This is a genomic window from Microbulbifer regidiadema (SeqCode), assembly GCF_052466995.1.
In genome coordinates this window covers 980,413-1,095,755 of record NZ_CP174297.1, presented here as the reverse complement: position 1 = coordinate 1,095,755, position 115,343 = coordinate 980,413, and the positions used below count along the sequence as shown (strand labels likewise).

Genomic DNA, 115,343 nt, shown 5'->3' with positions numbered 1-115,343 from the left:
TTCGTGGTAACTGAAGGTTTAGTGCCACTAAATAGCATCCGGTGTTGAGCAATTTTAATGATTGCTATTCAAGCAGTTTCGCTCCTAGAGTGTTCGCTCGGGTGTTGTAAAAAGAGGTAGTTCGGTGCAATTTCGTGGAGTGCCAGTAAGATAGGAATTGGTTGGGGAAAGTGCGGTATTCTTTCCTCGTAAATGTTGGGCAGCGGCCAGCCAAACTATGGCTGGCAAAGTGCTAGTAGTCGGTCCCGAGCGCGCCAACCATAACCAGGCTAGGCAAGCTCGCCCAACCCCTACGGGGCTGGGCTGGACAGCCTACGCGTTGCTTCGGCTGCCCTTGCTAGCGGCGTTATGTGCAAGGATGGTCTTGAGTATTGAAAAATTTCGAAGTAACAATTATTACAATAGTTCTTATAGTCACTTGCCATTTTGGTGGAGTGTTTGGTGTTGTCTTTTGGTTCGGAGGACTATTCATTATTCCTGCGCTAGCAATGTTATTCCAATACCGCTATTTGTCAGGTAGTACTGTTGAAAAAATAGCATTAGCAGCAATGCCTTAGTTACTTTATGCAGTAAGCACATAACAAGGCGGTCAATGAACGCCTTCGGCTGGACCGCTAAAAGTGTGGCTTCGCCACAACGCGGCCCATTACCTTAGCGCTAAGTTTTATACACAAGTGAACCAGTGAAAATTACTACTCTGATAAGCTCTACAAGAGTATTGAGAGCTTCAACTCTATCTACTACAGGCAAGATCAGATACCTAAGTAGAGAGGGATACTGGTGATTGTTTAATCAATATGCGCTCTACTCCAGGGAAAGCGCTAGATTTAGCGTAAAACTCAAGCGCTTTTGGTCTTATAGACGGTTAAATTTCATTCATTCCAGTCGGGAAATTAGGCTATTTCTCTGTATGAGACTTTGAATAGGATTCAAATATGTGTATAAAACACAGCCTTAGCGTTAGGCATCATATGGAAATAATCACTGAGCAAGATGCTTTCTTCCTTGTCGCTCTAAGCGCATCCGAAGAGTCGTCCCTGATCGAGCTTAGATGGGAGTTCGAGAAGTGGGATCATAGCTCTATTGAAGTAACCACCATCATAGAAAGCCTCATTAAGGACGGTACCATTTTACTAAGTGAGCGCGAAGGTGAGAGCTTTAGTGACTACTCCGTAAACGACTCCCTTGCTATAGCAGTGACTTGGAGTAAATCTGAGTCTTGGAATACCATCCTATTTCTAACCGAGGCTGGTGATCAGCGGTGGAAAACCGACGATTGGGGCATTACCACTAAGCGAGCAAAACATTTAATGTTTTCAAACAAAGGGAGCGTTACCCGTGTTCAGTAGCTGCGTAGAGAGCATGCCTAACAAAACGCTCAACTACACTCCGGCCGCAAGCGGCCTCCGTCGGACAGGCAAAAGCGTGCTTCGCACTGGCTGCCGGTTTTATTGATTTTTCGTGGTAACTGAAGGTTTCGTGCCACTAAATAGCATCTGGTATTGAGCAATTTTACTGATTACTATTCAGGCAGTTTCGCTCCAAGAGTGTTCGCTCGGGTGTTGTAAAAAGAGGCAGTCCGCTGCAATTTCGCGGATTGCCAGTAAGATAGGAATTGGTTAGGGAAAGTGCGGTATTCTTCCCTCGTAAATATTGGGCAGCGGCCAGCCAAACTATGGCTGGCAAAGTGCTAGTAGTCGGTCCCGAGCGCGCCAGCCATAACCAGGCTAGGCAAGCTCGCCCAACCCCTTCGGGGCTGGGCTGGACAGCCTACGCGTTGCTTCGGCTGCCCTTGCTAGCGGCGTTAGGCGCCATTAAGTCATGGAACGTATCGAGATAGTCAAAGACAAGTCAGAGCTCGAAGGCACTTGCTATATCGAACTTAGCTTAGGTAAGTACCAAGGAAAGCATTGGGAAGAGACCAGTCTATTCTTTGATGAAGAGATTTTTGGTCTTATTGAAGCAATATTTGAGAGAAATATTCCTGGCTATGATCACTACAGTATGAATGATGCTGACTCAAAATCATGGAATAAGATCATAGCTGAGCTAAATGAACTTAATGAATTACTGAGATCAGCAAGAAATTTTAATGAAATTATCGGAAACGTAAGCTTTGTATTTGGTGGCACTAGGGATTATTTCCAAAATAATTTCCAGCCTTGCAAAGACCAGCTTCAGGAAATGATTTCAGAATTAGTTGCTTGGGCAGAAACACACATTAAAGAATATGGGCACATTGCAGTATTGGGTATCTAGGCGAAGTCCAGTGCCTAAATCGGGTAGCCGGTAGTTTCTAGCTACCGGCCCCCACACCACCCATCGTGCGGGTCCGCAATGGGCGGTTCCCTATCCGTAATGAATCTCTACCCAGCGGTCACGTAAAGAAATCAAACCCATCTTTTGGAAAAGCTCATTGTTGAGTGCAATATGAATACCTTCGGTCTTTGCATTTCGCCAGTAACTCTTACCGGACGATCCACAAGTGACAGCCAGTGATTCACTCACACCCATGCGTAGTAAGTTTCGGACTTTCGTTCTCACTTTACGCCAGTTTTTCCAGTAGCTCATTCTCAATCTTCGCCGTATCCAGCAGTCAAGATCGATACATTTTTGATAGCCTTGCGCTATACCAAAATAATTGATCCAACCACGGAGGAACACGGTAAGTTCTTTCAGTTTCTTTTCCATAGAAATACCACGGGATCGCCCTGTAATCTGGCGGATGCGGTATTTAAATTGGAGCAGGGACTTATCATGCCAGACGAGCCTTGCACCGCGAAAAGAGAATCCCAAAAACTTACAGCGGCTGACAGGAACTACTTGGCTTTTAGTATCGTTAACTTTGAGCTTAAGCTTGCGCTCAACAAAGCGTTTAATACTTGCCGTAACCCGTTCACCCGCGCGCTTAGAAGCAACAACAATCACAAAATCATCCGCATAGCGAACAAAATCATGTCGGCGTTTTTCCAGCTCTTTATCGAGCAGGTCGAGTACAATGTTGGAGAGCAGCGGCGATAAAGGGCCCCCTTGTGGCACCCCCTCATGACAGGCTTTCCAGCATCCATCTTCTACACTTCCTGCACGCAAGTAACTTGCGATCAACTTGAGTAAACGCTTATCGCTGATTCTTTGGCCAAGTAAACTCATGAGGAAGTCATGGTTGACCCGGTCGAAGAACTTAGATAAATCGACATCTACGGCTATTCGCTTCCCGCCTTCGATATACTTCTGTAGCTTTTTCACCGCATGATGCTGTGATCGCTTTGGGCGGAATCCATAGCTGAACTCCGAAAAGGTTTTATCGAAACTGGGGCCGATGATTTGGGCTATAGCCTGCTGAATAACACGATCAAAGATCGTAGGTATCCCGAGACCACGCTGGCCACCATCTGGCTTGCGAATGTAGACGCGCCTAACGGGAAGCGGCTGGTAATGACCCTGTCGAATAGTCTCGATGAGGTCGTCGCCAACTGCCTTGAAGTGCTGCACAAAATTATCGACAGTAATCCCGTCAATGCCTGCGGCACCTTTGTTGCTTCGCACGTGTTTCCATGCAGCATTAAGATTTTCTTTGCTGAGGATGATTTCAAGCAGATTTTCATTTGAGTTGAGTGTCATGGCAGTGCGCTACGTCAATTTTATATCCGGCTGGCAACACATCGGTAGGCTAGCCCTGTCTTTTAACTCGTGGATTTTGGGTTCAGGCCTTCACCGTATCCAAGGTATTAATCTTGGCATTAGGCTACTATGCCGTCGGCTGACTTCTGTTCAATCACCTTGGCCATTACTGGCCGAGGCGCCGCTGTGTTCCACCAATTTTGTTTACCCCCGCGATGGTGGCTAGCGGGCTGGGCCTACTTATGAGTCAGCGGCCACGCTGACAGCTTTACAGCAGCCGGTTGAACAGATCTCCCCAGATAAGAGCGTGAACTTTCACTACACAACTGCATCATTTACTCTACCCGTTAGACCACATGGCTTCGGTATCCTTGGCTACCTCGCCTCCAGGCTAAGCCTTATATGATGTTTCTGTTCGTCAGCTCGTAGCTTTGCTAGCGGCTTCCTCCCCACAAGACCTCACGGTCTTGCAGTTGCCATTTGCTAGTAGTTAGCATTTAATGGAGACCATTAAACGGTGATCCTCCTACAGGGGACTTTCACCCCATTAGTTCACGCCCATGCTGGGCGTACCAAGCGGCAGCAATCGGACAGTTTTTCCGCTCCTTCGTCGCTCCAAAACTGCCGCTGTGCCGGGCGTTATAAATCTTGGAGAGTTTTGTGCTCGGAAAGCTGAATGCAATAGCCACATATATTGCTTGGTTGTTTCTTGGGGGTATGATTGCATCCTTTGTTCTTGGTTACTTCGATGTTACTTATGAGATGCCCATCTACTATTTGATCTTTGGCGGTTTTTTCTTGTTTGCAATTATTCATTTTGTATTGGCGTTTTGGGTGCGTTGCCCGAATTGCAACAAGTGTTTAACCATTCAGGGTATGCATGGGGTTCATCCTGCCTCTATACACAAAAGCTGGTCGTCCGTTGTGTTTCACTGGTTTACAGGTAGGGTAGGTTGCATACATTGTGGTGCTACAGTTTCTACAAATGATTTATAACAAACCGCAGCAATCGCTCCCTTCGGTCGCTGGGACAGCCAAAACGCTGCGCTTATTTGTCTGCCCTTGTGCGGGGCGTTATGTGAGCAAAAAGGAATGAGTCATGAGCCTAAATCTAAAAGAGGTTGATGGGGTAAAAATTCAGCCAAAGCATTTAGCCTCATGTCATTGCGGCTCTGTAAAAATTGAGCTGGATCTACTTGATGGCCTTATAGATCTTCGGCGTTGTGATTGTTCTTTATGCCGTAGGAGAGGCGCAATTGCTGCGTCAGTTTCGCTAGATGGTATTACTGTCTTAGAAGGACAGGAGCATTTGAAACTCTATCAATTCAATACCAACACAGCGAAACACTATTTCTGCGGTAAGTGCGGAGTTTACACACATCATCAGAGACGCTCCAATCCAACTCAATACGGGTTCAATGTTGCGTGTCTAGAGGGTATAAACCCGCTAAAGGTAGAAGGTATTCCAACCTACGATGGTGTAAACCACCCGGCGGACCGAGGGTAACCCACATAACAATCACGGGCAATGAAGCTCCGGCCCTTCGGGCCTCTGCGGGACGGGTTACCTTATGTGCGTTTTGCGCGGTCGCTTCGCTCCCATTTTCGCGCAAAACGCACATAAGGTAACCCGCCCCTGCCATGGGCGTTATTGTGGCGGTCGGTTTTATTGATTTTTCGTGGTAACTGAAGGTTTCGTGCCACTAAATAGCATCTGGTATTGAGCAATTTTACTGATTACTATTCAGGCAGTTTCGCTCCAAGAGTGTTCGCTCGGGTGTTGTAAAAAGAGGCAGTCCGCTGCAATTTCGCGGATTGCCAGTAAGATAGGAATTGGTTAGGGAAAGTGCGGTATTCTTCCCTCGTAAATATTGGGCAGCGGCCAGCCAAACTATGGCTGGCAAAGTGCTAGTAGTCGGTCCCGAGCGCGCCAGCCATAACCAGGCTAGGCAAGCTCGCCCAACCCCTTCGGGGCTGGGCTGGACAGCCTACGCGTTGCTTCGGCTGCCCTTGCTAGCGGCGTTATGTGTCTATAGGAAATTAGAATTGTACGAACGTCTACCAGACAAGGAGCCAACATCATTCGAGTTAAAGATCTTCAAGTGGGTATTTCTTCCTGTAATTGCCATTGGTTTATTTCTTATATTCTCTGACGTAAGCAAAGGTCGGAATAAGTGTGAGAATATCTGCCTCGAAAAAGAGTTCCCTGATTTTCGTTATACCCCAAGCGGGCGTTATGGCATTGGTGGCAATACGTGCCACTGCTTAACAGAAGAGGAAAGTAACATTAAAAATCGCATACCCGAGGGTGCTCGTGTATTTTGAGCATCAACACATAACCAGGCTAGTCAAGCTCGCCCAACCCCTTCGGGGTCGGGCTGGACAGCCTACGCTTCGCTTCGGCTGCCCTTGCTAGCAACGTTATGTGCAAACCATGATTGACCGAGAATCTAGAAATAAACTTGCTGAGCTTATTCGTAGCTTGGTTGCTGGCATAATTACAAATGATGAGTTTGAAGATGCTTTACCTCAGTCAAAAGATGATGCTGTATGGGAGGTTTTTCATCACGGGGTTTGGTGTCTGTACAGCGATATGAAAGAGTACAAACTTAGAGGCAAAGAGGCACTTTCCAATGAAGAGCGGTCTGTTGTAGCGCGTTGGATTCTTTTCCTAAAGTCAGACATTGAGTATAAGTGGCCCTCTGCTAGTTTCAGAGACAGATTTCTTAACTCAATCAGTTTCGGGGCTTTCGGGCAAAGCACTCTCGAAAAGTGGCAAGAACATGGTGAGTTGGCATATTGGCCTTTCACTGATATCGCTCAGTACAACAAGACAAAACTGAGTAAAGGGTATCTCGGTGCCAAAAACACATAACGAATCAATCAACTTCGCGCCTACGGCGCCGGACAGCTTGCTCTACGCTTCGCTTCGTTCCAGCTGCCGGTTATTGAGGCGTTAGCTTATAAACAATGGATATCGACACAATGAACAAGATTAATGTACTAGAAAAATTCTCAAGATTTTCTGAGTGTTGGTCACCGAAAGTGATAGCGGAAATGAATGATTACCAATTCAAACTAGCAAGGTTCAAAGGTGAGTTCACATGGCATGATCATAAAGACACCGATGAAGTATTTTTTGTGATCGAAGGTGAAATGGGTATCGAATTTAGAGATAAAACTATTCACTTATCCGAAGGTGAAATGATGGTTGTGCCTAAGGGGGTTGAGCACAAGCCCTTTGCCGAGAATGAATGCAAAGTTATGTTGGTTGAACCAAAAGGTGTTGTAAATACGGGTGAGTCAGGCGGTAATTTAACTGCAAAAAATGATGTGTGGGTATAAAGCTAACAAGGCGCTCAAGCAAGGACGCCGTAAACGGCGCCGCTTAGCTTGGCGCTAAGTTTTATACACAAGTTTTTCCAGTTTTATTATGTAAATCAATAAGTTACAGTTTGTCCTGGTAAGAATTACAGATTTGATTGGATTATTATGCAGGACTGGGTCATGGACGAAGTAAAAAATCAGGTTATGGGTGATACACGCTTGAATAAGCGCTTGTCCAATATTCTTAGTAGTTTAAGTTCAGATCCAAAGAGTAGCATTCCCTGTGCAAACAAAACTTGGGCAGAAACGTTTGCGGCTTATCGTTTTATCGAAAATGATAAAGTCAACTTTGACTCTATTATGAGCGGCCATAAATCAGCAACTCTTGAGAGAATCAAGGCGCAGCCCGTTGTTCTTATCCCTCAAGATACCACCTTTCTAAATTTTGCCACTGACTTAGAAAGTAAAGAGATGGGAACACTTAGGCGGAAAGAGACCAATCAGCAACTGTTGCACACCTCCATCGCTATAACGCCATCAAGAGTTAACTTGGGTGTCGTTGAGGGCAGTATGTGGCAGAGAGATAAGGAGTCAAGCGCCAATTCCCGCTATACCAAGTCGATAAAGGATAAGGAGAGTCGACGCTGGCTAGACCATTACGAATCTGCTTGTCAGATACAGGAGCGCTGTCCTGAAAGCACAATTGTGAGTATTGCTGATAGAGAGGGTGATATTCATGAGTGGTTTCAACTGGCTGAAGATCAAAGCGAACAGAGGCGGGCGAGCTATATCGTTCGAGCTAAGGCCAATCGCACTTTAGAGATCGATGGAGAAGAAACGGTTTTGCTTTGGGATCATATGAATGAGCAGAAATCTATTGGTCAATACACGGTAGATATTCCCAAGCGGAATGGAGAACCTGGAAGAAAAGCCAAAGTTAGCGTATCCACTACTGAAATACGATTACTAGGAAAAGGAAAATCTAAAAGACCACTTTCTCTCTATGCTGTACTGGCTAAAGAATTAACCCCACCAGAGGGTGAGAAAGGGATTGAGTGGATGCTGTTGACGGATCTTTCAGTTGAAGACTTTAAGCAGGCGAGGGTTATCATTGAGTGGTATCGAAGCCGGTGGGAAATTGAAACCTATTTTCGAGTGTTAAAAGGTGGATGTCAGATAGAAAGTAATCGTTTTAGAACAGAGCAGCGAATGCTGAACTGCATTGCGATCTATATGATTATTGGATGGCGACTACATTCGATAACTACACGAGCACGAAGACTTCCTGAAGCACCGTGTACGAGTGCCTACTCTGAAAAAGAATGGCGTATGATATGGATGATGCGAGATAAAACTACTCCACCAAATGAACCCCCAAGCATGAGGGATATAACCCGCATGCTGGCAGGTTTAGGAGGTTTTTTGGGGCGTAAAGGGGATGGTGAGCCAGGGGTGAAAACCGTTTGGCAGGGATACACCAAGCTACTTCATTATATTGAGGCAGCAGAAGCTCTAAATGGACTTAAATAATGTGTATAAAACACAGTGCAGGCGTTATGTGTCAGGAGAGATAGATTGATAAATATTGGAGATACGAAAATATCGTTTAGCGATATCGTTAAAGGATCAATCGATTGCTCGGGTACGATAAGAATCGAAAGGGAGAATTGTTCAGTCTCTGGAAGTTTTATTTATTCCAAAAATAATAGTCCTCTAGATTCACTTCTTAGCTTATCTTCTGTAGATGAGGTTTCTTGGAAATCAGATTGTGAGAACTTGATAGTTACAAAATGTCGCGAAAACGAAGAGTATGTTTTCAATGTCAATTTATGCATTGATTCAATTGATAAAGATGAATATTGGGAAGTTAAAGTTGTAACAGCTCCTGTTCAAAAAATTAGTGTAAACAATGACGCTATCAAACTTACGTTCAAGTAAAACACATAACCAGTGCAGGCAAAATCGCCCGCAAGCGGGCTGGACCTCCCTGACGGTCGGCCTTTGCTGCAGGCGTTAAGTGCAAGTCAGGGCCATGAGTAATTGCTTCCTTTTTGACAACGACGGAACATTGGTTGATAGCGAGTATCTTTGTAACGTCGGACTTGTGTTGATGTTTAGGCGTCATGGTATAGAGCTTGATGCAGATGAACTCGTTATAAGATTTCGGGGCTGGAAGCTGGCAAGTTTGCTTTCAATCTTAGAGAAAGAACACGAGATAAAGCTTCCAGAAAATTTCGTCACAGATTATAGAAAAATAGTATCGGAGCTATTTGATAATGAACTGAAGCCCGTCGAGGGTGTAATTGATGCGTTGGAGTCTTTGAATGGCCCTAAAGCCGTAGTATCGAGTGGGCCAATGCATAAAATTAGGCAGGCACTTGATTTATGTGGCCTATCTAAATACTTTGGCGATAATTTGTTCAGTTCGTATGAGGTAGGAATTTGGAAGCCTGATCCTGGCATATATCTGCATGCGGCAAGGGAAATGGGCCACTCACCAGAGCGCTGTATCGTCGTAGATGATGGGCCTGTCGGTGTAAAAGCAGGTTACGAAGCGGGCATGAAAACATATTTTTTCAATCGCTTTGATGAAGAGTGCGATTCTGCAGGTGTTGTGAGTTTCCAAAGAATGGCGGAACTTCCGGGGTTGGTTGGCACTTAACAATCAGCGGCAGAGCGACAGCCAACGCTATGCACATTTTGTGTTACTCGCTGGCGCTCAAACATTAACACAAAATGAGCTCCGCGCTGGCTACGCCTGCGCTGGGCGTTATTGTGGCGGTCAATTTTTAGATGGTTTGTTGTTGCTGCAAGTAACAATCTCTACCTGAACACGTTTCGCCAGAGAGTTTTCCTGCAAGTTGGCACCGCAGTTTCGTTCAAGTGCCTTCGTTTTAAGTCAACAAGCCCTGCAAGTCAGTTGCACCATTGTGGAGTGCCAATCAGCTAGTTAATTGGTGGGGAAAGTATGGTATTTTCCCTTGTAAATTTATCGGGCAGTGGCCAGCCAAAGTCGGCTGGCAGAGAGCAAGTATGTCGTTCAGAGCGCGCCAGCTATAACCAGGCCAGGCAAGATCGCCCAGCCGGAGGCTAGGCTGGACAGCCTACGCTCCGCTTCGGCTGCCCTTGCTGGCAACGTTATAAGTAAGAGTATGGGCAAGAAATTACCTCCAGAAGAACTAGAACTCTACAAAGTCATAGATGAAATTTTATGGTGTGACTGGGACCCTATTGGTGTAAATGACATGCCAGAAGCTCGCGACGAGTATCAGAGTTATCTGCCACATATTTTTCGTCTTGCGGTCGAGGGTAAAGATGCCGAGCATATACCCTCGTCACTGGTAGCAACAATAGAGGGCAATATTGGTTTGGGTGCTAGCAAAGAGCATTGTCTTAGGGTTGCACGCAAAATTGTCGGTGCTAAAAATGAAATTATTGGGTGGCGTCACTTATAACAAGGCCAAGCAGCAACGCGCACTGCGTGCGCTGGACAGCTTTTCCGCGGCTTCGCCGCTGCAAAGCTTCCGCTGTTGGCAACGTTAGGGCTCAGGAGAGAGCGTGAAGAAATTAGTAATTTTATGCCTTACTTTCTTCCTTCAAGGGTGTGTAGGCTTGGCAGTAGGTACTTACGGAACATTCGAAGACGAGAAAACATCCGTAAATATCTCCAATAAACGAAACAAGTTTAACTATGGTTCGAGCACCACGACTTTAACCAAAGAAGTCCTAGTTTCATCCTGGGGTGAGCCAGACTCTATAGCTCAAGTAGGTAACTGCGAGGTTGTCACCTACCATGATGGCTACAACTGGTCAGGTGTTGGGGCATTTATTGTTTTCTTCCCCATCCCCTTAATAGTGCCTACCGGACACGATGAAAACCGCTTCTACTTTATCAACGGTGAGTCTGTTGGTTTGGTCACAGAATATGGTGACGTAACCGGTGCGTTGGGCTATATGTGTGGTAGCAACGAGTGCAAAGGTTTAGCTGGCCCAGTTAATACCGAGAAACCGCGTCAGGTTGAGGTCAAGTGGTGTGGCTAAAGCCCTAACAAATTTAGGCAGGCGGACAAATTACTATGCCTTCGGCTCCGCAATTTGCCGTTGCTAAAGGCGTTATGATTTTTTATGCTTAGAAAGATACAAAGAATAGGATTAAGGCACTACGGAGCTAAGACGGTTGAGTTAAATGATTCCGTAGATTGGAAGTCAGTGGTAACCGAAATTTTCATCGGTTTTCTGCTTGGAGTCTTCGCTTATATGGGGTATATAGGTGGAATTCTATTGCTCTTTGTCCCGTGCTTTATCGGATCAGTTATATGCTTCTACGCAGTGCTAAGAAGTGCGGTGTTGTATTTCTGTAAAAAATCGAAAAAGAAGCGTGTTGATGCCCCAAAATCATAACAAGCGGCTCAAGTACGCAGGCTGCGCCTGCCGGACTCGCTGCTGCGCAGCTCGCCGCTTAGCCGGGCGCTAAGTTTTATACACAAGTGAACCAGTGAAAATTACTACTCTGATAAGCTCTACAAGAGTATTGAGAGCTTCAACTCTATCTACTACAGGCAAGATCAGATACCTAAGTAGAGAGGGATACTGGTGATTGTTTAATCAATATGCGCTCTACTCCAGGGAAAGCGCTAGATTTAGCGTAAAACTCAAGCGCTTTTGGTCTTATAGACGGTTAAATTTCATTCATTCCAGTCGGGAAATTAGGCTATTTCTCTGTATGAGACTTTGAATAGGATTCAAATATGTGTATAAAACACAGGCCGGGCGTTATGCATCTATACCGATGAGTGAGTAATCTCAAAAATGTCGATGGAATTATTTATCTTTCTTGCTTTGGATGTTCCGTTGGGAACAAACAATCTAAATGAAGTGGCGAAGAATCTAGAGCCACGAGTCGTCTATGAAGAAAACGTTAATCTCTCGAAGCATAGCGGATTCTTGCCAGTAACCTTGAGAGGAAGTAAATCTGGTGTAGAAACGTACAGTATCGACTATTCAAGCCTAGAAAATTATCTACCAAAAAATGAGAATTTAAGCTCCTCAAACACAAAGGTTTTGCAGCTGCGCTGGGGTAGTAGTCCAGAGGAGAGCGTCGTTGCATTCTATACTGCTTCATTGTTCTCAACTCACTTCAATGGTGTGGTTTTTGATCCTATGAGTGGTGTGTATCTAAATGAAAACCAGGTGGGCCAGGCGCTATCGACCTTCAGCGAAGGCCCGGAGTAACGCCATGCATAACAAGCAGCGGCAGAGCGACAGCCAACGCTACGCACCTTTTGTGTTACTCGCTGGCGCTCAAACATTAACACAAAAAGCGCTCCGTGCTGCCTGCGCTGGGCGTTATACGGCACCACTATGAAACAATGGGGTGAAATCAAGTCGGAATTTGAAGTAGATGGGTCTCTACGTGATATTTGTGTGGAAAATGTAGATTCAGCCGTATGGAATATATTTATTAGCGCCGTAAAACAGTCAAACTACAAATTTGATTTTGTTCATGGAGATCTGGTGAGAGATCTTCCTGCTAGCCTTGCTGAAATTAAGGCTTTGCAAGAAACCAACCCCACAACTTTGCGTATCTGGATTTCTGGTAGCATCCAGATTAATTGCCATTTTTTTGTGGAGTCGGAGATTGAGCTTGACGTGTCACCGTCTGAAATACAGAGCGCGGGTTCTTACTTCAAGTTAACAAGTTTTTTAGAATGGCTAGCCTGGGCTACAGGTGGCGTCGCAAAATTAACGCATGAAAATTCGCAGGAGCAGGTGATTCTCAGTGTCTGCAAGTAAGCCGTATAACAAGGCGAGGCATTTCGTTCCGGCCCTGCGGGCCTCCACCGGACAGCTCACTTTGAGTACTTTATGCGCAGGTCGCTTCGCTCCCGTTTTCGCGCATAAAGCGCCCAAAGCAAGCTGCCGCTGCTCGCGGCGTTAGGTTTACACAATGAACATTGTGATTGTCGTCGTATCTGGAATTTTGTACTTGATATTCGGTGTGGTAGTTGGCTTCGCGTTAAGCTCACATAAAGATGTATTATTAGGTCGTAGGCCAAACACACAAAATAAATTCATACTATTTTTAGCTAGGCCAACTCAGAGTATGCAAGGTATTGATAAGGTTGTATTCGTAATTGCTATGCTCTTATGGTTTCCAGTGTTTATATGCTTGGTTGCAGCGCCTATTGTGTTGGCATCTAAATATGCTCCTGAATTAGAGCAATTAATCTTTATTATGCTAATACCGTGTGTGCTTGCTGGTAAGTTTTATGGTTCTTATAAGTGGCGTACTTTGCTATAAACCTAACGAGGCAATGCAGCACAGCCACTTTGTGGCTTGGACAGCCTAGCCGTCGCTCGTTTTGTGCATGGCTACGCCATTGTTGCACAAAACAATCAACAACTAGTCTGCCGCTGATTGCGGCGTTAGGTACACAAGCATGTCAGTAATATCAAAACTAATAGAAGCTACGGAAGCTGATACAGATGTGCTTCGGAGCTTGGATAGTAATGGAGATGACTTCACCAAATTTAGAGAAGTTGATTTCACATTCAAGTGCCCTAGTAAGGAAAAAGCCGATACGGTCGCTGGCTTTCTGCAAGATTTCCAGTATGGAAGAGCGAGCGTCATCCTTGAAGAGGATCAGTACATGGTGCAAGTTCTGATCGACATGCCGGTAACACAGAATATTCTGCTTTGTGTTTCCGGTTTTATGACCTGTATCGCAGAGCTCTACGGTATTGAAATTGATGGCTGGGGCTGCATCGCACAAAATGGTACCTAACAAAGCCGGGCAATTTGCTCCGGGCCTGCGTCCCTCCACGGGACAGCTTACCTTGTGCACGTTTTGCGCGGGTCGCTACGCTCCCATTTTCGCGCAAAAAGCGCACAAGGTAAGCTGCCCCTGCCGGCGGCGTTAAAACTATGAGTAAGTCTTACCTCAATATATCTATCCTAGGTGTGGCGTTGCTTTTTATGGTAATTTTCTTGGCATACTCTGAGCTTGAAAAAAGTCACGAAATTGTCAGCTACGTGAGCCGCCCGGATATTGCGCAAAGATATGCGCTGAAATCGGCGAGGGATGACTTTCAGAAAAATAGAGTTGGCTTTATCTGGGTCTTTGAAATTGACGGTGTGTTAACTGTCTATGGTTTAGATGAAAAACAAGTTTCAAAGATTGCCAAAGTATTCGTTCAAGATAGATACTGGAGTTTACGGTGCTGTAGTGTTTTAGGAGAATACAAGTATCCGGATGATATCATTACTGGCGACGAACCATCTGAATTTGGTTTGATAGTCGGGGCGTATATCAGAAACCCCTATTTTGTAACTCTATACAACCGGGAAATGGCAAGGCTCCTGGGCGTAGAGTTTTAAATCGGGTAGCCGGTAGTTTCTAGCTACCGGCCCCCACACCACCCATCGTGCGGGTCCGCAATGGGCGGTTCCCTATCCGTAATGAATCTCTACCCAACGGTCACGTAACGAAATCAAGCCCATCTTTTGGAAAAACTCATTGTTGAGTGCAATATGAATACCTTCGGTCTTTGCATTTCGCCAGTAACTCTTACCGGACGATCCACAAGTGATAGCCAGTGATTCACTCACACCCATGCGTAGTAAGTTTCGGACTTTCGTTCTCACTTTACGCCAGTTTTTCCAGTAGCTCATTCTCAATCTTCGTCGTATCCAGCAGTCAAGATCGATACATTTTTGATAGCCTTGCGCTATACCAAAGTAATTGATCCAACCACGGAGGAATACGGTAAGTTCTTTCAGTTTCTTTTCCATAGAAATACCACGGGATCGCCCTGTAATCTGGCGGATGCGGTATTTAAATTGGAGCAGGGACTTATCATGCCAGACGAGCCTTGCACCGCGAAAAGAGAACCCCAAAAACTTACAGCGGCTGACAGGAACTACTTGGCTTTTAGTATCGTTAACTTTGAGCTTAAGCTTGCGCTCAACAAAGCGTTTAATACTCGCCATAACCCGTTCACCCGCGCGCTTAGAAGCAACAACAATCACAAAATCATCCGCATAGCGAACAAAATCATGTCGGCGTTTTTCCAGCTCTTTATCGAGCAGGTCGAGTACAATGTTGGAGAGCAGCGGCGATAAAGGGCCCCCTTGTGGCACCCCCTCATGACAGGCTTTCCAGCATCCATCTTCTACACTTCCTGCACGCAAGTAACTTGCGATCAACTTGAGTAAACGCTTATCGCTGATTCTTTGGCCAAGTAAACTCATGAGGAAGTCATGGTTGACCCGGTCGAAGAACTTAGATAAATCGACATCTACGGCTATTCGCTTCCCGCCTTCGATATACTTCTGTAGCTTTTTCACCGCATGATGCTGTGATCGCTTTGGGCGGAATCCATAGCTGAACTCCGAAAAGGTTTTATCGAAACTGGGACCGATGATTTGGGCGATAGCCTGCTGAATAACACGATCAAAGATCGTAGGTATCCCGAGACCACGCTGGCCACCATCTGGCTTGCGAATGTAGGCGCGCCTGACGGGAAGCGGCTGGTAATGACCCTGTCGAATAGTCTCGATGAGGTCGTCGCCAACTGCCTTGAAGTGCTACACAAAATTATCGATAGTAATCCCGTCAATGCCTGCGGTACCTTTGTTGCTTCGCACGTGTTTCCATGCAGCATTAAGATTTTCTTTGCTGAGGATGGTTTCAAGCAGATTTTCATTTGAGTTGAGTGTCATGGCAGTGCGCTACGTCAATTTTATATCCGGCTGGCAACACATCGGTAGGCTAGCCCTGTCTTTTAACTCGTGGATTTTGGGTTCAGGCCTTCACCGTATCCAAGGTATTAATCTTGGCATTAGGCTACTATGCCGTCGGCTGACTTCTGTTCAATCACCTTGGCCATTACTGGCCGAGACGCTGCTGTGTTCCACCAATTTTGTTTACCCCCGCGATGGTGGCTAGCGGGCTGGGCCTACTTATGAGTCAGCGGCCACGCTGACAGCTTTACAGCAGCAGGTTGAACAGATCTCCCCAGATAAGAACGTGAACTTTCACTACACAACTGCATCATTTACTCTACCCGTTAGACCACATGGCTTCGGTATCCTTGGCTACCTCGCCTCCAGGCTAAGCCTTATATGATGTTTCTGTTCGTCAGCTCGTAGCTTTGCTAGCGGCTTCCTCCCCACAAGACCTCACGGTCTTGCAGTTGCCATTTGCTAGTAGTTAGCATTTAATGGAGACCATTAAACGGTGATCCTCCTACAGGGGACTTTCACCCCATTAGTTCACGCCCATGCTGGGCGTACCAAGTTTAGGCACCCGACGCCTGCGGCGCAGGTGCTAAAAGCGTTATGTGAACAAGCGATGAACCTAGAATCAACATTTAAAGAGTTTTTAGTAAAACACAACGGCGCTGTTGATATTGATTCACTTCCCGAGGCTCAATTTCCCAAGGGAAAAGGTGATTTCTTTCTCGAAGAAAAGCGATCAATCATAGAAGTAAAAACTATATCTAGTGATCGCGCTGATGCACTAGAGCCTTGGCTTCAAAGGAGAGTAGAGAACTCCTCCGAAGTTAAAAATGGTATGCCTGTTGTTTTCGGAACTGTGTCTTTCGAGCAAATCTATGAGGGCCATTCAAATAGAGCTCTTTTCAACAAGCAGTTAGATTCTTTGGCCGCCCGAACACTTGAAGACTATATCCGAAGTTCAAAAAAACAGATTCATGCAACAAAGAAAGCGCTCGATTGTAAAGATGCCTATGGATTTTTGGTAATTTTGAATGAAGGTTTCGAATTCTACGAAACGTGGTTTGTATATCGAGTTATACAGGTGATGCTGCAACGAATTGCAACTGAAACACCGCATCTAAAAATTGATGGTGTTTGGTATATCAACGAGTCAACTAAAAACATTAAAGAAATTGACGTGGTTTTTATACACGAATCGGAAGAGTTAGATGATATATCACCAAATGAAATACTTGATCAGCTTGCTCGCAATTGGGCCAGCTATCGTGGATATATATCCACATAACAATCAGCGCAAGCGGGACAAATTTTCCGCTGCGCTACAACTTTGCCCCTTCGCTGGGCGTTAAACTATTCAAGGGAGTCACATGGAATCACACATACTTGCGTCCCAGTTGCGCTGTCCCAATGGTGCGGAAGCGTCTGAAATTGCACAGGGAATGAATGAGGCAAACAGTGTTCTCAACCGTAAATGCATTGATCTTCTGCAGCTAAGAGCATCCGATTCAGTGTTGGAGGTTGGTCCAGGCAATGGAGCATTTGTTGCCGATATGATTAATGTGGCGGACAACATCTCGTATATGGGGCTCGATTGGTCTTCTGAAATGGTAGCCGAGGCTGAACGTCTTAATGAGCATTTGGTGGGACTGGGGCGCGCGCAGTTTCAGCAGGGTAACTCTGAGCAGCTTCCATTTGAGCCACAATTATTCGATAAAGTGCTGGCAGTTCATACACTGTACTTCTGGGAAAATCCCGGCGACCATCTCGCCGAGATTCGGCGAGTAATGAAGCCGGATGGTCTTTTTTGTATTGCCTTCGGAGATCGGTCTTTTATGAAGGATCTTCCGTTCGTGCCTTTTGGTTTTGCTCTCTATGATCAGGCGGACGCGTGTGAGCTACTGCGTTCATCAGGCTTTCAAATAAAAAATGCTTATCAATACAAAGAAAGTGGGTTGAGTAATACCGGTGACCGTGTGAACAAGACCATTAATATTATTATAAGCGAGGCCTAACAATGCCATGCACGCGACAAACGCGTGATGGTGACGTTATTATAATTTTTTGGTCATCAAAGAGTGATAAGACAAAAAAGGGAAGTTTAAAAATGGAATGTAGTCATTGTTCTCATGAATTTAAGTTTTCACTAGTACCATTGATTGATAGGAGTTATCGGGCTTGGTCCTGCGACTTTAGGTGTTCCGAGTGCAGGGCCTGGTTAAAAGTGTCATCAAGAAAAATATGGCTAATAAACCTATCAATTTTTTCTGCTGTTTCTGCTTTATTCTGCTTGTTTTTTCTAAATCCTATTAACGTTGTTCCTGTCTCCACTCTAGGGTTATTTTCAATAGGGTTTTACCTTTCTTCTCTAAAAATCAAAAAAACTTACCCAATTTATGAGCATGGCTAATTAGAGTAAGTCGCATCACGAAACTGCTTCTCGGCGGACCTTCGTTTCGGCGCTTTGCGCCTACACTGCGACCCGTGTGTGAAGCGTTATTAGTCTCTATTGAAAATTAGGAAGAGATGTAAATGTACGAACCAATGTATGTGTTTCATTTGCAAAAAATGGATCTGCCGGAACTTGAGAAGTACCTTTTCTGGAGTAGAGAGTGGAAGTTAGAGGAAGAACTCGAGCTATTCATTAATCCAGATTTTGTGGAGCCCGCGAAAGATATTGATTACATAATCGGATATATCGAAACCGAAGAAGAGAAAGAGCTATTTCAATCTCGCTGTCCCGAGAAACCTTTTCAGTTTATCTTAATCACAAAAGGGAATGGAATTTGGGGGGATGTGCGCAATGAAGATGATGAGTCAGGGGTCTATTGTGATCCAGAGTCTACAGAAAAAATAGAATACTTAGGCCTATATAATGGATAAGCCTAAATCGGGTAGCCGGTAGTTTCTAGCTACCGGCCCCCACACCACCCATCGTGCGGGTCCGCAATGGGCGGTTCCCTATCCGTAATGAATCTCTATCCAGCGGTCACGTAAAGAAATCGTAACTATTCAGCACTAAAATACACAATTCCCAACAAAATATATTTATGAGATAATAGAGTAATCCTTAAGCCTCTTGTCTAGTAGTCAATGACATTGGAAAAAGTTGATATCAACATAGCTATTACTGATGCAGAAAATCTGTTGAAAGAAGATCAACAGGTTACGCCATCAATACGTGCAGTGATATCCATTTTGTTGGTCGTCATCAGGCTGCTGATGGCTAAAAATGGTATGAATAGTAAAAATAGCAGCATACCGCCATCACAAGATCAAAACCGCAAAAGAGAGAAAAAAACTGCAGGCAAGCGCAAAGCTGGCGGCCAATCTGGGCGTAAAGGCATCACCCTAATGCCGATCGATAACCCGGACGATATTGAGACTCTTAAACTAAATCGCCGCACTTTACCACGCGGCAATTGGAAGGATGTAGGGTGCGAGCGTCGCCAAGTTATTAACCTCCAAATCCAACGCCATGTCACCGAGTATCGTGCTCAAATTCTGGAGAATGAACATGGTCAACGCTATGTAGCTGAGTTCCCTGCGGGCGTAACTCGACCAGCGCAATATGGCAGCTCGGTTAAGGCACATGCCGTTTACCTTTCAATGTTCCAGTTGCTGCCTTATGAGCGAATACAATCGATGTTTTCCGAGCAATATGGTATTCCGCTCAGTGCCGGAAGCTTGGTCAATTTCAATCGAGCTACCTGTGAACACCTAGCTCCCTTTGAAAATCTTGCTAGAAAATGGCTCAAAACCGAATCTGTAGTACATGCTGACGAAACCAGCCTCAACATGGATGGAAAGCGCCACTGGTTACATGTCCTTTCGGCTCAGAAGTGTACTTTATTTGGTTTATCGCCGAAGCGCGGGACTGAAGCTATGAATGCGATAGGTGTGCTGCCCGAGTTTAATGGCACACTGGTGCATGGCCATTGGAAGCCTTATTACACTTTTGCTTGCACTCATGCGTTGTGCAACGCCCACCACTTGCGTGAACTAACCTATGCGCATGAGGAAGATGGGCAACGTTGGGCTGGCAATATGCGCAATCTACTGCTGGAGCTACGCGATGCTGTTGAGCTTGCTGGTGATTTCCTACCGGAAGAGCAAGCCAAGCGCTGGAGAACCCGTTATCGCAAAATCCTCGGCCGTGGAAGCACCGAATGCCCGGCGCCAGTGCCGGATACAACGTCACCTCGCCGAGGGCGACTTAAGCGCAGCAAATCTCGTAATCTACTGGAACGGCTTCGTGACTATGAGGAAGATGTACTCCGTTTTATGGAGCGTGCTGAAGTACCGTTCACTAATGATCAGGGGGAGCGAGATCTTCGAATGACTAAGGTACAGCAAAAGATTTCGGGTTGCTTTCGCTCTGAAGAAGGCGCAAGAGCCTTCTGTCTTATCCGCTCTTACCTTTTGACCTGCCAGAAAAATGACATTGCCCCTGGAGAAGCATTAACACAACTATTTAATGAAGGGTGGCCTGGATTTTTACTGGAAAAATTCAAAGCTTTTGAAATTAGTGCTGAATAGTTACTTTTGGGCTAAAGCCACCGCGAGTATACAAACGCAGTATACTTGTGGACTGGTATTAGGGTTCGTGCTTTACACGAGCGAATATATTATTGAAGAGCCGGATGCGGTAGTTCCGAACGTCCGGATCTGCGTGGGGGCAGTTAGGGTAACCGGCTGTCCTACCAACATCAAATAGATAGGATATCAATGAGCGAAGTAATAATAAGAAGTGAGCTTAAGCCTGGTGATATTGGTTATATTACCTATCTTCATGGAAAGCTCTATTCAGAAGAGTTTGGTTATAATTTCACATTTGAAGCATATGTGGGAGAGCCGCTTTCACAATTTGCAAAGAGGGAAAACTCTCGTGAACGTCTTTGGGTTGTCGAATACAAAGGCCAAATCACAGGATGTATAGCCATTTGTGAGGTGTCTGAATCAGTAGCACAGTTAAGATGGTTCCTCATTGAGCCTAAACTCAGGGGAATGGGTGTTGGTAAAAGGCTTATTGATGATGCTTTATCCTTCGTCAAAGAAAAGTCCTACTCAAAAGTTGATCTATGGACTGTAAAAGGTCTGGAAGCAGCAAGGAAAATATATCTCAATAATGGCTTTAGTCTTGCAGAAGAAGTTATACATAATACTTGGGGTTCAGAAAGAACAGAGCAAAAATATTCTTTAACAATCTAAAACACGCACATAAAAAGTGATTCAGGTGACCGTACCTGCGGCGCGTCACCTGAACCGATCGTTATAACTTAATGAGGAAATAATGGTCACCCCAATAATAATACTGGTACTACTGGTTAGCCCTTTGACTATCGCATTTCTTCGCTCCAAATTCAGTGGTCAAACATTGGATATCGCTAAATATTCCTTCTGGGGGTTGGGAGCTGCATTCATGTTTTTTTCCATCGGCCATATTGTAAAAACGCAGGGAATGGTTGAAATGTTACCCTCTTGGGTCCCATTTCGCTTAGCTTTGGTCTATCTCACAGGCTTATTAGAGGTAGTAATTGGCGTTGCACTTTTTGTGCCGAAGTATCAATCGCCCGCTGCAAAGATTGCCATAATCATATTTGTTGTATTTTTTCCAGCTAATATTTATGCAGCATTAAATAGCATAGGCCTTGGTGGCCACCAGTGGGGGCCTGTGTACTTGTTAATTCGTGGGCCACTTCAATTAATATTAATAGCATGGGCTTATTTCCTTTGCGTACAGGGTTATAACAAGCGCAGTCTGTCGGATTCGTACTAATGCCGCGATTTTTGCTGTGCAAAAATGTGCGCCCTCAGCACTCGCCGCAGCTGCAAGCGTTAGTGCGTCAAGCTAAGCTTGATGCTTCTTGCAGGGTGGAAGTCCCTGTCGGGTAAGGCCTAACCAGCCACCCGTATCGAGTGTTGCGCGTAGGGCGGAGCAGAAGGAAAAAAATATACTCATTTTTTTCTCACTGTGAACAAACTATGTGAAGCGTACACAGAGAATTCTATTGGCCATAGGGGTTGTCGTGATCCTGAAGTGCTGGTATCGCTCCGATAATAAAGTGTAGTGGCATAGTAAATTTGGCCACCTGAGTTTGAGTGATATTATTACTTTCAATGAAGATCAGGTGGGTAGATGACTAGCTCAAAAAGAAAATTCAACCCAGAGTTCAAGCTGGAAGCAGCGCAACTCGTTGTTGATCAAGGATACACACTGAAGGCTGCATGTGAGGCCATGGGGGTCAGCAAGTCGACTATGGAATCTTGGGTGCGGAAGCTTCGCGCGGAGAGGGGAGGCAAGACGCCAACTGGTAACGCCTTAACGCCGGAGCAGCGGCGCATACAGGAGCTGGAGCGGAAACTGCGGTTAGTTGAGGAGGAGAAGGAAATCCTAAAAAAGGCTACAGCTATCTTGATGTCGGACTCGCTGAAAAATTCTCGATAGTCCAGCGGTTGCAGGAGAGCCACCCTGTTCAACGCCTTTGCCTGGTATTTGATATTCATCGCAGTAGCTATCGGGCTTGGCGTAACAGGCCTACAGAGCCGGCCCCAGAGGAACTGAAGCTCCAGGCACTGGTTAAGGCTGCACATAAGGCTAGTAACGGCTCTTAGGTACAGGAAGGCGGAACAAGCGCATCTTGATATCCCAAATCGGCTGAATCGGAAGTTTGACGTCGAGAAGCCAGATGCAGCTTGGGCTGGTGATATCACATATATTTGGATGGGGGCTTGCTGGACCTACCTAGCGGTAGTGCTGGATTTGTTTGCACGAAAACCCGTAGGCTGGGCATTATCGCTATCTCCAGATACGAGCTTGGTAAAGAAGGCGTTAACAATGGCCTATGAGTCTCGAGGTGCGCCGGAAGTAGGCTATTCAAGTTTGCCTGCGGCAAAACAGTCAATCAACGATTACATTATTGGCTACTACAGCCAAGTGCGGCCACATCAACACAACGACGGCTTGCCGCCAAATGTGGCAGAAGAAAAATTTCGAGATGCTCAAAAGAGGGTGGCCAAAAATATTTGACCATTACACTCCAGTCTAAGCCTTATATAGTGTTTCTGTTCGTCAGCTCGTAGCTTTGCTAGCGGCTTCCTCCCCATAAGATCTTGCATTCTTGCAGTTGCCATTTACTAGTAGTTAGCATTTAATGGAGATCATTAATCGGTGGTCTTCCTGCAGGGGACTTTCACCCATTAGTCCATACCTATACAGGGCATACCAAGGGCTGCCTCTGATCCTGGTACTATCGCGCCGCTACGGGTGAGCTTGGCGTTAAATGTCTATGGTTACGGAGAGCTTATGTCAAACTGGTCAAACGAATTCTTGTATATTGTGGCTTTATCCAAGAAAGCTCACTAGGCAATAATTCTTGGCTTTGTCTTTTTTATTAGCCTGCATTCAACTCTGAAGTGCATCAGGTATTATTTCTATAGAGTGTTGGGAGGTTGGTGGGTGTTTATGCTTGGTCTCAGGGGGTTAGGAATAGCAGGGGGATGAAAAGCAAGAATTTTTGTTGGCGCCCATAATCGGTAGTGTGAGCTAATTTTTTTGCCTAGGGTAGGTGCCCCTTTGTCCTCACCTGATGGCAAGGCGATGTATTTTGGGAGGCGGTTGCTGGCGTGATAATTTATGAAAAGTATTTATTTTTAATGGAAGTTTGACTCCGGGAAATTACAAAAACGTTGGTGTTTTCTGGGTGGGTATGCATTTTATAGAAGTATTGAAGTTTAAATAGTAGATAATATAGCAATCTCAGTAAGAGCGATGTCAAAAGATGGTGCGTCCTCTGTGGGCGTTGGGAGTCAGAAATATACATGTCACATTTAGAACTTGCTAAACAGTCAATGCAAGATTTTTCAAGTGATGAGGGTGGCTACTCTGGTCATTTGGAACTTGCTAAAAAATCAATACAAGACTTTTCAATTGATGAGAGTGATTACTCTGGTCATCCTGACAATTTGAATGTTCATGGGAATGGTCAAGTATTTGTCAGGGAGGGAGGTGTCTCTGCAAAAGTCAATATTAATTTTGGGGATACTAATGGGTGCAGGGTATTTATTGGAAGAAATGTAAAGGGTATTTTTAGTGTATTCTTTAAGGGTGATAATTCTTTTCTATATATTGGTAATGGGTGTGATTTAAGGAATGTTCAGATTCGATCATTTCAAGATAATGATTTTATTGCTGTTGGAAATCGGGTGTCCACAACTTCAACTAATACTTGGATTTCAGGCAATGGCGCTGGGAATGCAAATCCTGCAATAATTATTGGCGATGATTGTATGTTTTCCTATGATATAGTTATTAGAAGCTCGGACGCACATCCAATATTTGATATATCTAGTGATCAGCAAGTTAATGAGCCTAAAAGTATAGTCCATATTGAGCCTCATGTTTGGATTGGTGAGCAAGTTAGTATTCTCAAGTCAGTCAATATAGGGGCGTGTTCAATCATATCTTTAGGTGCCATAGTTACAAAAGATGTCCCCCGCTTTTCTATCGCTTCAGGTGTGCCTGCTGTTTCAAAGGTCAAGCCGAATATCTACTGGGCAAGAAATCAAACTGAGCAGGCTAAAAACCGAGCAAAGTACTTTTTTAATAAATACAAAAAAACCTAAATTGGATAGCTGGTAGCGTCTAACTACCGGCCACAGCACCCATTGTGCAGGTCCGCAATGGGCGCTTACCTATCCGTAATGAATGACTATCCAGCGATTACGCAACAAAACCAAGCTCATCTTCTTGAAGAAATTGCAGAGGAACCCAGGTCAAGATTAAGTGGTGGTAAAAAAGACAGGGTGGAGAAGAGGGTTGTTCTAGGAGTTGGCCAGTATGAAATACCGGAGCCACTTGGGCTCCGGTTTGCCCCCTAGCTTAAAGGCTAAAGGTGCGGGCAACAGAAAAGACGATACGTTCGTCAGCATTCTCTGAATCAAGCGTTGTGTTCTCGGCGGCGACATTGAAATCGAAGCCGTCCAAAGAGGTCATATATTCCACGCGGAAGTGGTTGTATGAGCTTTTGCCTTCCCAGGTCCAGTTGTCTTTGTTAACACTGGTAGAGCGGTCAGCGCTGAAGCGGATATTATGCCCCTCGGCAAACTCAAAGGTGTGGGCCAGCATCATAATATAGTGACCGCCGCCCATGCCAAAGTAGTCCCAGCTGTACCAGCCATTGACTTCTGACTCACCAAGGGGAGAGCTATAGCCCAGCTTGGCGTAAGCTTCCGGGTAAGCATATTCTTTTGACCAGTCGCTATCGCCGTGGTAGGTGTAATAAGCAATACCGGTGTCCAGGCTCACTTTGTCGGTGAGCTGCATAAATTTACCGGCGTAGAAGTCCCACTCCAGGTTCGTATCGTCATCGCCACCGAAGTCCACGTTGGAGGCCCAGGTGCCGATATACCATCCGCTATCGAAGCCGTAATCCAGGCTGGCCTGTAGTGCGGGGTCGTTTTGGGTTTGGCTGACACCGTTAAAGGTGTAGTCAGTAGTCAGGTTAACCGTGGAAGACAGCTCCGCTTGGGATTGCTGGGCAAGTACCAGCAGGGAAGCGCAGGCCAGTGCAGAAACTTTTAAAGTCGATTTCATTGTTTAATTACCGCGTATTTATATTTTTTTGTGGCCCCCGCCTGAGCGGGCGGGGGCATCTCAATGGTTAGCTCGCCAGTTCGATCTTGGTAAAGTCGATTTTGTTTTCTTTAGGCGAGGAGTCGATAGCTGCTACCGCTCTGAAGCGTTTCACCAGGATGTAACCCAGGCAGCAGAAGAAAATGCCAATCACCAGGGCGCCTATCCACTGGATTTGCAGGAAGTCCAGCTTGAACAGCAGGGTGAGCAGGCTCATTGCGGCCAGGTTAAGTACGAAGTACTTCCACTTGCCCAGGCGCGCAACGGTCATACTCAGGTTGTCGGTGTACAGGCGAATCAGGGAGTCCAGCGAGTTGATCACGAAGGTAATACCCACAATGATCATGGCCCAGTTATAGAAGCCACTGGTATCCAGCCCCTGGCTGGAGTAGTAGTAGAGTACGCTGAACCAGAGCGCGATGGGGATGGATGGGAAAATCAGCATCGCCGCCAGCACTTGGTAGGTGCGCAGGCCACCCACAAAGCGGGAGGTAAACTGGCCAATCATAATGCTCCAAGCAAACCACCAGAACAGGTAGAACTCGTGGTAGTCATTCAGCGGCAGCACGAACTGGTGGATATTGCCGAAGTAGCCGCCGAGCAGGGCGAAGGTAGAGGCGAAGTCGCCAATGCTGCCGTTTTCACCGGTAAAGGCGCCCAGCCACATTACCGCAATTAGGCCAATAAACATCCAGGTGGTTGCCAGGCTGAGGAAGCGTACGTAGCGCAGGCTGGTGGATGAGTAGACCGCAGCGGCGATAACGGCAAACACGATCAGGTAGAAGGTGCCAACAATGGTTTCACCATCGCCAACCTGGGGCAGGTACCAGGGCAGGTTGCTGAGCAGCAAATAGGCAGTAAAGGCACAGGTGCCGATAATCACTACGTTATTGATCAGTTTGACCGGGGCCAATTCAAAGAATTTAACTTTGGGTTCAATAATGCAGAAGTAAAAGCAGGTGAGGAAGTAGAAGCCCCAGATCAGGAAGGCCCAAAAACCAAATTCAATCGCGAGTGCGTTGGTGAAGCCATATTCTGGGTTGTTGGCTAGATCTGCGTAGCCAGCGAACTCGGTGAGGGGGAACATGATGAGGCCTACATCGAGGCCGGAGGTGAAAAGGATCGCTATAAAAGTGAAGGTTTTTACCGGGGTTACCCCGACCATCTTCACATTTCCCCATTTTATCAGCGAGAAAATTATTGCCGTGAAGGTAAATAATAATCCCGCAGAAAGCCAAGCTGTCATGCTGAGTCTCCAGCTAGTTATTGATATGCCGGCGCCCCAAAAGGGCGTTGCTGTGCGAGATTTGACTATCCCCGTCACAAGTGAAGGGGGCAGTCAAATCTCTGCCAGAGCGCCGGCGTAAAATCAGCTCACTGAACGCGCGGGGCGGCCAGGTCGCTGAGTGCTGGTAGCCTTGGTTGCTACCGATGCCTCGGAGGGCGCCAATACTGGGCGCCCTAAAATTAGGTCGGCAGCCCGCTCCGCCACCATAATGGTGGGCGCGTTCAGGTTGCCGTTGGGAATGGTCGGGAAGATGGAGGAGTCTACAACCCTCAAGCCCTGCAAACCGTGTACACGGGTTTCCGGGTCTACCACTGCCATTGGATCGGTACCCATCTTGCAAGAGCAGGATGGGTGGTAAGCACTCTCGACGGATTCCCGCACGAAAGCGTCAATTTGTTCATCAGTTTGGATATCGGTGCCGGGCTGAATCTCATCCCCACGGAACTCATCGAAAGCCGGCTGATTGATAATCTCGCGAGTCAGGCGCACGCAAGCGCGGAAGCCCTCGATATCCTCTTTCTCCTGTAAATAGTTGAACAGGATTGAAGGGGATTGCTTTGGATCACTGCTAACCACTTTGACCCTGCCGCGACTCTTGGGCTTGTTGTGCCCGATATGCACTTGGAAACCGTGGCCATCGAAGGCCTCGCGTCCGTCGTAGCGCATCGCTGCCGGCAGGAAGTGGTATTGCAGATCCGGCCACTCGACATCCTTCTTGGAGCGGATAAACCCGCAGGACTCGAAGTGGTTGGTGGCGCCGAGGCCGTCCTTCTTCAATATCCAGCGCGCGCCGATCAGGAACTTGTTCCAAGGATCGAGCTTGCCGTTTAGGGAAATCGGCTGGTTGCAGCGGAACTGGAAATAAAACTCCAGGTGGTCCTGCAAGTTTTGGCCGACGCCGGGGAGTTCGTGTTGGAGTTCGATACCGGCTTCTGCCAGTGTATCGGGGTCTCCGATACCGGAGAGCTGAAGAAGGTGGGGGGAGCCGATGGGGCCTGCGCTGAGGATCACCTCCTGTCGCGCCTTGAACTCCTGGGTCTTGCCCTTGCGTTCAAGTTTGATTCCGACTGCCCGTTTACCCTCCAGAATCACCTTATGTACGGTGGCGTGGGTCAATACCGTCAGGTTGGGGCGCTGCATGGCCGGTTTCAGGTAGGCGTTGGCGGTAGACCAGCGCTTCCCGTCTTTGACCGTCATATGCATGGGGCCAAAGCCCTCTTGCTGCTCACCGTTATAGTCTGCGGTGTAATCGTAGCCGGCTTCTTTGCCTGCTTCGATAAAGGCTCCATAGAGGGGGTTGGCCATTTCATTGCCGTTGTTGACCCCCAGTGGACCCTCGTCGCCACGGTAATCGTCACCGCCGAAAGCCCAGGTTTCAGAGCGCTTAAAGTAGGGCAGGCAGTGGGCATAATCCCAGCCTTCGGCGCCGTGTTGCGCCCACTCATCAAAGTCTTTGGCGTGCCCGCGTACGTAAACCATGCCGTTAATCGAGGAGGAGCCGCCGAGTACTTTGCCCCTGGGGCAATGCATACTGCGGTTATCCAAGTGGGGCTCCGGTTCAGTCGTAAACTGCCAGGCGTACTTCTCAGTATTCATGGGGATGGACAGCGCGGTGGGCATCTGGATAAAGATGCTGCGATCGCTGCCGCCAGTCTCTACCAGGAGGACTTTTTTATCTTCCTGGGCAGACAGACGGTTGGCCAGAACGCAACCGGCAGAGCCGGCGCCGACGATGATGTAATCAAACTCACTCATGCAGGATACCGCTTAAAATGGACTTTCCAGTGGTGCCAGGCCCACATACACCGCTTTCAGCTGGGTGTAGTGGTTTAGGGTCGCAAGTCCATTTTCGCGTCCGATTCCGGATAATTTGTATCCGCCCACCGGCATTTCTGCTGGGGAGGCGCCATAGGCGTTAATCCAGCAGATGCCCGCTTGCATCTGGTGAATCACGCGGTGGGCGCGGGTGATATCGCGGGTAAAGACGCCGGCGGCGAGGCCCAGGCGGGTATCGTTGGCGCGGCGAATCACTTCGTCTTCATCATCAAAGACCAGTACCGACATTACCGGGCCGAAGATTTCTTCGCGGCAGATAGTCATATCGTCATGACAGTCGGTAAATACGGTGGGAGCAACGAAGTAACCGTTGGGGGAATTCTCCGGGGAGAGGGTGTGGCCGCCGCAGAGTAGGGTCGCACCTTCTTCTTTGCCCTTGTTGATGTAGTCCATCACCAGCTGCTGGTGCTTGGCAGAAATCAGCGCACCGAAGTTGGTATCCGGATTCATCGGATCGCCAGCGATAATATTTTGCTCGACACGCTCTTTCAGGCGCGCGAGGAACTGATCGTGGATGCTGCGATGGACAAATACGCGGGTGCCATTGGTGCAGATTTCGCCCTGGGTGTAAAAGTTACCCAGCATGGCAGCGGAGACTGCCTGCTCCAGGTCGGCATCATCAAAGATAACCAGCGGCGACTTGCCGCCCAGCTCCATAGTGACTTCTTTCAAGTTGGCAGCCGCTGCGGCCATGACTTTCTTACCGGTACCCACTTCGCCGGTAAAGGAAACTTTGGCGATATCCGGGTGGTTGGTTAGCCAGGCACCCACGGCGCCATCGCCCTGGATTACGTTGAAGACACCCGGGGGCATGCCCGCTTCAATAAAGATTTCAGCCAACTTCAGAGCGCCTTTGGGGGTCTCTTCGGAAGGTTTGAAAATCATGGCGTTACCGCAGGCCAGGGCCGGGGCGGCTTTCCAGCAGGCGATTTGCAGAGGGTAGTTCCAGGCGCCGATACCGGCACAGATACCCAGAGGCTCGCGGCGGGTGTAATAGAAGTCCTCGCCGACTTGTTGCTGATTGCCCTCAATACCTGCGGCCAGGCCGGCAAAGAATTCGATGGAGTCGGCTCCGGTTACCACGTCGACAACACTGGCTTCCTGCCAGGGCTTGCCGGTGTCAGCCACTTCAATCGCAGCCAGCTCATCGTTGCGCTCGCGCAACAGGGCTACCGCTTTCAGCAGGATGCGGCTGCGCTCAATCGGAGCCATAGCAGACCACTGCGCAAAGCCGCGCTTGGCGCTCTCGATGGTTTCCGCAAGCACCTTCTCATCGGCAATCTCAACCTGGTAGCTGACTTCGTTAGTCGCCGGGTTAAAAACATCAAAGCACTCGCCGCTTTCATTCGCCAGGTAGCGGCCGTCTACAAAATTCCGTTGTGTGTCCAGTGACATCTGTCTCTCCATACTGCTTTTTAACAGAGGGTCAGTTGGTTGTTTGTTGGTGATGGGTTCAGGAGGGCGCGATGGGCCGCTCGTGGAGGTTTTCTCATCACAAAAAAAGGCCGGCCCAGCGAAGATTTTTATCTCAAATCGCCAGGTTTCAGCCCGAGCCCGATGGTTAATCACCGGGCGATATGGCACAGAATGTAACATATTTTTAATTTGAACTCTAACTGTTGGCACCTGGCGGAGAAAAACCGATTGATCTTTGAGGTATTTGTTTTTCCGCGTATACAGCGTTATCCCTCTTTTTTAAGGGCGAAATTGCCCCCGGACTGGGGCAAAAATCTTGTTTGAACTCTATAAAAATTTTGCGATGGAAGCTGCTCTGATGATCGGACTTTCTGGTCATAAATGCCTTTTGGTGAGGCGGGAGGTCGGCTGGGGTGGGGTTGGCTCGATTGGAGGTTGGATGCTATTTCGAAGGGGTACTTGGCGTCGCCTTCTATGCCTGCCGCTATTACTGCGGGAGAGGGCTCCGGGCGCTAGCGAGTCAGGTCTCTTAAAGGGTTGTTTTTCGATCAGGGAGGATGGGGGCTACCCGTTGGGGCTCGCCTGGTCTTAGTGCGGCCTTGGTTTTGTGGGCTGGCCGAATTAGCGGGGGCTGAATGGTTTCGCCCTTGAGCCTTCATTTAGGTTGCAATCCCTTGCGCAAAATCGCCCGGGTCGTTTTGTGTCCCCTCAAAAACGTACAGGGATATTGAAGGTATGCCTGTTTCAGCGCGCCCAAGGAGATTTCTCGGTGCGGGTTAGGTTTTCGGTTCTGCGCAATCTGCAATTGGCAGGTGTTCCGTATCCGGCATTGGCATCCATCCGGCAATAACAACACCTTCGGGAAGGTTGAACCATTCACCATTGATAGCGTAGGCATCTATAATGCCGCTATTGCCGCGCCCGGGCCAAAACCCTAAATATAGGGCAATAACAACATCCATATCCTCGGGCATTCTTTCCTTACAGTTAATCCACAAATTTTACCACCGACTGTTTTTGGGGTTTTTAATATGGAGACTCATTGGGTCCGGCGTACCTTTGAGGCCCTTGCTATTTTGTGAGGAGTTGAAACAGTACAAGTACTGTCAGCAGTCAACGTTACCATAAGATTTTTTCAGTGAGGAGTGGATTCTGGGTGCGATCAAAAGGGTGAGCCCCTGGTTTCGGGTCCGTTTAGCTGAGGTAACTTGCCAGCCAAAGGGAATCCTGTCGGCTGGCAAATAGCTGCGCCATCTTTTAGGTGTGGGCTTACAGCGAAATGCCATCCAAATTAGGTAAAAACCTCTGCAACCGACAGTTAATTATTTCAACTCTAAACACCCGCCTGTTCAAATTAAGATCGTATAGTGTGTTTTTGGATCAATTTTGGCGCTCTTGTATCGATTTATCTTATAGGTTTTCTTTGAGGGCTAAGCACTCTACACGGGATTGATTCAGGTTTCAGCCTATATCTTCCGCATACCTTGGCCTAAAAAATGAAATTTTAAAGGACGTTTATTCTTTATTTTGGCTTATTTATTACTTTGAGATCAAAAATATTTAGGTGAATTTAATAGCTAAATTATTTTTGAGTAAAAAACAGCCGTTAATCAAGTTGATATCAGGGGTTGTAGGGGGCGCCTTGCCGCTGGGGGCTGCTGGCGGGTAATAAGAGTACGCTTGGTAAAAGTAGCGCCTAATCACCCCTTTGAGCCTGGATTTTGGATGGTCAGCGCCCTTGGGTGGGGAGGGTTTGAAGGGGGAGAGTGGGGCGCTAAAAACCCCCACCAATCAATTGGCGGGGGTGGAATAAGCTAGTTGGTTTGATTGTTCATCCCTGGTGGGGTAAGTGGTCGGCGAGCAAAACTGGCTAGATAGAATACGATTAACCCTAGAGCGATACCGGGTAAGCCTTCATAGATCATCCCGTGGAGTTCTAGTGCTCGCCAGGTAATTGCAGTCGTAAAGCCTACGATTACTGCTGTAATAGCTGTGGCTTGTGTAGGCCTACCACCAAAGCACAATACCAATAATAGGGGAGCGAAGGCGCTGGCCAGGCTGGACCAGGCAAAAATCACCAGGCTGAAGACGCTTTGGTTGTTGGCGAGTGCCAGCAATAGCGCCGCTCCAGTAATGGCGACCGTAACGAGCTTAAGGAGCCAGGTCTTTTCAATCTTACGGGGGAGGATGTCGTGGGTAATGGCCGCAGAACAGCTGAGAAGTAGTGAGTCGGCGGTGGACATGGTTGCAGCAAAAATACCGGCTAGGATCAAGCCTACCAGGGCGGGGGGTAGTAGCTCTATAGCCATCATTGGCAGTGCGAGTTCAGCATCAAAATTTCCACTATCCGCAATAAATACCTTAGATAGCAAGCCAACTCCAGTAGCCATGCAATAGAACAGAATAAACCACAGATAATACCAGCCTCGAGCGCGATGCATCTTGCTGGAGTCGCTCAGGGTCATAAACCGTATCATCACGTGGGGTTGGCCGATAACAGATAGCCCGGCGAACCCCCAGCTGATAACAAATACAGCAACACCACTCCAGCCAGAAAAGGCCAGCCCCTTGGGAAGCCAGTCAGTAAATCCTTCAATGGCCTGCATCTGTGCTATCGCACTGGGTATTCCTCCGAGGTTGGCAAGTGCAATGGCTAAAAGCGTGCCCATGGCACTGATCATAACGATCGACTGTGCCGCATCAGTCCATATGGAGGCGCGGATACCCCCAGCCAAGCAGTAGAGGCAAACCAATAATGCGCCAACTACAGCTCCGGACCAGAGGGGCCAGTCGAGCAGGACGTGTAGCGCCTTGCTGCCAGCAACTAGCTGAGCCGATGCGTAGATTAGTAGAAATAGTAGAGAGATGGTGCCAATAAGGCGCTGTAGAGTGGAATGCTTTTGCCCATACCAATTACTGAGCGCGCCGGCATAGCTAACCTCGCCACTTGCACTTGTGGCACACCTCAACCGCTTATGCACATAAAGAGACGCAAGGAAGTCACCGGCAATCCACCCTACCATCAACCAGACTGAGGCCAGTCCGGTTAGGTAGGTATAACCAATTACGCCAATAAACATATAGCCGCTGTTGTTGGTTGCCACGGCCGATAGGCCAACTAGCCAGGGGGAAACGCCACTACTGGCAAGGTAATAGTCTGCCTTGGTAGCGCGGCTAAATAGTGCGGAGGATATCCCTACCAGGGTAAATAGGAGTAGAAAACCAATAAATGAATAAACCACCAGAGCCTCTTTATTATCAGATGTTATTATTTCTTATGCGCCTTTCTCGGAGCTTTGTAGTGGCGGCGTTTTAGCGATAACCTTATCGAGATCCTTAAAGACTTTGCTCTTCGCCAGAGGTTGAAGGGCGTTGTCGCTCAAGATTTCATCGCGATAGCTTTCTCTTCGTTTAATGGCCTCGGCGAGATAGCGCAACGCTTCATCAAATTGACCCATTGCGGTGTGAGCGCAGGCCAGCTGATAAAAAGCATGGCTATTACCCGGGTCAATACTTAGGGCCTGGTGGCAAAGATTGGCTGCCCACTGGGGTTCATTCAGTTCTAGAACTGCATCTGCTTTATAGGTCAGTGCCTCGACATCTTCGTGGCGGAGACGCAGAATTTCATCATAGATCGCAATTTTGTTGGCGATAGAGGATTCTTGCTGGGCCCGCAGCCAAAGAGACTGAACTTCCTGGGTAAGTTCGATTTCCTCGCGATTCTCTTCAATATGTAGAGTCTTCTGCTGCAATTGCTTCTCTATAATTCCCAGGCGTTTTTCATACTCCTGAACCAGTTTTGAGATTTCTTCATCGGCTAAGTTGTGTACTCGCTCTTTAATATCCTGTAGGGATCGCCACCCCACCAGGACCAGTATCGAAGTGGCGGCGGCTATCAGGTAAAAGAAGTAGGTAACGGTATCAGTTGCATAGGCTACTGCGCGATCAACAGAATTGTGCTCGCGATCGACTATCTGTTGGATTAGCTCCTGTTTGGCATTGGCCTGATCAATGCGCAATTGTTTGATTTCGTCCAGCATATATCGCTCCACAAAAGGTGTGTAAAGCGGTTTCTGTAAGGATTCCACCTCTTGCTGTGCTTTAGCTCGCTCCTCCGCTTCCGCCTCCCGGGAAATGGCCCCGGGGGAGAGAAGCAGAAAAATTAGAGTGTAGACATTTAGGATGCGAGGCATATTGCGGTCCCGTGATCGTGGATCTCAACCAGCGCCTTATGAAGTGACCTGACCGCAGGGTCGTAGTCTGATTCGTTGACCACAAACTGCATGTCGACGTGCCGCATCGAGTGGTGCATGGCGAGGATACTAACCTTGTTGCTAGACAGCGATTGAATGGCTTTTGCCAGTGCGTCGGGAATTTTCATATCGCTCCCAATGGCGGAGACGATCGCGACTTTCCTCTGGTTTAGTTCTGCTTCCGGGAAGCACTCCTCTAGAGATGCCTGTATCCGCTTGATAGTTTTTAGGTTGGTGGATAAAAAGTGGGTTAGGGTATTGGCATTAGTATTTTTAGAGACAATATGAGCCTTGTACCTTTTTATGACCGTGAGCACCTCTCGGTCATAATCGTGGATCGCACCGGCCATATCCTGGTCAAAAAGTTCCAATGCATAGACACCTTTACAGCCTGCAATAATCTCCACGCAGGGTGAGTCGCTTACGTAGTCGCCAGTAATTAATGTGCCGGTGTGCTCTGGCTCAAAGGTATTCTTTACTCGGAGGGGGATATTCTTCTGGCGCAAGCCCTTGGCCGCCTTCGGGTGAATTGCCTCCATGCCCAGGTTGGCCAGTTGATCAGCCACGTCGTAGTTTGTGCGGCCGATAGGTACGGCGTTATCTGGTCCTACAAGACGGGGGTCTGCACTGCTTAAGTGGAACTCTTTATGGATCACCGCCTCTTTGGCCCCAGTGAGAACCGCGAGGCGGCTAAAGGTCATTTCGCTATAACCTCGATCGAAGGAGATAAGCAGGCCCTTATCACTGTGGGCGTAACCAGTGACAATCGGTAACTGCTGGTTTAGATCGATGTTAGCAAATGCATCCCGAATGCGCTCATCCAGAGATATATGTTTATTGGTGCGCCAGCCTGTTAGATCAACAAAGCAGGCGTTGACACCGTCTCGCTGTAGCAGCTTCGAGGTGTTCCAGGCACTGTGTGCCTCGCCAAGGCTGGCGAGCATCTCTCTAACTGTGCCGAGGTGGGCGTCGAGGGAGAAGTGGCCATGCTGGCAGAGGCTTTGCAGGTCTCGAAGACACTTTTTGGCACCCTCAAGGCGCTCATCCAGGAAGAGGTTAGCTTCCCTGAGCAGGTCGGTATCACCGAATAGGCGGCTATTGATCTGGCGCAATTGGGTGCGGAGTTCGCCAAACTTCACCAGCCAGCTGTCATCCTCAATGCTGCTGGAAAAAAGACCATAAATGCCCGGTTGACCACTCTTTTTGTGCTCTAGCAGCAGATCGGTAATGCCACCATAAGCTGAAACTACAAAAACACGATTGTAGAGCCCTTTGGGGCCACCTTTAATAATGTTATCCCGGACTGACTCATAGTCCGACATGGAGGTGCCACCAATCTTTTCTATCGTATGCATTGTCTCTTACTGGTCCTTTCTTTCTCTTGATAGCGGCGTTCTCCAGTGGGGGCACTGGGTTGTGTTTCATATCAGATAACAGAAATTGATTTCCTTGTGCAGACATATTCTGGCTGCGGTGGGGGCGTAAAACGGCCTCCAGTTTGTTGCTCATTGCGCTTTTGCTGGCACTGCTGCCTTCTCTGGGGTTCTGGATAAATTGAACCGTGAGGGCTATAGGGCCCTGTTTTTACGGATGGTAATTTGGCCTGCTTAAGCCATTGGGCTTTGCATGGCGTTAACTTACCCATAACTCCTTGCTCTGGGGGTGCCCCCCCCTCTTGTTTGGCGGATGCGCTTTAGTGGTCAGCTGCTATCTGGCTATTCACCAATGGATTCAGCTTCCAGCTCATAGGCCCCCTCCGCATTGTGCACCTCCTTCCCGTTTAGAGGGGGGTTAAAGACGCAAGCCATGGTCATCTCTTCAAAGGCTCTTAGGGTGTGTCGGTCATGTTTATCGAGGACGTAGATAGTTCCTGGTTCAATGGAGTATTTTTTTCCGCTGTCCGATACCTCGACCTCTCCTTTGCCGGCGATGCAGTACACGGCTTCCAAGTGGTTTTGATAATGCATTTGGAAGTCAGCACCGCGATATATGGTGGTAATATGGAAGGAGAAGCCCATACCATCATCTTTTAGCAGTAGGCGGGTGCTCTCCCAGTTGCCATCCGGTGAAACAATTCGGCGGGAGGATGTGTTGGCTTTTTGCAGGTTTCTAACAATCATGGGTGTCCTTTTATATTGCCCGTGCAGCTAGTCCGGCCTTGCCTGTCGGCAGGCTTGGCTTTCTGGTGATATTGTTGAGTTTTATTGGGGTTGGTCTAGCAGGCCTCGAAGTAGACTCTTTCTTCGGGTATATCCCGCTCTCCGGCGCAGACTTCCCGAATGGCTGACTCAATAATATCGATACCTTTCTTGAGATGCTGGTCGGTGATAACCAGGGGGCAGAGCAGTTTAACAATCTGATCGTCTGCGCCACTTGTTTCGATGATTAATCCCTTCTTGAAAGCGAGCTTGGTAATTTTTTCTGCGAGTTCGCCACTCACGCAGTCAATGCCCTGGAACATGCCGCGGCCTTTGGTGGTGAAGTTGCCCTCACCGTATCGGTTGACAATGCTTTCCAGCCGCTTAGAGATATATTCCCCTTTCCGTTTAACTTCCTGTGAAAATTTATCGTCAGACCAGTAGTGGTCAATTGCTGCTTTTGCCGTGACAAAAGCTAAGTTATTGCCGCGGAACGTGCCGTTGTGTTCGCCGGGCTTCCACTGGTCTAGCTCGGGCTTCATCAAGACTAGTGCGAAGGGTAGTCCGTAGCCGCTGAGGGACTTGGAAAGGGTAACGATGTCGGGCTCTATGCCGGCCTCTTCGAAACTGAAAAAGTCTCCGGTGCGGCCGCAGCCGGCCTGAATATCATCAACAATAAAGAGCAGGCCATGCTTTTTGCAAACTGTCTGAAGGTTTCTTAGCCATTCGGCACTGGCTGCATTGATTCCGCCTTCGCCCTGAACAGTTTCGACGATAACAGCTGCGGGAGAGTTGATGCCGCTACTGGAGTCTGAAAGTACCTTATCGAGATACTCTGTAGTATCGATATTCTTGCCCAGGTAGCTATCAAAGGGCATTCGATGAGTGCCGTTTAAGCTAACCCCGGCGGCATCCCTGTGGTGAGAGTTGCCGGTGGCGGCCAGAGACCCCAGGCTGACTCCGTGAAAGCCATTGGTAAATGTCACGATATTTTGCTGGCCGGTGACATTGCGGGCAATTTTCATGGCGGCCTCTACCGCGTTCGTCCCCGTCGGACCGGTAAACTGAACGATATACTCCATGTTGCGGGGCTTGAGAACCTTTTCATTTAGCGCTTGCAGAAACTCGCCCTTGGCTTTGGTGTGCATATCCAGGCCGTGAGTGATACCGTCACTCTGGATGTAATCTTGCAAAGCCTGCTTGAATAGTGAGTTGTTGTGGCCATAGTTGAGGGTGCCGGCACCTGCTAGAAAATCCAGATATTGATTTCCCTCTTCATCCCACATGAGTTCGCCTTTTGCGCGGTTGAATACTCGCGGAAAGGAGCGGGCGTAACTTTGTACTTCGGATTCAATCTCATCAAAGATCTTCATGGTTCTCTCTTAAGCTGCTATTGGTTTGGTGATGGGCCCGATGCGCACGCGGCTCTCCGAGTCATGCAGGCCGCTGAAGTGTGTCTCGGAGTCCATCCAGGGGGAGGATTGAAGGTCTGTGGAGAGCTTCTCTGCCGCACTTAGAAAGAGCGCCCAGGAGGAGAGGTTGTGCTCAGTGATTGTGGTCTCGATAAATCTCACAGGCTTGCACTGGGGGCGAGCAATGATGTCCTTAAGCATGCGGGAGGCCAGTCCTAGCCCTCTGGTCTTCTCTGCCACCGCAACCTGCCAAACGAACAAAGTGTCCCTGCGGTCTGGAATTAAGTATCCAGAGATAAAACCCAGCGCCTCTCCATCAGCCTCTGCGATTACTGAGGTGCCGGCAAAATGGCTGCACTGAAGGAGGTTGCAGTAACTCGAGTTGGTGTCCAGGGGCGGGCAATTTTCAATCAGTCCATGGACTTTCATGCCATCTTCCAGGGAAGGCGGTCTCAAAATAAAACTTTCTAATCTAGGCAAAATAATTCCACTAACAAAAATATACTTTCATATCTAAGTATTTTTTTGGTTATAACGCCGCTAAAAATCATTTTTCAGTTGCTTTTGACGCTAAAAAAGCGATTTGCGGCAAAAAATATTTAGAGTGCTAAATATCGTACACTAATTAATTTTGAAGTCTAGGCGCAGAAGATCTAATCGTGCGATTTGTCCTGGAGTTGGTCGGGCTTTTGGGGGAGGGGGCTTACAGATAGGCACCTAAATACACCTTGAAAGCACTGGGGCAGCTGGGGTGAGGGGTAGCAATTCGATGCTGAAGGCTTTTCTGGGGTCTATAAGCGTTTAGCAATCTGGTTTGCAGCTATATAATCCTCTCAATCACCCCAGTTTCGAGATTAAGAGGTAGCTTTGAACAGTATCGAACAAGTGCTAGTAGCCCTGCGGCGAGTAATAAGGGCCACAGATTTGCACTCCAGGCACCTGGCAAAAACTACTGGCCTAACCGCCCCTCAGGTACTGTTGCTACAGGCCATTCGCAACAAGGGGGAGGTGACGATTGGCGAGCTGGCCAATGAAGTTAGCCTGAGCCAGGCGACTGTCACCAATATTCTGGATCGCCTGGAGAAGCGGGGTCTGGTTTACCGCCAGCGATCCCAAGCTGACAAGCGCAAGGTGCATGCCTACCTAACCGAGGAGGCCTCTGAAACCTTGCGCGATGCCCCGATTCCCCTCCAGGATCAATTTGCTCGTCAGTTTGGCGACCTGAAAGACTGGGAGCAAAGTATGATTATTGCGTCACTACAGCGCGTAGCCCAGATGATGGATGCCCAGCATATTGACGCTTCGCCGGTGCTGGACATCGGTATTCTGGATCGCCAGGGCGCGGCGATGGATAAGTCCGCAGCGGCTCTGGGTTACAGCGATATTGCCGACTCTACTGAGAAGGATAAAAACGGTTAATTCGACCGGAAATGACCAAAAGACTTCCGAGGGGGGGCTTGCGCTTGGGTTATATCCAGTGATGACCGGCATTCAAAGGATGTGACCCGTTAGTACTCTCCAGTTGGGGGTGCCGACCCTCAATTGGTTCTTGCGTACAATAGGAGGATTGGCAGCCTCTCGGTATAATCGCCCCTGTGATTGTCGGCCCTGGTGGGATACCCATCGCGCTTGGGCTGCTCTTTTGTCGAAAAGGGAGACTTGAGGCAGGAGTGGACATAGGCGACAGGTAAGTGTTATTCTTCGCGCGCTGGTTTAAAAGCCATTTTTTATTGCAGTTTACCTCGTAGTTTTAGTCATAATCCTTCGTTCGGTCTCGTTTAAAATAATACTTTTTGCCCGCACACCTCCATCTAATTGGAGCGTATTTGTTTAATAAAAGGATATCTATTATGTCTAACACTGTTACTGGTACCGTTAAGTGGTTCGATGAGGGGAAAGGTTTTGGCTTTATCGCCCAGGAATCCGGTCCTGACGTTTTTGCCCACTTCAGTGCTATTTCTGGTGGTGGCTTCAAAACACTGACCGAAGGTCAAAAGGTAGAATTTACCGTGACCCAGGGTGCAAAAGGCCCGCAAGCAGAAAATATTGTCTGCCTGTAATATTTAGGCCTCGCCCCAAAAGGGCGTGACCGCTGTGCCCTCCCTGCACGATCAGAGTGGGGAGGGTGCCTTTTACGGTAAATGTGAAACCCAAATTACCCCCCCTCTACTTCTCCTGGCATTCCAGCAGCCTCTTCGCACATTGTCGATTTTGTGTTCACGAAAGGCGATCTGGCAGGATTCCCAAGTCCTCGATACCTTACTCTCTCCTGAGCTAGCCATACTTGTTGATGGCCATCTCCCCGCAGTGCCCTGAGGTTAACTTTTTATCGTATCCGCACTAGATCGGCCCTTATAAAATTGACTCGCTTTTTTTTAAGGGCGTAGAGTGCTCTTTGGCTGGGGGCTGCTCCCAGTTTATGTCAAGTTTCACGGATATAAGAATGAAAACGATTTACCTGGCGATATTGCTGATCGCCACTTTGGTGCCACTTTCTCCTAGCGCCTACAGTCACCCACTTTACACTAGCGCTGAGGACCTGCTTGAATCTGAGGGCTTTATAGGGTCATTCCTGGTTAAAAAGCAGGGCGTTGATATCCTGCGGAAAGGCTTTGGCTTCGCCAGCGTTGCACAAAAAACACCCAATCGAATCGATACCCAGTATCGAATAGGGTCTCTCTCCAAAACCTTAACCGCACTAGCGATTGTGCAGCTTAAGGCAGCCGGAAAAATTCCCGCTTACGATACCCCTATCTCTCACTTTGTTGTGGACTACCCTAGGGGAGATGAGATCACCCTAAGGCACCTACTTACTCATCGCTCAGGTATCCCGGAGTTTTTTCACGGGATTGACCACAGCCAGTCTTTCAGTCCCATAGAACTGGTCAACTTGACTAAGTACAAGCCGCTTGAGTTCGAGCCGGGCCAAGAATATAGCTATTCAAACTCAAATTATATTTTACTGGGGTATCTTATCGAGTTGCTCTCTGGACAAACCTATACCCAGTATTTGTCTCAGCATATCCTGGGAGAGCTCGACATTAATCATACAGTTTACGGAGAGAGCAAAATATCCCATACCGGCCATGCGCAGGGGTATACGACAGAGGATCAGGCCGAACGGGCAAGCTATATTGATATGTCGATACCCTATTCGGCGGGAGCCCTATCCAGTAACTTGGCTGACCTAGAAGTCTGGTCTGAATCTTTTGCCGCAGAGTCTTTGGTTTCCGCTGCGGATAAAGAGGATATCTTTATCGAGGAGGGCTATGGTTTTGGGTGGCTCAGCTCCACGATTGCTGGTAAGAAGGTATATACCCAATCTGGAGGTATCTACGGTTTTAGTGCTCTGATTGTGATCTTTCCCGAAGAAAATCATCTGATTATTGGGCTCACTAATATCGAGGGGCAGCAGCCAAAGCTTAAACAGTTGGCGGCGATCATTGCCGAAAATGAGTTTTAGGTGATTCAGCATCAAGGTGCGGGCTAGAGCTGTCAGGAGGTCGAATATCTCTGCAAGCCCGCAGAGATATTACGGAATAGCCAACACCTGCGGGCCTATGTTACATCGCCCAATAATCATCCGCTCAGAGTGAAAAACTCTTTATTTCGCATCCCAATAGCAGGGGTTGCCATACTTCTCCTTAAGGAAATCAATAATCACTCGTACTTTAGGGGCCAGGTTGTCAGTGGGTAAGTAAAGTGCGTTGATAGTTTGGTCTTCTGCGGATGAAGATGCACGATAATCGGTCAAAATAGAGACTAGCTTGCCCTGGCGAATCTCTTCATTTATTAGCCAGCTTGGGAACATAACAATTCCGGCTCCGCCTATAGCGCTGGAAACCAGCGTTTCTGCATTATTGCTATACAGAGATCCCTTAACTTCATATGGTGTCAAATTATCTCTGCCTATAAACCACCGCTGTAGCCCGTTGGGCCCCTTAAACACCAAGCAGTTGTGAGCAATTAACTGTTCCGGGGTTTCCGGGGTGCCATTTACCCTTAGGTATTCCGGGCTGGCTGCCAGTATAAAATGTTGATTGCCAAAGCTGTTCATTTTCAGGCCTGAATCTTGGAGTGCTCCGATTCTGATAAGTAAATCAATGCCTTCTTTGGCGGGGTCGATAAAGCTATCTGTCTGCTGCATCTCTATCCTAAGCAGCGGATAGAGTTTCAATAAATCTGGAATATAAGGAGCAACATGAAGCCGCCCAAACGCAACGGGAGCGCTGATCTTTACAACTCCTCGCGGGGTATTGGCTCTCTGTTCGATTTGCCCGCAAACTAGCTCGTACTGACGGACTATATCACTACAGTACTTCGCAAAGGCGGTGCCTTCATCCGTTAATGATATTGCCCTGGTGTGACGGTGTAGAAGTTTTGTTCCCACTTTTCCCTCTAGCTGGGCCATTTTTCTCGACACAGAGGAGGGCGTCATTCCCTGTTTTCTCGAGACTTCAGAATAGTTGCCCAATTGAGCTGTCATTAAGAACAGTTTTAATTCTAGTATTGATATATCGTAATTCATTAGCTATCGGTAGTAAGTATCCGGGGAGTATGCAGGCAATAAATCCCTAGAGAACCTTTGAATAATTCCGTAATACTTCTGCGGGCCTTGAAAACTACAGGTGTTGGGCGCAAATCGCCGCGAGTTGCGGTAGCCCTTTGCAATAGCTGTAGCCTTCAAGGCCCGCTCCTCGAGAGTTTCAGGACTTCCCAAGTAATATAGTAAGCAACTTTTGATTGCTGTTGGACATCTGAATAGGGCTTTACTTCAGTATCTACAGCTAACTGTGGCTTGCGGGCTGCAACCCCTCAGTGTTGCGAACAAGCGTTTTTCGGTTGCCGAGGTAATTACAGATCAGAGCTAGAATCACACAGACCATCGCTGCAATGCGCCAGGAGTTTAAGGGGATCGATGGATTCTCAAACCACCCCTGGGTGTCAATGACCAAGCTCATGCTCATCTGCCCAAAAATTGTAGCAATTGTTGTTGATACCACTCCGATTCTGGGAATGACAGCAACGACGACAAGCATGTAGAAGATGCCAAAAAATGCCCCTATCAGCTGCCACTTGGGGGCGGACAGAATTGATGGGCCGCTGTGTTTGCCAAAGAAGAACACGAGCAAGCCCATAATCACAGCGCCTATCCCAAAAGTAAAGAGGGCACTTTGCACAACCCCTACGCTCTGCCCAAACTTCCCGTTAATTGCTGCCTGGGTGCTCAAAGCTGCGCCGGATAGTATGGCAAGTAACATCAGTCCGATCATAATTTTGCTCCCAAGTAGGTAAAATATAATGCAAGGCATAAAAAGGTTGCCCCACATATTCTCAGGAGATTGATCGGCTGTTTGCGCACCCCAAACCATCCGAGGGAATCAATTAGAAAGCTTTTGGCAGTTTGCCCCACAAGAATCCCGATCATGGTCATAGCTACTCCAAGTATAGGAGTGGCCAAAGTGAGAACCACAACGTAAACCGGTCCTAAAAGGCCACCGGTAAGCTGCCACTTTGGAACCTCTCGCCACCCTATAAATTTTGCGCTGGGGACAAATAGACTGATTAGCCAGAGTAGGGCTGTCCCAACGCCAAATATACTCAGGGTGGCCCACAAGTGACCAACCTGCATGCCTAGGGGGCCCAGTAATCCCGCCTCGACGGAGAGCCCCATGCCGGCAACAACAACTAAAATTGTGGCAATAATGTTCATCGAGGGTCAAATAGGCGTACGCTAGTCAAATGCTCATAGGCCTTTCCATTGGGGTATGAAACAAGCTCAAGTTGCATGCCCCAGGGAGTCATAAAGTACACCCAGGTTTCTCCTTCGGTGGGACCTTCAGTCATCACGGTAGGGGCGCCAAGTACTTTAATATTCTGCGCCTTGAGATATTCAACCGCCGTATCCATATCTTCAACATAGAAAGCTAAATGGTGCCCGCCAATATCAGCATTGTTTGGTGCCACCTTATTTCGATCGATGTTGTCGGCATACTCGAATATTTCCAGGTTGATACTATTGGCACTCATAACGGCAATTTTCTTAATCTCTGCGCGAGGATTCACATTGAGATGATCCGTCATCCAGGTGTCATCCGAGGCAAATGGCCCAAATGTATAAGCCAGCTCGAAGCCAAAATGTTTATTAAAAAAATCAACGGCCAAATCAACATCGGGGACGGTAAATCCAATATGATCTGCTTTCTTAAGTCCGGGGATGGCCATTAGATATCACCTCGGTCATGGCGAAGCTTATTGAGTGCCCCCATGGTGGTGGCCCCTTTATTGAAGCCTGTATACATTGAGGCAAAAACGATCAACTCCTCAATCTCTTCATACGTCGCCCCTTGTTTGAGTGCCATATCAACATGAGCGCCGAACGGGTTACCTTCACCGTTTACATTGAGGGACATTTGGTCAATAGCAATAGTGATTAGCGCCTTGGTTTTCTGATCCAGTAGCGGTTTTCCCCATACTTCGCCTGCGACTCGTACAGCTAGATCTCCCCATACCGGGTTAATAGACTTAAGCCCTTCGATCAATGTCTGATCATCCAAAACAGCATTTTCGTACTTGGTAGTCATAGTTAATATTCCTGGTTGTCTAGTTGATATTTCGCTGTAGCAGCTGGAAGTTATTATAGGCAGTTGCATCCTCCTTAAAACTTATAAGCGGGAACATCACTTTTGCAAATTATGCACAAATGACCGCTGTGAACCTGCCCGTGTATGATCAGGCCTGGCTTCCTGTTGAGTTGATTAATCCAGTGCTCAATGGTTGAACTGCTAGTCGATTAATGTCTGTATGGAGAGGTCGAGCTTGTGTGTCGGCGAGCTTAGAGTTGCCGTTGCCGTGCCTTGTGGTGGATGCACTCAGCACGGTAAAGGCTGCAATGAGTAAGCTCGCGAGAGAGGGGTTTATTGTGGCTGTCAAGTCGCAGTGCGATAGATTGGGCTGAATTGTTCTGCCCGCTGAAGGTTTATCCGGGTATCATTTTTTCAGTGTCAGTTAGCGAGTGCGGATTCCGGTGAGGTTTCTGGTTTGTTGGTATGGAAGCGAAAGTTCGCTATTTATATGTCTATATCGCCTGTAGATAGTGAATGCTGGGATAGACAAGCCCACGGCTAGCCCCCCATAAAAAAGGCCGCTACCAGGGCGATGAGCCCGAGGGAGGTAAATTGTACAGCGGCCTTTCTGAATTTTGGGACCGCAAAGGCCACTACTAATCCACTAATCAGGCTAAATAGCAGGCTGGTACCAAGCATAATTGCTGAAAGCCAGAATAGTGGCCCGGCATGTCCTTTATGTATCAATAAGAATTGGTGCCAGAGGTCGTGTTCTTTCACATGGAGTATTGCGGATTGTTTATCTTCACTTGGCTCCAAATAAACTTGGCGTTTGTAGCCATACCAACCAATGTACTCATCTTCCAGGTAGAAATCTGCTGGCAGGGTTATCTCTTCGGGCTGAACAATCGGAGATATAACCTTCAGGGTCTCTTGCTCACTGCTGGGCAAGCCTTTGGGAAGAGAAATGGAGTACTCAACTTGTTCATCTACCCCTCCCTCTATATCAAAAAGGTAGACCACACCAGTGGCGATATACAAAATAGCAATCGGCAAAAAAAAGCAGGAAAAGTAGATGTGGAGCTTGATCCACAGTAAACGGTTTCTGGATTTCATAGGCACCAAAGAGCGCGGTGCAAATGCATCGCGCTCTGACATAAACAACTTAAAAGGAGGAAATTAAAAGCGGTAGTCTACCGATAGCCGGATATCTCGACCTGCCTCGTACAGCCCGGCAACAATACCCCAACCATCAATGACACTATAATCCGCAACGCTGGAATGATCCCGGTAGTGCTCATTAAGCAGGTTTTGTATCGCCAAATTCACATTTAGGCGATCACTTGCCAAGGGCTCCCAGTGCAAGTAGAGGTCGTGTATCTGGTAGCCGGGCTTGTCGATGGTTTGGGTGCTATCGATCCAGCCAATCTCTACAGCACGCTGTAAAACCTCAATATTGTTCAGGTCCTGTACCAGGGTGTAGTTCCAACCCAGCTCTAACTTAGGGGTAAATGCGTAGTTGGCGGTCAGGTTCCAGGTATCGCCACGGGCATTTGCCAAGCCATTGTGTTCATACCCCTCTACGGTATTCCCGTTGAGTTCTGAATCATTGTGACTGAAAGCCGCACTGAGGGATAACTTATTCCAAGTGTAAGAGGCGCTGAGCTCAAACCCTTCAGTTTCCAGCTCACCCACATTCTCGTAGTAGGTGCCACTTCCGAGCTGATCGAGAATAACGTCATCGATAGTGCTGCGGTAGATAGCCGCTTTTAGTTCAAGGTCACCTTGGATATATTCCAGGCCCAGTTCGCTATTGTCGACTGTCTCAGCGTCCAGGTTGGGAGCAAGTGATGCCGATTCCAATGTGAATCCGTCTCCAACTTCCTTGCCTCGCATCGCTGTTGCATAACCTGCGGTGAAGGTGAGCGCATCCGTAAGTGCATAGCTCATACCGATATTAGGGCTAAAGCCCTGGCTATCGGCCTCATCGTTATGAGTTATCTGCTCCAACTGGTATTCGTCGTAGCGCAGTCCAAAACTCAGCAGCAGTGCCTCCGTCGCCTGCCAGTGATCTTGAATATAAGCCCCAACAATCTGGCCTTCCTCGCGATAGGAGGTGCCGACATAGGGCCCTGAGAGTGAACCGCTTTCTACTTCATCCTCACGAGCCTCTAGGCCGTAGGTGATAGTATGCACACCGATACTGCTGGTATTGCGCAAATCAAAACCAAGGGATTCTACGGATGCGCCGTACTTGCCCCACAGATCAAATACATCCTGCTCCATCTCCGATTTTGTGTGGTAAACCGTTGTCTCCAGGTTGATCAGTGCGCTGGGGGAATACTGGTGATTGATGACAAAGGTCTGGCGTTCAGCATCCATTGGATAGAGCGTATCCCCCTCAAGAGCGGGCCAGTTGGGGCGTCGACCAAACTCCCCAGATTCATCCCGCTGCTCAAAGCTGATGCTCAGTTTTTGATTTTTAGCGAGGTCGCCACTCAACTTTATAAACGCGAGATCCTGATCGGCAGCTGTGCCATAGATGGTGTTGCCGTCGCCATCCTCCATATCGTCGCGATCGATAGTCACAAACGATCCCAGCAGCCCCCAGTTATCAGTGAGCTTCCCGTACACTGAGGCACTGGCTTTTTGGCCGTCATTGCTAAAGTAAGCTCCTTTTACTATAGCGCCAAGCTGCTCGCCCTCATCAAGTAGATCATCGGCATCTTTGGTCTTAAAGCGGATAGCCCCCCCAATTGCACCGGCTCCACTGGTCGCTTCGCCCGCTCCAGCTTGAACTTCAACTTTCTGTAGTAACTCCGGTTCTATGGATACTCGACCAATATGATGGAATAGGGTGCCAGTCTGCGGGGCGCCATCGACGGTAACATTGAGGAGTGTGTCTTCCATGCCCCGGATATAGACTTTCTGGGCGATACCCAGCGATCCGCCAACAGATACAGAGGGTACTTGGCGAAAAATATCGCTAAGATTGTTTGCCTGCTGCTTATCGAGTTCTTCAGGTGTGATCTCGGTATCTGTTGCCACACCGACAACGACTACGGTCTCCATTGAGGTTTCGGCGGGATTCGCTTGCTCTTGAGCCTCCTGTGCCTGACTGATGCCGGCGGCTAGAGCGCTGGATGCCATCAAGGGGAGTAGCGCGTATCTGCTGCGAGGAATGTTGCGAGCCATTTAGCTGTCCTTCTCAGTATTATCTATTCGCAAATGCGAATTGTTCCTATTAAGAATATTAAAGTACAGCAGTGTTGCATTTGTTACATTTAATAGCGGCTTTAGCCTATAGCACTCACAGTGCTCTTATAAAGTCGAGTTGGAAGTGTAATTCTCATACACAAGCCTCCGGCGGAGCGGTTGAAGGCTTCCACAGTTGCGCCCACACTATTTAATTGCCGCCGTGCCAGGGCCAAGCCGAGCCCAAAGTTCTTTGACTCCGAAGCTCGCGATCGATCGGCTCTAAAAAAGGGTTTAAAGATATTATCCAGCAGCGCTTCCGGTACCCCGGGCCCTGAGTCCTCAATATCAATAACAACACGCTCTTGCCCACTTTCCTCCAGGAGCACGTGAACAGCCTGCCCCACCGGGGTATAGCGCATCGCATTGCGCAAGATATTCTCCAGGGCCTGTCCCACGGCCTGGTGATTGGAGTGCCTTATCTCTGCGGTGTCCGGTAGGCGAGTGCAGATAGTCCGGTTGGGGAACTCAAAGCGGGCATCCTCAACAATCACATCAATAAGATCCACTAAATCCAGATCTTCAGTGCCTACAGAAGGCCGCTCATTATCCAGCCAGGCAAGGGTCAGGGTATCCTCAACCAAGCGTCGAATATGAGCGGACTCCCGCTGAATTCTCTGGATGTTTTTGTCATCCGAATAGCGGGTGCCGGCGTCCTCTATCGCAATATCCAGACGGGTGAGAGGGGTCCTTAGCTCGTGGGAAAGGTCGGCGATCAACTGCCGCTGGTTGACAATTTGCTCGCCGATGCGGGCGGCCATCTGGTCGAAGGTTTTTGCCAGTTCGGAAATCTCATCATTGCGGCCACCCAACTGGCGGTGAACCCGAACACTGAAATTCCCTCGGCTGAACTCCCGTGTTGCCTGCTCCAGCTTGCGCAGGGGATGCATAATGTGGCGGTAGAGCATCAGGGAAAACAACGCCAAAATACCCATCGGCAGAAGTATTTGCAGTGCTAATCGAGTTGTCTGCCAGTAACTACCGGGGCGCATCCTGTCGGGCAGTAAAACCAGCAGACTCGTCTTCTCGGTTGTAAATGGGATTTCCATCACTGGGTTGTCCTCAAAATACAAGTGGACTTTCCAATCCACATCGCGACCGAGATTGTAGCCTATGTAGCGATCCTCGTTGCCCCTCTCGCCGGCGATATGAGTTACCTCGTACTGGGTAACGGTGGCCCAGGTGTTTTCCTGTTCCTGCAACGCTTGCAACCACTGCTCCAATTGGGCCTTATCGCCAGAGAGAAAGAGCCTCTCTGCCTCCTCGCCCCAACGCTTTAGCTCCTCTCGGTGAGAGACTTCCAGCAGGCTCATCTGCTCCTCGGTGCGGAGGGTTAGGGTGTTGATCAAATAGAACAGGGCGACAATACCGGCAGCAATGAGCAGGCAGAGTTTCCAGAGAAGTTTTCGGCTCATTTTAGACAGTACCCCCTGCCATGTACGGTCTGTAACCGATCACCACGCCAGCCTGCACCGGTCAATTTGCGCCTGATCCGGCTTAGATGCATGTCCAGGCTGCGATCATAGGCGCCGAGGGTGCGGTTGAGCACCTGTTGGGAGAGGTATGCCTTACTCAGAACTTCACCCCGATATACCGCCAACTCCCACAGCAACTTGAACTGGGTGGCTGTGAATTCAATGGCAAGATCGCTGACAAAAGCCTGCTGGGTGTTTAAATCGAGTTGAAGCCGATCAATTTCTGTATGGTGGACAGGTTCGGCCTGGACTGGCTGACTGCGGCGCAATAGCGCCTCGATTCGCAGTAATAGTTCGGTTTTGCTGAAGGGTTTAGATACATAGTCGTCTGCTCCGTGGCGAAGGCCGGTAATCCTTTCCTCTTCAGCCCCCTTGGCTGTGAGGATAATGACCGGCACTTGGCTGGTTTTACGCAAAATCCTGAGCAGGGAAATACCGTCCATTTCTGGCAGCATCAAATCGAGCAGAATCAACTGATAGTGCGGTTTTGTAGCTTCTAGCAGGGCAGTATTACCCTCATAGCAGGCATTTACTTGGTATCCAGCCCCTTCGATCATCTCACAGAGCTGGCTGTTAAGGCTGCGATCGTCTTCAACGATCAAGATATTGCACTGTGGGGGTGGTTTTTGGCTCATAGGGGCATCGGCTGTATGCAATCTGGTTGCAGGCAAAATTAACACAATGAGCCATGTCTAAGGAGCCTCTGAACAACTCCGTGATGCCTCTGGCTACAGAGCGGTTCACAATCAAGGCGCGGCTTCGCAGGAATATCTAGACCTTTCAAGAAGTCGCAACGCGGGGTTACTGTTCCGGGGTTGAAGCGGTGATAAGCTCCAGTAACTTGGCATTGTATGCCTGGGCATAAAATTTATTGTGTTCGTGCTTCTTGATATCCAGGACATAGCCTTGGATATGGAGCCCTGTTCCACAGATGAAATAGTCCCCCTGGCGATATTCCGCCAGCCGGCCTTGTAAATCTTCGGCTGAAATGCCTGGTGCCACATCACCGAGCCCTGGAGTATAAATCTCTATAAAAGTGGCCCGATTGCGGGAAAAGTCATCCATCGCATCGATAAAGCCCCGTTCGGCTGACAGCAGGGGGTTATTGGCCGCTGCAATTAACGCATAGCTTTTGCTTAGCCCAACCCATACCCAAGCGATACTGCCCGCGAGCAGAGCTATGCCCAGGGCAAAGGTGTTTCTAACCGCTAACTTCATGGTTTGCCCTTATCGAAGCCCAGAGACTGCGCCCTAAGAGAGAAAAGTAGGCTGTGAAAGCCTGATTAATTCTATTGCGCTGCCGCCCCTGGGGGTACAGCCCCAGCTTTGCCTCTCGACTGGCCTTTGAGCCCGCAACCAAAAAATTATTGCTGATACTGGCATCCTGAATAAATGCTTCAAAAGCCCGGGCACACAGCTCCACAGGCTCGCTGTAGTAGATAGAGCCGTTGTCTTTATCGGCATTGACAGAAGCGGCTACCAGATCGCTGGGATGATTACCGCTTTCATCCAGCATCACCGCCTGGAAGCAGGCGAAAAGCAAGTCGTTGAGAGGGTGGGGGACCGGAGTCGCATCGCGCAACCAAGCTTCTGAGGCATACATAGTACCGGATACATCACTGAATGCTTTTGCGGCCAGATAGTGATCAAGTGCATGAAACCACTCGTGGGCGATAGAGCCGGGTCCGGCATTTTTGGCCAGAGAGAAACTCTGTGCGGAGGGGTCATAAAAAGCAGCCATGCCGGGGTGCCCTCCGATTCCATATTGGAAGGATAGGGTCCCGCGAAGGGATACCAGGGTCTCGGGCCCCTGAAGAATGGTCATTAAATCATCAAGAGCATCGTAGAAAAGGCCCGCTGCACGGTCCCTCTCCTCAGTAGTGACCCACCGGCCAATAGCGATGGAGCGAAACCCAAATCGCCGTCTTACATCCATAAATGAAACGGGTGGGCGCTGGGTGTTGGCGCGGCCACTGCGGTAGAACTCGCGAGCTAAAACCATATTGGTATCAGTAAGTAAGGGGAGGGGGATATTAATCTGCCAGTTTGGGAGTTGGCAATGGCTTACTGAAATCCAGGCTGAGGGGGCGGAATTTGAACCTGTGACTACTCATTCAAACAGGGAGGACTGAGAATTCTTAAGGTGGGCTAAACTGTCTTCAAATTTTATCTTTTTGTTGGCTTTTTCTATATCGGGCCCCGTCATTAGGGACTTAAGCTTGTCGATATCGTCGGCACATTTAATCTTTATGAATTCTCTGGTCTTGCTGATAAAGACGAGGGAGTATTTGCCCAGCCTTGTAATCTCAATAACATTAGATAAGGTTCCTGTGCTCGATCCATCCCAGATCATAAACCCATAATCGCAGTCGCTCGCCATTTCCTTGTCTTTAGCCTGGTAGAACTCTCTGCTGCCGACACGATGGTGTGTGCTGACATGCTCTGTGTTCCAGAGGCCCAGGTTATTTCTCGCTTTTTTGCCACTACAATAAACAACTACATTTTTGTAGTTAAGGTGCTGCACATAATTTTGAACCGCGCTATCTGCACCATTGGCATCACCAAGAATAATAGTAAAGGTTGAGGCCACAATCCGATTGATCCTTTCCTGTGCGGCAGGATCAATTTCCTTAATTGTTATAGAGCCTGATATGAAAACTTTCGTCATGCTAGTTTTTTCTTGTCACTGTAGCAACATATACCTTATTGATTTTACTACACATCTTTAGCGTTGTCGTTGCCGCTTCCAGTGAGGTCCCAGTATCATATAAATCATCCACCAGTAAAACGTTGTAGCTGGGATCGGTGAGATATTTTTGTATTACGTCATTATGTAATGTAAATGCATGCATCAATGTTTTAAGTCTCTCACTTCTAACCGCAATATTCTTTACTTGAGAGGTCGCGAGAGGCTTCAGTAAAAGGTTTGTACTCAAGGGTTTGTCTGCAAGCCTGCTAACTCTATACGCGATTTCATGAACCGGCTGTTTGAGTCTCACCTTAGAGGGAGGCATGCCGATAATAAAGTCAATATCAGGGAATTTTGTAACAATTTGGTCGTGCATTAACTGTGCAATGGGGTGTACTTTGGCAAAGTCCTGCTTGTATTTCAATTGATACAGCAGCTCCCCAACATGGGTTCTCGTGGTGTTGAAAGTCGGCCGACCAAACTGATTATTGCCGGTAAATGTGCTTTTTTCAGTATGCTTATCAAGGGAGTAGCCCTTGTCCCAAATACCAATAATCTCTTTTACATTCGTACTCATGGTAACACTCCCTGTGCTGAGTTCTGAATTTTAAGGCTAAATCCCTCGCCTAATATCTGGGGGCTTGGTATACCCACCTATAGCTATGTAAGCTCCGCAATCATAATAAAAACTTAACGGGCAAATGGCTTTGCCCCGGTCTTTCAGTGGGTATTTAGGTAGTGGCTCCCTAGGTGGGCCCTATCTTAGCAGGATAAAAATCTCTGTGTTTGATCAATAGCTTTCTTGCTATTACATCCCGGTACCTTTAATTTTTCGGTGCCAAATCTGCCTCAATTTGCTATCCCGTCATAAGGCTTGAAGCTGGATAAGGGGGGCTTGCAGGGGGGCAGAGTACGAAACTCGGTGTGTAGGCAGGGGCTGTGCCGCTAGCAATTTGTATTTTTTCACGTAATTTCACCCCTTCGAAAGACACTCACGCCACTATATAGGGAAGTGTGTACCCATGTGGAGGCAGAGGCAGAGGCAGAGGCAGAGGCAGAGGCAGAGGCAGAGGCATATGCCCCGGAGCCCCTGAAAGCCCCGGAGGGCGGTATTTAGCCGTGGGCGGGCACCTTCAGCGCTTCCCTGAGCCAGGAGACAAAAGCCAGGATATTTTCATTTCTTGAGTGGCGATTGGGTATTAATGCGGAATAGCTAAAGCCACCAGTCTCTGATAAATCTTCACAGATACCTCTATAGGGAACCAGCCATTGATTGCGCAAGGCACTTTGTACAAGAAGTGAACTGACCAGCGCAATCCCCTGGCCGGCTAAGGCAGCTTGGATCACATGGTGTTCCTGATCAAACTGCCGTACAGGCATGTCTTCGAGCCTCCCCTTGAGTAGAGTTTGCCAATTGAGCGGTGGAAGAGATGGGTTGATCCACCTGGTCTCCAGAAGCTGTACCTCGGAGGTATCTTCAATCTGCGCTAAATAGCTGGGCGCTGCATACATACCTATTGTTTCGGTTACCAAGTGATGGGCGTTTTTTAAGCTTTTGTCATACTGCCCATATCGAATAGCGAGATCGATACGTCGGTCCCGTTCAATATCATTTACTTCTTCTCCGGTCATTACAGAGACATCGATATTCGGGAACTTCCGATAAAAGCTTTCTAGATGGGGTACCAGCCACATCGCCGCAAAGCTTGATGTCGCACTAATAGTGAGTGTGTTTTTTGAGCTTGTGATTTCATTCACGGTTTCCGCGAGTTGCTGAAAAATTTGGGAGGTGGCTTGAGCCAGTAGCCGCCCTTCACTGGTCAGTAGTACAGCGCGGGTTTTCCGCTCAAATAATAGCTTGCCCAGCGATTCCTCCAGGCTTTTTATCTGATGTGATACGGCTGTTGGTGTTATAAAAAGCTCTTCTGCGGCCCTCTTAAAGCTGCCCAGCCTGGCGGCCGCATCGAATACCTTAAGAGCGTTGAGAGAGGGTAGGCTGGGGTACACAGTATAGGGCCTCTTATGGATGAGTTTTTCTCATCTATAGAGAGAAATAACTCGTTTGTCAACAATCCCCCCTGGCATCACTATTGAGGAACCTTCAGACGGTTGAGTTAAGGTTCCCAACTATGAAAACACTATTGCATATTGATGCTAGCGCCCAGAAGTGGAGCGGTTTGGCGATAACTCAGGACAGTGCAAGTATCCCCAGGCACACCTCGATCTCCAAGGCAATTGCGGCAGGCTTTGTGAGTGCTTGGCTACAGAAGAGACCCCAAGATAAAGTTATCCATAGGGATGTGGGGTTAAATCCGCCGGGCTTTATCAATCAAGAGTGGATTGCGTCGGTTTTCACTCCTGAAGTCGATCGCTCTGAAGAGCAGCGGTCTTTGCTGGCGCTTTCAGATACCTTGATTGATGAGGTTTCCCAGGCGGATATCATTATTATGTCTACCTCAATGTATAACTACGGTATGCCCGCTGCACTCAAGGCCTGGTTCGATCAAGTTATCCGCATCGATAAAACCTTTACCTTTGATTTGGCTCGTGGAGACTATCCTTTAGAGCCAATTATGTCTGCTAAAACACTGGTCCTGATCACATCTGCCGGGGAGTTTGGGTTTTCTCAAGGTGGAATCCGCGAGAAAATGAATCATCTAGGGCCGCATATCCAAACCCTAAGCCACTATTTGGGGGTTGAGGAGTTCTATGAAATCAATGCGGAGTATCAGGAGTTTGCCGATGAAAGGCATCGGGACTCGGTTAACCGAGCCTTAGCGAAAGGTAAAAAGCTGATAACAGCATTGATCAGCCGCTTTTAGTTAATTCACCGGGCTCCCATTTTGGGAGCCCGGTGAATATATGACCCCACTCAAATCACGAGCTACTTATCAAAGGAGTAGGGGCTGTAACCCTAGCCCCGGTTTACTTGGTGACATTAATAAATATACCCATATGATCGGTAATGGCAGCAGACATGTTGGCACCATTAATAGAAACCGGAGTGCTTTGCGAAAGGTAATCGACCTTGGCGACCTTGACTGTTTTAGTATTGTAAACTGCCACATCATATTTTTTAGTCGCGGTGCTGTTGGTACCCGAAAAGCTGCGCCCATAGGAATCAGAGGGCTGAATGCTAGTTCCACTATGGGCATCTGAAAAGGTCGTGTCTGTAGCTTTGCTGAGTATACTCGCTGTAAAACTGTTAGTTCCCTGGTTAGTATCCCCCATCACAAGGTCTATAGGACCATGACCGCCCTGTATCAAGTGATTGTTGATCGAGCGGTAAAAATTGGTTGCCTCACCTTGTTTTTTGGCGATGCTATTGGGAACGTGAACGAAAACGGCATTAACATTCCCTGTTTTTATAGCAATCCAGCCCATGCCTGAACCCAACATTTTGTGTTGGGCCGTGTTGGCGGCATGAACACTAAAGCTATTACAGGCTTTTCCTGTCGAACTTGCCCCCACCAGGTTCCCTGCATGTTGTTGCATGGAACTCCACTCGCTATTGTTACCATTCATTTCGCCATACACCAGCAAGTCACAGGTTTGACCGAGTGCGCGGTATAGGTGTTGATGGGTTTGACGGGCTTTTCCCTCAACCATACTCAGAAATTGAGTATTCGTGTGCCGGTTTTTTCCCATAAAACCGAGAGGGGCCTGCGCCACCAGTTGGGCGGGCCCATGGATTGGGATATGAGGTTTTTCGCTATTTGCTATGGGCATGACCAAGTGCCAGCGATCTTGATTGGAGGCCTGGTGATTATGTGTCGCTCGGGTGAAATTCTGACAGTTAGAGGCCCCTACACCACAATTGGCACTGGCGTTTGAGTTAATTGATTGATAAGCAAATATAGGCATGGGAGATCATTATTTTGTATTGGATGCTGAGTGCTGTTTTTCTCAATCTTACTTTTGAAGTTTCCACTGTCAACTTCCTTAAGCTTAAATTTTCATTCAAACTAAACTGACTTTGCGAGTTGTCAGTATATGACTCAAATCGGTCCAATTATGTGACTACAATAAATGGTAAATGGTTCTATGGTTCCATTTTTGGGCTAAATCACTCTTAGCTTTGCCGGCTTAATATCGGTGGTAGTTAGTGTTAGATTTTATATTTAAATAGGTCTATATGGCACACTCTGCCTCCCCTTTTTTGGGGGAGGCAGAGCTGGTTCTACACTTACTGAGGTAAAACGGATTTACACAGTTGGATTTTGCTATTGTGCTGTATTTATGGTCTCAGTAACTTCAACTCGACTTTCAATCACCAGTCCAGACTGCCTGATTGAATTAAACGCCTCTAATAAGTCATTTCCCTCTTTAACTTTTAAAACGGCAATGTCTGTGCCGGGGAATACTGACAATACCTCTACGCCAGCAATTGATGTCAGCTCATAAGCATCAGCACTCTTGTCTAATAAAGCTATTATGTTGCCGGTTAAAGTTGTCAGCTCACGGGTTATTGTGTTTCTGACGATTGTACCTTTGCCAATAATATCTGTTGCAGAATCAGCTCCAATATCCACTATTGCCGTTTCACCTTTTGTTGTAACCGTATATTCCGGTGCTGCAATCGATGTCGGAACACCTATTAGTGAGTGCTCAATCTTAAAGATGCCGAATTCAGCCGAGTTTGCTCTTGTTGAAGATTTATTAACCTCAATCTCTTTCTTTTCTATATTGTCAGTGGCGATTGCCTGTACCGCGCCAGAGAAACATATTGCAGTAGTTAAGGTGATTAACTTGTAAACTTTCATCGTATTATCCTTCTTATTGAGCAGAGCGGCCGAATGTTCTTAGTGATACACCTTCAAGGACACTCTCTACCGAATTGTTCATCAGGCCTGTTGCATCCCAGTAGTTATCTGGATCTGAGAAAGTAATATTGGTCTCTCCGGTATCCAGGGCTCTAATAGTCCAGGTGCCTTTGGCATTTTCTCCATAGAATGCATTAGACAGGAATACGGCACCATCCAGAATATACCCCGCGCTGGTTCCATCGGTAAAACTATAGGAAGCATCCAATAGCGCCTGCTTAGAAGAAAGTAAAACACTTCTAGTACCAGAAGGAGAAATCACTTCAAGCGCTAAGTCATTACCAGCTGAACTCAATAGACTATCGTTTAAGGTGTAGCCCATATGATCATTGCGGATATCGAACTCAAACTGCATGGCTTCAATAATAATGTCTGCTGCCACTTCGATTTGTAGGCTGACACCAGTAGCACTATTATCTGGGATAATAGCCTCCATAGCTTCTTCACCGGCGGTTGATCCTAGACCTTGCCATTCAGTAATAATTGGCTCGCCAAGATTTTCTGTGTAGTTTAAAGCCATAGCAACCGCTGTACCGGCATCAACTCGCCCAAATCCATACAGGTTATTGAAAGAATAACCCGCTGCATTTTCAATCCAGCCATCATGGGCAATAAAAGAGCCTTCACCAATAGTGAGCTCGACCTTTTGATTTTCAGCATCAATCAAAGAGCTGGTCGTAGCCAAAATGTGCCGAACATCACGCCAAGTCAACTCCGGATTTGCAGATAAGATTAGAGATACAACACCTGATGCATTGGGTGCGGCAGAAGATGTTCCGTTGAAGGTCGAGGTGTAGTTACAGCTCGCGTTCTCGGGGTGACCAGGGTAGTTGAACGGAAATTGACTGGCTGCAAATGCTTCGCCATAGGCCTGACTCCAGGCGCTTATCGTACCGCCATTAAAGCCAGAATAACCATTAATACAGGTCATCTGGTCGGTTGTTACCATAGCGGGAGCATAGCGGCCATATTCTCCGGCAGGAGCTGACACCATGATACTTGCTCCTGCTGTTGAGTAACTGGTATGTTTGCCGTTAGCATTTACCGCTGCCACATTCAAATAATAGGGGTGTCCGTGACTGGGTTGGAATGCTGAGTTGTAGCAGGTTAGGCCTAAATCATTAGCGCCATTATCTGCACATAAAGAACCTTCACCGGAGCCAGCTTCAAAAGAGTTACCGCTAGACTTCATGTTCAAAGCGCCTTTACCGCCTCGAAGCATAAGATTGGGGTAAGATTCAATAGCTTCGTCCAGTGCGGAGTAGGCAATAAAGCCCGGGTAGGTAATGCCGTAGCTACGGTTAAATGCTGAAATTTCCTCATCTGTAGAAATACCGCTCCCAGGAAAGCCATGAACTAATAGCTCTGTCTGTTCTATTGTTTCATCGCCTAGATAGTTCATGCCAATCAGCCCGGTATCAGGGGCTACTCCGCGACTACCTATATTGTTCCAGCCTTTAGCGGCAATTAAACCAGCTACGCTAGTGCCATGATCACCACTGTCAGAAAGGCTCGTTGGGTCTGTCTTGTCGGTTGCTGACTCTTCTAAGTTGAGAGAGCGATTGGGCAGGACGTTATCTATCAAGTCTTCGTGGCGGATTTCCAGCCCTGTATCTACAACAATAGCCGTCACGCCAGCACCAGTGACACCTTGGGCATAAGCGGCGGCAACATTCATATCTTCGCCAGCAACAAGTTCCTCAGCTTCATTCTCTGCGAATATAAGATCAATTTCTTCCGTACTGTAAACCCCGATATCGACAAGCCCCAGCTTCATTTCATCGCTCAGTGCGTAAGATTTTTGACCTGAATTAAGCAGGTGCCACTGTTGATAGGCCAAAGGATCATTGACGACGTTTGTGAATGTAATTGTTGCAGATGCCGATACGTCATTTGCCATTACCGTATAAGTAATGGATGCGTCCTGCCCGGAGATTGAAGTGTATTCAAATTGATCACCATTTAACGTTAGCTGACCGTGACTAAACGTATAGATACCATCCACTGAATTAATAGCTTCATTATTTTCAGTGAAACCATACGTTAATTCATCACCATCCAGATCGCTAGCCAATAGCTCACCGGCTGCTGGTATCCACTGTTTCGCCCCATCGATAGTGACATTGCTAGCAACGGGAGGAAGGTCGGCAATAATCTCTATGATCGCAGAGGCTGAAGCACCATTTGCGGTTACGCTATAGGTGATAGAGGCATCTTGTCCGGTACTTGACGTGTACTCAAACTGATCACCACTCAATGTCAAGTGGCCGTGACTAAATGTATAAATGCCGTCAACAGGGTTAATGGTCTGGCCATTTTCTGAGAAGCTATAGGTTAAAGAGTCGCCATCTTGATCACTACCCAGTAGTTGCCCAGATACTGATATCCATTGTTTTATGCCGCCTAGAGTGACATCGCCGGCCGTTGGTGGTGTATCAGAACTCACGACAGAGTCAGGAGTAAAAGTTGAAGAGGATGAGTTCTTGTCACTACCGCAGCCCGTTAGGGTTAATAGAACAGCTGCTGGAATCGCCGAAAGTCGAAATATATTTTTATTGTTCATTAAGGTCCCCACTTATCCTTATTCTAATTTGTTGTTGGGCGTAAATATTATAAGCAGCCTCAATAATCGCTAGTCAACTTTATTTGTGTATTTGGGGTGGGTTGAACCTCTCTATAGTTTATATTGTGACTTTTTATGATACACAAACCGAATAAATTGCCTTAAATGATAATGAGGTGGTTGATTTTTTAGGTGCCAGAAGGGGAAGTGGGAGAGGTTGAAAGGCTTTGAAAAATGACTGGGATCGTGAAAGCTGACTATATTTTTCTTTTGAGTATTGCCAAGCAGGGGCTATTAATCTGATATTTTTCTGTAAATATCATTTGATTCAATACGAGGCGCTGAAGGGTTAAAAGCTAGCAGGCCGGCTTGGCAAAACTTGAAATTTAGTTTCGGTCACAGAGCACACTTGCAATAACATTTTATGGGGTTTTGTTGCCGTAGAGGCCATTTAAAGTTACTTGCTTAGCTGCTCAAAGGTAGATCTTCCCTGAAGGGAGAGGCCAGCTTTTTATTGTGTTTTTCCGAGCTTGAATTGATGAAATTTTCCAGGCGGATATCATTGTTGTGTCCACTTCAAATCTTGCGTCTAAAAAGAAAAGGGAGGTATCCAGTTTGTGTAGCTGGCTAATCGATGGGAAAATTTTTACAAGCTACCACTCTTGTAAAGGCGATACGCCAAGGGGGATCAATGAATCAAGGTAGATGGCTTAATCTAATGAGGGCAATGGATCTTCCAGATTCCCCTCAGTGCTTCGAGAAACTGATTTCCGCTTATGCAGAGAAGCATAGACAGTATCATACGGGGCATCATATCGATGCCATGCTAGCTCACTTTGATAAAGTGGCAGACCTTTGTGAACACCCCCACGAAGTTGAACTCGCTATCTGGTTTCATGATGGGATTTACAGGCCATTTTCTGCAAAAAATGAAGAAAACAGTGCACTTTGGGCAAAAGAATTCCTGGCCAGTTCCGGATATAGTCAGGCAGGAGCGGATCGGGTGTACCAATTGATTATGGCGACTTGCCACAATTACACTCCAACAAATATCGACGAAAAGCTCATTATAGATATTGATCTGACTATACTTGGGGCCAATGCAGCAACCTTTGATGCTTATGAGGGGCAAGTCCGCCAAGAGTACCGGCGGGTACCGCAAATGATCTACAAGAAAAAACGCAGGGAACTCTTAAAGGATTTCTTGTCTCAAGAAAGGCTCTATCACACCGATTACTTTCACGATCGATTTGATGCCCAAGCCAGGATTAATATGAGAAGAAGCTTGCAAGCTCTCTAGAAGGACTTTTTACACACCGATGTCAATGCTATTTCAACTTCCCCTAAAGCTGATCTACAACCACTGGGTTTTACTAACAGTTATATTCCTGGGTATTATTACGAGCTTATCCCTGTTCCCGCTCGCCGAAATGCCCAGTGTGCCCGGCAGTGATAAAACCCACCACTTAATTGCCTATGGCGCGCTGATTTTCCCCGCCGCTTTGCGTAAGCCCAACTACTGGTGGATGCTGGGGTTATTTTTTGTACTGTGGAGTGGTGGTATTGAGCTGCTTCAACCCTATGTTAATCGCACCTGTGAGTGGTTGGACTTTGCCGCTAATACGGCGGGAATATTGTGCGGCACTCTGATCGCTTGGGGAGTGGAACGGTTGGGATTAAGAGGTAAGCCCTAGGGGGCTTATGAATACTTTGGGTCAGCTTGAGCCCCAAAATCGCTCCAAACTACCGCATAGCTGAGGGGTGTTGTGGCATACCAGCGGTTGCCAGTGCTCGGGAAATAGATGTCGGTAGAAGGGGGCGGTAAAGCGGCTATCTATTAGAATGATCACCCCTTTATCAGATTCTGAACGTATGACTCTGCCGGCGGTTTGCAGTACCCGGGTCATTCCCGGATAGTGGTAGGCGCTATCAAACCCATGGACGCCGCTAGCCTCAGCGGCGCTGCGCTGTAGCTCCCGCTCAAGGCTGACTTGCGGAAGCCCGGTGCCCACTATAATGGTGCCAACCAATTTTTCCCCGATATAGTCGATCCCTTCGCCAAAAATGCCCCCCATAATGGCAAACCCCAAGCTCCTTTTGCCGGTACTGAATTCGGCTAAAAATTCGGTGCGCTCTACTTCCCCCTGGTCAGGCTGCTGTTGCAACACCGGAATTTCGGGGAAACCTTGCTTTAAACCCCTCTGCAACCTGCTCCAGATAGCGGTAGGAGGGAAAAAATACCAGGTAATTTCCTTCGCGACAGTGAAAGGTATGGGCAATAATCTCGATAAGGCTCTCAATCGAATGCTCGCGGGCCTGGTAGCGAGTATCTATATAAGGACACAGGAACACTCCCTGCTGCTGAGGCCGAAAAAGGGAGACCCAGCCTCTATACCCAACTGGCTAAAGATATAACGAGCCGGGCGCAACGTCGCAGAAAACAGCAGGGTCGCTTGGCTTTGCCGATAGGATTGCTGCAAATACTGGGCAGCATTGAGACAAAGCAGCTTAATTTCCTGTTCCTGCCAGGGGGTATCTCGGTCATTAACACGAGTGATAATTTTGTGTTGCTCGGAGAGTTCCTGCTCAATGTAGGCATAGCGATAGACCGACCTTAGCCAATCGGCAATTTCCTCTGGAGGTGACAGAGCGCTTACCATTGAGAGTATTTTTTGTACCGCTCGGGAAACTGCCTCAAGCCCATCCGCTCCCGCTGTAGTAACCCATATCTCACCACCCTCATCACCCAAACTGCAAAATGCTGCGATTGGGACGAATGGTAGTTTTCGAATATCCGGCATTTATCTTCCGACAGTTTTGGACGGGCGAAGTGAACGGCAAGCGTCTGGATGGTCGGACTGTGTACGATTATTCAGAGAGAAGCACACCACCTTTCCGACATTGACATGCAGTAGCGTATGAAACACGGTTTCCTCTTGCCAATCCAGAAGAATTCCGACTATGGATGCTATCGACCGGAAAATTTGCGAAATCGTGCAATCTGATGGACGCGTGTCGTGCGCAGCGATTGCTGAAGCGGCGGGGGTTCCAACCTCGACCGCCAATGACCGTCTACGCAGGCTTGCAGCCAACGGGACAATCAAGGGCTGGCGCGCGGCACTTGATCCGCATCGTGTCGGCGCGGGGCTTGCGGGCTTTATCTTGATCGACATGGGCTATGAAGGCGAGGCGGAGGCGGTAGAGGCCTTATGCGTACGGCCGGAAGTGATGGAGTTGCACCATATCTCCGGTGGGCATTCCTACCTTCTGAAACTGCGCGTGCGGGATATGGGCGCAGTACAAGACTTTCTTGCCGAGGTGGTGAAGCCGCTGACTGCGATACACCACACGGAAACGATCTTTGCTCTAAAAACACTGAAGGAGACGGCTGCCGTGCGCATTGCGCCTGGAGCCGACGAAGCGTGAGATGATAGAAGTTTTGTTAAAAGGTGTAGGCGTCGGTGTGGCCGTTGCAGCACCGGTTGGCCCTATCGGTCTTTTGTGTATCAAGCGCACACTCGTGGATGGGAGAGCCTCTGGTATGGCCTCGGGGCTGGGCGCTGCCAGTGCGGATGCGGTCTACGGGTTCATGGTTGCCGCCGGTCTCGCGGCAACGGGCATGCTGGTAAGCTACGCAGAGCCATTGGAGCTATTTGGAGGTTTGTTGATCGCGATTCTGGGCGCGCTTTCGATCCGTGCGTTCCTGATGGGCGCAAGGGTCGACACAAAGCCAGCAGGTGCCAAGAGCGGAAAGGGGGTTATCCCCGCATTTGCGACGACATTCGCGCTGACGATCTCCAACCCGATGACCATACTCGCGTTTGTCGCGCTCGTCGCAGGTATCGGAACATCTGCTTCGTCTTCCCCCGGGGCTGCGTATGTGCTGGTTTTGGGGGTCTTTATAGGCTCGGCACTTTGGTGGCTATTGCTCGTTACGGCAGCGTCTAAAGCAAGCGCGCGTATCACGCCAAGCGCCATGCGTTGGCTGGACCTTGGGTCCGGTCTGGTTCTTTTGGTCTGGGGCGGATGGATCGCCTTGGGGGCGCTCTCATGACCCCGAAGCATATCGCCATCGTGGGGTACGGCTTTACCGGCACCAGCGCCTTCTACCCATTGGTCGACCGATACCCGGTCGAGGAGATCACAGGTATCCTCTGCTCCAGGCACCGGTAATAAAGTAGGTGCTGATCAATTTGTGTGTGGCTCTGAAAGGGGAGCTTCTCTCGGTCCAGAGCATAGGATTCATACCGATAAAGTCCCAGATCCCGCAATACATAGTCGGTAAGATCCTGGTTGAGGTTACCAAAGAAGCACAACTTGAAAGTTTGAAAACATTGGGCTCCCTGTAGAGCAACAACGGTATGTTGAGAGAGAAGCTTATCCAGCCAATCACTTGAGTTGGCCGGTGCTTCCTGCAACAACTTGTCCAGGGCTGGACGGCTCAGGGACTTGGGCAGGCTCAAGGGGCCACCACTCAATTTCGAAACAGTAGACGCACATAAAGGCGCTGGCTATTAACATCTAACCCCGGCCCATGTTTTCACCTGGACTTAAGCGTGAGGCTAGCACGGCACTCTGGAAAGGTAGTGGCTGAGGCGTTATTGGCAGAACCACCCTTGGTAGCCAGGGCGGTGGATAAATAACTCAGCGCCAACGGACTAAGATTGTGGCTGTTTTAAAAATATCGCATGACCTTTTGATATTTATAAACGGTATACCAAGTAAAAAATAGTACCGAAAGCCAAATCATAGTGATGACTTGATTTCTCAAAATCGACATATTAAGCCCCTCTATGACTGAGAAGAACTCAAATATGTCCGTAGAAATCAAGATAGGCAAATAGAAACGCCATACCCTTGGAAAGGCGACTCTTTTGGCAAAGGCTAATCCAAACAATGCGATGAAAAATACAAAATATACCGATAGGCTAAAAATCATCCACCAGATAGGGAGATCCCACTCATCGGCAGAGAATCCAAGGTATTGAGAGTAAATTTCCAGCGGGGCCAGTATAAAAAAGAGTATTTTCCAACCAGCTCTGGGTTTGTAATGTGGAATGGTGCCTGCAAGAGGGTTGTTTGGTGTCTGATACATGTTCTGCATCGTAAAACTTCCTTATTATTTACCACTGCGTCGGACAAGCACCAATAACCGATCCGAAAGTTACTTCTCACCATTCCCTGAGCTAAATTGAGATGATTATTGGCTACCAGCTAGGTTTGTGACCATCAAAATTTGAACAGCGAGGATATTGTCTTCGGTTCTAAAGTCAATAGTTGGTACAGCTGTTTATCGATAGTGTGCGTTGGCTCATTGCTTAAATGTGACAATATCGCCTGCTGCTGTGCCGTGTTGGTCAGTCGAAATATAGGTGTCAGAGTGCAGGTCCTCAAGCCGTCTGGCAGTAGCCGAAAGGAATTGTTCAGAGTTACACTAACTCACAGGATTGAGGTCAGCGCCAGTAGCAGCGGATGCAGGGCGACTTAAAAAGGGCAGAACGTGCAAAATCCCTATCAAGCACCTGAGAGTGAACTCGACAATACTCCTCCTACCTACAGCCCCCATGTAGGCTGGAAAATTGTATTTTTTGTCCTATTTCCCTTAGAGCTGTATTCCCAGTACACGGCTTTTACCGACAACACCTCTGGCCCCCCTTTCTGGTGGCTGGTAATCAGCTTGATAGTGTCTTCGCTCTTCTATCTGGTCCTGTTTGGCTTGGCATTTGCCAAAAGAATAGGGTTCGAGCAACTTTGGATCTTCTTTATCCCTGTGCTCGTGCTTATTGATATCTTTGAGTTTTCTTTGCTCGCCAGTAACCTCTATCAGTTTGGGTGGGCCGTAGGACTCGCTATGGCAGCCAGTGCATCAATTATTTTGCTGAGCTGGTATGTGGTGTATAAATATCAGACAGTCATGAAATACTTTGGCTAGAAATTAACCCAAGCCCCCTGAATAAGCCCCTTGAAAAGGGCCACCCTTTATTGGCGCTTTGGTCTCAGCCTAGCTCGCCCTCATGATGACAAAACTCAAAAGTCTGCCTCCCGACTAAGCCTGAAAACACTCAAGAATGACCTGGAGATATGGCTCCAGGCATCGCCTAGGCAAAACGGGGTCATCCCCCTATGCACCCTCCCACTACCCGGCAAGAGGGTTGTTCTCAGAAGACCTCTTAGCTTTTCTAGCTATTCGCAGCTGTGTATTCACGCCGGAATACACTAATAACGGTACCAAGTACTGCGCGCTCAACGGCAATTGGGGGTGCTATAGCCCCAGGGAAAACTCCGGCACTGAATCACTATAGAAAATGCTTTAACTTTCAAAAAATTCTTTTATTTCAATAAGTTGCAGATCTTTCCTGAAGTGAAATATTAACTAAAAACCTATCTATAGGTACGATCTATACTGCCCCTCCTGTCCGTAGAAGGGATTTATAGCGAGGTAAAGCAGAGGCAAGAACTGGGTGGTTTGTACTAATTTGTCGCCCGGGATACGACCAGATTGATCGATGCTTATATCTACATAGATGGCATATTACTCAAAGCTGTAGTTGTAATTGATACCCCTGACATGCAGGTATACCATCGATCATGGCATATGAGCTATCTACGATGAGATATTGAGATGAAACAGAAGTATGGGGACAAGCTGAAATCTGCAGGAGAGACTCAGTTAGAGCAACTGGCCAGAGAGCTTGAAACAGAAGAAGGGAGAAAGCGCTTGGGAGAGGAGGCTTATAAGGAGGCCATTTCGGCGGAAAAGCGCAAGTCAATCCATCCCAAACCATCCAAGGACTAAGGAATACAGTTTGTCCAGGCCACAATTCTTTCTTATCGCTGGCCCAAATGGGGCTGGTAAGTCCACCATGTCGGCAGCCATAAAAAGGAGGTTTCCTAGCGTTCAGGTGATCGATCCTGATGCTATTGCTAAGGACATGACAGGTTCATTCGCAACGGTCGATCTGAAACAGGTTTCCGCAGGCAGAAAGGCGTTGGGTCTAGTAAAAAATTGTATTGATAAGGGTCAGTCCTTTATCGCTGAGTCAACTATTTCTGGGTCTACGTATATCCGGTATGCCAATAAGGCTCGGCAAAACGGTTTTCGTACCACATTCATTTATGTTGGCTTAAACAGCCCCAATTTAAGTACAGAGAGGATTGCAAAGCGTATTGATTTGGGTGGCCACGCCATACCAGCCAATGACATTGCGCGGCGATATTCACGCTCAGTTGCCAATCTGAAAGCACATATTCAGCTATTTGCAAGCACCCATATTTACGATAACAGCCAAGGTTACCAGTGGGCTTGCGATTATCGTGATGGAGTGGTTCACGAAGTCTCCCCATCAGTTCCGAGTTGGATTCAATCGTATCTACCTTAAGAGCGGGTAATTCGCTGTCTGAAGGAGGCGGAGCACGTCATATCGAAATTTTCGAGCTCTTGGAGTCTTTGAGGTCTTCCGTAGGGAAGATGGCTGTAGAGGGCTCCGGGCACACTGCACATATTTGCAAAATCTACCTCTGTGGACTAAATCGAATCACAGACTTGCCTTGGTCGAAGCGCTCACCTGGGTGCTGTTGCGCTACTGTTTTTGGGATTCGCCTAGGAAGCCCGCTAGAAGGGTGGGGATTATCTGCCAAGAGAGGTCAGAGCCGCGCGTTGAGCGGGGTATAGACATATCACGCACTAGTCACTAAGCAGCGGAGATCGCCATGCGCGAACAGAGCCTTATCAAAAACCTGATTGATAAAATCCACGAACTCGCTTCCGATGAACCGGGCAGGCTGATCGGTGTTCGCCTGCGTTTGGGCGCCCTGGCACAGATCTCAGCCAGGCACTTACGGGAGCATTTTGACAGGGAGATACTCGGTACCTCACTTGAAGGGCTTAAGCTGGAGATAGATGAACTCACCGATATTCATCACAGGGAAGCCCGGGACATCATCCTGGAGAGCTTAAAGTTTGAGGAGATTGATGGTCACTAAACTGTAGTTAAAGCGCTGTTACAAAGCCGGGGCTTTGCCGTTCATAGCCACCGCGAAGCCCCTCCGAATGATAGTGGAGTCGCGTTGGGTCAGATTTACTGCGCTCATTGCCTGAAGGCTGTAGGGCAATCTTTGGGGGTGGCGCTAGTCGATATTGGGAGGCAAGGGCCTTATCAATCACAGATGATAAGGCCCTTGCGCTCGACTTGAATTACTCAATATTCCTGGCAAGAAATTTAATAATTAAGTCTGAGATTTCTCCGCCATGTGTCTCAAGGGCAAAGTGTCCTGTATCGAATAAGTGTACTTCAGCATCGGGCACATCCTTTTTGAAGGCTTCAGCTCCTGCGGGGCCAAAAAAAGGATCATTTTTGCCCCAAGTAGCCAGCACCGGGGGCTTGTAGGTTCTTAGATAGCGCTGCCATTCAGGGTAAAGTGCGACGTTGGATTTGTAGTCACCAAATAGGTCTAACTGTATATCGCAATCACGATCGAGGATAGATTGGTCGTGTGCAATAGAATCGGGGCTGATAAGTGACAGGTGAGATTCTGGTACGCCATGGTGATACTGATATTGAGTAGACTCGGGCTTGAGCAATACACGTAAGTTATCTCGGTTCTCCTGGCTGGGGTTTTCCCAATATTTCCTCGTAGGCTCCCAGGCATCCAGTAGCCCCTCTTCATACATATTGCCGTTCTGAGTGATAATCGCAGACACCATATCAGGGTTGTTTGCCGCTAGACGAAATCCTACCGGTGCTCCATAGTCAAAAACCATGATGGCAAAACGTTCCAGGGATATCGCGCCAACAAACCCTTCAATGGTTTTGTACAAGTTATGGAAGGTATATTCGAATACTCCGCGCTTCGGTGCCTCAGTCCAGCCAAAACCTGGAAGGTCCGGCGCAACAATGTGATACTTTTCTGCCAGTTTGGGGATGATATTCCTATACATATGACTGGAGCTAGGGAAGCCATGCAGTAATAACAGGGTAGGCGCCGTGATATCTCCCGCTTCTCGATAGAAAACCTTAACATCACCGACCTGAATAGTGTGATGGGCTACGGCTTTATTGATGATATTACTCATTGTCTTCTCCAGTTAATTAGAATGAATCCAGGTGGATCACTCAGCTGCTGTAGTTTGTTAAATACGCTCCTGGCGGCTCACTAACATCACCACAGCATTTGTTGATCGCTACTCTCCGAAATGGTTACTTTCGATACTGACTCAGCAGTGTCTGGCCTAAAGCTATTGTTTCAAATTACCCGAAATGAAAGAATATCCATGCATGGAAACTCTTTATTTTGAAATATAAAACAATGAAAGTGTAGGAAATACTGCTAACTATGGATCGATTTCGCGCACTGGAAGTCTTTATTGCGGTGGCTGATGCGGGCAGTTTTGCGGCTGCGGCTAGGGCACTATCAATCAGCGCACCCTCGGTGACGAGAATTATTGGGGACCTAGAGGCCGAATTAGGCGTTACACTATTCAATCGCACTACTCGGCTAGTTTCCCTAACGGCCGTAGGTAAACTTTATTTAGAAGATACCCGCCGTATTCTCCATGAATATAAGGCCGCTAACGATGCTGTTCGAGGTGCACATCGGGTACCAACCGGGCAATTACGGATTACAGCCCCCACGTTATTTGGGCAAATCTACATTACCCCTATCATTGCTCGGTACTTGAACCTTTATGAGAATACGACTGTAGATGCGGCCTATCTCGATCGTGTGGTTAATCTGTTTGAAGAGGGGATTGATCTCGCTATCCGTATTGGTCACCTACCCGATTCTAGTCTGGTTGCAACAAAAATTGGCTCTGTACAGCAGATTGTGTGTGGTACACCTTCCTATCTTGCAAAGTATGGTGTCCCGACAACCCCGAAGGATCTCAATAATCACACTTTGATCGCACTCAAGCCAGATGGCTTGCGTACAGCATGGCACTTTGCCAATGACAATCTAAGAATCAAACCCAGGCTTGAATTTTCATCGGTTCAAGCAGCCATTGATGCCGCAAAAATGGGGGTAGGATTAACACATGTTTTGTCCTATCAGATAGCACCAGACTTGGAACAGGGCAATCTACAGGCGGTACTGTCTGAGTTCGCTCCTGAACCCTTGCCGATTCATATAGTTTTTGGGGGTAGTGGCAGGGTACCGGGTAAAGTGCGGGCGTTTGCTGATATTGCGATTCAGGAGCTTCGAGGCAATCCATTTCTCAATAGCGCCTAATTTTAAGCACCGCCATTATCACCATCTAAGGCGCCCAGAGAAATTGCGAAGCTCCCTAACGTCCCGCAACAAGCGGCACACCTGCGATAGAGGAGGGGCCAGATGGGCCCCCAACCAGTGCAACCCCCCTCCAAGGTAACAGCAGCAATCTGAAAAATTACGCCAAACTAACCATTAAAGGTGTATTTCACGATCAGCAGTAACTTCTCCAGCTTGTCCTGATCAACCTCGGCCACGCTGAGCTCGAATGGCGTATCCAGGGCGATGGTATTTACCTCACCTTGACACAGTCCCCACTCATCGATTCTCGCAAGGTTGACTGGTGCATCATCAATATCCAAGGCGAATGTGGCAGGGTTATCCGCTACTTGAGCGAGCAAGACGATATGAGAAATACTCGCCTCCAGCGATTGGGCCAGATAGGGCAGCTGGGTTCGCTCTAGGGTAATTTGTGTAGAACCCTGTCCTTTCAGTAAGTGCCACTCGTTGGGAAGTTCATGCTTCAGGTCAATAGCGCTATGCAGTCCAGTCCGGCCCAATTCCTGATTGATCAGTTGTAGCCGCTCAGTCATGCTGGTCTCTGCCAAGGCGCGAAGCCCGGAGCCCCCATCGCGGGCGGTATAGCTTAAATGGAGTACCACGTCGGCAATGGTGTCATAGTTGAACTGGGCCAGCGTCTTGCTGGGGAGTTCGAGGCGCCAGCTACTAATAGCCCCTGTTCCCTCGAAGGGCAGGTAGCGATCGTCACGGAAATTCAGCTCAAACATACCGCTGTCCTGCTGGGCCGCCGATGTGGCAATAGATTGAATTGCGCCGATATTGTAGGCAAAACGCTCATCATTGCCGGGATCTTCGGCGTAACCGGTTCCGGCGAGATTGTCCGGGTGTAGGTCCCTGCGGTATTTATTGGCAACTAATGAGAGCTTGGCGCCCACTGACGTCTGCGGGCCAGCGACACAGGGCATACTTAGGCTCACAGCCCGAATACGGCGGAAATAGTGGCCGGGGTGATCCAAGTCCAAGATGGCTTCCGCTATTTCAAAATCACAGCTGCCGGTAGCTCTCAGCCTTGCCAGGGCGAGAGGGTCGAGCTGAGCCAGGGAGATATGCTTGGTAACTTCGTATTCGCGCTTGTTGTTGTCCAGGTAGGCCGCACTCATTCGATTGATGTCGTAAATAAGTTTATCCGCGCACTGTAGCCCTTTCTTTAAGCTGTCCCAATAGCCATAGGCGATAAAGCTATCCTGGCGACCCAGTTCAAATTGATAGTTGCGCTCAGCTTTTTTCGCCAGGTCGTGGGCGAGTTTATAAGCACTAAAATAGACCGAGCTGATTTTGCCCAGCATCCACTGATATAACTCCTGATTGGTAAACTTGGAGTGCATGTACTCTTCGGTCTGATGGGCATTATCAATTTGCCGTTGGTGATTTTTCAGGTCCTCTTCGGCCATCGCCTTGCGAATTTCCGCTGCGGTAATCTGCTGGTCGATTGAATCCAGCTCCAGCAGTGCCTGGCTTTCCTGGTGTTTCCAGTCCTCGAAACGGCGATTGTAACCGCCGGTAATCGATGCTCTATTGGCTTCATAGGCAGCAATGCCCGCGAGAATATCCAGTACATCTGCGGCGGAATTGGCTGCGGCGGCGAGATTTTTGCCGCCCCATTCCAAGGTGATATGAGGGCTGCCACCAAAACCGGAGGCCCCGCCCAGAAGGGATGGCGCCATAGCCATAACCCCCGCAAGGGTGCGGCTGATCTGTGAGCCCAGCTGCATATCCTGGCTTTTGGCCAGCTTATCCAGGTTGAGTTGTTCTTTGGCGCTGATTTTCTCGATATTTGCGTAGAACTGGTGCCGCTCTTCGGTAACTTTTCGGGTGCGGCGGAGTACTTCGATTTGCTCTGTCGTCTCCTCAATCGCCAACTCTTTTTGTTGGGTGCTGGCTTCCAGCAGCTTGATTTCCAGTTCGCTGCGCAACAAGGCCAGCTCTTCAGCATCTCTCTTTTCCAGTGCCTGTAGCAATGAGCTTCCCAGGCTGCGGACTTCACCGGCGAACTCACTGGCCTTTTGGGACAGAGAGCTGAAGCGATAGTAGGGCAAAGGGGCGTTGAGTCCGGCAATCACGGAGGATATATCCAGGCCCGAGGCCGCCGCTTTCACCAGCATGGCCGGATCGATTGGGGGGGCAAACAGGGCCAGACTTCTTTCAACGCCATCAATATTCTGGCAGTGGCGAATTTTAAACAGCCGGTCGGCGATCCGATCCCAATAGGCCACCATCTGCTCATTTTGCGGAATACAAAAGTACAACATGGATAAGGTGATTGGTGCCGGAGGCAATTCAGCTCCGCCCTCGGGAAGGGCGGCTAGGTCCGGTAGGATATTTTCCAGCTCTACCAGCGCATTGCCGAGGGCCCCGAGCTTGCCCTGCAATTGGTTGTAAGTTTGTGGTGGTGGTTCTACGACGGGGGGGACGACGCGGGGCTTGGGCCCCAGCAGTTTATCCGCGAGGATATACATTTGGGTGGCCTGGGCGATAGACTCCATCGTGTCCTGGCGGAACAGGTAATCCCCCCACTCAACCAAGTTATCGATGTACTTCATCAGGATCGCCTTTTGGTAGGCGACGCTACGGAAGCGTGCAACCACATGGGGGCTAAATGGCTTATCCCGCCACTGCCGAATGGCAAATTCCAGCTCTTTAATTTCCGGCGTATTGGGATCGGCAATCCGGTATAACAATTGATCAATACGTTGTTCGATATACTCGTCTTCACTGCGGAGGAAGAAAGGCTTGGTAACCCAGTATTTGTTGGGGGCCTCACCGGGCAGAGCCCCGGTCGGGTTAAAGATAAAGTGCAGCCACTCCATTGCCTCTTCAAAGCGCTGATTGCGTGTTAATTGGGTGGCAATCAGCATGGGCAGGTGGAAGAAGATTTCCCAGTTGTAACCGCTGTAGCTACCATCCGACGCAAAATCAACATCCTCAATCGGGTATTCTTCCGGCACCACGGGGGCGGGATCATAGTAGTTGGCAAAGCTGAAAGCGGTTTGCTGCATTTGGGTGCTGCGCCGCATCAGGGCGGGAATACCTTCTTGATAGAGGATTTTGCGGAAGGCGCACATCAGCGGGTGGTACATATTGGCGAAGCGCTCACCGTACTGAAGCTCTGTGTAGGTCTGGAATTCTGACAGCAATTTCTGATAGTCATCATCATTGGGTAAGTCTTGCACAACATCCGCAAAACTCTCCCCGGCCTGTACCCGGGCAACCACCTTCAGGTAGAGGTTCAGAGCATCCTCTATAAACTGGATGACGTCAGATGCCGTTCGGCGAACTTCGGTAGTGGAAGAGCTTGCGCTGGTCAGTTCGCCGCTGGGATCTCCGGAAGCCCGGGCGTAAAAACCGGGGATGATCACATAGCCCTGCTCACTATCCTCCATAAAGTAAGGTAGCAGTGTGCCAAGCGGAAATTTCAGCACCTTGTCATACTTGGCGGCGGTACTATTGCTATTACTGTAAGCCAGGATAAACAGGTATTGGATCAGTATCATTGCCCAATCAATAATGGTCATTTGGTGGGGATAAGTGATACGGAAATTACCCGGGGTACGATTCAAAATATCGTAAAAGCCAAAGGGCGTTAAAGCGGTACGCGCAGCCATTTGGTCGGCCGGGTCCCAATTCCACTCTTTATAGCGCTGCACGGTAAGCAGTGTATCTTTGAAGTCCGGGAAGAAATCTGGGAAGGGGGCGTTCCCCTGGGTCGCCAGCTCTGGATAACCTTTGCAGCCAGTGAGTAAAAAGGAGCCTCGCAGTTCAGTGGCGTCCTGGCCCAGGGCTTTTAGTAACAATACCTGGTCAACAGCCTGCAAATAGATCAGGTTGTAGAGCTCCTGTTGCAGGTTTGCCGTTGTATAGCTGGAGGGGGTCAACACCGCATCTTTCGATACCCGTTTGGGCTGCCAGCGGCCATCGGCAAACTCGCTGACGGCCAGCTGAATTTTTAGTTTTCGTTTGGGTTTGTCTGTCGCGGCGACAGTGCCCGGGGTGGAATCCGGCACTGTGGATTCGGGGTTGGGGTCGGGCTCCTCACTAAAGATTGGCCAGGCCAGGGTGAGCCGATTATTGCGCTCCAGGGCCAGCAGCTGGTCACTGGTAATATCCAGGTCCACCAGCTCCCACGGGGTCCAGTAGCGTTCCTGCTCAAACCTGCGGTAGTAGTAAGTGGCGGGATCACCGGATTTGGTGCGGGCAAACACATGCATTATACGCGTTGAGGTTTGATACCAGGTGGCCACCACCTCCAGGAAAGCCAAATCATCCAGTCGCTGCATATAGCCGATAAAGGCTTGCTCGGCAGTAAATTCTGTCAGCTCGTTTTGCTGTAGCTCGTCCTCGAGTTCGACAAAAAGGGAGGATTTGTCGTCGCGCAGTTCGGCTTCGATCCAGTTCTCTGGGTAGAGGAAAATCTTGTAGTTGACCTCGCGCAGGCGATAGAGCTTGAGCCATTTCCAGTGCTCCCAGCCACTGTCATTGTCTTTATCCGCAGCCGCTCTGGGTTCTAAACCCAATAGGCATCTTTGCACGAATAGCTGGATAGCATTGTGTGCCTGCACAATCCTTGAACTGGGCATACAGGCTTCCATCTCTACATCGATCAGCAGGTGATCGTAGAGATCATTGGTGTGGTTAAATTCTGGCCTCGTTGCGAGCAGATAGGCAATCAGGGCATCCCGCTTTTGCGGGCGAATAGCGTCCATCACTTCCTTGAGGGTCCCGAGCCAGGTGGACTCATCGTAGCGGGATTTCAATGCCTGGCGCAGTTGCTGTGTGTCGTCACTGTTAAGTGCGGGTTTGATGAATTGCTGGATTTGCTCGACAGAACTGGATAGCTGTCGCGCAAGCTCAGCGCTTTCCAAAATACGGCTCCAAGTGGCTGGCTTGCGATATTCGCTGAGATCAAATGCAGGGAAGAAATGCGTATCGAGGGCGTCGAGTAAGGCGAGATCGTGTGCGCTGAGAAGTGCCAACCTATCCAGAAAATCCTCCCGGCTCGCCGCGCTTCCCGGGAGTGTCATGGCCAATACGGACCAAAAACTGATCGCGTTGCCGGCGTCGGCAGGGTCAGCCACCGCTGGCAGTTCCTCAGCTAGTTGCAGGGCTAGGATAATATTTAGGTAATCATCCAGGCGCTGTTCCTGCTGCCCACTCTCATTGGGAATTTTGTCAATCTCTAGCCAGTCCAGTGCTTCGCTGTGTTGTAGCAACCAGTTGAGCAACGCGGCATCCACCTGTAGGGACAGCGCTAACGGCACCAGCTTGTGCAGGAGCCGCAAAGCGGCAAAGTGCAGCGGGAAATTGCCCGCTGAGATTACCGGCGGCACAGGGGGTTGATTCAGAGTGTCAATCAGGTCATCAGCCAGTAGTAGTTCAGCTAAAACACCGTGACCCGGCAGTGGCTGTTTTAATTCTGCTGCCTTGAGTATTGTGTCGATAATATCTGAGTCGGCTTTAAATGCAGATGCGATACTGGTGGTTAGTATCTGCTGTTTCGCAATAAAAAACTGATGGGATGACAGGGCGCTCATTAGCACTTGCAGTAAATCTTTACTGGCCTGGCTAATATCTGCATCTGGTGCGAGTAAATCGAGGGTATCAATTGCGGCATTGATAGATAGAGTATCGAAAGTGGCTGCAAACAGATTATCGATCAACCCTTTTGCGGCAGCAGCAGAATCCCAGTCCCGTTCCAGGAATCCCAGGATGGCTTTGCCATCATCTTCACTAACCTGGGTGAATTGGCCCAAGAGTTTTAGCAGGGCCTCTTGTTGTTCAGCAGACTCCAGGTTTGCATCAAAAGGCGAGGCGTTATCGATCCATGCCTGCTGGTAAGCACCTTGGAGTTGGCCCAGAATCTCTTCGATGGATGCCGTCTTAAGCTCCAGTACTTCAAGATCCTCTGCTTGGTGGTACAGCCAAAATCGTAATGTGGACAAGCCGATGGGCAGTGAACGGGTCACTTGGGCATAGTGGACGAATTCGAGCGTATCTAAAGGGGACAGCAGAGGGTCTACCGCACAGAGATCAATCAGGATATCGATATCTTCAGCACTTAATTTCTGACGATGCATCAAGTGGGTTAGCAGGAGCAGAGAGCTGAGATTTTCAATATTGAGAATATTGTCTGCCAGCAACGTCAGTAAACGGTTAAAAGACTCACTGTCAATTTGCAGGCAGGTTGCCAGGCTGCCGGCCACATCGGCGAGAAAACCCGTTCCGTCAATATTTTCCCGTGCCAAAGCCTCATCGATAACGCCGTTTTTGGCCTTGTTCTGGAAGACTAGTGGGTAGTTTTGCAGGGGAATTTCGCCATAGCAGGCAATGAGATCATCAATATCAATTTCACTGAGGCGGCTCAGTTCCGACAAATCGCCAAGAAGGCTTATCGTATCATTGTCCAGCTGGCCTCCACCTAAGGCGGGCTGACTGATAATGGCGTCCAGAGTTTCCAGCTTCCAGCCGGTTACCTTCTGTAGTCGCAAGAAGCGATGGATTCTATCCAGGGCACTATTGTCGAGGTTGGCAATCTCCTTTTGATCCAGGTTGCAGGTTAAATCCAGGTGGCGGATAAATAAATTGCTGTCGGGATCAATGTAATTCAATGCCAAGAGGCGATTGAGCTCAAGGTAAGTCAGTGCAGTTTTATCTAGAAAAGTGCTGACAACAGCCAAATCCGGCAGGGGGGTATTCCAATAATCGTTTTGTCCGGCAATATCAGTCTGGGTGATCAGCTGCCGTTCGCTGTCGTTAAGCCCCAGGCGCTCTGCTGCGATCACATATTCTTGCGGGTTGCTGCCTACTTGGAACCTGCGCATAAGCTCTGCGCGGTCGACATCAAAGCGATCGAAATAGGCTATTGCCTCGGTATGGTGAAGATCAAATGGCAGTGTGAAGGCGAAATTACTTGAAGCCAGTTCAGAGTAGGCCGCCTGGTTGACATATTCGGGAGCAGCCGCCAGCTCTTCTGCTGGGGAAAGGGTTTGCCGCAGCCGAAACAGGGTATAGTTATTACCGCCCTGATTGACCGCCTTAACTACCGCTTTGGTATCGCGGATATAGTGGGGCAGGGTTGTCGATACCCCGAGGGTTTCCGAGGGGAAAACCTGGGCATTTTCACTGATGGGAATACCATTGTTGAGCAGAGCCGTATGCAAATTGGGCGAGATACTCCCAACCAGAGGGTCACTGCCACTGGCGAGGTCGCCGCTATAGGGTATGCCGGTATCTGGAGCGATCAATGTCTCCAATTGTTCACAGACTAAATCGATATAGGGAACAGGGGTAACGGCGTTAGCACAATTGAGATCAATTTCCCCCAGATCTGGGCGGCGCTCAAACAGCAGGTCTCGTGCGTGATTCGTTGTTACCGGTGGGGCAACGGTCAGATCTGTAACATTGCGGCTATCGACAAATTCCAGTAGTTCAACCAAATAGGCGGCGGGTCCATAAACCGAGCGGCAGTGTTCGCAGGCACAGGTATCGGTGCCCTTAAACAGGGACTTTAAATTTGGATAATCCTCTGCGACTTGCTGTGCCTTGACCGCGAGTTTCTTTGTGTTGATTGAGGGAATAACATTGGCAGCGGCCAAATCCTGTAAATCTCCCGCAACCATCATTGCCGCGCTAGATAGGCTCTCCGCTTTGGCATATATCAGCCCCGCTTCTTCAGACTTGATGCCAGCGGCAGGGGCTATTTCCTTGAGAAAGAGGGATTTTCCCTTGGCGACAATATCCCGCGATGAGGTGATTCCCCGGTCCAGCAGCCCAGTCACCTTGTCGTACTGCGGCGCCAGGCGGTATACACGCTGTACTTTCTTCAACTCTTCGCGGGAGGCCTGATGCTCCTCGCCTGTTAGCTGCTTTTCCTCAAAAAGCTGATCAATATTTGTGCTTTTTAGGTCAAATTTTGCCGCTTCATTGATAAGCGCCGTAATCTCGGCACGGTTTTTTATACGCGGCTGCTTGTCTCTTTCCAACTGTGCAAGGAATGCCTCTGATGGATAGGCACTTTCCAAGCGGAGTGTGAGCGATTTTGCATAGGTTTCAATCGCGCCGCTGGCTAATGGTTTGCTGCTTGGTCTAATTTCACTGTCAGCTTGCTTGAGCAGCTTACTCCAGTCCTCCTTAGACAGTTTCGCCAATCGCCCAATTTCATCCGTGCTTGAGATGTTCTCGCGCTTGGCCACTTGATCGATGAACACTTTGTCAAAGCCAAGAATTTCCCCTAATGCCAGCTCGGTTTTTAACTTTGGCGCGCTGCTGGCATCCACCAGAAATGCTTTGTTAGCTATTTTCTCCAGGGCGCTATCGAGGTTGCCGGGATTTTCATTGAGCAGGGTTGTGGCTTCATTGAGTTTATCTTTAGTCACAAACTGTGAGATAACCCCGAGAATGCGCTCTTGTCGCTCAGTATCAGCAAATTTTTGCGCTTCATCTTTATAAGTAGATAGAGTGTCCAGGTGCTTGGCAACATTGTTTGCTGTCTCTGAAGTGATGACTTTCTCAGCGACCGCCTGCTGAATACCCTGCTCAATTGCTGCACTATCGGTCAGTGCCGCCTCATATAGTAATGCTGTAGTGTCGCTATCTATATCGACAGAGAGGCGCAGCTGTAAAGGCTGCCTAAAGTCGTTTCTGAGTAGTGTGCCCTGCTGTAAAAGAGCGTAAAAGAAGGGCGCTTCAATACCAGATGCTTCTTCCAGGCGCTCGGCCAGTGCCAGGTAAGTGATACTACTGGGTGACTGCCCGGTGCGTTTTGCCAGGAGCGATACATCTCCATTCTCGCTGGTCTCTTCCAGCTCTGCGGCTCTGAGGTTGCCCATCAAGGGCTGGATATCCTGCTTCAGTACATCGTATTCAATGCTCTCCCGAGTGATGCGCTGCTTAAGGGTGACATTAATGACCTCCCGGCTGCCCGCAGGAAACAAGGTGCTGTCGGGTGCGGTGCGGAAAAGTAGCGTTTCGCTGATGGGCACCAGTATTTCCAAGCCCAGGGCAATACTCTCTTCACCTGCCACATCACTTTTAGACACCCACTGGAGCAGGTACTTCCCATCAGCGCCAACGCTTGTCTCTCCCAGGGGACGCAAAGAACGAAGCCCCATATCGTAAGCTCTAACCAACAGTCCTTCGGTAGAATCACCATAATTGCTGGTGACTGCTCCCATGATGATATTGTTCTGTGCCATGGTCGCGTCCTATTTGTCCTTTTTCGTTATTCTTCCAGGTTGTTAATAAACTCTAGAATGGCTTCTTGCTCTGCATCGGTCAGGGCATTTGTTGCTGGTTCAGTATTCTGAAGTAACTGTGAATTAAGCATTTGCTGTTGGCGATAGGCTTCACTGCCGGGCCCCCGGGAATCATGGCATATCGCACAGAAAGGATTGCGCCCCTCTTCAACCATCTGTTCGGTAAAGCCTTCGGGGACTGGGAAGTGGGAGGCATCCATAGCCATTTGATTCAGATCCCACACCAATTCTGCTGTACCTACAACGATACCTGGTGGAGTCCAATAGAAGATATCGGTAGCAATGCCTTTACCCACATCCCCTGTATCTCCACCCTCAACCAAGGCATCGGTTGTCTCAGCTGCCGGGTTGACGGATTGAGCCGCCGCATAGGCATCCCCGCCAGTCAGCAGTGTTCCGCCGGCAACGGCACCGCCGACAAGCAGGCCAAGTGGACCTCGCCCTCTGACTCTTGGTCCTTTTGCTTTTGCTCGTACTCTGGTCTTGGTTTTAGTCTTGGTCTTTGTGTCTGTGGGGGTTGAGCGTGTTCCCTCGCTGGTATGAGGTTTGGAAGAGGTCTCTAGTACGTTGCCGTCTTTGTCTTTAGTAACCGTAACCTTCTCCCCCTTTGAGGCATCGCCCCCAGGTCTGCGGATAACAGAAGAAGTAAAGAGTTTTTGAAATTGATATTTGCCGGCAGCGACAGTGTGTACGTTAAAGACCTTGCCGCCTCCAGAGCCCGAAACCTTGGTTTTAAATTTACGCGTATTCGTAGTTTCCCATTGGGCACCTGATTGCAAGGCCGGTAAATATTTTTTCTGTGCCGTAGTCCAAGGTGAGCTCGCCTTGCCTTTCATTTCTACGGGCTCCCAGCCTGTTGAGGTCTCGACAAAGAAATCTGCGCGACCCTTGACCCAGTTACCGTTGACCTTCACCCGGAACGGCACCTCCTTGCGGTAGTTCACGCCCTGATCGACGAGGAACTCCTCAAATAATCGGGAGGCCTTTTGTTCATCACTTTCATGGCCATTGGTATCAGTGAGTGAGACCGGGTTATTTTTCGAGTATTGATAAACATTTAAAGCATCTTCAATGCCACTGGGGTCCGCACTCAACCATCGCCCGAGCCAGGCGATGTAGAAGCGGGCGGAGTGATAGGAGAGGCCGGTTTCATCGTCTCTCTCCATTCCCACATAGCGATAGCGTTTTGCTGCAGCCTGGATATTGTTGTTGGTCGCCTGGTAGGCGGTTGTTCCAAAAGGGTGGTACTCCTCGTAGGAAATAGTCTGCGCATTTTCGTCTACTTCCAGGCAGGCACTATTTAAATGGTTGCTGATTTGATAGCGAATAAGGCTGGGCAGAGTGCCGTCGTCGATATGGTTGCGCCGGTCAATCAGGGCTATTCGCCCCTGATCATCAGTGACAGAGAGGCTGTGCCTGACCAAGCCATTATTTTGCCCCGATAGCTTTTCATAGCGCTCGTAGTTGCCCAGATATATACGCTGCTCTTTTTGCTGAGCTTGCTGGCCCGGCGCTGCTGCTAGCTCAGTTATTTTTCGAATACGCTCCCCGTCCGCAGCATACTGATAGTAGGTTGTCTCGGGTGTTCCATTGAGTACCTTTTGGCGAATGGAAAGTACCAGCTTCTCTTTAAAGTTCCAGCCAAGCTCCTCCAGATGAGGCATGGAGTTGATATAGCCGTGGTTTGGGTGATAACCGTAAAGATAGTTGTCGCCGGCAACGCTGGTGGAGGTCATCCGATTATTGGCGGCTTGGTAAGTGTAATCCCGTGTCCAGTTGTTTCCTGAAGCCTGGTGCTGAACTTGTAGCAGGTTGCCGGCGAGGTCGTAGTCAAATAGCTGGCTATAATTCCGTATTGCCGCAGGATCACCATTGCTGAGAGCGTGCCGAAAGGAGAGGTCATTCCAGTTATCGTTGGCCGCGAATACCAGCGCTGCATTGTTTTCTCGGCCTGTGGCCGTGCGCAGACGGTAAGCGGCATCGTAGATGTAGGTAGACAGCCCACTGGTAACCTGATTGTTGAAAAACTGCACTGGTACTGCGTCGTCCAGTGTATGGCTAATGTTACCGGTTGCATCGTAGGTAAATCTCAGGTCCTGAAGTACCTGATTTCCTCCGGCGGTGGAACTGACTCGCAGAAGGTTAAAGTTTTTACTGTCGTATTGATATTCAGTAACCACACCATTGCCCAACTCTAACCGGACTCTTTGCCCCTTCGAGTTGTAATCGACATTATTGATGATCGTCTGGAGCAGACCGCCATCGGGCTGGAACTGCTTCTGCTGGAGCAATCCTGCTTCATTGTAGAAAGTCAGCTCAACAGAGCCGTCTGGTGCCGTCGATTGGGTGGGCCTGCCCAGGGCGTCCCGCTCTGTGGTGGATATAAAGACTTCATTTTCCAGATCGGCGATCAAATTGGGATCGGTCCAGTTAGGTATGCCTTTATAGTCAGCAAACAGCTGTCTGTGATTATTCAGGGGCTTCCCTTTGAAGTCATAAGACTGCACCAGAGAGAGGCCGCCGGTGTCATAGTATCGGGCCACCCGGCCGCGCAAATTGTTGTTTTCCGGGACCGGCTCCGCTTCGCCGTAGAAAATACGTTCAAAGAGATGATCCAGTGGCTGTACGCCGTCGCCACCGATAACTCGCGACTCTGTGGGCCTGCCTAGTAAGTCATATTGATATTGGAATTCGTGGTTGCGCTCATCCCAAGTCCGCAGTGGTTTGCCATCCACATCTTCGAGTATCCACCGCTGTCCCGAGTCCGATAGATGCTGATAGGCATCAACGCCGAGCAAACTGTACTGATAGCTGGCAACTTGATTGCCGCGCGGATCAGTAACCGATAGCAGGTTACCCTCAATATCCAGCTCGCCAATCGCTAACATAAATTCATCACCGCCATTAAAGCGATTGTGCTGAACCTGTAAGACCGGGCGCCCGAGAGGGTCTAGGTGTTTGATTGAGGGGGTATCGTGATAAATTTCTGAGGCTGTAGCGGCTTCGGCCTCTTTCAATGGATCTTTACCTTCGCTACTTAGCTCCTCATTGATCAGTTGGTTAACCCGATTGTGATGCCAGGAGGACTCCAACACAGTATCGCCAGGGTCATAAGTAATGTGGCTCCAGGAGCTAAACTCAGTTTTACTGAAGGTGCCGTCCGGGAGCTGCATCCGTTGCTCCCGCCCCAGTGGGTCGTAATAAAAGATCGCGGTGACTCCGGTTTCCACCAGTTCACGCCGGTCTTCATAAGCGTGACTGGTGGAAAAGTAAGGTTCATACCGTTTGACCGGGTTACCTTTGTTATTAACGGCTACCCGGCCGGTGCCCACCCAGCGTAAATGCGGCGATGTATCCACCTCTTCAATCACCACGCTGTTATCTGGGCCCATAGTGAGGCGTTTGGCCAGGCCGGGTTCGGCCTGACTCTTCTCCATCACCACTTCACCCAGTCCGCCGTGGTATTGAAAATTGATTTGTATCGGTGAGTTATCGTTTTGTTGAAAGTGCTGTTCCCGAATAATTGTGGCGACCGCTATCGGCGCCCCCGATGTTTGAAATGCTTCCAAATCGTAGACATAACGGCTACTGGCATGGCCCAGGAGGGTTTGCCCCAAACCAACCAGTTCATTGGAGTTCGCCGCTGCAAAAAAATCACTGGTGTGGCCCGCCTCACTCTCACTGGTTTGGGCTTCGTGTCCGATCAGGTCATCCGCTTCCCCCCCTTTACCCAGTACCGCTCTCACTTTTACAAAGCCCAATTCATCAGAGAGGGATTCTGAAAGGTTGTTATTGGGATCGCGCAGGCGGCGCGGGGTCAGTGTGCGAAAATCAAACTGTTCGACGAGGGTGCGGTTGCCGAGAGCATCTTCAGAGGATTCAATAAAGGTAAATGCCGCGAGGTAGCTGACTTTTGTCTGGGCCCCAACAGGATTTGTATAGCTCACCGGCATAAAGAACCGATTTTGTGCGGCACTGGCCATCTCGCCTTGCTGAAGGTAGTTCACATGCCCTGAGCGTATCCACCAATTGCTATCGCCTTCGCTATGTACATAGGACCCGGCCAGCAGGGTTGCATTGTCAACCTTTCCGGCAAAGATCTCTGTTAGCAGTGCGGGGGTGTAGGCCAATTGATAGGTCTCAAAAGGGAGAGCCCGCGATTCCAATTGATGCAGCGGTAGAGGCCCACTTAAATCGTCGCGATAATAAGTTGAGCGCAGATGCTCTATCAGGCGTCGCTCCGGCATGCCGGGCGGGGGATCATTGTGCTTTTGAGGGTAGGGCACCTCCGCAGCCAGGGATGCCCCGTAAAAGTCGGCGGGGATAAAATAGTCACCTGAAGCGGCTATGCCCCGTAACTCATAGGTGCGCTCTTCTGAAGGTAGTGGCAGCTGCCTGGTATCATCGGTTTCGACTGCGTTGGTAAAGTCCATCACCTTGTAGCTGATGGATGTACGCCCCTGGGCTGCTTGAGTCGCGAGCGGCAGATCTGTATCTACCTGCGCACGGGGGTACATCACGCTCACGGATTCCAGCAAATTACCGTATTGATCAAAATCGAGGTTTATTGTGTGTGCGATACGAGGATCTTGAATGTCCCGTTCATAGGCGTAGCTGATGGATTCACTGCTGCGCACGGCAAATACCGCATAGGGGTTTTGCCCTTTGGGCTGGATTAGCTCAATGTGGCAGTTGGAGGCCTCCACCGCGAAAGGGGTCAGTTGTAACCGCAGTTCTTCGGAACCCGGATTGCTAGCGGGAGCATCCAGGGCAAAGACCTCGGAGCGCAAAGACATACTTTTACAGGCGCGGGCGGCCTGGCGGTGCTCAATGGCATTGAGCTGATCGAGTAGGGAGCTTGGCAAACCATCAGCTACAGAAATAGTGGCATCCGGTAAGCGCTGTTCACTGTGCTCGGCACTAAACCCCTGTCGCTTAAGCTCCGCATACCAATAGGAACCCTCAAATTGAGCGAGAATTTCACTCTCCTGAATAAATGCGCCGGTATGAAACCACTGACGGGTTAGCACTGGGGCCTGGTGTAGGGGTTGCTCCACAACATTGCTGGACTCCCCCATAACCCAATGCTCAAACTGCTCAGAATCGGTTTGTTCTACCATGCCAAACCCGCGAAACTCTCGCTCCGCGTGGTCAAAATAACCGTGGGCATAGCGATAGTGGCTCACAAAACGGTGCCCGGTAATCCGGTCTAAAGTCTCGACGGCAGAGAGACACTGTACCGGGAAGTGTAGTTTTGTTACCCAGGGGCGGCCTGCCTGTTCATCTTCGATATAGAACTGTGTCGAGGGGGTGAATGTCAGGTTCACCTCTTTGCCCATATTATTGCTATAGCCTGTCATTAAATGAGGCTTATGGCTGCTCATCAGGTCGATATAGCGAAGCGGGGCTGCGGAATCCTTATCTAATAAGCTGGACCACACCAAGCACTGGGTCCCCGTGCCCAATAAATCAGCCAGAGTGACATCGGCCAAATTGTGGATTTCTGCAAAGAAGTCCACTTCAAAGGGGCTGGAGGACAGACTATTGCCACTCAGATTGAGCCAGCAGGAAGCCTTCTGCTTACTCAGATAAACAATATCTGTAGTTCCTGAACCACTAATATCCCCCAGGCGTAAATACGCGGGATTAAACGAATCTGGCGCGTCGAAGAGCGGAGGGCTGTTCATCGCCACTTTGCGGCCAAATCGGCCATAGCCCAGGTTGGGCCAGTAGCACACCTCTGAAGCGCGGATGCGCACAATATCATTGAGGCCATCACCGCTCATATCCGCAATAAAGATACTCTCTTTGCTGTCGGCGAACACGATGGCCGGGCCGGACTCCTCATCAAATAACTTCGCGACCCGACGGGCGCCGCTATAGCCATCCCGGCCCTTGGATTCATACCAGGTAAAAGTATGATCTTCAGAAATCAGGATATCTGCTCTGCCATCTCCGGTGAGATCCAGCAGTTTGGCGTGAGGGCTACGCTGATCGACTTTGGCCAGCTGTTGGAAGCTGTGAAAGTGCGGCTCATCGCCAATTGCGCCAAACTCAAAGTAACCCTGGGGGCTGGAGCGAAAATTAACCAGTTGTTTGGCGCCATCCGCATCCAGGTCCATCAACTTCCAATGACCACTGGTATTTTGTACCGCTGGTTGGGGGGCAACGGCCTTGGCTACCTCAAAATGACCTTTGCCCAAATTGCGCTTGTAATACCAGCTGCCAGAGCGCTCCACCAGAATACCGGAAAGCCCCTCGCTGTAGAGGTCTGCCAACTGATAGCTGGAAGAAAGGCCAACGGGTGCATTGGTAATATTATCTGTGTCAATTACCTGAACATGGCGGCTCCAGGCATGTTGCTGGTAGTTGAACACCATCGGTGGCAGCGATTTACTGGAGTAATCGCCATTGGCATCTTTGATATAGCCCCGAGAGGTAATGGATCGCAGGAAGGTAAAACCCTGCTGACCGTTATCGTCGTGTTCAAAATCGAGAGAGCGGACCAGGGCTACGCCGCCAGGTAACTCCTGGAATTGGTGAAACAACAAAACACGCCGACATAGGCGGTTAGTGCGCAGTTCAAATCCTGGCTTGTAATTGGAAAAGGGGTCTTGCCGCTGAGCCCAGCTTGCCGTTTTAGAGTAGGGTGGACTGAGGTCATACTCACCGTAATCAAATGCGGTATGAAACATATAGTCCAAAGGCTCTGGGAATATATCCTCTAAAGCAGAGTAGGGTGTACGATTTCCGTAGTAGATATCGGTGAGGTAACAATTGCTATACTGGAGTTGATCCCCCTGGCGGCGATTACTATTGCAGGGTAAGTTATTGTCTAGCCCAATACTATCTTCCTGTTTGTAAACATAATGGCAACAGTTGCCCAAATCATCAAAGATAAATTCAGGCAGCCATTCAAATACTTTTCGAACATCATTTGGGTCTGCAATCCTTGTAGCGTCACTCCAGCCTAAAAGAATTGTAATATTGTCCTTAGTAAGTATCCGCCAGCGAACCTCAAGGGTGTCTTTGTGCAACCAGCGCTCAATCCGGCTGTATAAACCTTCAACTCTGGGTCTGTAGCAACGTATCTGAAACTGGCCGTCCGCAGAGTCTCTCTCCCTTAACTGGTAGCCGCCACCGGGGTTTTGTAGAAAATCGCCCCCTGGCCCCTTGGCAAACTCTGGCACCAGGTCCTCTGCACTGGCAAATAGATAGGTATCTGAGTCTTCCAGATCATTATATTGGGGTAATTGACGGTTAGTTTTACGCTTAATCGACTCTAAGCTAATAGCCCAGCCCAAGCCAAAAATGCTATTTCCCGAGCCAGAGCTGTAACTCAACTGGAGCTGCGGTGCTACCCCACGAGCTGCCGCGACGGGTAAAGGTACTGAAAATGAAGCTGTTCCATTTGCCCCATTTACCGATAGTTTTTCATCAATACCGCGAATAGCACCGCCAGCTTGCGGTAACTCAATTTTAGGAATTTCAACAGTTTTCAGCTCGGAAAGGCCACCTTGTAAATTGAAGGGGCCTGACTTAGGTGAATCTGCATCATCGTCTTGCATACCGGTATCCAATTCGGGCTAAGGCCGTGTTGATAACTCAGTTAACGTAAGACAGCTTTTAGTTTTTACACTGGTGCACAAATAACCCAGCGGCAGGGAGCTCTCCACTATAACGGGTGTAAAGAGATCATCAAGTCTTTGTGATCAAACGATATTTAAGGGGTGGCTCATATTAAAAATAGTTACTTTTCGCCAAGGATTTTTTAATATCTACTTAGTGTTAAACTTTCTAATATAGATGCAAAGAAAGATTTGTCACTTTACCAACATTTAATTTCAAGATAAAAGGGTGTATTGCTTCGGTCAAAGTCTTTAGGGGGTTCGATTATGGGATAGATCTATAAATATAATAATGGGACTATATATGATGCCTGAGTTTTCCTTACTTTTTCCCTTCGCTAAAATACTGCAAATTGGCGGCGCGCTTTTGCTTGGTTCGCTGATAACAGTATCCTCGGCACTGCCTTCTAACAAAGTTCCCCCTTCACCATCCGGTAGTAAAATTGCTGTAGCAAACCGCAGTGATACCACCATTACGCTGATTGATGTGGCCTCAGAAGAGAAACTACATATCGAATTGGAGCCCGGCTCTGAACCGATGTATGCGCAAAACCCTTATTACTCAGATGAGATCTGGATTGGTGATCGCGGTCATAGTCGTGTGTTGGTTTATGATGCACTACGTATCCGTAGGATTGCAGAAATTCCTACCGGCAACGGCGTATTCCATATGTGGAATCACGGTATCTTACGTCAGATGTGGGTCGTGAATGATATAGATAAAACTATGACGGTTATCTCACTGGATACCAAAGAGGTGTTGGCAACGGTAGCAATCCCAAGAGATCTTCACCGTAACTTTAAACCACATGACATCACGGTAACCGCAACTTCCGCCATCGTATCTCTGCTTGGCCCAGCTGGAGAGGACTCCTGGCTGGTTGAGTTTAGTGGGTCCACCTTTCAAGAAATAGATCGCCTTAAGGTACCCGGTGATCCACACCTGATGTACTGGGGTTTTGGGCTCAGTTATCTGTATGTAGCTTCTCAAACAGATGGCAAGCTTCTCAAAGTTGATCCCGACACACTAACTATTGAAGCGGAACTCAGTATTCCAGGCGCACATGGTATTTGGGCTAACGAACAGGAAGAGTATCTATATGTGAGTGACATCACCTCGAGTAGTGGTCAAGCCGCACTTTATACGATCAACATCAGTGATTTCACTATTGCACAAGGTTCACCAGTTGCAGCGGTCCTGCCGTATCCACATAACCTGATGGTGACAATAGATAATGACAAACTGTTTGTAACACATAGCAATACAGGCTCAGAATTTACTACCATCTACGATATTGATAAGCACGGAATCCCCAATAATGGTCGCATTGTAGCAACCGGCCATACACCATTCGGTATCATGTTGGTTCGTGATCCCGTGGTGAAGCACCGGAAAGATAAGTGATAAATAGTCTAAATTGATGTGGCGCAGAGGAGCTGTTGATTTCTATTCTTGATACCTTTTCTTCTTGCCTGCCGTCTTTGTGTAATTTTTAGCAACCTCACCCAATAGAGTTCGGTCTCATATTTTATTGGCTGTTATGCGATTTCTTTCATGGTCGGCCCCTGGATTTATCATTATCTGCTGTGTCGGCTTGTGGAGGCCTAAGTCCAAGTGGAGAAAAATATCATGGTAAATTTAAGCTAACTTGCACAATTGTACCAGTAATTCAGGCCTTCTTTCTTACTTACCATATTCATAGGATTTACGATAAGATTGCCCGGAAAATTTAAACCTCATCTTGCATTTGGTACAGAAAAGCATTTTCAGAATAGGTATAAGATAAAAGTCTAAACCTAGGTACCATTTGGTGTGACAACCCCTAAATATTCTCAATTAACTGAGAATATTTTTCGGCAGCCACTTCCTGTAAGTCTGTGTGATTGGCAGATGTGTAAATTTCGAATTTAATTAATACCAGCTGTATTTGAAATTGCCGCCTATTGGTGACCAGCAGGTCCAGGTCCATCTCTTGGTGTTGAGTCTGACAAATAAATTCGATTAAACCATTATCCAAGGGGGCTTCTCAAGCTCTCGGGTCGCTATGAACTGAATTAGCTCTTTCCTGGGTGTGAGTATTTAAAGAATTATTATGAAGCTACGTGTTGAAGATAAGCAGGGTATCCAGTACGAAGTCAGGACAGCGGGGGGAGATGCGGTTGCATTCCCGATGCAGGTGGATGCCAGCCATTTACTTTCTATGTTCGACGATGCCGTTCTTGAGAAGATTTACACTCATTTCTTCCCACTCAATAGCAGTTTCCAAACCAATACCTTCGGCACGCCGTTTTCAGGGCCTGCATCCGAGCCCCCGAGCTATTTATCCATTCATGCGCGGGAAATTTACCGCGCTCTGGTACAGAATCGCCTAATTATCGAAGAGGCACCTGCTACTGCGGCGGGGCAGGAAAACCAGCAAACGGACTTAATCGTTAAAATCCGCCTGGGGTTACAGCAAATTATCGCCCAAGAGCGCGCCGAAGCGGCCCAGATCCAGCGGCAACACGAACAGCGCTCCACTCTGGAAAAAGTGGGCGCCTATATTGAAAGCGGAGCGACAGGTTTGGGCAATGCCGCCTGGGGCCTGGCGGTGTGGACTAAAGATGTGCTTGAAGTAGCGCTGATGCTGAATCCCATACGCCAATCCCATAAGCTGGGGGTTGCCACAGCGAACTACTTCCTACATGACAAGAGCTTCGAAGAGTCTCACCGGGAGAATGTCACTGCCTTGCAACGGGAAATCGTCGATGTTCTCGGCTTTGACCCCTCCTCAATCACCCGGCAGCAGCTGGAACTGGCTCTGGATGTTACCCAGCTTATTTACGATGACCCGGCTCTGCGCGATATTATTTTCCGCTTTGCCCAGGATTATGTAAAAGCCCAGCACAGCCTTGAAATGACCGAAATGGCCGGTGGTGGTGCCTTTGAGATTATTCTCACGATTGTTCTTGCCGCCGTTACCGGGGGTGTCGGTGCGGCTGCGGCGATGGTTAAAAATGCGCGCCTGCTGAAGTCGTTTGAAAAGGTTGGCGAGCTAATGTTGGATTTAGCCAAGCTGAAAAAACAGCGACTGCTGGACTCCAAGGAAAAAGGGGCCAAGGGCGGCAGCGCCAGCTTTTCTGACTTTAGCTCCACTGAGGCTGCCGTGCCCGAGAGCTCTGGCGGCCCCTCTTCCAGTAGTTCCAGCAGTAATCAAAACAATAGTAATTCCGACAGTAGCGCTAGCAGTAATTCAAATAGTAATCAGAATAGTCAAGCGAATAATACTAACGAGCCTGACAATAGCTCTAATGCAGCCGGGCAGACATCCAAAGGTGAGGTTGTACCCTGTGCAAAAAAATCCTGTTACAGCGGTGATCCAATTAACTTAAAAACCGGGGAGGAGTTTTTATCCCTGGTGGATGCGGTATTGGATGGCCCGCTGCCATTAACCCTAACCCGCTCTTATCGCAGCAGTAATAGTGAAGATTTTGGATTAGGCCATGGCTGGGCGCACACCTTAAACGAGCGCCTGATCCCGGGTAATAAAACCGTAAAGTTTTACGATGCCGAGGGTCGGGTAATTAGTTTACCGACACCGGGCAATAGCGGGCGAAGCCACAATGTGGTGGAAAAGCTATCACTGACTCGTATCAATGATGAGCACTGGGTGATCAGTCCCTACGGCGCCTTAAATGGCGTACAAAAACATTTCAAGGCGATAGGCGAGAGTGGCACTCTAAAACTTTCCGAAATTCGCGATGGTTACGGTAACTACTACCTGTTCCACTATATCGGCGAACGCCTGATTTGTATCGAGAGCAGTCTCGGCGAAGCCCTGCATATCAGCCCACCGGAAGGGCAGCGCAATAGCCTGCGCATGGGTGAGTTAAAGAAAGAAACCCGCGATGGCCACATTAAAATACTGGCTCAGTACGAATACAGTGATGAAGGCGACCTGATAAAAGCCACCGATGCGGATGGCTACAGTGAGTACTATGAATACCAGCAACATGTCATCTCTAAGCGCACCTTAAAAACCGGTTACCGCTTTTACTTCGAATGGGATAGAGAAGGCCCCTCGGCCCGCTGTATACGCCAGTGGGGCGACCCCATCGATGGGCAGGCCACCTACAACTACACGTTTGCCTGGGATGAGGATGGGCACGGGGTTACCGTGACCGATACCCGTGGTGGGCAGGAACGTTACCGCTTTAATGAGCGCGCCCTACCGATTTATCACCGCGACCCCGAGGGTGCAGAGACGCTCTACAGCTACAACGAGCTGGGTCAGGTAACCAAGGTCCAATTGCCCAGCGATAATGGCAGCCTGCGCGAAGAGATCTATAAGTACGACGATCAGGGCCGCTTAGTACAAAAGACCGATGCCGCCGGCAATAGCCACCGCATCGAATACAACAACGAAGGCTTGCCAGGCAAAGTCACCGACCCATCCGGTAACACCTGGCAGCGCGAATACAACAAAAACGGCCAGATCGTCGCCACCACTGATGCCCTCGGCAACAGCACCCGCTACAGCTATAACCCGGTCGGTCTGATCGGCAGCGTTACCGACCCCCTCGGCAATGCCACCCGCTATCTGTGGAACCCGGAAGGCAGGTTGGCTGCGATCCAAGACCCTATGGGCCGCAGCCAGCACTATCGCTATGATATGGCTCGCCGCCTGCAAGAAGTACAACACGCCCCCGGCCAAGTCACTCGCTATGAATACGACATCCAGGATCGTATCCGCGCGGTTATTACCCCAAATGGTGCCCGCACCCAGTACAGCTACAACGCTCAAGGGCTACTCTCGGAGGTGATGGATTCCGAAGGCCGCAGCACCTGCTACGCCTACGACGGCCTCAGCCAGGTTAGGGCGCGCACCAATCCGGATGGCAGCCGCCTGGAATACCACTACGACGGCGAGCGCAACTTGGTTGGCCTCACCAATGAAAATGGCGAGCGCTACCAGCTTAAATACGACCTCAACGAACGTCTCATCGAAGAAGTGGGCTTTGACGGCCGCGTAACCCGCTACGCCTATAACCGCGCCGGCCATCTTATCGCTTCAAGAGCGGTAACTGATCCTGATACCGGCAAAGGTATCGATACGATTTTTGAACGCGATCCTTTCGGTCGTATGTTGGAAGAAGTGACTCCTGATGGGATTACCAATTTCCGTTACAACCGCAGCGGTCAGCTAATTGAAGCGGAAAATAGCCACCGCAAACTGCGCTGGGAGTATGATGCCAATGGCCGCGTCACTGCGGACTGGCAGGGCAAGGAGAAGCTTAGCCACCAATACGATGTCGCCGGCAACCGTATTACCACGACCCTGCCCGATGGCGAAGCACTTAACTTCGCCTTTAACCCCGCCGGCCAATTCCAAAGCCTACACCGCCGCCCAGTCGGTGGTGATACCAATCAGCTGATTACCCGTATCAGTCACGATGAACTGGGCCGGGAGAGCCAGCGCCAGCATGGCAATGGCCTGGAAAGCCAGCGAGATTATGATCCTCAGGGACGGCTGCAAAAGTTACGTCTAAACAAAGCTGATGGCCCAGTCGCCGACCCAACTCAGAACTCTCACTCAATCCTGGAGCGTAGCTACCAGTACAACAAAGCCGGTCAGATCGCCAAGATTGAGGATAGTCTGCGTGGCACGCGCAGCTACCACTACGATGCCCTAGACCGCTTGACTCAGGTAGATGGCCCCAACCCCGAATATTTTGTGCACGATCCCGCACACAATATTCTCGCCGCCGCTAATTCAAAGGATGAAGCCAAACAGCAGGCCAGCTCTACTCAAGTTAAGAGCAATCGCTTAGCCTTCCGTGGCGATACCCATTACCGCTACGATATTCACGGCAACCGCATCGCCGAACTGCGTGGCAAAGGGCAGAAGCTGCAAACCCGCTACCACTATAACTGTCGCCAACAGTTGGTGCGGGTAGAAAAGCTTAAGCTGGAAGAAGGAGAAGAACAGCTTCAGCAAGAGGTCCACTACCAGTACGACCCGCTGGGCCGTCGTGTTGGCAAGGCAACTAACAGTGAACAAACCAGTTTCCTCTGGGATAGCGATGTCCTGCTTCGTGAAAACAAAGCTGATATCCACACCCGGCAGGACCTGAATACTCGGACCTACTACTTTGAACCGGGTACTTTCAAGCCGGTTGCGTTAAAGGAAGGCAACCAAGAGGAAGAGCAGGTTTACCACTACCACCTGGATCATCTGGGCACGCCGGATACCCTTACCAATCAGGAAGGTGAAGTAGTATGGAGTGTCGCCTATAAGAGCTATGGCAATATCGCTTTAGCCCATAAAAACCAGATAGAGCAGCCGATTCGTTTTCAGGGGCAGTACTTCGATCAAGAAACTGGCCTGCATTACAATCGGTTTAGGTACTATGATCCTGAAGCCGGGGAGTTTACTCAGCAGGACCCGATTGGATTATTGGGAGGGGGAAATAGTTATAAATATGTAAATAATCCGATAGAGTGGGTAGATCCGTTTGGATTACATCAAGTTCCCGTGGGAGGGGGAGGAAAATATATAGTTATTGGTGAAGGCCAGGCTGCGATAGAAGCATATGTAAAGAAAATAGCTAATGATTACCCAAATATTGAATATCGAACGATTAAAAAAGATTGGAATGTAATTCTAAGGAAATCTGGAGCTGGTGATGTAGAATTATTCTCAGAAGAATGGGAGAGAAGAGCAGTACAAGGTAATGCTGACTGGATTGAGGAAATGCATGATGAGGGGTATGAGTTCATAGATATTGGAGAAGATTCTTCTGCTAATAGAAGTCCGTTTTATATGGCGGAAAAGGAAAGAATAGAAAGTTTGGGAGCTAAGGTGCATAGAGCGCCCGGAAAAAGAGTTGCAGGTGCGCGGGAGGCGGCCCCAGAAAGTAAAAGGCCCCCTGCGAAATCAATAAAAGGTTGTAAAGAGAAAGGATGAATTCTATGTTTATTTCTTATGTTCCTACCAGGGATATAGATGCCTCCAAGGATTTTTATGAGAATAAAATGGGTTTTTCTGAAGATGATTATGGCTTTAAACTGAATATCTCTGGCTATGATGAAGTTAGAATACGGCCACAGATCAAGAAAATCCTCCCGCTTGAAAACTATTGTTATTTTAGGTATGAACTGAAAGATGGTTTTCTTAGTTATTGTAAAGAGTTAATGGATAAGGGGGTTGTATTTAAGGTGATTGCAATGACACCGGGGGGCTACTCTGGGATTATTGTCGATCCAGATGGAAATAAGATATTAGTAGAATGTGAAAATTATGAAGATGATAATTCTGTTGACCCAAATGAATGGGATTGTTATCGAAGATATTAGGATATAATAATGAATGATTTTCATGTGCCGGAAGAATTTATTCTATTGACGATTCAGAGAAATATTCCTGGACATCCAAAGAATAAAGAGCCGGAATCTAGTAACATTTCTGGACACCCATAGATCAGGATCACGAAACTGGAAAGGATCACGAAACTCACGAAACTCACGAAACTGGACACCCAAAGATTGGCAATCCCCAAAGATTGGCAATCCTTGGACACTCTTCTGGAGAACAACAAAACAGGACATCCAAAGAATGGAGAATCGGAATCTAGGAAAAAATTTTTGCGCCACTACTTGGTGACTGGTATATCTGTCTCAAAATAGATGGCAATTTGGCGTTAAAAGATCTTTTGGGGAGTCCGTAGGGAATTAGGGGAAAGTAGAGTCGGGAGCGATGGAATCTAGGAGCAGCTGATAAGCGGATTTCTGTAATTTAGCAGGGGGTGGGGCTAAGAAAGCGCTGGCAATCGCGCAGCCCGTGTACCCAGCGTTTATTTTGCTGCGCACAGACCTGGCGTACCGCTTCCGCCGAGCCCACCAAGCGTTTAAAGCGGCTTTCAAAATTGCGGTTTAGATAGAGCCAGTGTTTTGGCGAAATACCCAGCCGATTTAAAATAGGTGGGATGTTCTCGGAAATAGCGCCGCGCTTTTTAGGATGAAGCTGCCGGCCACTCCAGTCTACCAGCTCTAAATAGTGATCCAGCTGAAAAGGCAAGCCTTTAGGCATATCCTGGCGCTCCCCGCCCACCAGTGGCAGTAGGCTTTTGGGCTGCTGGCCTGAGATGGCTGTGTGTATGCGTTGCTGGATCGAAGTGTAATCGGATTCTTCTGGAGTTTTAGCGATACCGGCACGGATAGGGTTGAGGTCCACGTAAGCGAGGCAGGCGGCAAGGGCTCTTTCATCCAGCAAGGCCTGAGACTTGAAACGCCCTTCCCAGAAACGACCGGTGCAGTTGTCCTCGGCATTGGCCTGGCGGGCGATGGACTCGTTCAGGCAGCGCATAGCCGCTTGAGGGTGGATGGAGTGTTTTCGGCAATACCACCCCGTTTTCTTGGATCAAAGTTTCGGCCACTCCACCAGCTCCAAATAATGATCCAGCTGAAAGGGTAGCCCTTTTGCTCTGTTCAGACGCTCGAAACCTGTGAATGTAGACACCTCAAAAATATTTTTGGCCATCCCCAAATTGACAAAAGCCTAACCCAGCTCACTTTGTAGAAATTTAATAAAAGCTCTTGTTTTCGCTGGCATCACTCTACCGCTAGGAATTAATGCGCTAATAGGTGGGCCTGGAATTACTTTCTCTGGGAATAACTCAACAACTTCGCCATTCTGGATGGCAGAACCAAGTGCAGTATCATACACTTGCGCTATCCCCATACCAGCCATCACTGCATCTACTAAAGTTCGCCCATCTCTAAATATTGCCAGAGGGGAAGGGGAGAGCTTGGTAACTGAATCATCATTTTCTAGAAACAACCAATCTCTTACTTTTCCTGTGGGCGCACGGAAGACAAGGGCATCATGCTCTCTCAATTCTTCCAGAGTCTTAGGTGTGCCTTTTTGTGCTAGGTATTTAGGTGAGGCACACAGAATACGTTTAGACTCGCACAGTGTTTTGGCGATAAAAGAACTATCCTCTAGCTCACCAATCCTCACAACTACATCCCACTCCCCTTTGATGGCATCCTCTAGGTTGTCAGAGAGGGAGACTTCCATCGTAACTTTAGGGTGTAATTGCGTAAAATCTTTTAAAGCAACGACAATATTTCTACCAATGCCTAGAGGTAAATTGACACGTAAGCGTCCGGCTGGCTCATCCTTTCTGGCATTCAGCAGTAACCTAGCGTCATTGATTGTTTCAATCGCATGTTTTGCGGCATCGAGAAATATCTTGCCTTCTTCTGTCAAGCTAATGCTGCGTGTTGTTCTATTGAATAACTTGAGATCCAGCTCCTCTTCAAGCTTCTTAATTGCCTTGCCTGCGCCTGACTTGGTTGAATTTAATGCGACTGCGGCCTTTGTAAAGCTCCCGTACTCAGCTACGGCAATAAACACAACTATCTCGTTCAAATGAGCCTGCTGAAACATCGATTGTGTCCCTAGTGGATACAGTGAGTCTCAAATTAGCATGTTTATAGTGCAAACCAAAGTAAATAATCTTGTCAACAGTGGCTTGGCGTAGAACTTAATTAGCGACCAGTTCGAAACTCACATGGTTGACCGCTTGGTCAAATTAAAAATTTACCCATAGCCCGCAATTGCAAATTTTAAATGATTAAAGGAATGGATTATGTCTCTTCAAGAGAAGTTAGATGCTTTTAAAGTGGTGTTCAAAAAACAAGCTCCAGAAAGTGCATTCGAAGCTTTTGCTCGGTCCTCCCGGGAGCTGGCTGAGAGTGGCCAAGTTGAACAATCGGTTAAAGTAGGGGAGAAAGCTCCGCACTTTGCATTGCAGGACTCTGATGGTAATCAAGTTGTCTCGGAAGAACTCCTTGCTAAAGGTCCCGTCATCCTGACATTCTATCGTGGAGTCTGGTGCCCTTATTGCAATATTGAGCTGCAAGCATTGGAAGAGGTTGCTGAGGAAATCAGGGCTCGCGGAGCAACTTTGGTTGCGATTTCAATGCAAGGGCCTGCGGAGAGCCGTAAATCTCAACGAGATAACAAGCTGAGCTTTCCAATCCTTACTGATCAGGGCGGTGAACTTGCGAACAAGTTTGGTATCCGCTGGACATTACAGCCCTATGTGATTGAATTTCACAAGATGTTCAAAGTTGAACTTCCGACAATTCACCGTGACGGGGAGTGGAACTTGCCTATGCCCGCAAGATATGTGATAGATACCGATGGATCGATTGCTTATGCAGAAGTGAATCCTGACTATACACGTCGCCCTGAACCAGCTGATCTGTTTCCCGTACTCGATAAACTAAGGGGCTGAACAATTCCGCAATACCCTGTGAGTCTTGGAGGCTACAGATGTTAGGCGTAGCGGGTTGCGAATAGTCCTAAATCTTTGCATAGCTACAGCGCAGCAGCTGTGGCCTTCAAGGCCGCCCTGCGGGGGCTTTCAGAGCGATTCAGGCTATGCATTGCGATTTTTAAAAGGTCTAGATATTCCTGCAAAGCCGCGCCCTGAAAGGCAGAGGCCTCCTGGGTAGCAAGAGGCCCTGCTGTCAGCACCGTATATCGAGAGGAGAATTGAGCAAGTAAAGCTGGAGTAGGGGAGATAGCCTCCTACTCTTGTATCTCCTAAATAGCCCCTCAAGCGGAGCCAGGAACTTCCAAGCTTTTGGCCAGTCCTATAGAGGTATTCAATAAGTACCAGCTCCAAGTTTAGATTAAGGATTTAGGCTAGCCTCCAAGGGGCTCAGGCTAGGAAGTAGATGGACCTCAAAACAACAATTTATCCATATAACCATCGTAAAATCATCGATTCTTGGCGTTTAACGATTTCATTAGCCCTTGCAATTGGTGTCCATGCAGTATTAGTTGCTATTCCGGTATCACTTACTCCAGATGTAGGTCCCAGCCCCTCTGCCACACACAGATTTAAGCTATTCGCGGGGAAGAATATTCAGGCCCCAGCAGCAGCGAACACAGATAAGGATAAAACCCGTCCTCCACCCAGCTCGGGAAAGCAAGGCCAGTCAGTGCGCGACACTGTAACAACGATGGTAAAGGATGAGCCAATTTCCACTCCCCCTCCTCAGGAGACTAAGCGCACCTCAGCGCCTTCGACAGTAAATCATAGAGTTATAGATACACCAGTAGCTCCTGGAGCAGAGCATCAACCAACTGTTTTTGATTCTGTTTTGGCGAAGAAGCTAGCCCGAGAGCGGAACAAAATCCGCAGATTTGAGCCTGTAGAGGCCAGATACAAGACTGCCACAGGGACTTTTACTCAGATCGGAGATAGGTGCTTTGATGTTAAGGAGACTTCCGCTGGAAGCACAGATAGTGATTTGAATTCATGGTTTAGGGCTAAATGCCCGAATAATTCCAGATCCCAGGCGGATATTGATCGACTGGCTGAGAAATATGGAATCTCATAAGACTCCTGCTGCTTGGAGATGCACTTTGTTGTGGTCAAGTCCAACCGGACACCTCTTTAAGCACATTTCTCAAATTCGATAGGGGTTACATCCCCCAATGTTGTGTGTATTCTGCGTGAGTTGTAATAAGCAATGTAGGCTCTCACATCTGCTGTCGCGTCCACCCTTGTTTCATAGAGATTTCCCGTTAGCCACTCTCGCTTTAGGCTGCTAAAAAACCGTTCTGTTGGTGCGTTGTCCCAGCAATTTCCTTTACGGCTCATTGAACATACCATTCCATGCTCCTTCAGCAACGCCTGATAGGTATGGCTGGCATACTGACTGCCTCGATCAGAGTGGTGTAGAAGGCCTTGCGATGGTGTGCGTAAATTGACGGCCATCATCAGCGCACGACTCGCCAAAGCCGTTTCCATCTGGCGATCTAGGTGCCAACCAACTATCCGGCGTGAATAGAGATCAATTACTACCGCCAAGTACAACCATCCCTGTAGCGTCCAGATGTATGTAATATCCGTAGCCCAAACTTGATTTTTAGCACTCGGCGAAAAATCCCTATTCAGAAGATTCTCTGCAATGGGCAGTTGGTGTTTGCTATCTGTCGTCAACGCAAAACGCTTCTTGCATTTTACTGCCAAACCTAGCTTTTTCATTAGCTTTCGGACTCGATAGCGCCCAATTTTAAAGCCTTCTCTGCGTAATAGCTTCATTAGTCGGCGGCTTCCCAAGCTCTGCCGAGATTCTGCAAATAAGGCCTTCAAGCGATGGCATAGTTGCCATGTTTGGCTATCTATTGAGCTATCACTGCGATGGCACCAATCGTAATAGCTGCTCTTTTTTACCTGCATTACTCGGCAAAGCATCCTAACTGGAAAGCTACTTTTCTGCTCTTTGATGAAGCTGTACTTTACTTCATTTCTTTCGCAAAGAAGGCGCTGGCCTTTTTTAGGATTTCCTTCTCCATCCGCAAGCGCTTGTTTTCACGTCGCAACCGATCCAATTCAGCGCGCTCGCCTGCATCCAACCTTACTCCGCTCTCTTCCTGCTTCAGCTCCTTTACCCAGCGTCGCAAGTTATTAGCAGTGGTCCCTACAGCCTCTGCGGCCTTAGAAATCGAATAGCCTTGTTCAGAGACAAGAGCTACAGCGTCTTTCTTGAACTCCGGCTTGAATTGCCGGCGTGTACCTTTTGTTGTCATACGTCACCTCACTTGGTAGTTTTACCATCTTAGCGAAGTGTCCGGAAGTATTAGACCACTACACTTCAGAGTTGAATGTAGGCGAATAAAAAGCAAGCGGGCAGGGGCCGTACCGGCTCTTTCAAGCTCGATATTTGGCCTTAGTACTATCGGCGGTGCGCAAGTTACTCGACTATATTGTCTGGCGTATGCATTTCGCTACGAATAATGCCGGGCGTTTTGGCGCGCCCTTGCATTCGGTCTGGATGATCACGCTCGTTAAAGCGTCGCAAACCTTCCGATACCTGTGCTCTGGACTCGGGATTGCTGAATAATCGGTTAAAGCATTCAGCTTCAATACGCAGGCCCTCTTTAAGATCTTGTCCATAGCCGCGAATGGCAGCTTCTTTATCGGAGTGAATTGCTGGTTGGGGCAGGGCAGAGATAAATTGTGCTAACTCAATTGCTCGATCTAAAGCAGCTCCCTTTGGCACTACTTCGTTGGCTAATCCAATGCGGTAAGCTTCTTCTGCATTGATAACTTTACCGGTAATGATTAATTCCAGTGCTCGCCCCATACCAACAATGCGTGGTAGACGCTGAGTGCCACCGTCAGCTAAGCCGATGTTCCAGCGGCGACAGGTCATACCAAAGGATGCATGCTCTTCTACAATACGCATGTCGGCATAACATGCCCATTCGAAACCGCCTGCATAGGCAATTCCGTTAACGGCTGCAATAATTGGCTTGTAAATATCAGTCCAGCGGGTTGGCCCTATAATACCTGGCGCTTCACCTCGATCATGCCGGGCAATATCGGCAGGCTCCATAGGGCATAAAACAGCAGTGTCAGGATCGGGGTGATTAGTGGGTTCAGTTGCAGCAAGGTTACTCTTCAAATCACCACCTGCACAAAAGGCAGAGTCCCCAGCACCGGTGATCACTGCAACTTTGGCTCCCTCATCGGTACGAAAGCGATCGAATGCGTCCACCAGCTCGCGGTGAGCGCGTGTGCCAATGCAGTTCTTAACCTCTGGACGGTTAAAGGTAATGATAGATACTGGGCCATTTTGTTCGTATTTTATATGATGATATTCCATGTCAGCAGACCTTTATCATGTGGCGTTGAAGTAATATCCAAAATCTAACTCTGATATGGCAAATAAGGTTTGTACCTTGTGTAGTCTAAGCACTATAGCGCACTGCGGAAGTTGCTATATTGATTCTCTCAGTGATACTGTGGTTCTCCGTGAGAACCCTGTGATCTGAGAAGCTGCTACACCCAGATAAATACTTGTGTGAGGATATGCCTTTGCCATCGTACATAATTCCAGTAAGGACACTGGATGGCTTTGCTACCAGTATCAGTATTGATGAAGATATTTATCTTATTTTGCTTAAGGACTTTGGTAGCGAGGCAGATTGCCGAGCCTGGATTCGCAAGCAAGCACAGCGTTTTGAGCGCGGCACCATTCTCACAAGAAGAGTGAGGCAATTATGCCTTCAGAGAGTCGTTAAGCCTTCTCTGCTTGGCAATATAGAGCTTGAAGCATGAATGAATTTTAGTACTCGGCAGGCGCAGGAACCCTGGTGGATAAGCCGGCGCCATACCGCAGTCAGGTATAACCAGAGCAGGGACAAACATGGATATCGGAAAAGCTGACCAAGAAAAAAGCTGAAATGTAGGGCCCATCAGAACCCCTGATATTTCCGATATTTGTGAATATCGGATATTTTATAAATGAGCCATTTTCCGTATAATTTGCCGCATTCCAACAACAACTTCATACCTCTATGTCTGCCTCCAATCAACCACCAGCACCAATCATCGACAACCTGAGCAACCTTGAAAATCCGTTTCGCTGTATCAGCTTTTCCGCCAGTCGTTATCTCGACAAGCCGATCCCTGGTGCTGATACCGATCTGGAGTTCACGCTTAAGTTTCTTTATAGCTACAACGGTAGCCAGGCAACGTTTAATAGTTATCGCCGTGAACTCGAGCGGCTGCTGCAATGGGCCTGGCGCATTGAGGAAACCTCAATCATGACTCTCAAACGGGAGCATATTGAAGAGTTTGTACAGTTCTGTATCGAACCGCCCATAGCCTGGATTGGGACTAAAAATGTTGCCCGGTTTAAACTGCAAAATGGCGAGCGTGTTGCGAATGCGGATTGGCGGCCGTTTGTGGTCAGTGTCTCTAAGGTTGAGTTTCGCGCAGGTAAGACGGCTTCTCCTAAGGAGTTTCGGCCATCCCAGGCCGCGATCAAGTGCATCTTTACTGCCTTGTCGTCCTTTTTTGACTTCCTCTACCAGGAAGGCCTCGTAGAGGCAAACCCTGTGGCGCTGATTCGCCAGAAAAGTAAGTTTGTACGGCGTGATCAACAAAGCCAGGTTGTACGCCGTATCAGCAACTTACAGTGGGACTATGTCCTGGAAACTGCGGAAATTATGGCCGAAGCATCGCCGGCAGATCACGAGCGAACATTATTTATTATGAACGCCCTATTCGCTATGTACTTGCGAATCTCTGAGCTGGTTGCCGATGAAAGATCGGCACCGGTTATGGGGGACTTTAAGAAAGATCGCGACGGAAACTGGTGGTTTCACGTTACCGGTAAGGGCAACAAAGGTCGTGCAATCACTGTTTGTGATGAAATGCTCAAGGCTTTGAAGCGATATAGAAACTATTTGCAGCTCCCTACTCTGCCCACTATCAATGAGCAGACACCCCTAGTGCAAAAGTCCCGCGGCAAAGGCCCTGTTACCAGTACTCGGCAGGTGCGCTTGATTGTACAAAACTGCTTTGATGCCGCGCATCAGCGTATGGTTGAGGAAGGTCTGGGCGAAGATGCTGAAGACCTCAAGGCGGCCACGGTTCACTGGCTACGCCATACGGGTATTTCTGAAGACGTGAAGTACCGTCCTCGCGAGCATGTCCGCGACGATGCGGGCCATGCCAGTATGGCTACTACTGATCGCTATATTGATTCCGATATGCGAGAGCGGCATGAAAGCGGAAAAAGTAAGCGGGTTAAAGAGGAGCGGTAATACTAGCGCCCTATTCTGCTGGCGGGCCTCGGCTATGTGCCGGGGAATTGATAAGGGATAGCGCCAATCAACAGACTGATTGGCGCTATCCCCCAGTTCTACAAGCAGCTATTTGTAGAATCGGGGGCACTTAATTACTGAGAGTTGGCTCTCAGGGTAACGCCAGAGTAGGCAGAGTAGCCGCGGATGCTGATGTACCAGGTGCCGGCGGCTGGGTTATTGATCGTACAGCTCTCATCATTGCCCCACAGGTAAGGACGGCAGTCGTACGCTGTACGGGTGGGTTGCTGGCCAAAGCGGACATAGAGGTCGGCATCTCCAGTGCCATCTTCTGACATGGCGCTTAGGATTGAAGCGCCGCTATCAACGTTGATGGCGAAGTGATGCCAATCATTGCGGGAACCGGAAAGGTTGGTTTCTTCCAGGTCGTCATCACCACCGCCACCGCCACCCACTGCGGCTACGGCTGCTGCTGCATCGACAATACCGGAACCACAACTATTGCACGTAGCCGGAAAACTCCTCGCCGTGCTGGTGAGAATCAATTCGACATCATCCGGGGTCAAACTGGGGTCTATGGAGTAGAGCAATGCCGCTGCACCAGCGACATGGGGGGCAGACATGCTGGTACCCTGGATAAAATTGTAACTGTCAGTGGTGGGGTCTGTAGCGCCAGCATTATAAGTGGAAAGGACGCCATTAGGATCGCCTGCAAAGCTCTGTTCCCCGCCCGGCGCTGCAACGTCTACCACACTACCGTAGTTAGAGTAGTAAGTGCGGCCTCCGCTGCGATTGGTTGCAGCAACGGTAATAACACCATTACAGCTGGCAGGAGTAAATAGGCTCGCATCCGCATTGCTATTGCCGGCGGAGACCACAACTGTGGCGCCGAGACTGCGAGCGGTATCAACCGCAGTTTGCATTGTAGTGCCACAACTGCCACCACCACCGAGGCTCATATTGAGTACGTGAGCAGGATTGGCGTTATTCGGTATGCCGCTGACAGAACCGCCCGCCCCCCAGATAACGCCATCGGCAACATCTGAAAGGTAACCACCGCAACGGCCAAGTACACGCACAGGAACGATCTTGGCCTCATAGGCGACACCGGCAATGCCTATATTATTGTTGGTAATTCCGGCGACTGTGCCGGAAACATGAGTGCCGTGCCAGCTGCTGTTTCTTGCAGAGGTACCACCACAGGTGCCGGCACTATACCAATCCCCAGGATCGGTAGCATCGCTATCGCGACCATCGCCATCCACAGAAACAAAGGTGTCATCGATCATGTCATAGCCGGGCAAAATATTGCCCACTAGATCGACATGGGGACGATAACCGGTATCGATTACAGCGACCACCGCCCCACTGCCCTGGGTGGTATCCCAGGCGGTCGGAAGGTTCAAGCCACCGGTAGACTCATAGTAATGCCATTGATCGAGGTAGCTTGGATCATTGGGGACAGCCATCGGTTGCATAATCCGATCCAGTTCTGCGTACTCGACATCCGGGTCCTGATTTAAACGGTCGATAATTTCATTCAATTCAGCTCTATTTTTCCGCTCTTCCAGGCGCATAACCTGAGCACCAGTCGCTATACGGCGAAGGTGATGCATCTTGTGGCCGGCTTGTCGGGAGGCTTTTGCAACTGTCTCCTCAGCCATGACTGAGGCCTGCCCAACCTTAGCGCCCTCTTTGTATTTAACAATGATACGATCCGTTAGCCGTGCGCTGCCCGCCTCTTCTGCATAAGTAGAAAAAGGCGTTGCGCATAACAATGAAAATGCACTTGCCAGGGCCGTCTTCTGCAAAAGAACTTTCAATGAAAATTTCATTATTGTCGTTTCTCCGAAGTTGTATTTACCCAGATGTAAAATAAGATTTTGACATCCAGCTACTTCTGAACTACCCCGCCTTGGCTAAATAAATCTAAAAAAGTAAAAGCTAAAGAGTGATCAAAACTTAAGCCATTTAGTCAGTTGAGGCGAGAGTGGCATCAGGGTTCCACCCGATACAAATGTATAACGACTTAGAAATTATTACCCTCAGTGGAGATGTTGAAGGTCGTGTAGTATATGGCGACAGGTTTATTTTTTTAATAAAAATTTCGGAGGGTATAGCTTTTTCGAAGAAAAGTTTTCTGCGATTTGCCGGGGCTACAACAAAAGTTTTGCGGAGCCTCAGATAAAGAAAGATCATTATTATTTCTTATGGAAATTAAGGGGGGTTGGGTCTAGAGCTCACTGTTTAATTTTAATCTCAAGGTTCTGGTCTATCGCCCTCGGATGTGCAGATAATGCGGTGGGGTGAAGAGAAAATGCGTTGAACTAGCTGTTTAAGCTCCCGGTTTGCAGGTTAGCCTTCTAAGGGATTTCTATAGAGTATAGAGGGAATAGTCTTTCAGAATCGCTGTCGAGTTAATACTTAAGGCTGAAATACCTTGTCTTTGAGTAGGAGATAAGTCAACCTTTTCAGGGGGCGGCAACTGTAAATTTCAAAACCTGTTTCACAGAGCTTTCAAGATGGCTCACTTTTAGTGCTACCGTTCTAGTTTCAATCATTCCCCTGCCGAGTTCGCCAAAAAAATCCTCTCTTAAATAAAAATCTATGCTTCTTTGACCGGGGTACTAACCTCTAATCGTGGCCATCCCCCTCTGCTGCAAGGCTGACAACTTTTTCCAGCAGCTCCCTGCCAATTCGTTTGTAATGGAATTCAGGTTCAATATAAAGCTCTTCGATTACCCCGTAATTGCCACCGGCATAAATAGCCGCAGAGTGAACCACTTGGGCGGTGTAGCCCTCCCCTCTTAACCTAAACAGGAATATCTCTCCCCTAAGTAGCGACTAAAAAATTGGCACTAACAAAAAGACCGGCATATGCCGGTCTTTTTGTTAGTGCTGGCTAACCAATTATGGAGTTGTTTCCGCCTCCAGGGTTACACCACTGTAGGATTCATATCCATAGATTCTGATATACCAGGTGCCGGTGTCCGGGTTGTTAAAGGTACAGGTCTCATTATTACCGGAAAGGTAGGGGCGGCAGTCATATCTGCGCCGTGTAGGGGAGCTGTCGTGGCGTACATAGACATCAGCGTCCCCAGTACCACCGGACATCTCAATACTGAGGCTGGAGGTTCCCGCCGCGACTTCGATAGTAAACAGGTCACTCCAGCTGCGTTGACTGCCTGAGAGGTTCGTCTCTGTCCAGCCGTCACCGCCACCACCACCACCGCCGTTAACTGCTGCTACAGCAGCTGCTGCGTCCACAATACCGGCACCACAACTGTTGCACGAAGCTGGAAAGTTCCTTGCAGTACTGGTGAGAACTGACTCAACTTCATCCGGGGTCAAACTGGGATCTACGGAATAGAGTAATGCCGCAGCACCAGCGACATGAGGAGCTGCCATACTGGTACCCTGGATATAATAGTAACTATCACTGGTGGGATCTGTAGCGCCATTGTTATAGGTGGAGAGAACACCATCAGAATCATTTGCAAAGCTCTGCTCTCCACCCGGCGCTGCAACATCTACCACATTGCCAAAGTTAGAGTAGTAAGTGCGACCTCCACTGCGGTTGGTCGCAGCAACAGCAATCACTCCATCACAGCTGGCGGGAGTGTATTGGCTTGCATTCGCAGAGCTATTTCCAGCAGCTACAACAACTGTCGCACCGAGGCCGCGAGCGGTATTGATGGCACTTTGCGTGGTATTACCACAGCTGCCGCTGCCGCCGAGACTCATGTTGAGTACATCGGCAGGGTTGGAGTTATTCGGCACACCACTGACAGAACCGCCTGCGGCCCAGACGATGCCATCGGCAATATCTGAAGTGTAACCACCACAACGACCAAGTACACGGACAGGAACGATCTTGGCTCTATAGGCGACACCGGCGATGCCTATATTATTGTTGGTGACCCCGGCGATAGTGCCGGAAACATGAGTGCCGTGCCAGCTGCTATTACTTGAAGAGCTACCACCACAGGTGCCAGAGCTATACCAATCCCCTGGGTCGGTGGCATCGCTATCGCGACCGTCGCCATCCACAGAAACGAAGGTATCATCGATCATGTCATAGCCAGGCAAAATATTGCTCGCTAGGTCGGCGTGGGGAAGATAACCGGTATCGAGTACAGCAACCACGGCTCCATTACCCTGGGAAGTATCCCAGGCGGTCGGAAGGTTCAAGCCGCCAGTGGATTCATAGTAGTGCCATTGATTGAGGTAGCTTGGATCATTGGGGACAGCCATCGCTTGCATAAGCAGATCCGGTTCTACGTACTCCACATCCGGGTCCTGTTTTAGGCGGTCGATAATTGCATTTAATTCAGCTTTACTTTTTCGCTCTTCCAGGCGCATGACCTGGGCTCCAGTTGCTATACGACGCAGGTGGTGTACCTTGTAGCCCGCTTGATGAGAGGCTTTTTCAACCATCTCCTCAGTCATGATTGCGGCCTGCCCAACCTTAGCGCTCTCCTTGTATTTAACAATGATGCGATCAGTCAACAGTGTGTTGTCCGTCTCTTCTGCATAGACAGAGAAAGGCGTTGTGCATAATAAAGAAAATACACTCGCCAGAGCTGTCTTCTGCAAAAGAACTTTCAATGATAATTTCATTATTGTCATTTCTCCGAGGTTGTATTTATCCAGATATCAAATAATATTTTAATATCTGGCCACTCCTGAATCACCTCATTCCAGCCCAATAAGTTGACCAAAGGCAAAACTAAAAACGTCGAAATTTAGACTGCTTATTTGAACGAGATGAGGCTGGTACCAGAGTTTCACTCCGATACAAATGTATAACGACTTGGCAATTATTAACCTCAGAAAAAAAAACCGAGCGCAAGGTGGCTTATGGTGACAACTTTATGATTTTTAGAAGATGAAATGCGGTGAAAATTTTCCTGTGAAAAAAGTGTGGTGTAGATCACAGGGGAAGCTCGCATAAAACATTTATAAATTCACCCTATTCCTGGTAGGCATCCAGAAAGGCATTCAGCATCACAGGTTGAAACTTCTATCCCTGAGTGGATGTGGTTAATTTTCTTGCGGCAAGAATATCCTTTTGGATACTATAAGAAACATATAGCTGCCAAATTAACGAGGCGAAACTGAAACGCATTCAATTAACAATCACCATTTAAAATAAAAAAAACAGAAAAAAGCAACACCATCTTTAAATGTAGGTACTCTTATGAAAACACGCTGTAGCCACGTTTTACTCTGGGTTAAGGATATACATCAGGCTGTACGAGATTTCCGCCAGCTCGGCTTTTCCGTGGATTATGCCACAAAAGAAAAAAACGCCCAGCACGCCCACATTTGGTTTCGTGAAGGAGCAATCATTGAATTGTTGACCTCCCCTGCCAATGCGCATTACTTCAAGTGGCTGATTGATATCTTTGCCGGCCGGGGCGCAGGACGCAGGATGATACGTTGGTCACAAGAAGGAGAGGGTTTTTGTGATGTTGCCTTAGTTAGCGATGATTTTGATAATGATCTTTCACGAGTAAAACGTGAAGGGGTTCAAACTGGGCGAGTGGTTCCCTGGCGCCGCACCAAGCCAAACGGAGAAAAAACCAGTTTCCGCTTTGTTTATCCTCGCTCTGAGCGACTGCCATTTTTAGTGAGCCCATACAATCCGCCCCAGTATCCACAAGAAACACATCATAAAAATGGTGCTACAGGTCTGGCGAAAGTACATATGGAAGTCAGTGAGCAGGACTGGCAGTCTGTGCAATGTTTAACCAATCAAGATTCCATATTTAATATTAAACCCGGTTCCACAACCAAAGTTACAGGCATAGAAGTTAGCGGGCTGAAAGAAAACTTGGACCCTACTCTATTGCATGGAAGTAAAATCAACCCTGTAAGCTAAGCTAGGAAGACTCGGATCTGCTCCGAGTCTCCCTAATTAGTGAATCAATCTAATAAAGAGATTGATTCACTATCCACTGAGCTATAAATAACAGCCATTAACTAAGCTGTCGTAACCTCATTACAGGCGGTAGAGTGCTCCAATTCCTGCACGACGCCCTTTTGACGGAGCTCCAATTCTGGCATCAGGGGCAAATATCGCATTAGTGTAACCGTATAGCTGATACTGCTCATCCAGCAGGTTATCGGCAAACAGGTAGAGTTCCATCGAATCAGTTTGCAAGGCTACACGTAGATCCAGTTTACTATAAGCATCCAGGTCGAAGTGGTTTTGTGCATCTGCCGGGCGCTCATCTACGTGGCGAACGGTCAGGTTAGTATTGAGAGCTGGTGTGCTTAAACCCATAAAGTCTGGTAACGGCTGGTAGTAGTTTAATGCCAGGCTTGCACTCCAACTGGGTACATCGGGTACTTCATTACCCGCCATAACATCTCCACCAGAAACGCCATAAACATCATTGGTAATTTCCGTTTCCAGGAAACTCAATCCTCCAGCAATACTAAATCGTTCAGTAATAAACCAATCGGCTTCAAACTCCGCACCAAAGGTCTCTGTATCTGCATTTACAGCAGCAGATGAATAGGTTGAGAAGTCAAAACCGAGTAAATGATCATCTTCTATTGAGTTAAAGAACACTGCACCACTGAGATTCAGACTATCTAGTTCACTCTTAATGCCTACCTCAATGCTGTCGACAGTGGCCGGTCGGTAGGCCAAGCTATCCGCTGATTGAGTAGCAAAGTCATTGAAGCCACCGGATTTATAGCCCCGTGCAGCCACTGCGTAAAGATTTATGGACTCGCTCAGGGAGTAACCGAGAGCTAATCGTCCAGTGATATAGTTATCATCCAAATCTCTCTGATCTTGCGAGATGTAGTAATTGCCATCCATACCATAGCTGGCGTATTCACCGGTGTAACCCTTGCTTTCTTGGGTGTAACGTAACCCTGCTGTAAATTTCAGGGACTCAGTGAAAGGAAGTGTTGTCTCACCATAAATAGCCTGGCTATCAGTTTCATAATCCCGGTATTGCTTGGCGTAGGACACCAAATCAATCGAATCGAAACTTCTTTCACTATCTTGCAAGTTGAGTCCAACTACCCAGAAAGTAGATGCATCAGGCAGTGAGGACAGGCGTAGATCCTGGCTGATAGTTTGTTCATCCTGGCTATCGCCACGGAGATACTCCACCGGGAAATTAAAAACAGCTGTGGCTGTCTCCTGATCAAATCCGGTTAGGTAACTAAAATCTGTGTCGACCAATGCGGTGATTGAGGTCAATTGACTATTACCCAGTTGATGATTGATTTCTGTAGAAAAACGCTCAACTGTTTTCTCGTTATCGTCAAATGCCCCCAAGGTATGTTCACTGCTCGGATCATCGCCAAAAGGTTGCAACAACTGCAAGTTCAGGAAGCCTTCCTGGTGCTGCCTCTCTGCGATAAATAAAGCAGAGGTCTCTGGGCCCAAATCCCATAGCAAGCTCCCCCGGAAAGCCAGATCTTCAGGCTCGGTCATTGGCTCACCGTTAGTGGTATTTTCAACCCAGTGATCCTCACTGGTGTGACGTACTGCCAAGCGACCACGGAGTGATTCAGAAAACGGGCCGCTGATTACAGTTTCATAGAGGCTCTGGTTGTCTTCACCCAGCTCAATGCGCCCATAAGCTTCAAATTCTTCAGTCGGTTTCTGGGTGGTAATATTGATCGCCCCTGCTTCACTGTTACGCCCAAACAAAGTCCCTTGCGGGCCTTTTAATATTTCCAGGCGTTCAATATCCAGGGTCCCGAGGGATACATTCCCTGCCGGCATAGAAACACCGTCAAGGTTCACCACCACAGAGCCATCATCTTTGTTTACTTGGTTGAGAGAGCCAACACCACGGATGCGGATATTTGCATCCACCGCACCGCTGGAAGAGTAGACATCTACCCCAGGTGCACTGCGCAAAGCATCCTCAATATTGAGGTGCAGTCGATTTTTTAACTCCTCTTCACCAATAACACTTAAGCTGAAGGGTATATCCTTGGCTTTCTCTTTCGTATGCCGTGCAGTGACTTCGACAACTTCCATCGCATTCTCGGAAGCAGTCTCATTATCTGCGTTTTCCGTCGCAGAATAGGCCCCAGAGGCGTATATTAAAGTTGCGGACAACAATGAAATCTGTTTGCTGAGTTCTTTTTTATCCCGGATAAAGCTGAGCATTAATTAATTTCCTTTCTACCTATAAATCATTGTTCAAAACTTCAGAACTCTCAGCCAGTAAATTCTGTGCAGGGTCCCGCTGATAGGATGGCCAAATATCCAGGGCCAATACTTTTTTGGAGAGCAAGCGATCAATCAGTGCATTTCCAGCGATGACCTTTGCATCCAACTTATTAATATCGGCTAACAAACGATAACTGGAAGTTTCAGTTACAGATTGCCACCCGCCTTTTTCCCAGCGCCACCGCTGTCCATCCAGACGGATCTGACCTGTTTTCAAATACTCGACTGTTAAACCTGACGAAAGAGGAGCCCCGAGCATATTTTGTGTCCGTGTCTCACCGACATAAGCGCTCAGTACATTTTCAATATTCTTCTGCTGCTTGATGTCATCGAGTAACGCGGACAGGGACTCAGGAGATTGCAGAAGCGTCCAATCCAGTGCAGCCACCGGCGCGTAGTAGCGAGTCCAACCGGAAATCGGTGCGGTGCTTAAGCGCTCAACGGGTACCTCACTGCCAGCCAAGTCTCTGGTCGTCTTATCGGAGTATCGAACCAGCACATCATCAAGCACTTCGATGCCGTCGATTTCCGCTACACAAAGCAGGCCAATCGCTCCAGAAACTCCATCGCTGAGCCACGCGGAGCCGGCAATACGTCGTAAGTCCGAACTTTCCAGTAAATGCTGGCGGGCCAAGGCTCGGGCGATATCGACCCGTCGCAGCCAGCGCCCTGTACCTTCATCGGCGATATCCCAATGAGGCCCCTCGGACAGTTGCAGCAAATTACCGCTGGCCCGTGTCTCTCCAAGTCCTCTTGGCCATTGGGCAATCCGTTTAATTTCGATATCAGTACCCAGCCGCTGGCTCACGCAGGCCTGCATCTGCCCAACGTCTTTAGCAATGGCGGAAACCATATTTGAACGATCGGAATCATGGGAAATATCAAACCCATCGAATACCGCTAGTTTCGTATTGGGTGCCCATTGAATGGAGAAATCCAAGGGGCCATGAGTGCTCCCCTGCTCACTAAAGACATTTTTATCATCCCTTTGGATTTGGATCTGCCAACGCCAGTCCCCCGATGGGGCCGCGCCCTCAAGGGTTGTGGCCAGTTGTGAAGCCGGCAGGCTGAACTCAGGGTTCAAGCCCAGCGCTTCACGTTCCGCTGACACACGCAAGATACGCTCGGGGTCAACACCGATACGCGGAACAATATCGCTCGCTTGTAACCAGACGCCACTGGCAGTCAGCCCTGAGGGTTCTCCCTCTGCGGACCACCCCGGCGCCGTCATTTGCCACAACAGTTTGATGTTACAACTCTGTTCAGAGCAGCCTGATATTGGCAGCGACATATGGTCGTAACGCTGATCCGGTGTGACTTCACGCCCGCCCACTAAGGCCTTAACCAATACAAATCCGTGGGGTAATTCAAACTGCAAGCCCTGCCCTTCGACATGAACTTTATGCAATAACCACTCACCTTCTACTGTTTGGTTATCCGGGTTGATATTGATATTCAATTCACCACCGGACACCTCAAACCCACTCGCTTTCGGCAGCCAATAAGATTCCCAGAGGGCATCTTCTTGTTTGAGTTGCTCTGGTGATTGATACCCGCCCTGCACTACCAGCCTATCTCCCAATACAGAACCGAGACCGAGAAGAAATAAAGCAGAACAAGCCACCAGGGCACCCTGAGGGGCCATAAGACGTGAACGTATCAGGGCAAAACCCTGAGACATGCGGCTATCCAGTCCACGGGGAATCAGAAGAGCAGCCAGGCCGATCATCAATAGGGCAAGCGCAACTTTAAATCCATCCAAGGCCAATAAATAACCGATCCAGGGTTCCCAGCCACTGAGTGCTGACAGTTGAATATGAGCAGTGATACCCACTTCATAGGGCGGGTAATGCACCAGCTCCAGCTCATGATTGAGGACCAGGATAAAGGTCACAAACATTGACATGGAATAGGCAAAGCCCGCATGGCGGAACAGTGCATGCACCAAAAGCACCATCATCGACAACTCCAATAAAGGAGCTGTCACTATCAGCAATTGATAAGTGAACGCCTGTACGATATCGACAGATGCCGGAGCGGTGAGAAGCACAGCAATAATGCCCGATAGACCCGGCAACAGGGCCAACAGCAAGGTCATGGCGAATACGGTAAGGGCAACGCCAAATAATCGTGTGTAGTCGGGCGCGGGGGTTGCAGACAGCATGTCGTCAAACCCGGGCACCTGATCCCTACGGCACACCAAGCCAGTCAATGCGGCGATTACAAAAGCAATAACCAGGAAAATAACATCCTTAAGAAGCGGTAACAGCATTTCCAAGCGCGGTGCCATGGGCCCTTCAGCGTGCCAGATGATCTGGGTAAACGAGCTGGCTACCCCCATTACTACCAGGACCGCAACACCGACCCACCAAGCACGACTACTCCATACGTGAAGTAATCTCCAGCGAGCTTCCAGCATGAGTTGGCGCAAAGCGCGGCCAACCGATGCGGTATCGGGCTTAGATGGAGAGAAATCTTTAACCTTGCGAGTGGCTGCCTTTTTAGCGGCCTTCGCCCGGGCAGGTTTGGCAGCCCCTTCCAGTACCAGTGTTTCCCTTCGCAAGTATTTCAGGCAAGCCGCCAAGGCAAGCAAAGGAACAAGACACCATAGAATTCGATTCAGTACCGAACCCAAAGTAAACGGCAGTAGGGAGGTTGATTTTTGCAGTGGTGTCCAGGAAGTAACCTCCGTATAAACGAAAGTAAACAGCGAGGGGTCCATAACCGCAGCCAGCTGCGGATTAATATTGCCACCCCGAAGAACGATCACAGCAAACATCCACAACATCATTAAAGCCGCTGCGAGCCCAAAAGGACCGGCCAGGCTGCGGGTTCGCAGCGTAGCGACAAAATACAGAGCACCAATACCGATGCTCGCGGGAATCTGTAACCAGATCCATGCAAAGCCAAGGGCTTTCCAGGGCGCTGGGCCAATCGCTGTTTCGGGCAGCAAGCCCATCCACACCAATACCGGCGAGACTAAAAACCCTACCAGCGCAGATGCACTTAATATGGCTCCTATTACCGCTGCGCCAAGAAACCGCCCCCAGAGCATTACGCTCAGGGAATTCGGTGTTGTATAGATCACTTCATGCAGACTGGCTTTGCGGTCCCGCAATATAGGCTGCGAGAAAACCCAGGCCCAGGCAAAAAACTGAAAGAACATACATCCCGCACCCATCAGGTAAATGAGTGATGGTGAGTTCCGGGGAATATCTGTGGCCCCCATTTTTTGCATGTAGTCGGCATTGACCAAATTCAGAAGCAGGTAGATCACCAGCCCCCAGAAGGCTAAAGCCACGATGCCGCTGCTAAATCCGGCTCTTATCTCCAGCTTTGCCTCATGGGCAATAAGCGCCAGCTTGTTCATGCAGCCTCCCGCTGGTCTTTTACCTGCTCAATAGCCAAGTGATAAATATCTTCCAGGCGAGGCGTGTGGGCAGTAAAACGAGAGTCTGCGGGTTTTTCCCCGTGTACGATTACCTGGGTACCATCGGGTCTGGCAATATTGTGCAGGGATGCGGGAAGTGATTCGCCACGGGGAATCAGTGCTTGCCACATCTTGCCTATATGAGGGTCTGTGACCTCCGGGGCTGTGCCCTCAACAACAATACGCCCAGAGGCCAATATGGCCAGGCGCTGGCACAGGTTTTCGATATCTTCAACAATATGAGTAGAGAGCAATACAATGGCATCCGCCGCGACATCCGCCAAAACACAGTGAAAGCGATTGCGTTCAGCCGGGTCCAGGCCAGCGGTTGGCTCGTCAACGATGATCAGGCGCGGCTCGCCAATCAATGCAATGGCAATACCAAAACGACGCAGCATACCGCCGGAATAGGTTGATACGGCTCGATCGGCTACATCGGCCAAATTGACCTGCTCCAATAGCCTATCCACTTCATGGCGCCTTGCGCTTGTTTCGGTGAAGCCTTTGAGCCAGGCAAAACGCTCCAGCAATGACCGCGCTGCAATTCCAGGATAGGCGCCAATATGTTGCGGCAAATAGCCCAGTTTACTGCGCATAAAGTCCGGGTTTGCCAGCACATCCACACCATCCAGCATGATCCGACCACTGTCCGGGGTTTGCAGGGTAGCCAAGGTACGCATCAAACTACTTTTCCCGGCACCATTAGGTCCAAGTAATCCGTACATGCCGGGGCCAACTTCCAAGTTAACGCCGTTTAACGCCTTCACCCCATTTTTATATGTCTTAAAGAGCCCTTCGATGATCAACCCTGATTGATTTTGCATCTCTCCTCCTAACCCCGTTTTATAAGTAAAAATTCCGTAATCACTTTTTTGTGCTGTTCGTGTTTTCTTAAAACTCTAGTCGCAAGCCTGACCGACAATATCCGCGAGTGCCTGAATTGATACCGGCTCCGGTTCCCCTGGCTGGATCAAAGTCGGCATACCGATTCGGGCCGTTAAATCACTCCACGCCATTGAGACACTCAATGCCCATTGACCACTTTGCTTGCGCTTCTCGGGTTGTGCGATATCAGTACAAAGGGAGTGCAGAGCCTCAATAACCGCCTCCGGCCAAGTGAGGGCAAAAATATCGTGGTAACTGCGCATTTCCGTATCGCCCAGGGTAACCATGCTAGGAACGGCCAGCCGCTCTGTACCCTCACCCTTTAAAATAAGCCGGCCGGTTTGGTCCCTTGGTGAATGCAACCTGGGATTCCAGAGCACGGGGCCGTGAGTATCAGTCAAAGTCAAAACCCCAGCCTCGCCACCTATAGCAAGCCGATGTAATAGCAGGGAATGATTATCAGGGTCCTGTGGATGAACCTGATTCTGAATACGCAAAGTCATGGGCACACCACCAAAGGTAGCCGACAGACTTTGAAAAGGATGGCCCTCTGGTTGCACCGGCTCGCTAAAAGACCAGGGGCGAAGCCCTCCCACTGCACGACCAATAACATCCAATAGCGGATAGGCCATCTGGCTGTTGCAAATAGCATCGATCATTTCCAGGCGCTGGTGCCGACGCAAGTATTCTGCCGCAGCCAGGAACTGCCTGGTGGGGCGCAAATTGGGGTAGAGGGTGTTAACGGCATAGGCCGAATTCCCCTGCTTTGCAGCTAGCAGGCTGGCGGTAATTTCCTTGGTGTGGACCGGATGCTCCTGCAATACATGAATGCCTCGTTTAAGAAACGATTGTGCTATTTCAGAACCCTCGCCCCCGGTTGCACCAGAACGCACAACAACACACACAATATCGATATCATCGGGGACCTGCTCTGCCTCGGTATAGAGCGGTACTCCATATTGCTCGGCACAGCTCCTGGAATAATCGCTGCCACGAGCCA

The 115,343-nt window shown here is 48.7% G+C and carries 95 protein-coding genes and 1 pseudogene (1 of these 96 running past the window's edge); 46 read left to right on the top strand and 50 right to left on the bottom strand.

Features of this window, described 5'->3' with window-relative positions:
* Nucleotides 1-371 precede the first annotated feature (371 nt).
* From ACJJIK_RS04540 to ACJJIK_RS04530, 3 genes are all read left to right on the top strand, one after another.
* The gene (locus ACJJIK_RS04540) at nt 372-557 is read left to right on the top strand and encodes a hypothetical protein (protein ID WP_444944352.1); all 186 of its coding nucleotides are present in this window, start codon (nt 372-374) and stop codon (nt 555-557) included.
* A gap of 414 nt (nt 558-971) precedes the next feature.
* The gene (locus tag ACJJIK_RS04535; protein ID WP_444909073.1) at nt 972-1,349 is read left to right on the top strand and encodes a hypothetical protein; all 378 of its coding nucleotides are present in this window, start codon (nt 972-974) and stop codon (nt 1,347-1,349) included.
* A gap of 472 nt (nt 1,350-1,821) precedes the next feature.
* A complete protein-coding gene (locus tag ACJJIK_RS04530; protein ID WP_444944351.1) occupies nt 1,822-2,259 on the top strand; it encodes a hypothetical protein in 438 nt (145 codons plus the stop codon).
* A gap of 90 nt (nt 2,260-2,349) precedes the next feature.
* Here ACJJIK_RS04530 and ltrA (ACJJIK_RS04525) read toward each other — a convergent pair whose 3' ends face one another.
* Nucleotides 2,350-3,621 (bottom strand): group II intron reverse transcriptase/maturase, encoded by a 1,272-nt coding sequence (ltrA, locus tag ACJJIK_RS04525; RefSeq protein ID WP_444944350.1) that lies wholly within the window; start codon nt 3,619-3,621, stop codon nt 2,350-2,352.
* 660 nt (nt 3,622-4,281) lie between these two features.
* Here ltrA (ACJJIK_RS04525) and ACJJIK_RS04520 point away from each other — a divergent pair.
* The 14 genes from ACJJIK_RS04520 (at nt 4,282) to ACJJIK_RS04455 (ending at nt 14,326) form a co-directional block, all read left to right on the top strand.
* On the top strand, nt 4,282-4,617 hold the full coding sequence (locus tag ACJJIK_RS04520; RefSeq protein ID WP_444894541.1) for a hypothetical protein: 336 nt from the start codon (nt 4,282-4,284) through the stop codon (nt 4,615-4,617).
* Nucleotides 4,618-4,720: 103 nt separating this feature from the next.
* On the top strand, nt 4,721-5,128 hold the full coding sequence (locus tag ACJJIK_RS04515) for a GFA family protein (protein ID WP_444930255.1): 408 nt from the start codon (nt 4,721-4,723) through the stop codon (nt 5,126-5,128).
* A gap of 918 nt (nt 5,129-6,046) precedes the next feature.
* Nucleotides 6,047-6,496, top strand: a complete 450-nt coding sequence (locus tag ACJJIK_RS04510; protein ID WP_444915333.1) for a hypothetical protein — start codon at nt 6,047-6,049, stop codon at nt 6,494-6,496.
* Nucleotides 6,497-6,606: 110 nt separating this feature from the next.
* Nucleotides 6,607-6,966 (top strand): cupin domain-containing protein, encoded by a 360-nt coding sequence (locus tag ACJJIK_RS04505; protein WP_444944349.1) that lies wholly within the window; start codon nt 6,607-6,609, stop codon nt 6,964-6,966.
* 162 nt (nt 6,967-7,128) lie between these two features.
* A complete protein-coding gene (locus tag ACJJIK_RS04500; RefSeq protein WP_444928614.1) occupies nt 7,129-8,478 on the top strand; it encodes an IS4 family transposase in 1,350 nt (449 codons plus the stop codon).
* A 45-nt stretch (nt 8,479-8,523) separates the two neighbouring features.
* Nucleotides 8,524-8,886, top strand: a complete 363-nt coding sequence (locus tag ACJJIK_RS04495; protein WP_444928602.1) for a hypothetical protein — start codon at nt 8,524-8,526, stop codon at nt 8,884-8,886.
* 94 nt (nt 8,887-8,980) lie between these two features.
* Nucleotides 8,981-9,610 carry an HAD-IA family hydrolase gene (locus ACJJIK_RS04490; protein WP_444944348.1) on the top strand — a complete coding sequence of 210 codons (630 nt, stop codon included), beginning with the start codon at nt 8,981-8,983 and terminating at the stop codon, nt 9,608-9,610.
* Between the two features lie 490 nt (nt 9,611-10,100).
* Nucleotides 10,101-10,403: a hypothetical protein gene (locus ACJJIK_RS04485; protein WP_444944347.1), complete on the top strand. Its 303-nt coding sequence runs from the start codon at nt 10,101-10,103 to the stop codon at nt 10,401-10,403.
* A 103-nt stretch (nt 10,404-10,506) separates the two neighbouring features.
* A complete protein-coding gene (locus tag ACJJIK_RS04480; protein ID WP_444944346.1) occupies nt 10,507-10,989 on the top strand; it encodes a hypothetical protein in 483 nt (160 codons plus the stop codon).
* A gap of 768 nt (nt 10,990-11,757) precedes the next feature.
* Complete coding sequence (locus ACJJIK_RS04475; RefSeq protein WP_444944345.1) at nt 11,758-12,180, top strand: hypothetical protein; 423 nt, start codon at nt 11,758-11,760, stop codon at nt 12,178-12,180.
* 129 nt (nt 12,181-12,309) lie between these two features.
* Nucleotides 12,310-12,741, top strand: a complete 432-nt coding sequence (locus ACJJIK_RS04470; RefSeq protein ID WP_444944344.1) for a protein export chaperone SecB — start codon at nt 12,310-12,312, stop codon at nt 12,739-12,741.
* Between the two features lie 154 nt (nt 12,742-12,895).
* A complete protein-coding gene (locus ACJJIK_RS04465) occupies nt 12,896-13,249 on the top strand; it encodes a hypothetical protein (protein WP_444893094.1) in 354 nt (117 codons plus the stop codon).
* 139 nt (nt 13,250-13,388) lie between these two features.
* Entirely contained in the window at nt 13,389-13,733 is a 345-nt protein-coding gene (locus ACJJIK_RS04460) for a ribonuclease E inhibitor RraB (RefSeq protein WP_444930960.1), read from the top strand.
* 140 nt (nt 13,734-13,873) lie between these two features.
* A complete protein-coding gene (locus ACJJIK_RS04455; protein WP_444930961.1) occupies nt 13,874-14,326 on the top strand; it encodes a hypothetical protein in 453 nt (150 codons plus the stop codon).
* A gap of 72 nt (nt 14,327-14,398) precedes the next feature.
* On the opposite strand, the gene ltrA (ACJJIK_RS04450) is transcribed toward ACJJIK_RS04455, so the two are convergent.
* Entirely contained in the window at nt 14,399-15,499 is a 1,101-nt protein-coding gene (gene ltrA, locus ACJJIK_RS04450; protein ID WP_444945037.1) for a group II intron reverse transcriptase/maturase, read from the bottom strand.
* Between the two features lie 688 nt (nt 15,500-16,187).
* Here ltrA (ACJJIK_RS04450) and ACJJIK_RS04445 point away from each other — a divergent pair.
* The 8 genes and pseudogenes from ACJJIK_RS04445 (at nt 16,188) to ACJJIK_RS04410 (ending at nt 24,310) form a co-directional block, all read left to right on the top strand.
* Complete coding sequence (locus tag ACJJIK_RS04445) at nt 16,188-16,973, top strand: hypothetical protein (protein ID WP_444944343.1); 786 nt, start codon at nt 16,188-16,190, stop codon at nt 16,971-16,973.
* Nucleotides 16,974-17,055: 82 nt separating this feature from the next.
* Nucleotides 17,056-17,700: a class I SAM-dependent methyltransferase gene (locus ACJJIK_RS04440; RefSeq protein ID WP_444944342.1), complete on the top strand. Its 645-nt coding sequence runs from the start codon at nt 17,056-17,058 to the stop codon at nt 17,698-17,700.
* Between the two features lie 517 nt (nt 17,701-18,217).
* Nucleotides 18,218-18,568, top strand: coding sequence for a hypothetical protein (locus ACJJIK_RS04435; protein ID WP_444944341.1), 351 nt, complete (start codon nt 18,218-18,220; stop codon nt 18,566-18,568).
* Nucleotides 18,569-18,778: 210 nt separating this feature from the next.
* Nucleotides 18,779-20,224, top strand: coding sequence for an IS66 family transposase (tnpC, locus tag ACJJIK_RS04430; protein ID WP_444944340.1), 1,446 nt, complete (start codon nt 18,779-18,781; stop codon nt 20,222-20,224).
* A gap of 189 nt (nt 20,225-20,413) precedes the next feature.
* Nucleotides 20,414-20,896, top strand: a complete 483-nt coding sequence (locus ACJJIK_RS04425; protein WP_444930969.1) for a GNAT family N-acetyltransferase — start codon at nt 20,414-20,416, stop codon at nt 20,894-20,896.
* A gap of 124 nt (nt 20,897-21,020) precedes the next feature.
* A complete protein-coding gene (locus ACJJIK_RS04420; RefSeq protein WP_444944339.1) occupies nt 21,021-21,464 on the top strand; it encodes a DoxX family protein in 444 nt (147 codons plus the stop codon).
* A gap of 360 nt (nt 21,465-21,824) precedes the next feature.
* Nucleotides 21,825-22,715, top strand: a pseudogene (locus ACJJIK_RS04415) (transposase).
* A gap of 791 nt (nt 22,716-23,506) precedes the next feature.
* Entirely contained in the window at nt 23,507-24,310 is an 804-nt protein-coding gene (locus ACJJIK_RS04410) for an acyltransferase (protein ID WP_444944338.1), read from the top strand.
* Nucleotides 24,311-24,566: 256 nt separating this feature from the next.
* Here ACJJIK_RS04410 and ACJJIK_RS04405 read toward each other — a convergent pair whose 3' ends face one another.
* From ACJJIK_RS04405 to ectA, 11 genes are all read right to left on the bottom strand, one after another.
* Complete coding sequence (locus ACJJIK_RS04405) at nt 24,567-25,280, bottom strand: TorF family putative porin (RefSeq protein WP_444944337.1); 714 nt, start codon at nt 25,278-25,280, stop codon at nt 24,567-24,569.
* Between the two features lie 67 nt (nt 25,281-25,347).
* Nucleotides 25,348-26,565: a BCCT family transporter gene (locus tag ACJJIK_RS04400; protein ID WP_444944336.1), complete on the bottom strand. Its 1,218-nt coding sequence runs from the start codon at nt 26,563-26,565 to the stop codon at nt 25,348-25,350.
* Between the two features lie 123 nt (nt 26,566-26,688).
* Complete coding sequence (betA, locus tag ACJJIK_RS04395; protein WP_444944335.1) at nt 26,689-28,362, bottom strand: choline dehydrogenase; 1,674 nt, start codon at nt 28,360-28,362, stop codon at nt 26,689-26,691.
* 12 nt (nt 28,363-28,374) lie between these two features.
* Nucleotides 28,375-29,838 (bottom strand): betaine-aldehyde dehydrogenase, encoded by a 1,464-nt coding sequence (gene betB, locus ACJJIK_RS04390; protein WP_444944334.1) that lies wholly within the window; start codon nt 29,836-29,838, stop codon nt 28,375-28,377.
* Nucleotides 29,839-30,635: 797 nt separating this feature from the next.
* Entirely contained in the window at nt 30,636-30,857 is a 222-nt protein-coding gene (locus tag ACJJIK_RS04385; RefSeq protein ID WP_444930976.1) for a DUF551 domain-containing protein, read from the bottom strand.
* Nucleotides 30,858-31,673: 816 nt separating this feature from the next.
* The gene (locus ACJJIK_RS04380) at nt 31,674-33,101 is read right to left on the bottom strand and encodes a sodium/proline symporter (RefSeq protein WP_444944333.1); all 1,428 of its coding nucleotides are present in this window, start codon (nt 33,099-33,101) and stop codon (nt 31,674-31,676) included.
* 33 nt (nt 33,102-33,134) lie between these two features.
* Complete coding sequence (locus ACJJIK_RS04375) at nt 33,135-34,052, bottom strand: TPR end-of-group domain-containing protein (protein WP_444930978.1); 918 nt, start codon at nt 34,050-34,052, stop codon at nt 33,135-33,137.
* Nucleotides 34,037-35,467 (bottom strand): aspartate kinase, encoded by a 1,431-nt coding sequence (locus ACJJIK_RS04370; protein ID WP_444944332.1) that lies wholly within the window; start codon nt 35,465-35,467, stop codon nt 34,037-34,039. Before ACJJIK_RS04370 ends, ACJJIK_RS04375 begins: the two co-directional genes overlap by 16 nt.
* A gap of 360 nt (nt 35,468-35,827) precedes the next feature.
* The gene (locus ACJJIK_RS04365) at nt 35,828-36,232 is read right to left on the bottom strand and encodes an ectoine synthase (protein ID WP_444944331.1); all 405 of its coding nucleotides are present in this window, start codon (nt 36,230-36,232) and stop codon (nt 35,828-35,830) included.
* A 95-nt stretch (nt 36,233-36,327) separates the two neighbouring features.
* Entirely contained in the window at nt 36,328-37,623 is a 1,296-nt protein-coding gene (gene ectB / locus ACJJIK_RS04360; RefSeq protein WP_444944330.1) for a diaminobutyrate--2-oxoglutarate transaminase, read from the bottom strand.
* 9 nt (nt 37,624-37,632) lie between these two features.
* Nucleotides 37,633-38,118, bottom strand: a complete 486-nt coding sequence (gene ectA / locus ACJJIK_RS04355; protein ID WP_444945036.1) for a diaminobutyrate acetyltransferase — start codon at nt 38,116-38,118, stop codon at nt 37,633-37,635.
* A 411-nt stretch (nt 38,119-38,529) separates the two neighbouring features.
* Between ectA and ACJJIK_RS04350 the strand changes: the two genes are divergently transcribed.
* The 3 genes from ACJJIK_RS04350 (at nt 38,530) to ACJJIK_RS04340 (ending at nt 41,125) form a co-directional block, all read left to right on the top strand.
* Entirely contained in the window at nt 38,530-39,081 is a 552-nt protein-coding gene (locus ACJJIK_RS04350) for a MarR family winged helix-turn-helix transcriptional regulator (protein ID WP_444930983.1), read from the top strand.
* Between the two features lie 431 nt (nt 39,082-39,512).
* Entirely contained in the window at nt 39,513-39,722 is a 210-nt protein-coding gene (locus tag ACJJIK_RS04345) for a cold-shock protein (RefSeq protein ID WP_444930984.1), read from the top strand.
* A gap of 383 nt (nt 39,723-40,105) precedes the next feature.
* Nucleotides 40,106-41,125 carry a serine hydrolase domain-containing protein gene (locus ACJJIK_RS04340; protein ID WP_444944329.1) on the top strand — a complete coding sequence of 340 codons (1,020 nt, stop codon included), beginning with the start codon at nt 40,106-40,108 and terminating at the stop codon, nt 41,123-41,125.
* 141 nt (nt 41,126-41,266) lie between these two features.
* On the opposite strand, the gene ACJJIK_RS04335 is transcribed toward ACJJIK_RS04340, so the two are convergent.
* From ACJJIK_RS04335 to ACJJIK_RS04270, 14 genes are all read right to left on the bottom strand, one after another.
* Nucleotides 41,267-42,190, bottom strand: a complete 924-nt coding sequence (locus tag ACJJIK_RS04335) for a LysR family transcriptional regulator (protein WP_444930986.1) — start codon at nt 42,188-42,190, stop codon at nt 41,267-41,269.
* Between the two features lie 259 nt (nt 42,191-42,449).
* The gene (locus ACJJIK_RS04330) at nt 42,450-42,935 is read right to left on the bottom strand and encodes a DMT family transporter (RefSeq protein ID WP_444944328.1); all 486 of its coding nucleotides are present in this window, start codon (nt 42,933-42,935) and stop codon (nt 42,450-42,452) included.
* Entirely contained in the window at nt 42,932-43,375 is a 444-nt protein-coding gene (locus tag ACJJIK_RS04325) for a DMT family transporter (protein ID WP_444944327.1), read from the bottom strand. The genes ACJJIK_RS04330 and ACJJIK_RS04325 overlap by 4 nt, the downstream gene beginning before the upstream one ends.
* Nucleotides 43,372-43,887: a VOC family protein gene (locus ACJJIK_RS04320; protein ID WP_444930989.1), complete on the bottom strand. Its 516-nt coding sequence runs from the start codon at nt 43,885-43,887 to the stop codon at nt 43,372-43,374. Before ACJJIK_RS04320 ends, ACJJIK_RS04325 begins: the two co-directional genes overlap by 4 nt.
* A complete protein-coding gene (locus ACJJIK_RS04315) occupies nt 43,887-44,246 on the bottom strand; it encodes a carboxymuconolactone decarboxylase family protein (RefSeq protein WP_444944326.1) in 360 nt (119 codons plus the stop codon). The genes ACJJIK_RS04320 and ACJJIK_RS04315 overlap by 1 nt, the downstream gene beginning before the upstream one ends.
* Nucleotides 44,247-44,786: 540 nt before the next feature.
* Complete coding sequence (locus tag ACJJIK_RS04310) at nt 44,787-45,344, bottom strand: hypothetical protein (protein ID WP_444944325.1); 558 nt, start codon at nt 45,342-45,344, stop codon at nt 44,787-44,789.
* A gap of 63 nt (nt 45,345-45,407) precedes the next feature.
* Nucleotides 45,408-47,423, bottom strand: a complete 2,016-nt coding sequence (locus ACJJIK_RS04305) for a TonB-dependent receptor plug domain-containing protein (RefSeq protein ID WP_444944324.1) — start codon at nt 47,421-47,423, stop codon at nt 45,408-45,410.
* A gap of 101 nt (nt 47,424-47,524) precedes the next feature.
* Nucleotides 47,525-48,898, bottom strand: a complete 1,374-nt coding sequence (locus ACJJIK_RS04300) for a histidine kinase sensor domain-containing protein (RefSeq protein WP_444944323.1) — start codon at nt 48,896-48,898, stop codon at nt 47,525-47,527.
* Nucleotides 48,895-49,593, bottom strand: coding sequence for a response regulator transcription factor (locus tag ACJJIK_RS04295; protein WP_444944322.1), 699 nt, complete (start codon nt 49,591-49,593; stop codon nt 48,895-48,897). The genes ACJJIK_RS04300 and ACJJIK_RS04295 overlap by 4 nt, the downstream gene beginning before the upstream one ends.
* Nucleotides 49,594-49,759: 166 nt before the next feature.
* The gene (locus tag ACJJIK_RS04290; RefSeq protein WP_444944321.1) at nt 49,760-50,176 is read right to left on the bottom strand and encodes a hypothetical protein; all 417 of its coding nucleotides are present in this window, start codon (nt 50,174-50,176) and stop codon (nt 49,760-49,762) included.
* Nucleotides 50,160-50,960 (bottom strand): CLCA_X family protein, encoded by an 801-nt coding sequence (locus tag ACJJIK_RS04285; RefSeq protein ID WP_444930996.1) that lies wholly within the window; start codon nt 50,958-50,960, stop codon nt 50,160-50,162. The genes ACJJIK_RS04290 and ACJJIK_RS04285 overlap by 17 nt, the downstream gene beginning before the upstream one ends.
* 108 nt (nt 50,961-51,068) lie before the next feature.
* Nucleotides 51,069-51,626: a hypothetical protein gene (locus tag ACJJIK_RS04280; protein ID WP_444930997.1), complete on the bottom strand. Its 558-nt coding sequence runs from the start codon at nt 51,624-51,626 to the stop codon at nt 51,069-51,071.
* Nucleotide 51,627: 1 nt separating this feature from the next.
* Entirely contained in the window at nt 51,628-52,224 is a 597-nt protein-coding gene (locus ACJJIK_RS04275; RefSeq protein ID WP_444944320.1) for a ComF family protein, read from the bottom strand.
* 536 nt (nt 52,225-52,760) lie between these two features.
* Complete coding sequence (locus tag ACJJIK_RS04270; protein WP_444944319.1) at nt 52,761-53,654, bottom strand: LysR substrate-binding domain-containing protein; 894 nt, start codon at nt 53,652-53,654, stop codon at nt 52,761-52,763.
* A gap of 122 nt (nt 53,655-53,776) precedes the next feature.
* Here ACJJIK_RS04270 and ACJJIK_RS04265 point away from each other — a divergent pair, with 122 nt between their 5' ends.
* Nucleotides 53,777-54,469, top strand: a complete 693-nt coding sequence (locus ACJJIK_RS04265) for an FMN-dependent NADH-azoreductase (protein ID WP_444944318.1) — start codon at nt 53,777-53,779, stop codon at nt 54,467-54,469.
* 103 nt (nt 54,470-54,572) lie between these two features.
* Here ACJJIK_RS04265 and ACJJIK_RS04260 read toward each other — a convergent pair whose 3' ends face one another.
* From ACJJIK_RS04260 to ACJJIK_RS04250, 3 genes are all read right to left on the bottom strand, one after another.
* Entirely contained in the window at nt 54,573-55,511 is a 939-nt protein-coding gene (locus ACJJIK_RS04260) for a hypothetical protein (RefSeq protein WP_444944317.1), read from the bottom strand.
* A 359-nt stretch (nt 55,512-55,870) separates the two neighbouring features.
* Nucleotides 55,871-56,410 carry a hypothetical protein gene (locus ACJJIK_RS04255; RefSeq protein WP_444931002.1) on the bottom strand — a complete coding sequence of 180 codons (540 nt, stop codon included), beginning with the start codon at nt 56,408-56,410 and terminating at the stop codon, nt 55,871-55,873.
* A 13-nt stretch (nt 56,411-56,423) separates the two neighbouring features.
* Nucleotides 56,424-59,033 carry a S8 family serine peptidase gene (locus ACJJIK_RS04250; protein WP_444944316.1) on the bottom strand — a complete coding sequence of 870 codons (2,610 nt, stop codon included), beginning with the start codon at nt 59,031-59,033 and terminating at the stop codon, nt 56,424-56,426.
* A 691-nt stretch (nt 59,034-59,724) separates the two neighbouring features.
* On the opposite strand from ACJJIK_RS04250, the gene ACJJIK_RS04245 reads away from it, so the two are divergent.
* Both ACJJIK_RS04245 and ACJJIK_RS04240 read left to right on the top strand, forming a co-directional pair.
* Nucleotides 59,725-60,333, top strand: a complete 609-nt coding sequence (locus ACJJIK_RS04245; protein WP_444931004.1) for an HD domain-containing protein — start codon at nt 59,725-59,727, stop codon at nt 60,331-60,333.
* Between the two features lie 19 nt (nt 60,334-60,352).
* Entirely contained in the window at nt 60,353-60,727 is a 375-nt protein-coding gene (locus ACJJIK_RS04240) for a VanZ family protein (protein ID WP_444944315.1), read from the top strand.
* A 21-nt stretch (nt 60,728-60,748) separates the two neighbouring features.
* On the opposite strand, the gene ACJJIK_RS04235 is transcribed toward ACJJIK_RS04240, so the two are convergent.
* Genes ACJJIK_RS04235 through ACJJIK_RS04225 form a run of 3 tightly spaced genes read right to left on the bottom strand, consistent with a single transcriptional unit; the run spans nt 60,749 to nt 61,834 of the window.
* A complete protein-coding gene (locus tag ACJJIK_RS04235; protein ID WP_444944314.1) occupies nt 60,749-61,240 on the bottom strand; it encodes a helicase C-terminal domain-containing protein in 492 nt (163 codons plus the stop codon).
* A complete protein-coding gene (locus tag ACJJIK_RS04230) occupies nt 61,182-61,385 on the bottom strand; it encodes a hypothetical protein (RefSeq protein WP_444945095.1) in 204 nt (67 codons plus the stop codon). The genes ACJJIK_RS04235 and ACJJIK_RS04230 overlap by 59 nt, the downstream gene beginning before the upstream one ends.
* The gene (locus tag ACJJIK_RS04225) at nt 61,364-61,834 is read right to left on the bottom strand and encodes a hypothetical protein (protein WP_444944313.1); all 471 of its coding nucleotides are present in this window, start codon (nt 61,832-61,834) and stop codon (nt 61,364-61,366) included. The genes ACJJIK_RS04230 and ACJJIK_RS04225 overlap by 22 nt, the downstream gene beginning before the upstream one ends.
* Before the next feature lie 160 nt (nt 61,835-61,994).
* On the opposite strand from ACJJIK_RS04225, the gene ACJJIK_RS04220 reads away from it, so the two are divergent.
* Complete coding sequence (locus tag ACJJIK_RS04220; protein ID WP_444931008.1) at nt 61,995-62,459, top strand: Lrp/AsnC family transcriptional regulator; 465 nt, start codon at nt 61,995-61,997, stop codon at nt 62,457-62,459.
* A gap of 1 nt (nt 62,460) precedes the next feature.
* A complete protein-coding gene (locus ACJJIK_RS04215) occupies nt 62,461-63,087 on the top strand; it encodes a LysE family translocator (RefSeq protein ID WP_444931009.1) in 627 nt (208 codons plus the stop codon).
* A 52-nt stretch (nt 63,088-63,139) separates the two neighbouring features.
* Here ACJJIK_RS04215 and ACJJIK_RS04210 read toward each other — a convergent pair whose 3' ends face one another.
* The gene (locus ACJJIK_RS04210; protein ID WP_444944312.1) at nt 63,140-63,496 is read right to left on the bottom strand and encodes a hypothetical protein; all 357 of its coding nucleotides are present in this window, start codon (nt 63,494-63,496) and stop codon (nt 63,140-63,142) included.
* Nucleotides 63,497-63,708: 212 nt separating this feature from the next.
* Entirely contained in the window at nt 63,709-64,137 is a 429-nt protein-coding gene (locus tag ACJJIK_RS04205; protein ID WP_444944311.1) for a hypothetical protein, read from the bottom strand.
* Nucleotides 64,138-64,533: 396 nt separating this feature from the next.
* Between ACJJIK_RS04205 and ACJJIK_RS04200 the strand changes: the two genes are divergently transcribed.
* From ACJJIK_RS04200 to ACJJIK_RS04185, 4 genes are all read left to right on the top strand, one after another.
* A complete protein-coding gene (locus ACJJIK_RS04200; protein WP_444944310.1) occupies nt 64,534-64,965 on the top strand; it encodes a hypothetical protein in 432 nt (143 codons plus the stop codon).
* A gap of 690 nt (nt 64,966-65,655) precedes the next feature.
* Entirely contained in the window at nt 65,656-65,829 is a 174-nt protein-coding gene (locus tag ACJJIK_RS04195) for a hypothetical protein (protein ID WP_444931013.1), read from the top strand.
* A gap of 10 nt (nt 65,830-65,839) precedes the next feature.
* Complete coding sequence (locus tag ACJJIK_RS04190) at nt 65,840-66,412, top strand: zeta toxin family protein (RefSeq protein WP_444944309.1); 573 nt, start codon at nt 65,840-65,842, stop codon at nt 66,410-66,412.
* A gap of 331 nt (nt 66,413-66,743) precedes the next feature.
* Nucleotides 66,744-67,016, top strand: coding sequence for a hypothetical protein (locus tag ACJJIK_RS04185; protein ID WP_444944308.1), 273 nt, complete (start codon nt 66,744-66,746; stop codon nt 67,014-67,016).
* Between the two features lie 211 nt (nt 67,017-67,227).
* On the opposite strand, the gene ACJJIK_RS04180 is transcribed toward ACJJIK_RS04185, so the two are convergent.
* A complete protein-coding gene (locus ACJJIK_RS04180) occupies nt 67,228-68,106 on the bottom strand; it encodes an alpha/beta fold hydrolase (RefSeq protein ID WP_444944307.1) in 879 nt (292 codons plus the stop codon).
* 260 nt (nt 68,107-68,366) lie between these two features.
* On the opposite strand from ACJJIK_RS04180, the gene ACJJIK_RS04175 reads away from it, so the two are divergent.
* Complete coding sequence (locus ACJJIK_RS04175; RefSeq protein WP_444944306.1) at nt 68,367-69,260, top strand: LysR substrate-binding domain-containing protein; 894 nt, start codon at nt 68,367-68,369, stop codon at nt 69,258-69,260.
* Nucleotides 69,261-69,427: 167 nt separating this feature from the next.
* On the opposite strand, the gene ACJJIK_RS04170 is transcribed toward ACJJIK_RS04175, so the two are convergent.
* Nucleotides 69,428-78,508 (bottom strand): Tc toxin subunit A-related protein, encoded by a 9,081-nt coding sequence (locus ACJJIK_RS04170; protein ID WP_444944305.1) that lies wholly within the window; start codon nt 78,506-78,508, stop codon nt 69,428-69,430.
* 26 nt (nt 78,509-78,534) lie between these two features.
* Nucleotides 78,535-86,136: a SpvB/TcaC N-terminal domain-containing protein gene (locus ACJJIK_RS04165; RefSeq protein ID WP_444944304.1), complete on the bottom strand. Its 7,602-nt coding sequence runs from the start codon at nt 86,134-86,136 to the stop codon at nt 78,535-78,537.
* A 364-nt stretch (nt 86,137-86,500) separates the two neighbouring features.
* Between ACJJIK_RS04165 and ACJJIK_RS04160 the strand changes: the two genes are divergently transcribed.
* Nucleotides 86,501-87,601, top strand: coding sequence for a YncE family protein (locus tag ACJJIK_RS04160; RefSeq protein WP_444931020.1), 1,101 nt, complete (start codon nt 86,501-86,503; stop codon nt 87,599-87,601).
* A 418-nt stretch (nt 87,602-88,019) separates the two neighbouring features.
* On the opposite strand, the gene ACJJIK_RS04155 is transcribed toward ACJJIK_RS04160, so the two are convergent.
* Nucleotides 88,020-88,214: a hypothetical protein gene (locus ACJJIK_RS04155; RefSeq protein ID WP_444944303.1), complete on the bottom strand. Its 195-nt coding sequence runs from the start codon at nt 88,212-88,214 to the stop codon at nt 88,020-88,022.
* A gap of 75 nt (nt 88,215-88,289) precedes the next feature.
* On the opposite strand from ACJJIK_RS04155, the gene ACJJIK_RS04150 reads away from it, so the two are divergent.
* Together ACJJIK_RS04150 and ACJJIK_RS04145 are read left to right on the top strand one after the other, a co-directional pair.
* Nucleotides 88,290-93,143 (top strand): RHS repeat-associated core domain-containing protein, encoded by a 4,854-nt coding sequence (locus ACJJIK_RS04150; protein WP_444944302.1) that lies wholly within the window; start codon nt 88,290-88,292, stop codon nt 93,141-93,143.
* 5 nt (nt 93,144-93,148) lie between these two features.
* Complete coding sequence (locus ACJJIK_RS04145; protein ID WP_444944301.1) at nt 93,149-93,532, top strand: VOC family protein; 384 nt, start codon at nt 93,149-93,151, stop codon at nt 93,530-93,532.
* Nucleotides 93,533-93,971: 439 nt separating this feature from the next.
* On the opposite strand, the gene ACJJIK_RS04140 is transcribed toward ACJJIK_RS04145, so the two are convergent.
* Both ACJJIK_RS04140 and ACJJIK_RS04135 read right to left on the bottom strand, forming a co-directional pair.
* Nucleotides 93,972-94,541: a hypothetical protein gene (locus ACJJIK_RS04140; protein ID WP_444931023.1), complete on the bottom strand. Its 570-nt coding sequence runs from the start codon at nt 94,539-94,541 to the stop codon at nt 93,972-93,974.
* 192 nt (nt 94,542-94,733) lie between these two features.
* Nucleotides 94,734-95,609 carry a LysR family transcriptional regulator gene (locus tag ACJJIK_RS04135; protein WP_444931024.1) on the bottom strand — a complete coding sequence of 292 codons (876 nt, stop codon included), beginning with the start codon at nt 95,607-95,609 and terminating at the stop codon, nt 94,734-94,736.
* Between the two features lie 220 nt (nt 95,610-95,829).
* On the opposite strand from ACJJIK_RS04135, the gene ACJJIK_RS04130 reads away from it, so the two are divergent.
* Both ACJJIK_RS04130 and ACJJIK_RS04125 read left to right on the top strand, forming a co-directional pair.
* The gene (locus ACJJIK_RS04130) at nt 95,830-96,480 is read left to right on the top strand and encodes a peroxiredoxin-like family protein (protein ID WP_444931025.1); all 651 of its coding nucleotides are present in this window, start codon (nt 95,830-95,832) and stop codon (nt 96,478-96,480) included.
* A gap of 445 nt (nt 96,481-96,925) precedes the next feature.
* Nucleotides 96,926-97,594 carry a hypothetical protein gene (locus ACJJIK_RS04125; protein WP_444931026.1) on the top strand — a complete coding sequence of 223 codons (669 nt, stop codon included), beginning with the start codon at nt 96,926-96,928 and terminating at the stop codon, nt 97,592-97,594.
* 56 nt (nt 97,595-97,650) lie between these two features.
* Here ACJJIK_RS04125 and ACJJIK_RS04120 read toward each other — a convergent pair.
* Nucleotides 97,651-98,789, bottom strand: a protein-coding gene (locus tag ACJJIK_RS04120; RefSeq protein ID WP_444943741.1) for an IS3 family transposase whose coding sequence is annotated in 2 segments (ribosomal slippage) — nt 97,651-98,540 and nt 98,540-98,789 — 1,140 coding nt in all. Because the reading frame shifts where the segments join, the coding sequence is not laid out codon by codon here.
* Between the two features lie 164 nt (nt 98,790-98,953).
* Nucleotides 98,954-99,868: an enoyl-CoA hydratase/isomerase family protein gene (locus ACJJIK_RS04115; protein WP_444931027.1), complete on the bottom strand. Its 915-nt coding sequence runs from the start codon at nt 99,866-99,868 to the stop codon at nt 98,954-98,956.
* A 212-nt stretch (nt 99,869-100,080) separates the two neighbouring features.
* Between ACJJIK_RS04115 and ACJJIK_RS04110 the strand changes: the two genes are divergently transcribed.
* Entirely contained in the window at nt 100,081-100,323 is a 243-nt protein-coding gene (locus ACJJIK_RS04110; RefSeq protein ID WP_444931028.1) for a hypothetical protein, read from the top strand.
* A gap of 239 nt (nt 100,324-100,562) precedes the next feature.
* Nucleotides 100,563-101,816 (top strand): tyrosine-type recombinase/integrase, encoded by a 1,254-nt coding sequence (locus tag ACJJIK_RS04105; RefSeq protein WP_444931029.1) that lies wholly within the window; start codon nt 100,563-100,565, stop codon nt 101,814-101,816.
* 134 nt (nt 101,817-101,950) lie between these two features.
* On the opposite strand, the gene ACJJIK_RS04100 is transcribed toward ACJJIK_RS04105, so the two are convergent.
* The 3 genes from ACJJIK_RS04100 to ACJJIK_RS04090 form a co-directional block, all read right to left on the bottom strand.
* Nucleotides 101,951-103,651, bottom strand: a complete 1,701-nt coding sequence (locus ACJJIK_RS04100; RefSeq protein WP_444931030.1) for a S8 family peptidase — start codon at nt 103,649-103,651, stop codon at nt 101,951-101,953.
* A gap of 799 nt (nt 103,652-104,450) precedes the next feature.
* A complete protein-coding gene (locus ACJJIK_RS04095) occupies nt 104,451-104,600 on the bottom strand; it encodes a GNAT family N-acetyltransferase (RefSeq protein WP_444931031.1) in 150 nt (49 codons plus the stop codon).
* A gap of 126 nt (nt 104,601-104,726) precedes the next feature.
* The gene (locus tag ACJJIK_RS04090; RefSeq protein WP_444931032.1) at nt 104,727-106,436 is read right to left on the bottom strand and encodes a S8 family peptidase; all 1,710 of its coding nucleotides are present in this window, start codon (nt 106,434-106,436) and stop codon (nt 104,727-104,729) included.
* 580 nt (nt 106,437-107,016) lie between these two features.
* On the opposite strand from ACJJIK_RS04090, the gene ACJJIK_RS04085 reads away from it, so the two are divergent.
* Complete coding sequence (locus tag ACJJIK_RS04085) at nt 107,017-107,700, top strand: VOC family protein (RefSeq protein WP_444931033.1); 684 nt, start codon at nt 107,017-107,019, stop codon at nt 107,698-107,700.
* A 120-nt stretch (nt 107,701-107,820) separates the two neighbouring features.
* Here the strand turns inward: ACJJIK_RS04085 and ACJJIK_RS04080 are convergent, their stop codons facing one another.
* The 4 genes from ACJJIK_RS04080 to ACJJIK_RS04065 all read right to left on the bottom strand — a co-directional run.
* Nucleotides 107,821-109,965, bottom strand: a complete 2,145-nt coding sequence (locus ACJJIK_RS04080) for a TonB-dependent receptor (RefSeq protein ID WP_444931034.1) — start codon at nt 109,963-109,965, stop codon at nt 107,821-107,823.
* 19 nt (nt 109,966-109,984) lie between these two features.
* A complete protein-coding gene (locus tag ACJJIK_RS04075) occupies nt 109,985-113,398 on the bottom strand; it encodes an ABC transporter permease (protein ID WP_444931035.1) in 3,414 nt (1,137 codons plus the stop codon).
* Nucleotides 113,395-114,282, bottom strand: coding sequence for an ABC transporter ATP-binding protein (locus ACJJIK_RS04070; RefSeq protein WP_444944300.1), 888 nt, complete (start codon nt 114,280-114,282; stop codon nt 113,395-113,397). Before ACJJIK_RS04070 ends, ACJJIK_RS04075 begins: the two co-directional genes overlap by 4 nt.
* A gap of 75 nt (nt 114,283-114,357) precedes the next feature.
* Nucleotides 114,358-115,343, bottom strand: the 3' portion of a protein-coding gene (locus ACJJIK_RS04065) for a Gfo/Idh/MocA family oxidoreductase (RefSeq protein WP_444931037.1). The gene runs 121 nt beyond the window's last position; only the last 986 of its 1,107 coding nucleotides appear in the window; its start codon lies off the right edge, out of view; its stop codon occupies nt 114,358-114,360.

Excerpts from the sequence above, each read along its gene's own strand:
- ACJJIK_RS04185 (WP_444944308.1), top strand. The coding sequence starts at position 66,744 with ATGCGCGAACAGAGCCTTATCAAAAACCTGATTGATAAAATCCACGAA.
- ACJJIK_RS04335 (WP_444930986.1), bottom strand. The coding sequence starts at position 42,190 with ATGAATTACGATATATCAATACTAGAATTAAAACTGTTCTTAATGACA.
- ectB (WP_444944330.1), bottom strand. The coding sequence starts at position 37,623 with ATGAAGATCTTTGATGAGATTGAATCCGAAGTACAAAGTTACGCCCGC.
- ACJJIK_RS04470 (WP_444944344.1), top strand. The coding sequence starts at position 12,310 with ATGAAACAATGGGGTGAAATCAAGTCGGAATTTGAAGTAGATGGGTCT.
- ACJJIK_RS04315 (WP_444944326.1), bottom strand. The coding sequence starts at position 44,246 with ATGACTACCAAGTACGAAAATGCTGTTTTGGATGATCAGACATTGATC.
- ACJJIK_RS04195 (WP_444931013.1), top strand. The coding sequence starts at position 65,656 with ATGAAACAGAAGTATGGGGACAAGCTGAAATCTGCAGGAGAGACTCAG.
- ACJJIK_RS04130 (WP_444931025.1), top strand. The coding sequence starts at position 95,830 with ATGTCTCTTCAAGAGAAGTTAGATGCTTTTAAAGTGGTGTTCAAAAAA.
- ACJJIK_RS04105 (WP_444931029.1), top strand. The coding sequence starts at position 100,563 with ATGTCTGCCTCCAATCAACCACCAGCACCAATCATCGACAACCTGAGC.
- ACJJIK_RS04285 (WP_444930996.1), bottom strand. The coding sequence starts at position 50,960 with ATGGTTTTAGCTCGCGAGTTCTACCGCAGTGGCCGCGCCAACACCCAG.
- ACJJIK_RS04220 (WP_444931008.1), top strand. The coding sequence starts at position 61,995 with ATGGATGCTATCGACCGGAAAATTTGCGAAATCGTGCAATCTGATGGA.
- ACJJIK_RS04145 (WP_444944301.1), top strand. The coding sequence starts at position 93,149 with ATGTTTATTTCTTATGTTCCTACCAGGGATATAGATGCCTCCAAGGAT.
- ACJJIK_RS04505 (WP_444944349.1), top strand. The coding sequence starts at position 6,607 with ATGAACAAGATTAATGTACTAGAAAAATTCTCAAGATTTTCTGAGTGT.
- ACJJIK_RS04205 (WP_444944311.1), bottom strand. The coding sequence starts at position 64,137 with ATGCAGAACATGTATCAGACACCAAACAACCCTCTTGCAGGCACCATT.
- ACJJIK_RS04455 (WP_444930961.1), top strand. The coding sequence starts at position 13,874 with ATGAGTAAGTCTTACCTCAATATATCTATCCTAGGTGTGGCGTTGCTT.
- ACJJIK_RS04435 (WP_444944341.1), top strand. The coding sequence starts at position 18,218 with ATGTACGAACCAATGTATGTGTTTCATTTGCAAAAAATGGATCTGCCG.
- ACJJIK_RS04250 (WP_444944316.1), bottom strand. The coding sequence starts at position 59,033 with ATGAACAATAAAAATATATTTCGACTTTCGGCGATTCCAGCAGCTGTT.
- ACJJIK_RS04070 (WP_444944300.1), bottom strand. The coding sequence starts at position 114,282 with ATGCAAAATCAATCAGGGTTGATCATCGAAGGGCTCTTTAAGACATAT.
- ACJJIK_RS04530 (WP_444944351.1), top strand. The coding sequence starts at position 1,822 with ATGGAACGTATCGAGATAGTCAAAGACAAGTCAGAGCTCGAAGGCACT.
- ACJJIK_RS04325 (WP_444944327.1), bottom strand. The coding sequence starts at position 43,375 with ATGAACATTATTGCCACAATTTTAGTTGTTGTTGCCGGCATGGGGCTC.
- ACJJIK_RS04215 (WP_444931009.1), top strand. The coding sequence starts at position 62,461 with ATGATAGAAGTTTTGTTAAAAGGTGTAGGCGTCGGTGTGGCCGTTGCA.
- ACJJIK_RS04500 (WP_444928614.1), top strand. The coding sequence starts at position 7,129 with ATGGACGAAGTAAAAAATCAGGTTATGGGTGATACACGCTTGAATAAG.
- ACJJIK_RS04090 (WP_444931032.1), bottom strand. The coding sequence starts at position 106,436 with ATGAAATTATCATTGAAAGTTCTTTTGCAGAAGACAGCTCTGGCGAGT.
- ACJJIK_RS04085 (WP_444931033.1), top strand. The coding sequence starts at position 107,017 with ATGAAAACACGCTGTAGCCACGTTTTACTCTGGGTTAAGGATATACAT.
- ACJJIK_RS04265 (WP_444944318.1), top strand. The coding sequence starts at position 53,777 with ATGAAAACACTATTGCATATTGATGCTAGCGCCCAGAAGTGGAGCGGT.
- ACJJIK_RS04460 (WP_444930960.1), top strand. The coding sequence starts at position 13,389 with ATGTCAGTAATATCAAAACTAATAGAAGCTACGGAAGCTGATACAGAT.
- betA (WP_444944335.1), bottom strand. The coding sequence starts at position 28,362 with ATGAGTGAGTTTGATTACATCATCGTCGGCGCCGGCTCTGCCGGTTGC.
- ACJJIK_RS04140 (WP_444931023.1), bottom strand. The coding sequence starts at position 94,541 with ATGCGCTGCCTGAACGAGTCCATCGCCCGCCAGGCCAATGCCGAGGAC.
- ACJJIK_RS04115 (WP_444931027.1), bottom strand. The coding sequence starts at position 99,868 with ATGGAATATCATCATATAAAATACGAACAAAATGGCCCAGTATCTATC.
- ACJJIK_RS04410 (WP_444944338.1), top strand. The coding sequence starts at position 23,507 with ATGTCACATTTAGAACTTGCTAAACAGTCAATGCAAGATTTTTCAAGT.
- ACJJIK_RS04240 (WP_444944315.1), top strand. The coding sequence starts at position 60,353 with ATGTCAATGCTATTTCAACTTCCCCTAAAGCTGATCTACAACCACTGG.
- ACJJIK_RS04275 (WP_444944320.1), bottom strand. The coding sequence starts at position 52,224 with ATGAGTACGAATGTAAAAGAGATTATTGGTATTTGGGACAAGGGCTAC.
- ACJJIK_RS04170 (WP_444944305.1), bottom strand. The coding sequence starts at position 78,508 with ATGGCACAGAACAATATCATCATGGGAGCAGTCACCAGCAATTATGGT.
- ACJJIK_RS04400 (WP_444944336.1), bottom strand. The coding sequence starts at position 26,565 with ATGACAGCTTGGCTTTCTGCGGGATTATTATTTACCTTCACGGCAATA.
- ACJJIK_RS04280 (WP_444930997.1), bottom strand. The coding sequence starts at position 51,626 with ATGACGAAAGTTTTCATATCAGGCTCTATAACAATTAAGGAAATTGAT.
- ACJJIK_RS04075 (WP_444931035.1), bottom strand. The coding sequence starts at position 113,398 with ATGAACAAGCTGGCGCTTATTGCCCATGAGGCAAAGCTGGAGATAAGA.
- ACJJIK_RS04160 (WP_444931020.1), top strand. The coding sequence starts at position 86,501 with ATGATGCCTGAGTTTTCCTTACTTTTTCCCTTCGCTAAAATACTGCAA.
- ACJJIK_RS04245 (WP_444931004.1), top strand. The coding sequence starts at position 59,725 with ATGAATCAAGGTAGATGGCTTAATCTAATGAGGGCAATGGATCTTCCA.
- ACJJIK_RS04125 (WP_444931026.1), top strand. The coding sequence starts at position 96,926 with ATGGACCTCAAAACAACAATTTATCCATATAACCATCGTAAAATCATC.
- ACJJIK_RS04440 (WP_444944342.1), top strand. The coding sequence starts at position 17,056 with ATGGAATCACACATACTTGCGTCCCAGTTGCGCTGTCCCAATGGTGCG.
- ACJJIK_RS04180 (WP_444944307.1), bottom strand. The coding sequence starts at position 68,106 with ATGAGTAATATCATCAATAAAGCCGTAGCCCATCACACTATTCAGGTC.
- ACJJIK_RS04100 (WP_444931030.1), bottom strand. The coding sequence starts at position 103,651 with ATGAAATTTTCATTGAAAGTTCTTTTGCAGAAGACGGCCCTGGCAAGT.
- ltrA (WP_444944350.1), bottom strand. The coding sequence starts at position 3,621 with ATGACACTCAACTCAAATGAAAATCTGCTTGAAATCATCCTCAGCAAA.
- ACJJIK_RS04370 (WP_444944332.1), bottom strand. The coding sequence starts at position 35,467 with ATGCATACGATAGAAAAGATTGGTGGCACCTCCATGTCGGACTATGAG.
- ACJJIK_RS04165 (WP_444944304.1), bottom strand. The coding sequence starts at position 86,136 with ATGCAAGACGATGATGCAGATTCACCTAAGTCAGGCCCCTTCAATTTA.
- ACJJIK_RS04310 (WP_444944325.1), bottom strand. The coding sequence starts at position 45,344 with ATGAAATCCAGAAACCGTTTACTGTGGATCAAGCTCCACATCTACTTT.
- ACJJIK_RS04425 (WP_444930969.1), top strand. The coding sequence starts at position 20,414 with ATGAGCGAAGTAATAATAAGAAGTGAGCTTAAGCCTGGTGATATTGGT.
- ACJJIK_RS04515 (WP_444930255.1), top strand. The coding sequence starts at position 4,721 with ATGAGCCTAAATCTAAAAGAGGTTGATGGGGTAAAAATTCAGCCAAAG.
- ACJJIK_RS04295 (WP_444944322.1), bottom strand. The coding sequence starts at position 49,593 with ATGAGCCAAAAACCACCCCCACAGTGCAATATCTTGATCGTTGAAGAC.
- ACJJIK_RS04290 (WP_444944321.1), bottom strand. The coding sequence starts at position 50,176 with ATGAAGTTAGCGGTTAGAAACACCTTTGCCCTGGGCATAGCTCTGCTC.
- ACJJIK_RS04475 (WP_444944345.1), top strand. The coding sequence starts at position 11,758 with ATGTCGATGGAATTATTTATCTTTCTTGCTTTGGATGTTCCGTTGGGA.
- ACJJIK_RS04365 (WP_444944331.1), bottom strand. The coding sequence starts at position 36,232 with ATGATTGTTAGAAACCTGCAAAAAGCCAACACATCCTCCCGCCGAATT.
- ACJJIK_RS04150 (WP_444944302.1), top strand. The coding sequence starts at position 88,290 with ATGAAGCTACGTGTTGAAGATAAGCAGGGTATCCAGTACGAAGTCAGG.
- ACJJIK_RS04225 (WP_444944313.1), bottom strand. The coding sequence starts at position 61,834 with ATGCCGGATATTCGAAAACTACCATTCGTCCCAATCGCAGCATTTTGC.
- ACJJIK_RS04330 (WP_444944328.1), bottom strand. The coding sequence starts at position 42,935 with ATGATCGGACTGATGTTACTTGCCATACTATCCGGCGCAGCTTTGAGC.
- betB (WP_444944334.1), bottom strand. The coding sequence starts at position 29,838 with ATGTCACTGGACACACAACGGAATTTTGTAGACGGCCGCTACCTGGCG.
- ACJJIK_RS04490 (WP_444944348.1), top strand. The coding sequence starts at position 8,981 with ATGAGTAATTGCTTCCTTTTTGACAACGACGGAACATTGGTTGATAGC.
- ACJJIK_RS04485 (WP_444944347.1), top strand. The coding sequence starts at position 10,101 with ATGGGCAAGAAATTACCTCCAGAAGAACTAGAACTCTACAAAGTCATA.
- ACJJIK_RS04345 (WP_444930984.1), top strand. The coding sequence starts at position 39,513 with ATGTCTAACACTGTTACTGGTACCGTTAAGTGGTTCGATGAGGGGAAA.
- ACJJIK_RS04340 (WP_444944329.1), top strand. The coding sequence starts at position 40,106 with ATGAAAACGATTTACCTGGCGATATTGCTGATCGCCACTTTGGTGCCA.
- ACJJIK_RS04465 (WP_444893094.1), top strand. The coding sequence starts at position 12,896 with ATGAACATTGTGATTGTCGTCGTATCTGGAATTTTGTACTTGATATTC.
- ACJJIK_RS04260 (WP_444944317.1), bottom strand. The coding sequence starts at position 55,511 with ATGCCTATATTTGCTTATCAATCAATTAACTCAAACGCCAGTGCCAAT.
- tnpC (WP_444944340.1), top strand. The coding sequence starts at position 18,779 with ATGACATTGGAAAAAGTTGATATCAACATAGCTATTACTGATGCAGAA.
- ACJJIK_RS04255 (WP_444931002.1), bottom strand. The coding sequence starts at position 56,410 with ATGAAAGTTTACAAGTTAATCACCTTAACTACTGCAATATGTTTCTCT.
- ACJJIK_RS04405 (WP_444944337.1), bottom strand. The coding sequence starts at position 25,280 with ATGAAATCGACTTTAAAAGTTTCTGCACTGGCCTGCGCTTCCCTGCTG.
- ACJJIK_RS04175 (WP_444944306.1), top strand. The coding sequence starts at position 68,367 with ATGGATCGATTTCGCGCACTGGAAGTCTTTATTGCGGTGGCTGATGCG.
- ACJJIK_RS04300 (WP_444944323.1), bottom strand. The coding sequence starts at position 48,898 with ATGAGCCGAAAACTTCTCTGGAAACTCTGCCTGCTCATTGCTGCCGGT.
- ACJJIK_RS04375 (WP_444930978.1), bottom strand. The coding sequence starts at position 34,052 with ATGCCTCGCATCCTAAATGTCTACACTCTAATTTTTCTGCTTCTCTCC.
- ACJJIK_RS04305 (WP_444944324.1), bottom strand. The coding sequence starts at position 47,423 with ATGGCTCGCAACATTCCTCGCAGCAGATACGCGCTACTCCCCTTGATG.
- ACJJIK_RS04320 (WP_444930989.1), bottom strand. The coding sequence starts at position 43,887 with ATGGCCATCCCCGGACTTAAGAAAGCAGATCATATTGGATTTACCGTC.
- ACJJIK_RS04535 (WP_444909073.1), top strand. The coding sequence starts at position 972 with ATGGAAATAATCACTGAGCAAGATGCTTTCTTCCTTGTCGCTCTAAGC.
- ACJJIK_RS04080 (WP_444931034.1), bottom strand. The coding sequence starts at position 109,965 with ATGCTCAGCTTTATCCGGGATAAAAAAGAACTCAGCAAACAGATTTCA.